General features: G+C 58.5%; 107 protein-coding genes, 4 tRNA genes, 2 pseudogenes and 1 riboswitch (1 of these 114 cut by a window edge). Of the genes and pseudogenes, 48 read left to right on the plus strand and 65 right to left on the minus strand.

The annotated features are described in order from the left end of the window. On the plus strand, nt 1-3,584 hold a 3,584-nt coding region (locus MEB48_RS09760; protein WP_237884046.1), incomplete at its 5' end, for a beta strand repeat-containing protein. A gap of 83 nt (nt 3,585-3,667) precedes the next feature. Here the strand turns inward: MEB48_RS09760 and MEB48_RS09765 are convergent. Then, nucleotides 3,668-3,744 (minus strand) — tRNA-Arg (locus tag MEB48_RS09765). Between the two features lie 291 nt (nt 3,745-4,035). On the opposite strand from MEB48_RS09765, the gene MEB48_RS09770 reads away from it, so the two are divergent. Next, entirely contained in the window at nt 4,036-4,269 is a 234-nt protein-coding gene (locus MEB48_RS09770) for a hypothetical protein (RefSeq protein WP_237884048.1), read from the plus strand. Nucleotides 4,270-4,290: 21 nt separating this feature from the next. After that, nucleotides 4,291-4,470, plus strand: coding sequence for a PA3371 family protein (locus MEB48_RS09775; protein WP_237884050.1), 180 nt, complete (start codon nt 4,291-4,293; stop codon nt 4,468-4,470). On the opposite strand, the gene phnN is transcribed toward MEB48_RS09775, so the two are convergent. Beyond that, the gene (gene phnN / locus MEB48_RS09780) at nt 4,445-5,017 is read right to left on the minus strand and encodes a phosphonate metabolism protein/1,5-bisphosphokinase (PRPP-forming) PhnN (protein WP_237884052.1); all 573 of its coding nucleotides are present in this window, start codon (nt 5,015-5,017) and stop codon (nt 4,445-4,447) included. The two genes, MEB48_RS09775 and phnN, sit on opposite strands and share 26 nt — an antisense overlap. A gap of 386 nt (nt 5,018-5,403) precedes the next feature. Between phnN and MEB48_RS09785 the strand changes: the two genes are divergently transcribed. After that, entirely contained in the window at nt 5,404-5,730 is a 327-nt protein-coding gene (locus MEB48_RS09785; protein ID WP_023966649.1) for an Arc family DNA-binding protein, read from the plus strand. Between the two features lie 101 nt (nt 5,731-5,831). Here the strand turns inward: MEB48_RS09785 and mgtE are convergent, their stop codons facing one another. After that, nucleotides 5,832-7,274, minus strand: a complete 1,443-nt coding sequence (gene mgtE, locus MEB48_RS09790) for a magnesium transporter (RefSeq protein WP_095051601.1) — start codon at nt 7,272-7,274, stop codon at nt 5,832-5,834. A 321-nt stretch (nt 7,275-7,595) separates the two neighbouring features. On the opposite strand from mgtE, the gene MEB48_RS09795 reads away from it, so the two are divergent. Continuing rightward, complete coding sequence (locus tag MEB48_RS09795) at nt 7,596-8,114, plus strand: cell envelope protein SmpA (protein ID WP_237884054.1); 519 nt, start codon at nt 7,596-7,598, stop codon at nt 8,112-8,114. A 19-nt stretch (nt 8,115-8,133) separates the two neighbouring features. On the opposite strand, the gene MEB48_RS09800 is transcribed toward MEB48_RS09795, so the two are convergent. The 7 genes from MEB48_RS09800 to ltaE form a co-directional block, all read right to left on the minus strand. Beyond that, nucleotides 8,134-8,210: transfer RNA gene (locus MEB48_RS09800), tRNA-Arg, on the minus strand. 71 nt (nt 8,211-8,281) lie between these two features. After that, a tRNA-Arg gene (locus MEB48_RS09805) sits at nt 8,282-8,358 on the minus strand. A gap of 107 nt (nt 8,359-8,465) precedes the next feature. After that, a tRNA-Ser gene (locus tag MEB48_RS09810) sits at nt 8,466-8,556 on the minus strand. Between the two features lie 62 nt (nt 8,557-8,618). Further along, a complete protein-coding gene (gene csrA, locus MEB48_RS09815) occupies nt 8,619-8,807 on the minus strand; it encodes a carbon storage regulator CsrA (RefSeq protein ID WP_002554426.1) in 189 nt (62 codons plus the stop codon). Nucleotides 8,808-8,994: 187 nt separating this feature from the next. Beyond that, nucleotides 8,995-10,236, minus strand: a complete 1,242-nt coding sequence (locus MEB48_RS09820) for an aspartate kinase (protein WP_030131783.1) — start codon at nt 10,234-10,236, stop codon at nt 8,995-8,997. Nucleotides 10,237-10,323: 87 nt separating this feature from the next. After that, on the minus strand, nt 10,324-12,945 hold the full coding sequence (gene alaS / locus MEB48_RS09825; protein ID WP_237884056.1) for an alanine--tRNA ligase: 2,622 nt from the start codon (nt 12,943-12,945) through the stop codon (nt 10,324-10,326). 146 nt (nt 12,946-13,091) lie between these two features. Continuing rightward, nucleotides 13,092-14,096, minus strand: coding sequence for a low-specificity L-threonine aldolase (gene ltaE, locus MEB48_RS09830; protein ID WP_237884058.1), 1,005 nt, complete (start codon nt 14,094-14,096; stop codon nt 13,092-13,094). 197 nt (nt 14,097-14,293) lie between these two features. After that, nucleotides 14,294-14,465: riboswitch (FMN riboswitch) on the plus strand. A 115-nt stretch (nt 14,466-14,580) separates the two neighbouring features. On the opposite strand from ltaE, the gene MEB48_RS09835 reads away from it, so the two are divergent. Next, on the plus strand, nt 14,581-15,090 hold the full coding sequence (locus MEB48_RS09835; RefSeq protein ID WP_237884060.1) for a 6,7-dimethyl-8-ribityllumazine synthase: 510 nt from the start codon (nt 14,581-14,583) through the stop codon (nt 15,088-15,090). A 115-nt stretch (nt 15,091-15,205) separates the two neighbouring features. Here the strand turns inward: MEB48_RS09835 and astE are convergent, their stop codons facing one another. The 7 genes from astE to MEB48_RS09870 form a co-directional block, all read right to left on the minus strand. Further along, entirely contained in the window at nt 15,206-16,216 is a 1,011-nt protein-coding gene (gene astE / locus MEB48_RS09840; protein WP_237884062.1) for a succinylglutamate desuccinylase, read from the minus strand. Between the two features lie 11 nt (nt 16,217-16,227). After that, nucleotides 16,228-16,521, minus strand: a complete 294-nt coding sequence (locus MEB48_RS09845) for a topoisomerase II (RefSeq protein WP_237884064.1) — start codon at nt 16,519-16,521, stop codon at nt 16,228-16,230. Nucleotides 16,522-16,546: 25 nt separating this feature from the next. Beyond that, nucleotides 16,547-17,893: an N-succinylarginine dihydrolase gene (astB, locus tag MEB48_RS09850; protein ID WP_237884066.1), complete on the minus strand. Its 1,347-nt coding sequence runs from the start codon at nt 17,891-17,893 to the stop codon at nt 16,547-16,549. Between the two features lie 163 nt (nt 17,894-18,056). After that, on the minus strand, nt 18,057-19,523 hold the full coding sequence (gene astD / locus MEB48_RS09855) for a succinylglutamate-semialdehyde dehydrogenase (protein WP_269137447.1): 1,467 nt from the start codon (nt 19,521-19,523) through the stop codon (nt 18,057-18,059). Beyond that, the gene (astA, locus tag MEB48_RS09860) at nt 19,523-20,548 is read right to left on the minus strand and encodes an arginine N-succinyltransferase (protein ID WP_237884068.1); all 1,026 of its coding nucleotides are present in this window, start codon (nt 20,546-20,548) and stop codon (nt 19,523-19,525) included. Before astA ends, astD begins: the two co-directional genes overlap by 1 nt. A gap of 87 nt (nt 20,549-20,635) precedes the next feature. Further along, on the minus strand, nt 20,636-21,655 hold the full coding sequence (gene aruF / locus MEB48_RS09865; protein WP_237884070.1) for an arginine/ornithine succinyltransferase subunit alpha: 1,020 nt from the start codon (nt 21,653-21,655) through the stop codon (nt 20,636-20,638). A gap of 213 nt (nt 21,656-21,868) precedes the next feature. After that, nucleotides 21,869-23,089, minus strand: coding sequence for an aspartate aminotransferase family protein (locus MEB48_RS09870; protein ID WP_237884072.1), 1,221 nt, complete (start codon nt 23,087-23,089; stop codon nt 21,869-21,871). A gap of 286 nt (nt 23,090-23,375) precedes the next feature. On the opposite strand from MEB48_RS09870, the gene MEB48_RS09875 reads away from it, so the two are divergent. Then, complete coding sequence (locus tag MEB48_RS09875; protein ID WP_237884074.1) at nt 23,376-28,211, plus strand: leucine-rich repeat domain-containing protein; 4,836 nt, start codon at nt 23,376-23,378, stop codon at nt 28,209-28,211. A 32-nt stretch (nt 28,212-28,243) separates the two neighbouring features. On the opposite strand, the gene MEB48_RS09880 is transcribed toward MEB48_RS09875, so the two are convergent. From MEB48_RS09880 to MEB48_RS09905, 6 genes are all read right to left on the minus strand, one after another. Next, nucleotides 28,244-29,224, minus strand: coding sequence for a GlxA family transcriptional regulator (locus tag MEB48_RS09880; protein ID WP_237884076.1), 981 nt, complete (start codon nt 29,222-29,224; stop codon nt 28,244-28,246). Between the two features lie 239 nt (nt 29,225-29,463). Then, a complete protein-coding gene (locus MEB48_RS09885) occupies nt 29,464-30,228 on the minus strand; it encodes an ABC transporter ATP-binding protein (protein ID WP_007904680.1) in 765 nt (254 codons plus the stop codon). Nucleotides 30,229-30,255: 27 nt separating this feature from the next. Next, on the minus strand, nt 30,256-31,368 hold the full coding sequence (locus MEB48_RS09890; protein WP_237884078.1) for a M14 family metallopeptidase: 1,113 nt from the start codon (nt 31,366-31,368) through the stop codon (nt 30,256-30,258). Between the two features lies 1 nt (nt 31,369). Then, on the minus strand, nt 31,370-32,068 hold the full coding sequence (locus MEB48_RS09895; protein ID WP_237884080.1) for an ABC transporter permease: 699 nt from the start codon (nt 32,066-32,068) through the stop codon (nt 31,370-31,372). Next, nucleotides 32,065-32,754: an ABC transporter permease gene (locus MEB48_RS09900; RefSeq protein WP_007904805.1), complete on the minus strand. Its 690-nt coding sequence runs from the start codon at nt 32,752-32,754 to the stop codon at nt 32,065-32,067. Before MEB48_RS09900 ends, MEB48_RS09895 begins: the two co-directional genes overlap by 4 nt. 89 nt (nt 32,755-32,843) lie before the next feature. Continuing rightward, nucleotides 32,844-33,617, minus strand: a complete 774-nt coding sequence (locus MEB48_RS09905) for an ABC transporter substrate-binding protein (RefSeq protein WP_237884082.1) — start codon at nt 33,615-33,617, stop codon at nt 32,844-32,846. 36 nt (nt 33,618-33,653) lie between these two features. On the opposite strand from MEB48_RS09905, the gene MEB48_RS09910 reads away from it, so the two are divergent. Beyond that, nucleotides 33,654-33,953, plus strand: coding sequence for a hypothetical protein (locus MEB48_RS09910; RefSeq protein ID WP_237884084.1), 300 nt, complete (start codon nt 33,654-33,656; stop codon nt 33,951-33,953). Nucleotides 33,954-34,333: 380 nt separating this feature from the next. On the opposite strand, the gene acs is transcribed toward MEB48_RS09910, so the two are convergent. Further along, the gene (acs, locus tag MEB48_RS09915; RefSeq protein ID WP_237884086.1) at nt 34,334-36,289 is read right to left on the minus strand and encodes an acetate--CoA ligase; all 1,956 of its coding nucleotides are present in this window, start codon (nt 36,287-36,289) and stop codon (nt 34,334-34,336) included. A 417-nt stretch (nt 36,290-36,706) separates the two neighbouring features. On the opposite strand from acs, the gene MEB48_RS09920 reads away from it, so the two are divergent. The 8 genes and pseudogenes from MEB48_RS09920 to MEB48_RS09955 form a co-directional block, all read left to right on the plus strand. Further along, nucleotides 36,707-36,970 (plus strand): DUF2790 domain-containing protein, encoded by a 264-nt coding sequence (locus MEB48_RS09920; protein ID WP_237884088.1) that lies wholly within the window; start codon nt 36,707-36,709, stop codon nt 36,968-36,970. A gap of 187 nt (nt 36,971-37,157) precedes the next feature. Then, nucleotides 37,158-37,430, plus strand: coding sequence for a hypothetical protein (locus MEB48_RS09925; protein ID WP_237884090.1), 273 nt, complete (start codon nt 37,158-37,160; stop codon nt 37,428-37,430). A 670-nt stretch (nt 37,431-38,100) separates the two neighbouring features. After that, nucleotides 38,101-39,351, plus strand: coding sequence for a ribonucleotide-diphosphate reductase subunit beta (locus MEB48_RS09930; protein WP_007934889.1), 1,251 nt, complete (start codon nt 38,101-38,103; stop codon nt 39,349-39,351). A 407-nt stretch (nt 39,352-39,758) separates the two neighbouring features. Continuing rightward, nucleotides 39,759-40,319 carry a BRO-N domain-containing protein gene (locus MEB48_RS09935; protein WP_237884093.1) on the plus strand — a complete coding sequence of 187 codons (561 nt, stop codon included), beginning with the start codon at nt 39,759-39,761 and terminating at the stop codon, nt 40,317-40,319. Between the two features lie 91 nt (nt 40,320-40,410). Next, nucleotides 40,411-41,124, plus strand: a complete 714-nt coding sequence (locus tag MEB48_RS09940; protein WP_237884094.1) for an HNH endonuclease — start codon at nt 40,411-40,413, stop codon at nt 41,122-41,124. 172 nt (nt 41,125-41,296) lie between these two features. Next, complete coding sequence (locus MEB48_RS09945; protein ID WP_237884096.1) at nt 41,297-41,668, plus strand: type II toxin-antitoxin system RelE/ParE family toxin; 372 nt, start codon at nt 41,297-41,299, stop codon at nt 41,666-41,668. Further along, nucleotides 41,646-41,966 carry a helix-turn-helix domain-containing protein gene (locus MEB48_RS09950; protein ID WP_046062559.1) on the plus strand — a complete coding sequence of 107 codons (321 nt, stop codon included), beginning with the start codon at nt 41,646-41,648 and terminating at the stop codon, nt 41,964-41,966. The genes MEB48_RS09945 and MEB48_RS09950 overlap by 23 nt, the downstream gene beginning before the upstream one ends. Before the next feature lie 6 nt (nt 41,967-41,972). Next, a pseudogene (locus tag MEB48_RS09955) lies at nt 41,973-42,092 on the plus strand (HNH endonuclease); the annotation flags it as partial. Between the two features lie 132 nt (nt 42,093-42,224). On the opposite strand, the gene MEB48_RS09960 reads toward MEB48_RS09955, so the two are convergent. Beyond that, nucleotides 42,225-42,470: a type II toxin-antitoxin system Phd/YefM family antitoxin gene (locus MEB48_RS09960; RefSeq protein WP_237884098.1), complete on the minus strand. Its 246-nt coding sequence runs from the start codon at nt 42,468-42,470 to the stop codon at nt 42,225-42,227. A 199-nt stretch (nt 42,471-42,669) separates the two neighbouring features. Between MEB48_RS09960 and MEB48_RS09965 the strand changes: the two genes are divergently transcribed. Beyond that, on the plus strand, nt 42,670-43,659 hold the full coding sequence (locus tag MEB48_RS09965; protein ID WP_237884100.1) for a hypothetical protein: 990 nt from the start codon (nt 42,670-42,672) through the stop codon (nt 43,657-43,659). A gap of 102 nt (nt 43,660-43,761) precedes the next feature. Here MEB48_RS09965 and MEB48_RS09970 read toward each other — a convergent pair whose 3' ends face one another. From MEB48_RS09970 to MEB48_RS09980, 3 genes are all read right to left on the minus strand, one after another. Next, on the minus strand, nt 43,762-44,451 hold the full coding sequence (locus MEB48_RS09970) for a DUF6933 domain-containing protein (RefSeq protein ID WP_237884102.1): 690 nt from the start codon (nt 44,449-44,451) through the stop codon (nt 43,762-43,764). Between the two features lie 33 nt (nt 44,452-44,484). Then, on the minus strand, nt 44,485-44,847 hold the full coding sequence (locus MEB48_RS09975) for a hypothetical protein (protein WP_237884104.1): 363 nt from the start codon (nt 44,845-44,847) through the stop codon (nt 44,485-44,487). A 71-nt stretch (nt 44,848-44,918) separates the two neighbouring features. Next, nucleotides 44,919-45,737 carry a sulfite exporter TauE/SafE family protein gene (locus MEB48_RS09980; protein WP_237884106.1) on the minus strand — a complete coding sequence of 273 codons (819 nt, stop codon included), beginning with the start codon at nt 45,735-45,737 and terminating at the stop codon, nt 44,919-44,921. A gap of 258 nt (nt 45,738-45,995) precedes the next feature. On the opposite strand from MEB48_RS09980, the gene MEB48_RS09985 reads away from it, so the two are divergent. Next, nucleotides 45,996-46,763 (plus strand): AraC family transcriptional regulator, encoded by a 768-nt coding sequence (locus MEB48_RS09985; RefSeq protein WP_237884107.1) that lies wholly within the window; start codon nt 45,996-45,998, stop codon nt 46,761-46,763. A gap of 119 nt (nt 46,764-46,882) precedes the next feature. Here the strand turns inward: MEB48_RS09985 and bglX are convergent, their stop codons facing one another. Continuing rightward, nucleotides 46,883-49,174 (minus strand): beta-glucosidase BglX, encoded by a 2,292-nt coding sequence (bglX, locus tag MEB48_RS09990; protein WP_237884109.1) that lies wholly within the window; start codon nt 49,172-49,174, stop codon nt 46,883-46,885. Nucleotides 49,175-49,450: 276 nt separating this feature from the next. On the opposite strand from bglX, the gene MEB48_RS09995 reads away from it, so the two are divergent. Continuing rightward, nucleotides 49,451-49,768: a helix-turn-helix domain-containing protein gene (locus MEB48_RS09995; RefSeq protein ID WP_237884111.1), complete on the plus strand. Its 318-nt coding sequence runs from the start codon at nt 49,451-49,453 to the stop codon at nt 49,766-49,768. An 11-nt stretch (nt 49,769-49,779) separates the two neighbouring features. Further along, a complete protein-coding gene (locus MEB48_RS10000; protein WP_237884113.1) occupies nt 49,780-50,040 on the plus strand; it encodes an XRE family transcriptional regulator in 261 nt (86 codons plus the stop codon). A 47-nt stretch (nt 50,041-50,087) separates the two neighbouring features. Here the strand turns inward: MEB48_RS10000 and MEB48_RS10005 are convergent, their stop codons facing one another. Further along, nucleotides 50,088-51,146, minus strand: a complete 1,059-nt coding sequence (locus tag MEB48_RS10005) for an MBL fold metallo-hydrolase (RefSeq protein ID WP_237884115.1) — start codon at nt 51,144-51,146, stop codon at nt 50,088-50,090. Between the two features lie 214 nt (nt 51,147-51,360). Here MEB48_RS10005 and MEB48_RS10010 point away from each other — a divergent pair, with 214 nt between their 5' ends. Then, on the plus strand, nt 51,361-51,969 hold the full coding sequence (locus tag MEB48_RS10010) for a TetR/AcrR family transcriptional regulator (protein ID WP_237884117.1): 609 nt from the start codon (nt 51,361-51,363) through the stop codon (nt 51,967-51,969). A 141-nt stretch (nt 51,970-52,110) separates the two neighbouring features. Then, a complete protein-coding gene (locus tag MEB48_RS10015) occupies nt 52,111-52,656 on the plus strand; it encodes a DUF1003 domain-containing protein (protein ID WP_237884118.1) in 546 nt (181 codons plus the stop codon). Nucleotides 52,657-52,662: 6 nt separating this feature from the next. Here MEB48_RS10015 and MEB48_RS10020 read toward each other — a convergent pair whose 3' ends face one another. Next, a complete protein-coding gene (locus MEB48_RS10020; protein ID WP_237884119.1) occupies nt 52,663-53,604 on the minus strand; it encodes a LysR family transcriptional regulator in 942 nt (313 codons plus the stop codon). Between the two features lie 15 nt (nt 53,605-53,619). Between MEB48_RS10020 and MEB48_RS10025 the strand changes: the two genes are divergently transcribed. Both MEB48_RS10025 and MEB48_RS10030 read left to right on the plus strand, forming a co-directional pair. Then, on the plus strand, nt 53,620-54,327 hold the full coding sequence (locus MEB48_RS10025) for a CTP synthase C-terminal region-related (seleno)protein (protein ID WP_237884120.1): 708 nt from the start codon (nt 53,620-53,622) through the stop codon (nt 54,325-54,327). After that, nucleotides 54,324-54,647, plus strand: coding sequence for an antibiotic biosynthesis monooxygenase family protein (locus MEB48_RS10030; protein ID WP_237884121.1), 324 nt, complete (start codon nt 54,324-54,326; stop codon nt 54,645-54,647). The genes MEB48_RS10025 and MEB48_RS10030 overlap by 4 nt, the downstream gene beginning before the upstream one ends. A gap of 145 nt (nt 54,648-54,792) precedes the next feature. Here MEB48_RS10030 and MEB48_RS10035 read toward each other — a convergent pair whose 3' ends face one another. Further along, complete coding sequence (locus MEB48_RS10035) at nt 54,793-55,119, minus strand: DUF2025 family protein (RefSeq protein ID WP_237884122.1); 327 nt, start codon at nt 55,117-55,119, stop codon at nt 54,793-54,795. 236 nt (nt 55,120-55,355) lie between these two features. On the opposite strand from MEB48_RS10035, the gene MEB48_RS10040 reads away from it, so the two are divergent. After that, nucleotides 55,356-56,483 (plus strand): glycerophosphodiester phosphodiesterase, encoded by a 1,128-nt coding sequence (locus MEB48_RS10040; protein ID WP_237884123.1) that lies wholly within the window; start codon nt 55,356-55,358, stop codon nt 56,481-56,483. After that, nucleotides 56,484-57,167, plus strand: coding sequence for a helix-turn-helix transcriptional regulator (locus tag MEB48_RS10045; protein ID WP_237884124.1), 684 nt, complete (start codon nt 56,484-56,486; stop codon nt 57,165-57,167). A 1-nt stretch (nt 57,168) separates the two neighbouring features. Here MEB48_RS10045 and MEB48_RS10050 read toward each other — a convergent pair whose 3' ends face one another. Then, nucleotides 57,169-58,056 carry a sterol desaturase family protein gene (locus MEB48_RS10050; RefSeq protein ID WP_237884125.1) on the minus strand — a complete coding sequence of 296 codons (888 nt, stop codon included), beginning with the start codon at nt 58,054-58,056 and terminating at the stop codon, nt 57,169-57,171. 158 nt (nt 58,057-58,214) lie between these two features. Here MEB48_RS10050 and MEB48_RS10055 point away from each other — a divergent pair, with 158 nt between their 5' ends. Together MEB48_RS10055 and MEB48_RS10060 are read left to right on the plus strand one after the other, a co-directional pair. Then, entirely contained in the window at nt 58,215-58,520 is a 306-nt protein-coding gene (locus MEB48_RS10055) for a PepSY domain-containing protein (protein WP_237884126.1), read from the plus strand. Between the two features lie 159 nt (nt 58,521-58,679). Beyond that, entirely contained in the window at nt 58,680-59,858 is a 1,179-nt protein-coding gene (locus MEB48_RS10060) for a GAF domain-containing sensor histidine kinase (RefSeq protein ID WP_237884224.1), read from the plus strand. Here the strand turns inward: MEB48_RS10060 and MEB48_RS10065 are convergent. The 3 genes from MEB48_RS10065 to MEB48_RS10075 form a co-directional block, all read right to left on the minus strand. After that, nucleotides 59,855-60,274 (minus strand): hypothetical protein, encoded by a 420-nt coding sequence (locus MEB48_RS10065; RefSeq protein ID WP_237884127.1) that lies wholly within the window; start codon nt 60,272-60,274, stop codon nt 59,855-59,857. The genes MEB48_RS10060 and MEB48_RS10065 overlap by 4 nt on opposite strands. 108 nt (nt 60,275-60,382) lie before the next feature. Continuing rightward, on the minus strand, nt 60,383-62,008 hold the full coding sequence (locus tag MEB48_RS10070; RefSeq protein ID WP_237884128.1) for a methyl-accepting chemotaxis protein: 1,626 nt from the start codon (nt 62,006-62,008) through the stop codon (nt 60,383-60,385). Nucleotides 62,009-62,315: 307 nt separating this feature from the next. Further along, on the minus strand, nt 62,316-62,753 hold the full coding sequence (locus MEB48_RS10075; protein ID WP_237884129.1) for a multidrug/biocide efflux PACE transporter: 438 nt from the start codon (nt 62,751-62,753) through the stop codon (nt 62,316-62,318). Nucleotides 62,754-62,842: 89 nt separating this feature from the next. Between MEB48_RS10075 and MEB48_RS10080 the strand changes: the two genes are divergently transcribed. After that, nucleotides 62,843-63,697: a LysR family transcriptional regulator gene (locus tag MEB48_RS10080; protein WP_237884130.1), complete on the plus strand. Its 855-nt coding sequence runs from the start codon at nt 62,843-62,845 to the stop codon at nt 63,695-63,697. A gap of 125 nt (nt 63,698-63,822) precedes the next feature. On the opposite strand, the gene MEB48_RS10085 is transcribed toward MEB48_RS10080, so the two are convergent. The 3 genes from MEB48_RS10085 to MEB48_RS10095 all read right to left on the minus strand — a co-directional run bounded on the left by MEB48_RS10085 (nt 63,823) and on the right by MEB48_RS10095 (nt 65,906). Next, complete coding sequence (locus MEB48_RS10085; RefSeq protein WP_237884225.1) at nt 63,823-65,058, minus strand: RNA polymerase sigma factor; 1,236 nt, start codon at nt 65,056-65,058, stop codon at nt 63,823-63,825. Between the two features lie 3 nt (nt 65,059-65,061). Then, complete coding sequence (locus tag MEB48_RS10090) at nt 65,062-65,406, minus strand: YciI family protein (RefSeq protein WP_237884131.1); 345 nt, start codon at nt 65,404-65,406, stop codon at nt 65,062-65,064. Nucleotides 65,407-65,480: 74 nt separating this feature from the next. Next, nucleotides 65,481-65,906, minus strand: a complete 426-nt coding sequence (locus MEB48_RS10095) for a YybH family protein (RefSeq protein ID WP_237884132.1) — start codon at nt 65,904-65,906, stop codon at nt 65,481-65,483. A gap of 141 nt (nt 65,907-66,047) precedes the next feature. Here MEB48_RS10095 and MEB48_RS10100 point away from each other — a divergent pair, with 141 nt between their 5' ends. From MEB48_RS10100 to aqpZ, 3 genes are all read left to right on the plus strand, one after another. Then, entirely contained in the window at nt 66,048-66,533 is a 486-nt protein-coding gene (locus tag MEB48_RS10100) for a GNAT family N-acetyltransferase (protein WP_237884133.1), read from the plus strand. A gap of 18 nt (nt 66,534-66,551) precedes the next feature. Further along, a complete protein-coding gene (locus MEB48_RS10105) occupies nt 66,552-67,157 on the plus strand; it encodes a pyridoxamine 5'-phosphate oxidase family protein (protein ID WP_237884134.1) in 606 nt (201 codons plus the stop codon). A 281-nt stretch (nt 67,158-67,438) separates the two neighbouring features. Then, on the plus strand, nt 67,439-68,137 hold the full coding sequence (aqpZ, locus tag MEB48_RS10110) for an aquaporin Z (RefSeq protein ID WP_237884135.1): 699 nt from the start codon (nt 67,439-67,441) through the stop codon (nt 68,135-68,137). 22 nt (nt 68,138-68,159) lie between these two features. Here aqpZ and MEB48_RS10115 read toward each other — a convergent pair whose 3' ends face one another. The 7 genes from MEB48_RS10115 to aceK form a co-directional block, all read right to left on the minus strand. Further along, the gene (locus MEB48_RS10115) at nt 68,160-69,284 is read right to left on the minus strand and encodes a GNAT family N-acetyltransferase (RefSeq protein WP_237884136.1); all 1,125 of its coding nucleotides are present in this window, start codon (nt 69,282-69,284) and stop codon (nt 68,160-68,162) included. 148 nt (nt 69,285-69,432) lie between these two features. Then, nucleotides 69,433-70,776 carry an OprO/OprP family phosphate-selective porin gene (locus MEB48_RS10120; protein ID WP_237884137.1) on the minus strand — a complete coding sequence of 448 codons (1,344 nt, stop codon included), beginning with the start codon at nt 70,774-70,776 and terminating at the stop codon, nt 69,433-69,435. Between the two features lie 231 nt (nt 70,777-71,007). Next, entirely contained in the window at nt 71,008-71,244 is a 237-nt protein-coding gene (locus MEB48_RS10125) for an anti-sigma factor family protein (RefSeq protein ID WP_237884138.1), read from the minus strand. Further along, nucleotides 71,238-71,852 (minus strand): RNA polymerase sigma factor, encoded by a 615-nt coding sequence (locus MEB48_RS10130; protein ID WP_237884139.1) that lies wholly within the window; start codon nt 71,850-71,852, stop codon nt 71,238-71,240. Before MEB48_RS10130 ends, MEB48_RS10125 begins: the two co-directional genes overlap by 7 nt. Nucleotides 71,853-72,027: 175 nt before the next feature. Continuing rightward, entirely contained in the window at nt 72,028-73,149 is a 1,122-nt protein-coding gene (locus tag MEB48_RS10135; protein WP_237884140.1) for a beta-ketoacyl-ACP synthase III, read from the minus strand. A gap of 322 nt (nt 73,150-73,471) precedes the next feature. Then, complete coding sequence (gene hrpA, locus MEB48_RS10140) at nt 73,472-77,383, minus strand: ATP-dependent RNA helicase HrpA (RefSeq protein ID WP_237884141.1); 3,912 nt, start codon at nt 77,381-77,383, stop codon at nt 73,472-73,474. Nucleotides 77,384-77,561: 178 nt separating this feature from the next. Next, nucleotides 77,562-79,283 carry a bifunctional isocitrate dehydrogenase kinase/phosphatase gene (gene aceK, locus MEB48_RS10145; RefSeq protein ID WP_237884142.1) on the minus strand — a complete coding sequence of 574 codons (1,722 nt, stop codon included), beginning with the start codon at nt 79,281-79,283 and terminating at the stop codon, nt 77,562-77,564. Between the two features lie 129 nt (nt 79,284-79,412). Between aceK and MEB48_RS10150 the strand changes: the two genes are divergently transcribed. Beyond that, the gene (locus MEB48_RS10150; protein WP_237884143.1) at nt 79,413-80,321 is read left to right on the plus strand and encodes a DMT family transporter; all 909 of its coding nucleotides are present in this window, start codon (nt 79,413-79,415) and stop codon (nt 80,319-80,321) included. 136 nt (nt 80,322-80,457) lie between these two features. Here the strand turns inward: MEB48_RS10150 and MEB48_RS10155 are convergent. Then, nucleotides 80,458-80,550, minus strand: a pseudogene (locus MEB48_RS10155) (hypothetical protein); the annotation flags it as partial. A 185-nt stretch (nt 80,551-80,735) separates the two neighbouring features. Further along, on the minus strand, nt 80,736-81,710 hold the full coding sequence (gene cysK / locus MEB48_RS10160; RefSeq protein ID WP_237884144.1) for a cysteine synthase A: 975 nt from the start codon (nt 81,708-81,710) through the stop codon (nt 80,736-80,738). Between the two features lie 126 nt (nt 81,711-81,836). Between cysK and MEB48_RS10165 the strand changes: the two genes are divergently transcribed. Next, the gene (locus MEB48_RS10165) at nt 81,837-82,910 is read left to right on the plus strand and encodes a DUF748 domain-containing protein (RefSeq protein WP_237884145.1); all 1,074 of its coding nucleotides are present in this window, start codon (nt 81,837-81,839) and stop codon (nt 82,908-82,910) included. On the opposite strand, the gene MEB48_RS10170 is transcribed toward MEB48_RS10165, so the two are convergent. Both MEB48_RS10170 and MEB48_RS10175 read right to left on the minus strand, forming a co-directional pair. Continuing rightward, entirely contained in the window at nt 82,907-83,410 is a 504-nt protein-coding gene (locus MEB48_RS10170) for a DUF2442 domain-containing protein (protein WP_237884146.1), read from the minus strand. The two genes, MEB48_RS10165 and MEB48_RS10170, sit on opposite strands and share 4 nt — an antisense overlap. Then, nucleotides 83,398-83,628 carry a DUF4160 domain-containing protein gene (locus tag MEB48_RS10175; protein WP_237884147.1) on the minus strand — a complete coding sequence of 77 codons (231 nt, stop codon included), beginning with the start codon at nt 83,626-83,628 and terminating at the stop codon, nt 83,398-83,400. Before MEB48_RS10175 ends, MEB48_RS10170 begins: the two co-directional genes overlap by 13 nt. 203 nt (nt 83,629-83,831) lie before the next feature. Between MEB48_RS10175 and MEB48_RS10180 the strand changes: the two genes are divergently transcribed. Beyond that, nucleotides 83,832-84,677: an AAA family ATPase gene (locus MEB48_RS10180; RefSeq protein WP_007898718.1), complete on the plus strand. Its 846-nt coding sequence runs from the start codon at nt 83,832-83,834 to the stop codon at nt 84,675-84,677. Nucleotides 84,678-84,710: 33 nt separating this feature from the next. Next, nucleotides 84,711-85,889 carry a vWA domain-containing protein gene (locus MEB48_RS10185; protein ID WP_095051539.1) on the plus strand — a complete coding sequence of 393 codons (1,179 nt, stop codon included), beginning with the start codon at nt 84,711-84,713 and terminating at the stop codon, nt 85,887-85,889. A 130-nt stretch (nt 85,890-86,019) separates the two neighbouring features. Here MEB48_RS10185 and MEB48_RS10190 read toward each other — a convergent pair whose 3' ends face one another. From MEB48_RS10190 to MEB48_RS10200, 3 genes are read right to left on the minus strand one after another with little or no spacing between them, the layout of a single operon-like run. Continuing rightward, entirely contained in the window at nt 86,020-86,946 is a 927-nt protein-coding gene (locus MEB48_RS10190) for a biotin-dependent carboxyltransferase family protein (protein ID WP_237884148.1), read from the minus strand. Then, nucleotides 86,943-87,647, minus strand: a complete 705-nt coding sequence (gene pxpB / locus MEB48_RS10195) for a 5-oxoprolinase subunit PxpB (RefSeq protein WP_237884149.1) — start codon at nt 87,645-87,647, stop codon at nt 86,943-86,945. Before pxpB ends, MEB48_RS10190 begins: the two co-directional genes overlap by 4 nt. Beyond that, nucleotides 87,644-88,396: a 5-oxoprolinase subunit PxpA gene (locus MEB48_RS10200; protein WP_237884150.1), complete on the minus strand. Its 753-nt coding sequence runs from the start codon at nt 88,394-88,396 to the stop codon at nt 87,644-87,646. Before MEB48_RS10200 ends, pxpB begins: the two co-directional genes overlap by 4 nt. Before the next feature lie 294 nt (nt 88,397-88,690). Here MEB48_RS10200 and MEB48_RS10205 point away from each other — a divergent pair, with 294 nt between their 5' ends. The 4 genes from MEB48_RS10205 (at nt 88,691) to MEB48_RS10220 (ending at nt 94,980) form a co-directional block, all read left to right on the plus strand. Then, entirely contained in the window at nt 88,691-89,620 is a 930-nt protein-coding gene (locus tag MEB48_RS10205; RefSeq protein ID WP_237884151.1) for a LysR family transcriptional regulator, read from the plus strand. 111 nt (nt 89,621-89,731) lie between these two features. Continuing rightward, nucleotides 89,732-91,654 carry an IucA/IucC family protein gene (locus MEB48_RS10210; protein WP_237884152.1) on the plus strand — a complete coding sequence of 641 codons (1,923 nt, stop codon included), beginning with the start codon at nt 89,732-89,734 and terminating at the stop codon, nt 91,652-91,654. After that, a complete protein-coding gene (locus tag MEB48_RS10215) occupies nt 91,644-92,855 on the plus strand; it encodes an MFS transporter (RefSeq protein WP_237884153.1) in 1,212 nt (403 codons plus the stop codon). Before MEB48_RS10210 ends, MEB48_RS10215 begins: the two co-directional genes overlap by 11 nt. A 13-nt stretch (nt 92,856-92,868) precedes the next feature. Then, nucleotides 92,869-94,980 (plus strand): TonB-dependent receptor, encoded by a 2,112-nt coding sequence (locus MEB48_RS10220; protein ID WP_237884154.1) that lies wholly within the window; start codon nt 92,869-92,871, stop codon nt 94,978-94,980. Between the two features lie 231 nt (nt 94,981-95,211). On the opposite strand, the gene MEB48_RS10225 is transcribed toward MEB48_RS10220, so the two are convergent. The 4 genes from MEB48_RS10225 to ltrA form a co-directional block, all read right to left on the minus strand. Continuing rightward, a complete protein-coding gene (locus MEB48_RS10225) occupies nt 95,212-95,754 on the minus strand; it encodes a DUF2937 family protein (protein WP_237884155.1) in 543 nt (180 codons plus the stop codon). 13 nt (nt 95,755-95,767) lie between these two features. Continuing rightward, nucleotides 95,768-96,544: a class II glutamine amidotransferase gene (locus MEB48_RS10230; RefSeq protein ID WP_237884156.1), complete on the minus strand. Its 777-nt coding sequence runs from the start codon at nt 96,542-96,544 to the stop codon at nt 95,768-95,770. Between the two features lie 32 nt (nt 96,545-96,576). Further along, on the minus strand, nt 96,577-97,074 hold the full coding sequence (locus MEB48_RS10235; RefSeq protein WP_237884157.1) for an MFS transporter: 498 nt from the start codon (nt 97,072-97,074) through the stop codon (nt 96,577-96,579). A gap of 95 nt (nt 97,075-97,169) precedes the next feature. Further along, nucleotides 97,170-98,867 (minus strand): group II intron reverse transcriptase/maturase, encoded by a 1,698-nt coding sequence (ltrA, locus tag MEB48_RS10240; protein ID WP_237884158.1) that lies wholly within the window; start codon nt 98,865-98,867, stop codon nt 97,170-97,172. A gap of 1,266 nt (nt 98,868-100,133) precedes the next feature. Here ltrA and MEB48_RS10245 point away from each other — a divergent pair. After that, nucleotides 100,134-102,188, plus strand: a complete 2,055-nt coding sequence (locus MEB48_RS10245) for a S9 family peptidase (protein ID WP_237884159.1) — start codon at nt 100,134-100,136, stop codon at nt 102,186-102,188. A gap of 208 nt (nt 102,189-102,396) precedes the next feature. Then, the gene (locus MEB48_RS10250; RefSeq protein WP_237884160.1) at nt 102,397-102,870 is read left to right on the plus strand and encodes a cyclic nucleotide-binding domain-containing protein; all 474 of its coding nucleotides are present in this window, start codon (nt 102,397-102,399) and stop codon (nt 102,868-102,870) included. Nucleotides 102,871-102,874: 4 nt separating this feature from the next. Here MEB48_RS10250 and MEB48_RS10255 read toward each other — a convergent pair whose 3' ends face one another. Further along, nucleotides 102,875-103,165 (minus strand): hypothetical protein, encoded by a 291-nt coding sequence (locus tag MEB48_RS10255; protein ID WP_237884161.1) that lies wholly within the window; start codon nt 103,163-103,165, stop codon nt 102,875-102,877. Between the two features lie 95 nt (nt 103,166-103,260). Here MEB48_RS10255 and MEB48_RS10260 point away from each other — a divergent pair, with 95 nt between their 5' ends. From MEB48_RS10260 to MEB48_RS10275, 4 genes are all read left to right on the plus strand, one after another. Beyond that, complete coding sequence (locus tag MEB48_RS10260) at nt 103,261-103,947, plus strand: spermidine synthase (RefSeq protein WP_237884162.1); 687 nt, start codon at nt 103,261-103,263, stop codon at nt 103,945-103,947. 49 nt (nt 103,948-103,996) lie between these two features. After that, nucleotides 103,997-104,368 carry a YajD family HNH nuclease gene (locus MEB48_RS10265; RefSeq protein WP_007898702.1) on the plus strand — a complete coding sequence of 124 codons (372 nt, stop codon included), beginning with the start codon at nt 103,997-103,999 and terminating at the stop codon, nt 104,366-104,368. A 210-nt stretch (nt 104,369-104,578) separates the two neighbouring features. Next, nucleotides 104,579-105,049, plus strand: a complete 471-nt coding sequence (locus MEB48_RS10270; RefSeq protein WP_032830521.1) for an RNA methyltransferase — start codon at nt 104,579-104,581, stop codon at nt 105,047-105,049. A 92-nt stretch (nt 105,050-105,141) separates the two neighbouring features. Beyond that, a complete protein-coding gene (locus tag MEB48_RS10275; protein ID WP_237884163.1) occupies nt 105,142-105,519 on the plus strand; it encodes a YgaP family membrane protein in 378 nt (125 codons plus the stop codon). A gap of 195 nt (nt 105,520-105,714) precedes the next feature. Here the strand turns inward: MEB48_RS10275 and MEB48_RS10280 are convergent, their stop codons facing one another. Next, entirely contained in the window at nt 105,715-106,164 is a 450-nt protein-coding gene (locus MEB48_RS10280) for a YcgN family cysteine cluster protein (RefSeq protein ID WP_237884164.1), read from the minus strand. A 165-nt stretch (nt 106,165-106,329) separates the two neighbouring features. On the opposite strand from MEB48_RS10280, the gene MEB48_RS10285 reads away from it, so the two are divergent. Continuing rightward, on the plus strand, nt 106,330-106,923 hold the full coding sequence (locus MEB48_RS10285) for a nitroreductase family protein (RefSeq protein WP_237884165.1): 594 nt from the start codon (nt 106,330-106,332) through the stop codon (nt 106,921-106,923). Nucleotides 106,924-107,048: 125 nt separating this feature from the next. Here the strand turns inward: MEB48_RS10285 and MEB48_RS10290 are convergent, their stop codons facing one another. The 6 genes from MEB48_RS10290 to MEB48_RS10315 all read right to left on the minus strand — a co-directional run bounded on the left by MEB48_RS10290 (nt 107,049) and on the right by MEB48_RS10315 (nt 113,510). Then, the gene (locus MEB48_RS10290; protein ID WP_237884166.1) at nt 107,049-107,981 is read right to left on the minus strand and encodes a D-2-hydroxyacid dehydrogenase; all 933 of its coding nucleotides are present in this window, start codon (nt 107,979-107,981) and stop codon (nt 107,049-107,051) included. Nucleotides 107,982-108,101: 120 nt separating this feature from the next. Then, entirely contained in the window at nt 108,102-108,395 is a 294-nt protein-coding gene (locus MEB48_RS10295) for a YcgL domain-containing protein (protein WP_095051521.1), read from the minus strand. Further along, nucleotides 108,392-109,525, minus strand: coding sequence for a ribonuclease D (gene rnd, locus MEB48_RS10300; RefSeq protein WP_030132639.1), 1,134 nt, complete (start codon nt 109,523-109,525; stop codon nt 108,392-108,394). The genes MEB48_RS10295 and rnd overlap by 4 nt, the downstream gene beginning before the upstream one ends. Nucleotides 109,526-109,648: 123 nt before the next feature. Further along, entirely contained in the window at nt 109,649-110,311 is a 663-nt protein-coding gene (locus MEB48_RS10305; protein WP_237884167.1) for a class I SAM-dependent methyltransferase, read from the minus strand. 73 nt (nt 110,312-110,384) lie between these two features. Next, on the minus strand, nt 110,385-112,034 hold the full coding sequence (locus MEB48_RS10310) for a phosphoethanolamine transferase (protein WP_237884168.1): 1,650 nt from the start codon (nt 112,032-112,034) through the stop codon (nt 110,385-110,387). 168 nt (nt 112,035-112,202) lie between these two features. After that, complete coding sequence (locus MEB48_RS10315) at nt 112,203-113,510, minus strand: glutamine synthetase family protein (RefSeq protein WP_442969080.1); 1,308 nt, start codon at nt 113,508-113,510, stop codon at nt 112,203-112,205. A 613-nt stretch (nt 113,511-114,123) separates the two neighbouring features. Here MEB48_RS10315 and MEB48_RS10320 point away from each other — a divergent pair. After that, nucleotides 114,124-114,787, plus strand: partial view of a cyanate transporter gene (locus MEB48_RS10320; RefSeq protein WP_237884170.1) — the 5' portion only. The gene runs 521 nt beyond the window's last position; only the first 664 of its 1,185 coding nucleotides appear in the window; the start codon lies at nt 114,124-114,126; its stop codon lies off the right edge, out of view.

Consider the following 114,787-nt stretch of genomic DNA (forward strand, 5'->3'; position numbering starts at 1 on the left):
CCTTCGTCGCGCAGAGCAACGTCGCCGGCAGTTATGGCAAATTCTCCATCGGCACTGACGGTGCCTGGAGCTATGTCGCCGACTCCGCCCACAACGAGTTCGTCGCCGGCACCACCTACACCGACACATTCTCGGTGAGCAGCGCCGATGGCACCGTCACTTCGGTCACTGTCCATATCACTGGCACTAACGATGCCGCGCTGTTGTCCGCCGACATCGCCAACCTGACCGAAACCGATGCCCCACTGAGCACCTCCGGCACCCTCACCATCAGCGACGTCGACAGCGCCGCGACCTTCGTCGCGCAGAGCAACGTCGCCGGCAGTTATGGCAAATTCTCCATCGGCACTGACGGTGCCTGGAGCTATGTCGCCGACTCCGCCCACAACGAGTTCGTCGCCGGCACCACCTACACCGACACCTTCGCCGTAAGCAGCGCCGATGGCACCGTCACCTCAGTCACCGTGCATATCCTTGGGAGCAACGACGCCGCCGTGCTGTCCTCCGCCAGCGTCACGCTGACCGAAACCAATGCTCCGCTGACCACCGGTGGCACCCTGACCATCAGCGACATCGACAGCCCGGAAACCTTCCAGGCCCAATCCGGTACCGCTGGCGCCAACGGAACCTTCGCCATCAATACCGCGGGTAACTGGAGCTATACCGCCAACTCAGCCTTCGACACACTGAATGTCGGCGACAGCCTGACCGACACCTTCGCAGTACTCAGTGCCGACGGCACCGCGACTGCGGTGACGGTGACCATCAACGGCAGCAACGACTCGCCGACGATCACCTCCAACGGCGGTGGTGCGACGGCCTCGGTCAGCGTGGCGGAGAACAGCACCGTGGTTACGACGGTGGTAGCAACCGACGTTGATCTTCCGGCACAAACGCTGAGCTACAGCATCGTTGGCGGAGCCGATGCCGCGAAGTTCTCGATCGTTTCAGGCACGGGCGCGCTGAGCTTTATCTCTGCGCCCAACTTTGAGATCCCGACTGATTCGGGAACGAACAACGTCTATGACGTGATTGTGCGGGCATCGGACGGCACGCTGTTTGATGACCAGGCGCTCGCGGTGAGCGTGACGGGCGTCAATGACAACAACCCGGTGATCACCTCCAACGGCGGTGGTGCGACGGCCTCGGTCAGCGTGGCGGAGAACAGCACGGCGATCACGACAGTGACGGCTACCGATGCTGATCTTCCGGCGCAAACCCTGAGTTACTCGATCCTGAATACGGCCGGGACGGACTTCGGCAAGTTTTCGATCAGCTCAAGCGGGGTGCTAACGTTCAATTCGGCGCCGGATTACGAGAACGCCCAGGATGTCGGTGGTGCTGACGGTGACAATGCCTATGTTGTGGACGTTCAGGTGGCCGACGGCAATGGCGGAACCGACACCCAAACGATTACGGTAAACGTGCAGAACGTAGTTGAGACTCCAGTTGATATGACACCGCCAGCGTCACCAACTGGGCTGACTTACAACAAGACCGGTGGCCCAAACCATAAGCTTTCAGGGAGCGCCGAGGCAAACTCATCCATTAAGGTTTACCTGGACAATGGCAACGGCGTATTTGGCGCCGGCGACACAGAAATTGGGACCGGAACGACCAATACCGGCGGTCAATTCGCCAATATTGATTTGGATGGCAAGTTTACGGGTACCAAGACGCTATTTGTCACGGCTACGGACGCGGCAGGCAACGTTAGTGCTGCAACAAGCATTAGCCTGACTTACCCTGCGGGAGTGTCCGGAGAAGCGATAAACCTTGCGATTGCCGATCCATCCGCAGGCCTGAGCGACAGCTTTGTTGTCACAGTTACCGACGTTCCGTCAAATTGGATTCTAAACACCGGAACCAACAACGGCGACGGCAGCTGGACCGTGCAGACCAGTGATCCCGGCGCATTGACCGTGACAACACCAGAAGGCTACACAGGCGCCACGGTGCTCCACATCAACATGACCTGGACCAACGCAGACGGCAGTGTAGGCAGTTCCTATGTGTTCAATAACGTTGAGGCCTTTGCCCCCGACGCGCCGATCTTCGCCTTGTCCGCTGACGACAACCTGACTGGCTCGTCCGGTGCCGACATTTTCGTCTTCGCCCAGCCGATCGGTAACAACCAGATCTACAGTTTCGATGTCACGGCGGACAAGATCGACTTGATCGGTTTCCCAGGCATCAACAGCTTTGCTGATCTGAGTATCACCAACGACGCCAACGGCAATGCGCTGGTCAGCATCAGCTCCGGCCAGTCGGTCACCCTGAAAGGCGTCGATGCGGCGGACTTGAGCGAAGCGAACTTCCAGTTCGATGTGGACCCGGTCATGACCAATACCGGCACCCTCACCATTGCCGACGGCGCGATCATGCCATTCGGTGGCAGCATTCAAAACAGTGGCACCATCGAACTCGGCTCCACCGGCAGCGAAACCGAGCTGGAAATTCTTTTCCGCGGTGCGACCTTGACCGGTGGTGGCCAGGTACTGCTATCCGACAGCGCGCAAAATGTGATTTTCGGCGGCAGCACCGACACCGTGCTGACCAATGCCGACAACCGTATTTCCGGTGCCGGGCAATTGGGCGCCGGGCAGATGGTGCTGGTCAATGCGGGGCTGATCCTGGCCAGCGGGCTGAACAGCCTGGTGCTCGACACCGGCAGCCACACCATCACCAACAGCGGAGTGTTGGAATCCACCGGTGAAGGCGGCATGACGGTGGCCAGCGCGGTCGATAACTCTGGTCACTTGTGGGCCAACGGTGGCGACCTGCGCCTGCTGGCCGACGTGATGGGCAACGGCAGCGCCACTATCGACGGCGACGCGACCCTGAGCTTCGATGGCGCAGTACATGGGTCTGTCGCCTTCCACGGCGAAGGTGCGGGGACGCTGGTGATCGCACAAGCCGAAGTAGCAAGCTCGCTGGTCGGCATCCTCGGTCTGGAAAGCGATGACATGCTGACCTTCGGCGATCTCGCCTTCGGCGCCAACACCCAGCTCAGCTACAGCGCCAACGCCTCTGGTGCCGGCGGCCTACTGACGGTGGACGACGGCGTGCATCGGGCCGAGGTGAACCTGCTGGGTCATTACACGGTGGAAGACTTCCAGGTCACCGGCGGCGAGACCGGCACCCAGGTCAGTTACAACGGCGCATCCAGCGGTACGCTGGTGGGCAGCATGGCGGCGGACGTACTCAGTGGTGGCGAAGGCAATGACATCCTCGCAGGTCGTGGCGGGGAGGACACGCTCAGCGGTGGCGCGGGAGCCGATGTGTTCGCCTACCTCAACGAGGCTGAAGGCGGGGACACCATCCTCGACTACAACTTCGCCGAAGGTGATGCGCTCGACCTCTCCGCGCTACTTAGCGCCAACTTCGTCAGTGGTATCAGCCAGGCATCCGACTTCGTCCAACTGGCGCAATCAGGCAGCGATATCACCGTGCAGGTGGATGCCGATGGCGCAGCCAATGGGACGAACTTCGCCGATGTGGCGGTCCTTGCCAACACGGGTACGAGCGGTACCGATCTGGTGCGCACTTGGTTCGGGGAGGCTGACCATACATTGACGGCTTGATGATGGGCGGAGTTGAATCCAACCGCTGCAGACAGCCACAAAAAAGCCCCGCCAGATCACTCTGTGTGGGGCTTTCAAAAATATGGTGTCCCAGGGCAGGTTCGAACTGCCAACCTTCCCCTTAGGAGGGGGATGCTCTATCCAATTGAGCTACTGAGACACAAGTCGCTGTGCAAGGATGCGCAGCGATGGACGGCGTGCATGTTAACGGGCAGGCCCGTGTTTGTCATGTCGTCCGTAGGGCTTTTTAAGTGTAGGCAGACGCCTCACGGTAGCGTGGCTTTGTTTACCGTGCAAATTGCATCACCGCAAAATGCCATCATTGCAAAATGCAATGCGGATATTTTTCAAAGATATCTTAATTCGTTGTTTTTAAAGGATTTAATAGCCGTTAAACTTTTGGCATGCGGGCTGCTTCGACTGTTCTCACAGAACACAGGAGATCAGCGCCATGAACAGCGCGCTTTTAATCGCGAATGCAGTCGCTTTGGCGGTTCTGTTAGGTTTTCATTTCTTCCCCGAAAACGACGCTGCAACGATTGCTCAACGCATCCCTCATTATCTGCAGCTGCAAAAAACGCCTCAATTGGCATTGGCGAACGATCAACGCAGGGTTGTCGGCCAAGAGGTGAGCCAAGAGACTATTCAGCAGCGCACACAGTCTTTCGAACGCTTGGTATTTTGAATCTCCCATCAGGAGCACAGCATGTCCAAATCAGCCGCAGGATGTTTCATCCTCGCCTTACTGAGTGGCATCCTTCATCTGTCATTGGTCCAGGACACGATTGTCACCCTGCCCCTGATTGCCTGCGGCGTGTTCGGTGCATTGTTCGTGCTGGCACTGATCGCCGGGCGCAAGATCAAGTTCGATCCGGTTTTGCGCTGAGGCTCAGTAGTTTCAGAAGATTGGCGACGGTGTCAGCAAGGTTGCCGGAGTTATCGAGGCGGCGGATCCGCATATCACCGATTGAATCGTCAGCCCTGAATAGCCCGTTACGGCGCAGTCTTGCTTCAATTTCTGTCGGGCTCTCACGCCCCCGCCGTAGCAGACGCTCACGCAGGGCTTCATCCTTGACCGTCAACAACACCGGCAATAGCGTTGGATAACGCTGTCGCGCTTCGGCCAGGTGTCCGCGCGAACCGTTGATCAACACATCGCGACCGTCAGCGAGCCATTGGTCTATGCCCACCGGAATACCGTAATCCAGCCCATTGGCTTGCCACGACAGCGCAAAATCCCCTTTAGCCCTGCGTCGCTCGAACTCCTCGCCGGACACCTCGATGGCGTCTTCACCCACGGACTCCGCCGAGCGCGTGATAACGCGGCGCACAACCTCACAATTGGCTGCGCGCAACGGTTCACGAGCGGCTTCGATGAGGCTGTCCTTACCGGATCCCGAAGGCCCCATTAAATAAATAAGCCTGCCACCCATCCTGAAATCATCCCGCGCCACGAGTCCGTACTAGTAAATCGGCCATTTGCCACTATCCTGTATAAAGGTAAGGAACAAGGATCGAATCCGCATAGCATGCACCTTCAGGCGTCTTCGGGCATCACCTGTCGGGCAAGAGGACGCGGTCAGCAATACGGACTCATGGATCATTTTCAAACCAGTCCGCATTTCTGAAATAGGTGCTGGCATTAAGCCTTTACCCAGATCAATATTTGTCACAGAATTGACGCCAATGATCTGGCTAATTTGAGGCATGATGCGCGCCTCTACCAATTCAGGTTGAACATTTGGCCGGAGTGCTTGTCCTATCTGACATCCTGCGGCCTATCCCGAGAACCGCTCCCCTGAACTAACCGGTTAAATATATGCGCCCATTGAAACAGGCAATTTATTCCAGCCGTACGGCTGACAAGTTCGTCGTACGTCTGCCAGACGGAATGCGTGAACGCATTGCCGAAGTGGCTCGCAATCATCATCGCAGCATGAACTCCGAAATCATCGCGCGCCTTGAGCAGAGCCTTATTCAGGAAGGCGCATTGGGTGAAGAATTGAGCATGCGCCTGGACAGCCCCGAGTTGTCTTTGCACGAACGCGAACTGCTGCAACGCTTCCGCCAACTCTCCCACCGTCAGCAAAACGCTCTGGTTTCACTGATCGCCCATGACACCGAAATGGCCGCAGACGCTTCCTGATTCATCCCGAAAGTTCAAGCCAGCGTAATTGCTGGCTTTTTTTTGCCTGAAATTTGGCTAAAAAAAACCCGCCGATTGGGCGGGTTGTTTTGAAGAGGATGTTACAGCAGGAAAATCGTCGCCAGCCCGAGGAAGATGAAAAAGCCACCACTGTCGGTCATGGCAGTGATCATCACACTGGCGCCCATTGCCGGGTCGCGTCCAAGCCGCGCCAGGGTCATCGGAATCAAAACCCCCATCAATGCCGCAAGCAACAGGTTAAGCGTCATGGCGGCAGTCATCACCACGCCCAGTGACCAACTGCCATAAAGCAGATAGGCCACCACACCAATCACGCCGCCCCAGACCAAACCATTGATCAAACCGACCGCCAACTCCTTGCGCATCAGTCGCGACGTATTGCCGGTACTGACCTGGTCCAACGCCATGGCCCGAACGATCATGGTGATCGTCTGGTTACCCGAGTTGCCACCAATACCAGCGACGATCGGCATCAATGCCGCGAGCGCGACCAGTTTCTCGATGGAGCCTTCGAACAAACCGATCACCCGGGATGCAATGAATGCGGTGATCAAGTTCACCGCCAGCCAGGCCCAACGGTTGCGCAGGGATTTCCAGACTGACGCGAAAATATCTTCTTCTTCACGCAGACCCGCCATGTTGAGAACTTCGTTTTCGCTCTCTTCACGAATCAGGTCGACCATTTCATCGATGGTCAGGCGGCCGATCAGCTTGTCGTTCTTGTCGACCACGGGGGCCGAGATCAAGTCATAACGTTCGAATGCCTGGGCGGCCTCGTAAGCGTCTTCGTCCGGATGAAAACTCACCGGGTCGCTGGCCATCACTTCCGACACCTGCTTTTCCGGATCGTTGACCAGCAGACGCTTGATCGGCAACACGCCCTTGAGCACGCCGTCGTAATCGACCACGAACAGTTTGTCGGTGTGGCCCGGCAGCTCCTTGAGACGGCGCAGGTAACGCAAAACCACTTCGAGACTGACATCCTCACGGATGGTCACCATCTCGAAGTCCATCAGCGCACCGACCTGCTCCTCGTCATAGGACAACGCGGAGCGGACGCGCTCACGCTGTTGACCATCGAGGGTTTCCATCAGCTCGTGGACGACGTCTCGCGGCAGCTCGGAGGCCAGGTCAGCGAGCTCGTCGGCATCCATGTCCTTGGCCGCCGCCAGGAGCTCGTGATCGTCCATGTCGGCGATCAGGGTTTCACGAACCGAATCGGATACTTCGAGCAGAATATCGCCGTCGCGATCGGCCTTGACCAATTGCCAGACCGTCAGACGATCGTCCAGCGGCAAGGCTTCAAGGATGTAGGCAACATCGGCGGAGTGCAAATCATCGAGCTTGCGCTGCAACTCGACGAGGTTTTGCCGGTGAACCAGGTTCTCGACCCGGTCGTGATGCGGACCTTCCTGGCGATGAGTCAGGTCTTCGACCACTCGCTGGCGCTGCAGCAGCTCAACGACTTGAGCGAGGCGGTCCTGCAAGCTTTCCTGCGTTTTCTTTACTTCAACTTCGGACATAGGCGAACTCCACTCCCAGCAGCGGGGCACGCCGGAAGGATCAATCAGTCAATTCATGATTGTAAAAACGGGATACTGAGTAACTACTGGGTAAGTCCATGGAGGTATTCCACAAGCCCCGGCGGGGCTGACGGGCGCAATGATAACACCGCCTGACGGTTTTAAACGTTAAAAAATCGTGGCTGAAACAAGCGCTTGCAAGACAAACTTGAGCACCGTCCTGATCCATGAAACTGCGACGACTTATCCTGAAAAGAAAACACACCGGCGTCGAAAAATGTAATGGCTACCCTTGATGGAGACCGTCATGGAGGACGTCGAATGTCATCGAATGCTCATTATTATTTGCTTGCTACCCTGCTCTGCCAGCTGCCCCAGGCGCTTGCCACGACCGTTCACCGATGCGAAGCCGCCAATGGGCACATCACCTTCACGACATTGAGCTGTACAGCCGGAGAACGCCTTTCACTTCAAGACGTACGCACGTTCCTGCCAGGCAGCGCGACACCTCTGATGCCTGAAGCCGAGCTTCGCGAAACATCAGGTACAAAATTTAAAAGGAGAGAACCGACAGTCGCTGGTCAGTCCGAGGACAAATGTGGAAATCTGCTCAGCGCGAAGGAACGCCGCATAGCGATCATCAATCAGCGGATCGTTGCCGGCATGAGTCAGCAGGACGTCGAGAGCGCTCTCGGCAAACCCGACAAGATCAGCACCCGCAATTCAGCCACAAGCTACCGCTATGACAACAAGCGCGGGCGCAGTGCTCATATCGAATTCGACGAGAAAGGTTGTACCAAAGGAAAAGCCAAATCGCAGACGGCAAAAAGCCCGCGTTAAACGCGGGCTTTTTGTTGTTTGGTGCACTCGACAGGATTCGAACCTGTGACCGCTCGGTTCGTAGCCGAGTACTCTATCCAGCTGAGCTACGAGTGCATTTGTGTTTTTATACCAGATCACAACTGGTTGAAGCCAAGTTATTCACATTACTGCAAACAACTCTTAAATGGTGCACTCGACAGGATTCGAACCTGTGACCGCTCGGTTCGTAGCCGAGTACTCTATCCAGCTGAGCTACGAGTGCATTTGTTGCCGCGCATTATAGGCCGTTAAATCTTTTTGTAAAGCACTTTTTCTAGTAATTTCAACAACTTACCGAAGAAGCCAGATTACAACGTACTACGCAAATAATGGCGGAGAACGGGGGATTCGAACCCCCGACACCCTTTTGAGGTGTACTCCCTTAGCAGGGGAGCGCCTTCGGCCACTCGGCCAGCTCTCCGCAACACGGGGCGTATCTTAACCAACCTTTTCCCCGTTTGCAAACATAAAAAACGATAAAAATTAATGGCTTGGTTCTTCGTCCTTCTCTTTCTTTATACGCAGGTAAATTTCTTCACGGTGCACAGCAACCTCTTTCGGGGCGTTTACACCGATACGCACTTGATTTCCTTTAACGCCGAGCACGGTCACAGTGATTTCGCCATCACCAATAATCAGGCTTTCTGCGCACCGACGAGTCAGAATCAGCATACCTTTCTCCTCACGCATTTCATTTCAGGGACAACAGTCTGCAAAAAAAAGGCATTCGACCTACAACCGGAGCGATCGCAGCCCTACATGCCTGAGTATTGACTAGCGCGAGCAAAAGAACAGTTTTGGTACGCGCCATTCAAAAAAACGAAGGGCGCGGTCAGACCGCGCCCTTGGAGAACCGTATTTACTCGCCCTGTCGGGCCGGCGCATCCAGTTCGAAAGCCGTGTGCAGAGCGCGCACAGCCAGTTCCAGGTACTTCTCTTCGATCACCACGGACACCTTGATTTCCGACGTCGAGATCATCTGGATGTTGATGCTCTCTTTCGCCAGGGATTCGAACATACGGCTGGCCACACCTGCGTGGGAGCGCATGCCGACGCCGACGATCGAGACCTTGGCGATCTTGGTGTCGCCAACGACTTCACGGGCACCGATCTCGCGAGCGGTGTTTTCCAGCACGGTTTGCGCCGACTGGTAGTCATTGCGGTGCACGGTGAAGGTGAAGTCGGTGGTGTTATCGTGCGCAACGTTCTGCACGATCATGTCGACTTCGATGTTCGCGGCACTGATCGGGCCGAGAATCTTGAACGCCACGCCCGGGGTGTCTGGCACGCCACGGATGGTCAGCTTGGCTTCATCGCGGTTGAAAGCGATGCCGGAAATGATCGGCTGTTCCATGGTTTCCTCTTCATCAATAGTAATGAGGGTGCCCGGACCCTCCTTGAAGCTGTGCAGTACGCGCAGCGGAACGTTGTACTTGCCGGCGAATTCCACCGCACGGATCTGCAACACCTTGGAACCGAGGCTGGCCATTTCCAGCATCTCTTCAAAGGTGATCTTGTCCAGGCGCTGAGCCACGGACACCACACGCGGGTCGGTGGTGTAGACGCCGTCGACGTCGGTGTAGATCTGGCATTCGTCAGCCTTCAGGGCTGCCGCCAGCGCCACACCGGTGGTGTCGGAACCGCCACGACCGAGGGTGGTGATATTGCCGTGTTCGTCGACGCCCTGGAAACCGGCGACAACCACCACACGACCGGCCTTCAGGTCGCCACGAATCTTCTGGTCATCGATCTGCAAGATACGCGCTTTATTGTGCGCGCTATCCGTCAGAATCCGTACCTGATTGCCGGTGTACGACACCGCTGGCACGCCGCGCTTGATCAACGCCATGGCCAACAGTGCAATCGTCACCTGCTCACCGGTGGAAACGATCACATCCAGCTCGCGAGGAACCGGCTGGCCGTCGCCACTGATTTGCTTGGCAAGATCGATCAGACGGTTGGTTTCGCCACTCATTGCAGACAGCACAACCACCAGGTCATCGCCCGCATCGCGGAATTTCTTAACCTTGTCGGCGACCTGCTCGATTCTCTCGACAGTGCCGACTGAGGTGCCTCCAAATTTCTGTACGATCAAAGCCATTTCAAAGCCGCCTCTGCCCATGAAGGGCGCCCAATAATCTCAAACAGCGTCTGGCCCACCACTAGACCGCGAGCCAGACACACTGCCTTATAAACCCTGCTCTACAAATGGAACAGTCAGGGCCAATGCGGCATCCAGTGCGCCAGCGTCAGTACCACCGCCCTGCGCCATGTCTGGACGACCACCGCCCTTCCCGCCCACTGCCGCAGCAGCCTGCTTCATCAAATCACCGGCTTTGAGTTGGCCAGTCAGGTCTTTGGTCACGCCTGCAACCAGAACGACCTTTTCCTCATGGACACTGCCGAGCAGGATCACTGCGCGGCCGAGTTTGTTCTTCAGTTGATCAACCAGCGCCAGCAGCGCCTTGCCATCCTGACCGTCCAGACGCACGGCCAGCACTTTCACGCCTTTGACGTCCAGGGCAGAAGCCGACAGATCGTCGCCCGCCGCGCTGGCCGCCTTGGCCTGCAACTGCTCGAGTTGCTTCTCCAGCAGACGGTTGCGCTCCAGCACAGCCGACAGCTTGTCGATCAGGTTATCGCGGCTGCCCTTGACCAGGCTGGCCGCTTCCTTGAGTTGTTCTTCAGCCGCGTTCAAGTAGGCCAGAGCTGCCGCGCCGGTCACTGCCTCGATACGACGCACACCGGAAGCCACACCGCCTTCGCTGATGATTTTCAGCAGGCCGATGTCGCCAGTACGGGTGGCGTGAATACCGCCGCACAGCTCGACGGAGAAATCGCCCATGCTCAACACGCGAACGCTGTCGCCGTACTTCTCGCCGAACAGCGCCATGGCGCCTTTTTGCTTGGCGTTTTCGATGTCGGTTTCTTCGGTTTCAACTTCGGAGTTCTTGCGAATCTCGGCGTTGACGATGTCTTCCAGCGCTTTCAGTTGCTCAGGCTTGATCGCTTCGAAGTGGCTGAAGTCAAAGCGCAGACGCTGACTATCGACCAGCGAACCTTTCTGCTGAACGTGCTCGCCCAGCACCTGGCGCAATGCGGCGTGCAGCAAGTGAGTGGCCGAGTGGTTCAGCGAAGTCGCGTGACGCACTTCGGCATCGACATGAGTCTCCACCGGAGCACCTACGATCAGGCTGCCCGAATCCAGCACACCGTGGTGCAGGAATGCACCGCCGGTCTTGGTGGTGTCGCGCACGTCGAAACGCGCAGCGCCAGCCTGGAGGAAGCCGCAATCACCAATCTGACCACCGGACTCTGCATAGAACGGCGTCTGATCAAGAACGACCACACCCTCTTCGCCTTCGCTCAGTACGTCAACCGATTGCCCTTCTTTATAGAGAGCAACGATTTTGGCGGAACCGCTGTGAGCGGTGTAACCGGTGAACTCGGTGGCCACATCAACCTTGACCAGGCTGTTGTAGTCCATGCCGAAGGAGCTGGCGGAGCGGGCACGCACTCGCTGGGCTTCCATTTCGCGCTCGAAGCCTTCCTCGTCGATGGTCAGGCTGCGCTCGCGAGCGATGTCGCCGGTCAGGTCCATCGGGAAGCCATAGGTGTCGTAGAGTTTGAACACCACGTCGCCCGGTACCACGTCGCCTTTGAGTTCGGCCAGGTCCTGCTCGAGGATCTTCAAGCCCTGCTCCAGGGTCTTGGCGAATTGCTCTTCTTCGGCTTTCAGCACGCGTTCGATGTGCGCCTGTTGGGATTTCAGCTCAGGGAACGCTTCGCCCATCTCGGCGACCAACGCCGCAACGATTTGATAGAAGAAGCTGCCCTTGGCGCCCAGTTTGTTGCCGTGACGGCAAGCGCGACGAATGATCCGGCGCAGCACATAACCGCGGCCTTCGTTGGACGGCAGCACGCCATCGGCAATCAGGAAGCCGCACGAACGAATGTGGTCAGCCACGACTTTCAGCGACGCCTGAGCGTCGTTGGTGCAACCGATGGCCTTGGCCGATGCGCTCAGCAGGCTCTGGAACAGGTCGATTTCATAGTTTGAGTGAACGTGCTGCAGCACGGCACTGATCCGCTCCAGACCCATGCCGGTGTCCACCGACGGCGCTGGCAACGGGTGCAACACGCCATCAGCGGTGCGGTTGAACTGCATGAACACGTTGTTCCAGATCTCGATGTAACGATCGCCGTCTTCTTCCGGCGAGCCCGGTGGGCCACCCCAGATGTCGGCGCCGTGATCATAGAAAATCTCGGTGCAAGGACCGCACGGGCCGGTATCGCCCATGGTCCAGAAGTTGTCGGATGCGTACGGCGCGCCCTTGTTGTCGCCGATGCGAACCATGCGCTCGGCCGGCACGCCGATGTCTTGGGTCCAGATGTCATACGCCTCGTCATCGCTGGCATAGACAGTGACCCAGAGCTTTTCTTTTGGCAGGTTCAGCCACTTCTCGGAGGTCAGGAAGTTCCAGGCGTAGGTGATGGCGTCACGCTTGAAATAATCACCGAAGCTGAAGTTACCCAGCATTTCGAAGAAGGTGTGGTGACGGGCGGTATAACCGACGTTTTCCAGGTCGTTGTGCTTGCCGCCGGCGCGCACGCATTTCTGGCTGCTGACAGCGCGGGTGTATGCGCGCTTTTCCTGGCCCAGAAAGCAGTCCTTGAACTGGTTCATCCCCGCGTTAGTGAACAGCAGGGTTGGGTCGTTGCCCGGAATCAAAGAGCTGGAGGCTACACGGGTGTGGCCTTGTTCTTCGAAGAAGCGAAGGAAGGCTTCACGGATTTCTGCGCTTTTCATTAGGTTCTTCCACGGAGGCTGCGGCCAAAGGCCTGTGCGAAACGTCAACAGACGAAGCGACGGCAAAGGGCCGCATTATATCGGCCCTGCGCGCGGGGTACAGCGTGTTTATACGATAGAAACGGTCAATTGGACCGCTAACGCGATCAGTTGCGGGAAAACTCGACGAATGTAGCGACGACTTGTTCGATTTGCGCACGGCTGACGTCCATGTGCGTGACCATTCGCAGACGACCGGCAGCACTGAGCTTGATCCCGCGTGTAGCAGCAAAGGCCTTGATCGCTTCGGCCTTGTCGCCCATTTGCACGTAAACCATATTGGTCTGCACCGGCTCGACCTCATAGCCCGCCGCTCGCAGACCTTCGGCCAGGAACTGCGCATTGGCATGATCATCGGCCAGGCGCTGAATATGGTTCTCCAGCGCATAAAGCCCCGCAGCGGCGAGAATCCCGGCCTGGCGCATGCCGCCACCGACCATCTTGCGCAGACGTCGCGCCTTGGCGATCAACTCGACCGAGCCGCACAACACCGAACCAATCGGCGCGCCCAGGCCTTTGGACAGGCAGACCGAAACCGAATCGAAATGTTGAGTGATCTCCCGGGCATCGACACCCAGCTTGACCGCCGCGTTGTAGAGCCGTGCGCCATCCAGATGCAGCGCCAAACCGTTTTCACGAGTGAAACGGCGAGCCTGAGCCAAATACTCCAGCGGCAAAACCTTGCCCTGCATGGTGTTTTCCAGCGCCAGCAAACGGGTGCGGGCGAAGTGGAAGTCATCCGGCTTGATCGCGGCGGCGACCTGCGCCAGGTCGAGCGAACCATCGGCCTGCACTTCCAGCGGCTGCGGCTGGATCGAACCGAGCACTGCCGCGCCGCCACCTTCGTACTTATAGGTGTGGGCCTGTTGACCGACAATGTATTCGTCACCGCGATCGCAGTGGGCCATCAGGCCCAGCAAGTTGCTCATGGTGCCCGTCGGAACGAACAGCGCAGCGGCAAAACCCAGTCGTTTTGCCACTTCGGCTTCCAGACGATTAACCGTTGGATCTTCGCCATAAACGTCGTCACCGGTGGCTGCATTGGCCATCGCGTCGAGCATCCCTGCGGTCGGTTGGGTGACGGTGTCGCTGCGAAGATCGATAACGCTCATGAATCTGGCCTCGGTAAGCAGGGGAAAATCCCTTTCAGGATGGAATTACTGCGGTCATGTCGGCGAATAATCAAGCCTTGCCCTAGGAAAAGGCTGGATATGCCAACGAAAAAGTCGATAACAATCATCAGATAGCAGCAATGCACAGGTGAGAAATATGTGTTAAAAACGCTTCGCCGCCAAACAATCTGGCGGCAAAACGTTCTCAGGGCGGGGTGCAACTCCCCACCGGCGGTAATTGCGCGCAATGCGCATAGCCCGCGAGCGCTTGGCGACAGGCACGGCAATGGCTGTGAATGACGACAAGGTCAGCAGACCCGGTGTGATCCCGGGGCCGACGGTCATAGTCCGGATGAAGAGAGAACGGGATTGGCGCCGCCTAGGCTCTGTACCAAAGCGCCGTCCGTAGGCACTTGTGCCTGCGTACCCTTAAATCCCATTCGATTCATAACGCCCTGTTTTTTACACAAACAGGAGTCAGAACATGCAACCCACCGCAATCGATAGCAAAAGCAAAAACCATCAGGGCGAGCGCGTCGCGTTCATCCAGGCCTGCTGGCACAAGGAAATCGTTGATCAGAGCCGTAAAGGCTTCGTCACCGAAATGATTGCTCAGGGTTATCAGGAGTCGGACATCGATTTCTTCGAAGTCGGCGGCGCCTTTGAAATTCCGCTGCACGCCAAACTGCTGGCCAAGTCCGGTCGTTATGCCGGCATCGTCGCGGCGGGCCTGGTGGTCGACGGCGGCATCTATCGCCACGAATTCGTCGCCCAGTCGGTGATCAGCGGCCTGATGCAGGTTCAACTGGAAACCGAAGTGCCGGTGTTCTCGGTGGTTTTGACCCCGCACCACTTCCATGCCGGCGAAGAACATCAGAAATTCTTCTTCGAGCATTTCGTGCATAAAGGTCAGGAAGCGGCGAAGACTTGCGCGGATACGCTGCACAAGATGCGTGCGTTGCGTCGCAGCGAACCCCGCGCGGTAGCCGTCTAGTCGAATGATCGTTCCCACGCTCTGCGTGGGAATGCCTCAATGGATGCTCTGCGTCCGCTCTTGGGACGCGGAGCGTCCCGGGCTGCATTCCTTTGCTGCGCGTGGGAACGATCAGTCAGGCGAGGTTTTTGTCGGTGGTCGGCACGATCAGGATGCCGGCGCGCAGGCCGTTCTTGACCTTGGGGTTCGGGAAGATGATCCGGGCGCCCTTCTCTTCGATGACCCAGCGGGTATTGGCGATATCCTCGGCCAGCACATACCCCACTTTCAACTCCGAAAAGTTTTCGATATCCGCCGGCAAGTTCAGGCGGAAGCTATCGCTGTGCTTGATGATTTCCCGTGCGACGCTGAACAATTGCAAACCCTCCAGCCCGTCGCCGGTCATTGGCGGCTCGGTGCCTTCGATGATCTGCTTCAGGCGGGTTTCAAGAAGGTCGACGTTGACCCCGTCGTTCTGCCCGAACGGCCGGGCCTTGCCCAGCTCGAGGGTGAAGGACTCGGCATCGAGCTTGTCGTAGGTGTAGGAGCTGAAGACGATGGAAGGTTTGTTCTGCAGCAGCACCGCTTCCATGCCGGCGGCGCGCAGGCGAGCCAGTTCCAGGCGTGAATGCCGACGGCCTTCTTTCCAGGGGTACAGGGCGAACTGCTCGATTTTCGAGCCACGGATCGCCGTGTGCAGGTCGTAGTGCAGGCGATTGCGGTCCGGCAGGCTGAAGAAAGTCGCTGCCAGCCGCTCCAGCTCACAAGCGCGCAAGGCCTCGGAACCACTGGTTTGTTCGTGCCGACCGTTAAACAGTCGATTGACGTCCTGCTCGATAAAACGCTCACCGCGGCGGATGGCCTCGGGGTTGCCGAACAGAAACAGAATGCGTGCGCGCGGCTTCAAGTCGCCGCGAGCGATGTCATGCAACAGGCGATCGAGCAGCTCGATCGGCGCTGTTTCGTTACCATGGATGCCGGCCGAGAGCAGCAGGTCCAGGCCGTTGTCGCGGGCTTCAGGTGGCCGGACTTCCAGCGCACCTTCGCTCAACCAGCGCATCCGCACGCCTTCGACAGTCAGTTGAGTCTTCTCCGCCGGTTCGCGGCCGGCGAGGGTCAGTTCAAGCAGTTTGCCGAGGGCGAGCATAGAGCGGTTCCTTAGTGGTCGTGATTGCAATCCGGGCCGTGAACGTGGTCCTCATCATCATCACCGAGGTCGGCCGGTTCCATCTCCAGTTGCAGACTTACCAGATTAGTCGCCAATGGGCGCAGCAGCAGGTTGGCGTATTCAGCGTCACCCTCTTCGACGTCCACACCGATCAGCAGCTGGCCGCGGCCGTCCTGCTGGATCCACAGCTCTTTGCCTTGCCACATGACCGCGACGCGGGTGCAGGAAGTTTCCAGTTGCGTGCCGTCGGTATCTTCAAGGATCAGCTGCAGGGTATCGCTCATGTTTTTACGCTCTCGTTTGAGACTTTCAATTGATCTGGAATGGATAAACCGCGCCCAGTTTAAGGATTTGCGTCAGTTCATCCAGTGCCGTCCGGCACTCAAGCAGCAATTGCGGGTCCGCGAGATCGTTTTCGGTCATGCGGTCGCGGTAGTGCTTGTCGACCCATTCGGTCAATGTGCCGTACAACGGTGCCGTCATGATAACCCCTTGGTTGACGGCCGCCAGTTCGGTTTCGTTGAGTGCGACGCGCAGCCGCAGGCAAGCCGGGCCACCGCCGTTCTGCATGCTCTGCTTGAGATCGAAAACTTTCACTTCGCGGATCAGGCCGCCAGAGCTGGTCAGGCCTTGCAGGTACTGCCAGACACGCTCGTTGCCACGGCATTCTTCCGGCACGATCAACAGCATGGAGCCGTCAGGACGCGACAGCAGCTGGCTATTGAACAGGTAGGAACGAACGGCATCTTCTACGGTGACTGCGGAACGCGGTACGCAGATCGACTGAAATTTCCCACCGGCTTTGGCGAGTTTGCCGTGCAGTTCAGCGAGCATCTGCTCAGTGTCGAGGAAGGCGTCCTCGTGATAGAACAGCACTTCGCCGTTACCCACCGCGATCACGTCGTTGTGGAACACGCCCTGATCGATCACCGAAGGGTTCTGCTGGGCGTAGACCACGCCGTCATCGCTCAGACCGTGCAGACGCGCAACCGCCTGTGAGGCTTCGAGCGTCTGGCGGGCCGGGTACTTCTGCGGATTCGGGTAACGGGTGTCGAATGCGCTGCGACCGAACACGAAAAACTCGACGCCGGCTTCACCGTAGTTACGGCAGAAACGGGTGTGGTTGGCCGCACCTTCGTCACCGAACTGCGCCACGGCCGGCAACGCGGCGTGGTGAGCGAAGTGCTTCTGATCGGCGAACATCGCTCCCAGTACGCGGCTGGTGGTCGGGTGTTCGATGCTGCGGTGGTATTTGCAGTTCAGGTTGGCGGCGGTGAAATGCACGCGACCATCCGCAGTGTCGGCGCTCGGGCTGACCGTGGCGGCGTTGGCCACCCACATGCTCGACGCCGAGCAATTGGCAACCAGCAGCGGCATGGCCTCTTTGGCGGCGCGCTCGATCACCTGAGCATCGGTACCGCTGAAACCCAGGCGGCGCAGTGCGGCGACATCCGGACGTTCTTGTGGCGCCAAAACGCCTTGCTGAAAGCCCATTTCCATCAGCGCTTTCATCTTCGCCAGGCCTTGCAGCGCGGCTTCCTTCGGGTTCGAAGATTGCTGGCTGTTGCTCTGGGACGCGACGTTGCCGTAGGACAGGCCGCCGTAGTTATGGGTCGGCCCCACTAGACCGTCAAAATTGACTTCATAGGATTTCATCAGCGAGGCTCCACGAGAATCTGTTGTTATGGCTTCAGGTAACAAATCAGTAAGACCGAGGCGTGGCCTTCGCGAGCAAGCCCGCTCCCACAGGTTCAGCGGTGTTCACACATTTTGTGTTCGACGCAGTCCTTGTGGGAGCGGGCTTGCTCGCGAATGGGCGTTACGCCATCTTCACGCCAGGCGTCAACGCGGCAGGCAAAACCAGGCTCGGGGTTTCCAGCGACGCCACCGGGTACGCGCAATAATCCGCGGCGTAGTAGGCGCTGGCGCGATGGTTACCCGAGGCACCGACACCGCCGAATGGCGCACTGCTCGCCGCACCGGTCAGCTGCTTGTTCCAGTTGACGATACCGGCCCGGCTTTCCAGCCAGAACTGCTGGTAACGCGCTTCGGAATCCGACAGCAGACCGGCCGCCAGGCCATAGTCGGTGTCGTTGGCTTCAGCGATCGCTGCTTCAAAATCAGCGTAGCGGATCACTTGCAGCAACGGACCGAACAGCTCTTCGTCCGGGCGATCAGCCACCGCCGTCACGTCCAGAATGCCCGGGGTCAGCAAGGCTGCCTGGGCTTGAGGTTGAGTCATTTCCAATAGCGCCACGGCGCCGTTGGCCAATAGATGTTCTTGCGCGTCCATCAGGGCTTTCGCAGCACCGAGGGAAATCACCGAGCCCATGAATGGTGCCGGTTGCTGATCGAATGCACCGACTTCAATCGTCGAGCTGACCGCCACCAGACGCGCCAGCAGCGTATCGCCCCAAGCGCCTTGCGGCACCAGCAAGCGGCGAGCACAAGTGCAGCGCTGGCCGGCAGAAATGAATGCCGACTGAATGATTGTGTAAACGGCGGCATCGAGGTCCGCGACCTGATCCACCACCAATGGATTGTTGCCGCCCATTTCCAGCGCGAGGATCTTGTCCGGACGACCGGCAAATTGCTGATGCAGGTGATTGCCGGTACGGCTGGAACCGGTGAAGAACAGACCGTCGATGCCCGGGTTCGCCGCCAGGGCGATACCGGTTTCACGAGCGCCTTGCAGCAGGTTCAGCACACCGGCCGGCAGACCGGCTTCGATCCAGCACTTGACCGTCAACTCGGCGACTTTCGGGGTCAGTTCGCTGGGTTTGAACAGCACGCTGTTACCGGCCAGCAGCGCCGGCACGATGTGACCGTTGGGCAAGTGGCCGGGGAAATTGTAAGGACCGAACACCGCCACCACGCCGTGCGGCTTGTGGCGCAGCACGGCGGTGGCGTCGCCCAGCGGGCCGCTCTTCTCGCCGGTCCGTTCGCGGTAACTCTGCACCGAGATCGCAATCTTGTTGACCATACTGGTGACTTCCGTCGCCGCTTCCCACAGGGGTTTACCGGTTTCTTCACCAATGGTGCGAGCCAGCTCGTCAGCGTGATTCTTCAGCGTAGCGGCAAAGGCTTCCAGCACGCTGATGCGTTCTTCCAGGGTACGCCGGGCCCAGCCCGGGAACGCCTGACGCGCCGCTTGCACAGCCGACTCGACCTGACCGGCCGTGGCGCCCTCCCCGGCCCACAGCACTTGCTGGGTCACCGGGTTTACCGATTGAAAGCTTTCACCCTGACCGGCCAGCCATTCACCGGCGACGTATAGCGAATTCATTATTTCGACTCCCGAGCAGCAGACAACGGAACGGCGCGCACTTGATCGCCAGCGTTGAGTTGAAGACGCTTGGCAGTCAGCGGATCGACCACCAACGTGCCGGCGGCGAAGCGTGCTGGCGCGGCAGTGATCCGGCAGTCTTCACGCTTGCGGTTATGAATCAGGAACGGCGTGGCGTCATCACCCGGGGTGCCGATGGCCAACACCAGCGCCTGACTGTCGCGCACCGCGCGGATCTTGGTGGTTTCGCATTCCACCGCAGGACCGGCATCGAAGATGTCGACGTAGCCTTGATAACTGAAACCTTCGCTCTTGAGCATCGCCAGGGCCGGCTCGGTGTCCGGGTGAACCTGGCCGATCACGTTGCGCGCGTCTGGCGACAGGAAGCAGGTGTACAGCGGAAATTTCGGCATCAGTTCGGCGATGAACGCCTTATTGCCCACGCCGGTGAGGTAATCGGCCTGGCTGAATTCCATCTTGAAGAAGTGCCGGCCCAGGCTTTCCCAAAACGGCGAACGCCCGACGTCATCGGACACACCACGCATTTCGGCGATGATCTTGTTGCCGAACAGTTGCGGGAACTCGGCGATAAACAGCATCCGCGCCTTGGCCAGCATGCGGCCGTTGAGGCCAGTGCGGAAATCGGCGTGCAGGAACAACGAGCACAACTCGGAATTGCCGGTCAGGTCGTTGGCCAGGAACAGCGTCGGAATTTCGCGGTAGATGTTCAGCTCTTGCGAGGCGCTGACCGTCAGGCCGACCCGGAAGTTGTACCAGGGCTCCCGCAGGCCAACGGCGCCGGCGATGGCGGAAATGCCCACCACGCGGCCATTGTCATCTTCGAGCACGAACAGATAGTCCGCATCGCCCCGCCCGGCTTCGCCGCGAAAGGTCTTCTCGGCCCAACCGACTCGATGGGCCAGACGCTCTTCGTTGGCCGGCAAGGTAGTCAGGCCGGTGCCGGTGCTGCGGGCCAGGTCGATCAGAGCGGGTAAATCGCTGCTGCGTACGGGACGAACGATCATGCTATCTCCTCAAACGGGCCGCTTGCGCCACCCGTGAAACTCGCTGCTTTACTAAGCATTCATTCTTTATAGGCATAGCAGCAGGCGTTAAACCGCCACCAGGCGCACGCTGGCACCTTCACCGACACCCAAGGCTTCGGCCGCTTCAAGATCCAGGGTCACGGGTTTGCCCGGCGCGTAATCGAGCTCGAGCAAAACAGCGCGGTAATCCTGCAACTGGGCGTTGGCCACCAGGTATTGACGACCAGCGCCTTTGACCGGCTCACCGATCTTCACCGGCACCACACGGCTCTGGGCGATCGAACGTATCCCCGAGACGCGGGCGTGCAGGGTTGGGCCGCCGTCGAAAATGTCGATGTAATGATCGGTCTCGAAGCCTTCGCGCATCAGGATGTCGAAGGTGATCTGCGCCCGCGGGTGCACCTGGCCCATCGCCTCTTGGGCGGAGTCTGGCAGCAATGGCACGTAGATCGGGTAATGCGGCATCAGTTCGGCGAGGAAGGTCCGGCTCTTCAGACCGCACAAGCGCTCGGCTTCGGCGTAGTTGAGGTCGAAAAAGTTGCGGCCGATGGCATCCCAGAACGGCGAGTCGCCATTTTCATCGCTGTAACCGACGATCTCGGTCACCACGGAATCGGCAAAGCGCTCCGGATGACTGGCCACGAACAGCAAGCGGCCACGGGAATTGAGTTCCGCCCAAGGCGAACCCACCAACTCGCGCTGCACGTAGAAACTGGTCAGCAGACTGTTGCCGGTCAGGTCGTGGCACTGGGAGAGCACGTGGATTTTGTTGTGAATCTTCAGTTCGCGGGAGGCGTGCACGAAAGTTTCGTTACGGAAGCTGTAGAACGGCTCGGAGTAACCGGCCGAAGCAACGATGGCCGAGCAGCCGGCCAGTTTGCCGGTCACGGTGTCTTCGAGGACGAAGAAATAGCTCTCTTCACCGTTGAAGCTGACTTCGGCGGCGAACGAAGCTTCGCTTGCAGCGATCTTGTCGCTCAGGCGTTCAACGTCATCCGGCAAGGAAGTGACACCAATCGGGCTGTCCGCAGCCAGACGCTGTACCTCGCCCAGATCAGCCATTTGCGCGGGGCGCATCACCAGCATGGTGTCACTCCTTAATCTCAAAACTTACAGAAGAAAAATCCCGGGCCTACACAGAGATCAGTGTGGGAGCGGGCTTGCTCGCGAAAGCGGTGGGTCAGACAGCAAAAATGTTGACTGATACACCGCTTTCGCGAGCAAGCCCGCTCCCACATTTGATCTTGCCCGGCATCAAAATTGGGTTCGACGCCTGACTTGCAGGCGTCGAAGGGTCTATCAGGCTTGCGTCAGTTTGGCCGCGGCACGTTCGAAGCGGTCCAGGCCGGCATCGATATCGGCGTCTTCCACCACCAGGCTCGGGGCGAAACGCACCACGTCCGGGCCGGCTTGCAGGACCATCAGGCCTTCTTTTTCAGCGGCGTTGAAGATGTCTTTGGCTTTGCCTTTCCAGGCATCGCTCAGCACGCAACCGATCAACAGGCCCATACCACGAACCTGGGTGAACAGACCGTACTTCTCGCCGATCTGCTCAAGGCGAGTCTTGAACTTGTCGTGCTTGGCGTTGACGCCAGCCAGCACTTCGGGGGTGTTGACCACGTCGATCACGGCTTCCGCGACCGCACACGCCAGCGGATTGCCGCCGTAAGTGGTGCCGTGGGTGCCGACGACCAGGTGCTTGGCCAGGTCTTCGGTGGTCAGCATCGCTGCGATCGGGAAACCGCCGCCCAGGCTCTTGGCGCTGGTCAGGATGTCCGGGATCACGCCGTAATGCTGATAGGCAAACAGATGGCCAGTACGGCCCATGCCGGTTTGCACTTCATCGAAGATCAGCAACGCGTTGTGCGCGGTGCAGAGGTCGCGGGCACCTTGCAGGTATTCAAGCTCAGCCGGGATCACACCGCTTTCGCCCTGGATCGGCTCCAGGACCACTGCGCACGTCTTGTCGGAAATGGCAGCTTTCAGTGCGGCCAGATCGTTGTATGGCACGTGGGTGATGCCGGTGATTTTCGGACCGAAGCCGTCGGAGTACTTCGACTGGCCACCCACGTTCACGGTGAACAGGGTGCGGCCGTGGAAGCTGTTGAGCGCGGCGATGATTTCGTACTTCTCGCTACCGAAACGGTCGAAGCCGACACGACGGGCCAGCTTGAACGCGGCCTCGTTGGCTTCGGCGCCGGAGTTGCAGAAGAAGGCACGGTCGGCAAACGTGGCGTCGACCAGCTTATGGGCCAGGCGCAAGGCCGGCTCATTGGTGAACACGTTGGACACGTGCCACAGCTTGTTCGCCTGCTCGGTCAGGGCACCGACCAGCGCCGGGTGCGCATGGCCCAATACGTTAACGGCAATCCCGCCGGCGAAGTCGATCAGCTCGCGACCGGACTGATCCCAGACACGGGAACCGGCACCACGCACGGGAATGAAAGCGGCTGGCGCGTAGTTGGGAACCATTACCTGGTCGAAATCGGCGCGTTCTACCGCAGCGTGCTCAACGGACATCGGAGTCTCCTGAAGAGGAACGCTCGCCTGAAACTGGCGAGCGATGAGGGGATTGTAAGGACAGTTTTCAGCCCGGCCTTGCCGCCAAGCGACAACTTCTTATAGCGCAAACACCGGTTTTGCCCGGGTTTACGGCAATGCGACAAATAGGGTCGCAAAGGCGCAGTTTAAACCGACGGCACAGGTTATAGGCAGGGTTGGCGAGCGGTGCGGTAAATATGTACCGCACACCCCCCTCTTTCTTTTGTTTTCCTTGGGTTCAATTCAGATGCCAAGGGACTCGCACATGAATCGGCACCCATTTGAGCTTGCCACTCACCCGGACGCGCACTATCACCACGCGTTCAAAAATCTGCCCGACTGGGCAGTGAAAGCATCATCCGTTACGCGCAACGCGCTAAAAAATGCCCGGCTGAAACTTCCCGATTGGCAGGGCACAGCAACCCACGAACAACATCAGTCGCTGAAAAAGGCCAATGAGGAACACTGGAGCCAGCGCAATCGCCTGGAGACGATGTTCAATGAATTGCAGAGCGCCCGGGACTTTGCCGAACGGCTCTTGAGTGACTCGCTGAAAACCCGCTTCGGCCTCGAACTGGACGTCAAGACGACCTTCCTGCGCCTGTACATTCCGCAGACGATCCCCTGGTTCCCGATCAAGACCGGAGCCGCGCGCACCTGGACGGTATCGCTGCTCGATGCAGCCCTGCACAACTTTGAGGACTCGGAGACAAAAGCCGATGCTTACGAGTCCGACTCGACATTCATCACCGAACCTTCGCCTTCAGGACAGTTCGATACGTTGCCGGCGATCAAACGCCGGCTCTCTATCCAGAGCTTTACCCGGTTATGCCGGCAACTGGATATCGGCGCGCGGTACGAGGCCTACCTCACCGACCATCTTGGGTTGACCGATCCGCTGGCACGTTCGGTACTGAAATCGAAAGTCATCACGACGCACAAAGCCGCGTTCAAATCCGCATTACAGATGGCCCACGTCCGGGAAGATCTGCCAATCGACGCTTATCGTTCGCTCCTGGGCATTGCGCAAGAGCGCCAAAACGTGGAGCTCGATGGCCGGCAGCTGTCCTGTCACACCCTGACGATGATGTCGTCAGCGCTGACCGGCATCGTCATTTTCACGCCCGAACTTGAGCATGCACAGCAGGCAACGCGGATCATTGTCTACATCCCCGACGATCCAGAGCACCCGCTCAAACAGTACCCCGATGCTCACGCATTCATGACAGAGCTGACCCGCAAACTGCGCTCGCCCACTTACCAGACGTTCTTCATCCGATTCGTCGATCATCAGGAACGAGGGTATTTTTTTGCCGACCTCAACCGTCGCCTCAGCGCCGTTACCTGGCACCAGCACCGGCACGGCGCTCCACTTCCCAGCTGGCGAAACACACCCATCGATAAACCCGACTTGCGATTTGCAGTGAGTCCGATCAGCACCGGGCTATGGCCCCATCTCTACCAACAGCAACTGAACAAGATCCTCAATGACGCGCGCGCTGTTGCCATCTCCACCGCCAGCGCCGACCGAAATGCGCGATGGGCGTTGTGGGACGCTTTCAGCAAAGTCGCCACGACGATTCTTGAAGTGGCAGCGTTCGTTGCCCTGCCCTTCGTGCCGCTCCTCGGTGAACTGACGCTGGCCTATATGGCTTACCAGTTACTCGACGAAACCTTCGAAGGTATCGTGGATTGGGCAGAAGGCCTGCAAAACGAAGCGTTCGGGCATCTTGTCGGGGTGGTCGAATCGGCGGTGCAGCTGGGAACATTCGCAGCAGGCGGCGCCATTGCCGTCGGCGAACTCAAGCCTCTGCTGCCCCGTGAGGCACAGGCGTTTTTCGACAAACTCAACCCGATCAAGACAGCTGATGGAAAAACCCGCTACTGGAAACCGGACCTGACGCCCTACGAACAATCCGTCGACTTGCCGGCAACGACCCAACCCGACCGCCTCGGGTTGTACCGGCATCAAGGCAAAACCCTGCTGCCGATCGAAGACCGGCTCTATGCGGTAGAAGTGAATAAAGACACGGGGCAATTCCGGATTCAGCATGCAACCCGCTCCGATGCTTATCAGCCATCACTGCGGCATAACGGCCACGGCGCCTGGCACACCGCGCTGGAACAACCGCTGAACTGGGACCGGGAAACCGTCCTGCGCCGGCTCGGCCATAGCGTCGAAAATCTTTCCAGCACCGAACGCGAGCAAGTCCTGCGCATCAGCGGCTTTCACGACAACGTGCTGCGCGAGATGCACGCCGACGACCTGCCACCGCCCTCACTGCTGACCGACTGCCTCAAACGCTTCAAGATCGATCGGGATATCCAGGCGTTCATCGAGCAGATCGGCAGCGAAAAACCGGAGCAATACGTGAGGGCCGATCCGACTCTGCAACGTGATCTGCTGATCCGTTTTGAGGGTTGGCCCGCTGCCACTCCTCTGCCTGAACCTGAAGCGCAAACGCCTGAATTTCGGCAGCAAGCCGCAGCGATGGCGCGCAAATACCGTCTATCGCTGTTCGAGTTACGCTATCGGGCACTCGAAGAAACCGGCGATCAGGCAGCGCGACAACTGATCGACGACCTGCCGGGCCTGCCCACAGACATCGCAGAAGAGCTGGCAAACAATGCAGCCGGTAACGAGCTGATGCAATTGCATAACGGTCGAGTACCCAAGCGTTTGAAAGACGTAGCGCAAAAAGCCATGGAAGCGGTTCGCGCCGCCCGTGCCCACGAGGGGCTTTACTCCGAGTCACTGGCAACCGCAGATACTCATCGGCTGGCCCTGCATAGCCTCGAATCACTGCCCGGCTGGCTGGAAGGCCTGCGAATTGAAATCAGGGATTATTCCGCTGACGGGACATTGCACGACAGCATTGGTAAAACCGACGCACCGCTCCTCAGAACGATAGTGCGCAGCGATGAGGACACTTATCGAGTCGAAGGCAACAGCGAACAGGCCAGTGACTTCTACGATGCCCTCCTGCGGGCGCTACCGGATACGCAACGCAAAGGGCTGAAGCTTGCGCTTGGCGACGGCCCTTCATTCAAGCAGCGCATCGCCAAACACACGCTGGATCATCCGACGCTGCGTACCCTGTTCGTGAAATATCCGCAGCGAAAACCCTTCTACGACCCGACGACCATGCGCCTGCCGGGCGGCACGGAGGGTTACCGGCACAGCTTTGGCGCGACCGCCGGCCTCAGCGACAGAGTCCGCGAGGTTTACCCAAGCCTTGCGGATGACGAGCATCAGGCTTTGGTCCTGCAACTGCAGCGGCATCCCGAGGGGCCTCGCGCGGAACTCTCACGGCTGGCCAGCGAACTTGCACAACTGCATCAAGACCTGAGCGCCTGGGTCAATGACACACCTACCGCCCACCCCGAAACGGGGGTTGCGCTCAGTGCATTGGACATTCGCATGGAGAATCACAATCGACGCCTGCTGGCCCAGGAAATCCAGCGCAGCTGGCGTCGCCAGACAGAACAGGATTTCGACACTCACAACGACATCGCTCGCTATATGCTGAAGCTTTCCCAACCCATATTCGGCGAACTGCCAACCCTGTCCGCCGACTTCCCGCATGTGTCATTGCTGTCACTTGAAGGCAGTCATGCCATGCAGGGTGTTGCCGGATTTGTGCAACGCTTCAATGGCCTGCGCCGTCTGGAATTGAAAGGTTTCTCTCTGCGTACACTGCCCGAGGCAATTGCTCGAATGACGAATCTTGACGCGCTGGTGCTCAGCAATTGCGGGATCGAATTCAATGCCGGGACTTGGTCGCAACTGAGTGCGTTGAACAAACTGGTCGTGCTGGACTTGCAGAGAAATCCGTTCTCACGGGTGCCTGAGTTTGAAACGATGCCTGAGCTGGTACATCTGGACTTGAGCCATACCGGCCTGAACAACATTCCCGACAGCATTCTTCGCCACGCCAAACTCGACACCGCCAAACTACAGGGCAACCGGATCAGTGATGTATCGCCTGAACTCTTTAAGAGTGCGCTGTACACCAAGCGAAGCATTGATTTAACGGGCAACCCGCTCTCGGACAATGCCCGGCAACTGATCAAGCACTACTTTTCCGATACCTCATACGATATGGGGGTCCTGGCCCCTGTAGTGGATATCGACCGGGTCAGGGCGCTGTACCCGAACCTTGAACCGGAACAGGCCAGCGAGTTTGTCTACGAACTGCCGGGCACACTGCAAGACGGCCGCAACGAACTGACACGCCTGGAAACGGAGCTGGCACAACTGATCAACGATCTGGCGGCATGGACCGCCGACCTTCCCCCCCTGCATCCGGTGACAGGTGAACCGTTCGATGCCCAACAACAGCTTGCCGAGCACATGAGCCGTGATCAGTTCCGGCAGACACTGGTGCAATGCTGGCGGCACGAAAGCGAGCTGGACGACTTAAATGAGGCGCTGGAACCCAGCTTTGAACTGAGATTTGAAACCTATATCAATGGCGAGCTGCCAAGCCTCAACGCCGACTTCAGCCATGTGACAGCCCTGGAGTTGCACAGCGCCCATGGCGCGACGCGCATGGGGCACTTCCTGAAATCCTTTTTCAATTTGAAAAGCCTCAGGCTCCGCGCCTGCAACCTGGGCAATATTCCCGATACCGTGTTCAAAATGGGTCAACTGCGGTCGTTGTCACTGCCTGAATGCAACATCAACCTGTCACCGGAATCGGTCAGCGCACTGGGCGGAATGGATCAGCTCGACTACCTCGATCTGAGTTCCAACCCTTTGGGGCAAACACCAGACCTGAGCCAGATGCCCAGCATCGCGAACGTTTTGCTGAATAACACCGGCATTACCGAAATACCCTGGGGCCTGTTCCAGCTGGAGGAACTGGATTGGGTAGACCTGAGCGAGAACGCAATCACCGAAGTGTCCAGCGATGTGCAGGAACTGCCGCCTGAAATCGCCGAAAACATCAGCTTGAGAGGCAACCGGTTTTCCGAAGCAAGCCTGCAACGCCTGATCGACTACTTTGAACGCACACAAGTAGATTTCGGCGTGCAAGAGGTCATCGATCAAGGTGAAATGGATGTCTCAACGTCGGATAATTCGGAAGTCGACGAGTGACGCAAGCGTCGACTCAGAAAGTGACGGCTCGATCAGCCACGCTCCGACGGCACCGACGACAATTCGAACGGACTGCTGCTGCGCCGCTGGTTGCGATCTTCCCGCGGCGTGGCGCCGAAGAAGTTGCGGTAGGCGCTGGAGAAATGCGGCCCCGAAGAGAAGCCACACGACAGGCCGATCTGGATGATCGACTTGCTGGTTTGCATCAACATCTGCCGGGCCTTGTTCAGGCGCAATTCCAGGTAATACTGGCTCGGCACGCGGTTGAGGTATTGCTTGAAAATCCGCTCCAACTGCCGACGCGACACGCACACGTGCTGGGCGATTTCGTCGGTGGTCAGCGGCTCTTCGATGTTGGCTTCCATCAGCAACACCGCCTGGGTGAGCTTCGGATGACTGGAGCCCAAGCGGTTCTGCAACGGAATGCGTTGGCGCTCGCCGCCCTCGCGGATGCGTTCGACGACAAGCTCTTCTGAAACCGCACCGGCCAGTTCGGCGCCGTGGTCACGGGCCAGCACTGCCAGCAGCAAATCGAGTACCGACAGGCCGCCGCACGCGGTCAAGCGATCGCGATCCCAGTCGAACAGGTGACTGGTGGCAATCACCTTGGGGAAGCGCTCGGCAAAATCGTCCTGCCAGCGCCAATGCACGGCAGCGCGGTAACCGTCGAGCAAACCCAACTGCGCCAACGGGTAAACACCGGCCGACAAACCGCCGATCACACATCCGGCTCGCACCTGTTGTTTCAGTGCACTGCTGAGTGCCGGCGCAAGCGAGGTCGGCGGCTCGTCGGCGAGCAGAAACAGTTTCTGGAAGTTTTCGAGTTTGCCGGCCCAGGGCTCACCCGGCAATTGCCAGGCGCCTTCGGTTGGCGGTTCTGCCTGCAAAAACGACAGTTCGTAAACAACATCCGGATGCACACGCTGGGCAACACGCAAGGCCTCCTCAGCCAGCGCAAGCGTCAGAGCTTTAGTGCTGGGCCAAATCAGGAAACCAATTCGATGGGCAGTCATGGCGGGCAATCCGAAGCGAAGAACAGTGATGGACCAATGCTAGCCCGTAAATAAACACACATCTCAAAACCAACACAGATCAAATGTGGGAGCGGGCTTGCTCGCGAAAGCGGTGGTTCAGATAGCAACGATGTTGACTGATACACCGCTTTCGCGAGCAAGCCCGCTCCCACAAGGGATCGAAGCCAGCCTCTAGGCTGCGAAGCATGCACTATCCCTGTGCACAACGGCAGTCCGGATTATTTCAAGCTGCCGGACAAGAATTGCTGCAGGCGCTCAGACTGCGGATTGACCAGCACTTCACGCGGGTTGCCGCTTTCTTCGACGACGCCTTTGTGCAAGAACACCAACTGGTTCGACACTTCACGGGCAAAGCCCATTTCGTGCGTCACCACCACCATGGTCCGGCCTTCCTGCGCCAGGGCCTGCATGACTTTCAGCACGTCACCGACCAACTCAGGGTCGAGGGCCGAAGTCGGTTCGTCGAACAACATCACTTCCGGCTCCATCGCCAGCGCACGGGCAATCGCCACACGCTGCTGCTCGCCGCCGGACATGTGGCCAGGGTAGGCATCCTTGCGATGAGCAACACCGACCTTGTTCAGGTAGTGCTCGGCCTTCTCGCGGGCTTCGGTCTTGGACATGCCGAGCACGTGGACCGGCGCTTCCATGATGTTTTCCATCGCGGTCATGTGCGACCACAGATTGAAATGCTGGAACACCATCGACAGGCGCGAACGCATACGTTGCAGCTGTTTCGGGTCGGCGGCTTTCAACGCGCCATCCTTGTTGGCGACCAGTTTCAGCTCTTCGTTGTTGAGCAGAATCTTGCCCGCGTGCGGCTGCTCGAGCAGGTTGATGCAGCGCAGAAATGTACTTTTGCCGGAGCCACTGGAGCCGATGATGCTGATCACATCGCCAGCCGCCGCTTTCAGGGACACGCCCTTGAGCACTTCGTGACTGCCATAGCGTTTATGCAGGTCTTGGACTTCAAGTTTGTACATGCGGTCGGTTCTCACAAAAACAGTCAGTCAGTCGTTGAGCAAGCGCCCGTGACGCAGCGCTTCGCGCCCCGCCACCTTGGCCAGCCAGAAACCGGGTTGGGCATAACGCAGCCGTTCAATGGCAAACAGCACCCCGGACGTACCAGCACACACCGTGCTGACCCGATCCGATAACGGATCGATCACTTCAAAAATCTCGTCGCCCGCTTCAACCCACTCACCGGGTTTGCGCAGAAAACTCACCACGCCAGGATGCGGCGCGAACAGCAATTCAGTGCCTTCGAACGGCAGGCCTTCGCAAGCGTCTTGCGCAGGTTTCGGCCATTCGCCGCTGATCAGGCCTTGCTCGGCGAGGAATGCCAGAATGCCTTCGGCGTAAGCCTCCGCCTCTGGGCGACCGGTATCAGCTTGGCCACCCAACTCGATGGTCGTCGCCAGGCAGGCCAGTGGAATCTGGGCATCCGGGAACAGACGCGACAGACGCAGCCATGGCAGCGAGCACGCTTCGTCAAAGGAACTGCCGCCGGAATCTTCCGCCAGCAGACCAACCTTGACGTTCAAGTGCGCAGCCAGTGAACGCCAGTGCGGCCAGTGCTGCGGCAAGGCGTACATGTGCAGCGCCGCTTCGCAATCGCAATGCAAATCCAGCACCACGTCGGCGGTGCAGGCATGGCTGAGCAAGATGCGCTGCATGCCTTGCAACTGACTGGCAGCCGGCGGCAATGCGGCCAGCACATCGCTCATGGTTTCACGGATCAAACGGATATTGGCGTGAGGATCGTCACCCAGATGCCCTTGCAGCTCAGCGGCTACGGGCTCGCTCAGCTCGACGAAATCCCGGTTGAAGTTCTTGCCGCTTCCGGCTTCGAAACGCCCCTGATGGTTACCCTGAAGCAGTTGACCGAGACCCAGTGGGTTGGCCACCGGCACCAGTTCGATCACACCGTTGAGCAAGCCTTGGGCTTCGAGTTCGGTCAGGCGTTTTTTCAGCTCCCAGGCCGTGCGCATCCCCGGCAGTTCATCGGCGTGCAGGCTGGCCTGGATGTAGGCCTTGCGCTCGCCAGCGCCGAAGCGAAATACCGAAATCTGTCGTTCGCTGCCCAAGTGGTTCCACGGCAATGCATGATCGATGCGTTCCATATCAGTGCTTCCGCGGGGCCAGATAGCCCAACCAGCGGTGCTCGGCCATTTTGAACAGGCGCACCAGAATGAACGTCAGGCACAGGTAGAACACGCCGGCGGTGATGTAGGCTTCGAACGGCAAGTAGAACTGAGCGTTGACCGTGCGCGCGGCACCGGTGATGTCGATCAGGGTCACGATGGACGCCAGACTGGTGGTCTGCAGCATCATGATCACTTCGTTGCTGTATTGCGGCAGCGCCCGGCGCAGCGCCGATGGCAGCAGGATCCGCTTGTACATTTTGAAGCGCGACATGCCCATGGCCTTGGCCGCTTCGATCTCGCCATTCGGCGTGGCGCGCAGGCTGCCGGCGATGATTTCCGCGGTGTAGGCGCTGGTGTTGATGGCGAAGGCCAGGCACGCACAGAACGTGGCGCTGGACAGCCACGGCCAGAGGAAGCTTTCACGCACCGCTTCGAATTGCGCCAGACCGTAATAGATCAAAAACAGCTGCACCAGCATCGGCGTGCCGCGGATCACGTAAGTGAACAGCCAGGCACTCATGTTGACGACAGCATTCTTGGAAACGCGCATCAGCCCCAGCAGCAGTGCCGCCAGCAGACCGAAAAACAGCGACAGCGCGAGCAATTTAAGGGTAGTCACCAGGCCGCCGAGGTACAGCGGCAAGGCTTCCCAAATGACGTTGTAGTCGAAGATCATAGATCAGCCGCCCTTACGCCTACCGAGTAGCGCTTCTCAAGGTGACGCAATGCCAGCAACGAGACGCTGGTGATCACCAGGTACATCGCCGCCACTGCGAGGAAGAAGGTGAAAGGCTCGCGGGTAGCGTCTGCCGCCTGCTTGGCCTTGAACATCATGTCTTGCAGACCGACCACCGAAATCAGCGCGGTCGCCTTGGTCAATACCAGCCAGTTGTTGGTGAAACCCGGAATCGCCAGACGAATCATCTGCGGCACCAACACCCGGAAGAACACCTGAAAACTGCTCATGCCATACGCCATGCCGGCTTCTGCCTGCCCCTTCGGGATTGCCATGAAGGCGCCACGGAAGGTTTCCGACAGGTACGCACCGAAGATGAAGCCCAGGGTGCCGATACCGGCGGCCAACGGGTTCAGGTCGATGTAGTCGTCATAGCCGAGCATCGGCGCGACGCGGTTGAGCAGGTCCTGGCCACCGTAAAAAATCAGCAGGATCAGCACCAGATCGGGAATACCGCGGATCACCGTGGAATACAGATCGCCCAGCCAGGCCAGCCAGCGTATTGGGGACAGACGCAGCGCAACGCCGATCAGACCCAGAACAATGGCCAAGACCATGGACGACAAGGCGAGCTGAAGCGTCAGCCATGCGCCATCGAGGATGACAGCCCCGTAGCCTTTCAACATGATTCAGGTCCTCGAAAGTTGGGATGAAAAAATGGCGCAAACCTCAGAGATCCTGTTGCTTGCGCCATTTCGCACGTGTTGCGGGGACGTTACTTGCCGTAGATATCGAAGGCGAAGTACTTGTCCTGGATTTGCTTGTATTTGCCGTTCTCGCGAATGGCCGCGATCGCGGTGTTGATCTTGTCTTTCAGCGCGTCGCCCTTGCGAACCGCGATACCTACGCCGTCGCCGAAGTATTTGACGTCGGTGAAGGCCGGGCCCACGAAGGCGAAACCTTTGCCGGCGTCGGTTTTCAGGAAACCGTCATCCAGCAAGGTCGCGTCTGCCACGGTGCCGTCCAGGCGACCGGCGGCCACGTCGAGGTAGATTTCGTTCTGCGAACCGTAAGGCTTGATCTCGGCACCCAGCGGGGCCAGGACTTCGCGGGCGAAACGCTCGTGGATCGAACCACGTTGCACGCCGATATTCTTGCCCTTCAACTCAGCCAGGCTGTCGCTGACCTGAGTGCCGGCCTTCATGACCAGGCGAGCCGGGGTGTTGTAGTACTTGTTGGTGAAGTCCACAGACTTCTTGCGGTCTTCAGTGATCGACATGGACGACAGGATCGCGTCGATCTTGCGCACTTTGAGTGCCGGGATCAGGCCGTCGAACTCTTGCTCGACCCACACGCACTTGACCTTCATCTCTTCGCACAGGGCATTGCCGATGTCGTAGTCGAAACCGACGATGCTGCCGTCCGGCGCTTTGGAGGCGAACGGAGGGTAAGCCGCTTCGATACCGATTTTTACGGGCTTGTCATCAGCGAAGGTCGGCAGGGACAGCACGGACAGTGCCAGGGCGCCAAGCAGCACAAGTTTCTTCATCTTGGGACTCCATCGGTAAAGGGCAAAAACGGCAGAGTGAGCGACAGCCCAATATGCGAATGGGTTAAACAGCGAAGCCGTGCTGCGTCCTGGGAACCGCGGGCTGATTTCAACATTGATTTCAACATTGATTTCAACGCAGGCAACGACGAGCGAGTGATCGGCATTCTAACGACAGGCCGGAAGCCGATATTTCTTCAATGCGACAACAAATTACAGATGCACCGAGAAAGCCGCTTGAGCGCGTTGACAGCCTTGCAATTTCATGCAAGAGCAAAAGACAGTGAACCGATCTATATTGCAAATTGCGGGCCCATTATTGGCAAACCCTTCTAATCCGGCAAGCACAGCGTGGGGTCTTATTTTTCATACCGGGTTGAGAAGCCCTGAAACGAGGCTTTGCGTTTCCCAATGCCTCGTTGTCGGGCGTGCGGTTACACATTCAGTTACTTGAAGGGTGATGGGTAACAGTGGGAAAGCGCCTACGGCGGACATCGATAATTATTGGCACTCCCGCTGACGGCGGACGCGAGCGTCTATCTGATCGTTCCAACGCTCCGCGTGGGAATGCATCCCGTGACGCTCTGCGTCACAGCCTCAACGGCGGACGCGGAGCGTCCATGGCGGCATTCCCACGCAGAGCATGGGAACGATCAATACGAAAAAACCCCACCAGGCTCAACACCTGGCGGGGCTTCGATGACTCCGAATGCTACTTACGCGACGTTCATGGTCTTGTGCGTATCAATCAAATGCTGCACCACACCCGGATCGGCCAAGGTCGAAATATCCCCCAACCCATCGTATTCCGCCGTCGCAATCTTGCGCAGAATCCGGCGCATGATCTTGCCCGAACGGGTTTTCGGCAGCCCCGGTGCCCACTGAATCACGTCCGGCGAAGCAATCGGGCCGATCTCTTTACGCACCCAGTTTTTCAGCTCGAGACGCAATTGCTCGCTCGTCTCTTCGCCAGCATTCAGGGTGACGTAGACATAAATGCCCTGCCCCTTGATGTCGTGCGGCACACCGACCACCGCCGCTTCGGCGACCTTCGGGTGAGCGACCATCGCGCTTTCGATCTCGGCAGTACCCATGCGGTGCCCGGAAACGTTAAGCACGTCATCCACCCGACCGGTGATCCAGTAGTAACCATCGGCGTCACGACGCGCACCGTCGCCGGTGAAGTACATGCCACGGAAGGTCTTGAAGTAGGTGTCGACGAAGCGGTCATGGTCGCCATACAACGTACGCGCCTGGCCTGGCCACGAATCGAGAATCACCAGGTTACCCTCGGCCTCGCCTTCGACGATGTTGCCCAGGTTGTCCACCAGCGCCGGCACTACGCCGAAGAACGGCCGTGCCGCAGAGCCCGGCTTGAGGGCGTGAGCGCCGGGCAGCGGGCTCATCATGTTGCCGCCGGTTTCGGTCTGCCACCAGGTATCGACGATCGGGCAACGGGACTTGCCGACATTCTTGTAATACCAGTCCCAGGCTTCCGGGTTGATCGGCTCGCCGACCGAACCCAGCAGACGCAGGCTGCTGCCATCGGCGCCTTCCACAGCGGCGGTGCCCGAGGCCATCATCGCGCGGATCGCGGTAGGCGCGGTGTAGAGGATGTTGACCTTGTGCTTGTCGACGACCTTTGCCACCCGGGTGATGTCCGGATAGTTCGGCACGCCTTCGAACAGCAACGTGGTCGCGCCGTTGGCCAGCGGGCCGTAGACGATGTAGCTGTGGCCGGTGACCCAGCCGACGTCGGCGGTGCACCAGTAGATTTCACCCGGACGGTAGTCGAACACGCGCTCGTGGGTCATCGCCGCGTACAACAGATAGCCGCCGGTGGTGTGCTGCACGCCCTTCGGCTTGCCGGTGGAGCCGGAGGTATAAAGGATGAACAACGCTTCTTCGGCGCCCATTTCCTTCGGCGCGCAAACGGTGCCCGCCACTTTCATCAGGTCTTCGTACCAGATGTCGCGATGCTGGTTCCACTTGATGTCGCCACCGGTGCGCTGGCACACGATGACTTTCTGAATGCTGCTGGTTTCCGGGTTGGTCAGCGCGTCATCGACGTTGGCCTTGAGCGGGATCTTCTTGCCGGCACGAACGCCTTCGTCGGCGGTAATCACTACTTTGGATTTGCAGTCGATGATGCGACCGGCCAGGGCTTCCGGCGAGAAACCGCCGAACACTACCGAGTGAATTGCGCCGATGCGGGCGCAGGCCAGCATGGCGACCACGGCTTCGGGAATCATCGGCATATAGATCGTCACCACGTCGCCGCGGTGCACATCCTGGCCACGCAAGGCGTTGGCGAACTTGCAGACTTCTTCATGCAGCTCGCGGTAGGTGATGTTGCGGCTTTCGGCAGGGTCATCCCCTTCCCAAATAATCGCGATTTGATCGCCGCGCTCGGCCAGATGACGGTCGAGGCAGTTGTAGGAAACGTTCAGCGTGCCGTCGGCGAACCATTTGATGTCGACATGGTGATCGTCGAAGGACGTCTGCTTCACCGTGGTGAAAGGCTTGATCCAGTCGAGGCGCTTGGCTTGTTCACGCCAGAAGCCGTCCGGGTTGACGACCGACTGCTGGTACATGGCCTTATAGGTGGCCTCGTCAGTCAGCGTATTGGCTGCTACCTCGGGACGAACGGGATACAAAGAAGCCGCACTCATCTTTCTTACCTCGGTGGAATAGTTGTTTTTGTATGGCCCCAGTTGTAGCCGGGCGGGGCCTATAGAACCATTCGACGATGGTAGTAACAAGCCCCTACAAAATATCGTGACAAGCACAAAACAGGGTCTCGAATACAACGCCGCCCCCCTTGTAGGAGCGAGGCTTGCCCGCGAAGAACGATAACGCGGTCTGCCTGAAAAACGCCGATTGTTACCAAATCTGCCAAAGGTGTTTCTCAAAAGCACGGCTATATGCACGTCACCCCGAGGCCTAAAATCAACCTCGCCAACAAGGCAACGCGATTAACCCAGTTGCAGCCCCCACGAAGGCAGTTAATCCAAGACTCTTTATTAAAGCTCCAAACGCCATCCCAAGGATCGCGCGACCCCATTCGACCTCAGAAAGGTAAATTTCAAATGAAAGCTTTGTTGGTTCTGGCCCTCACCAGTCTGTGCGCAACCGCCATGGCAGATGAGGTTCCGACTGATGTCGCACAGCAACAGCCCGCCATTGAGGAATACACCTACTCCACCCACCTGGACATCGCCAAAGTTATATCAATGAGCGAAATCCCAAATGTCTGCGAAGTTGTTCCGGCCAAAATGGAATACGACGATTCCAAAGGCCAACGGCACATTCTGCGCTACAGCGTCATGGGTAACGGCTGCTCTAACGGCTGATCCGCCCACTTTTATTTCCCGAGATTCGACTCATCCGCCCGCCTTAAAAGACAGATAAAGCGCTGAGCAATACATCGATAAATACGATTATTCAAGGCAATTATTTGCGCTTTTTAATCAACATAGCTGGCGTAGTATGAATTCCACACCCAAGGCACACAACGCCAACCCACCTGGAGCCACTACCATGAAAACCAAATTGATCATCGCCCTGACCCTTTCCGTCCTGGCTGCCAACACCTTCGCCGCCGATGGCTACGACCGCACTGGCTCGGCTGCTTTCACTGAAGGGGCTGTCGCTTCTGATGGTTACGACCATACTGGTTCGGCGTCTTTCGCTGCTGATGGTTTTGATCGCACTGGCGCTGCCAAGGTTGCTGCTGACGGCTTTGATCATACTGGCGCTGCCAAAGTCGCTGCCGATGGTTCTGACCACGTAGGTGCAGCTCGTTTCAGCTAAAAACTGAACGCGACCTCACAGCCCGACTTCGGTCGGGCGTAGTTGTGTCTGGAGCGGTTAAAAATCGACCAAAACCACTACATGTAGTAAAAAACGCCATTTTCTGGTTGTTTCTTGAGCAATCCATTTCAAGAACATTTTCAGTCAAAAACTGCACACAATCCCGCCTACAAAACCCCTTCGCCGTCCCTGAAAGCCCCGTCCCACCTGACTTGCAACACAACAACAGACCATAACGACGCGACCACCCAGCCCTCACCGTCAAAAACCAGCCAAAACAGACGAAAAAAAAACTTCCTCCGCCAAAGCCCTGTAAACCCTCGCTCCAACCGGAAAACGCCCCTCGCCGCCCCCTCCGGGTGCCATTTCGCCGCACCACGGGGCCGAAAATTTCCTTATAATGCGCACTTAAACGGGGCTGCAATATTCCCTTACAGGGGTGAAAAGCCAGTCTGAAGCCCACGCAGAAGCGGTTCACGTTTTCTGCGCCCATCAGCGGCTTCGGGAACCCGTACAAAATTCTGTTTGTTGCCTGCGTACCGCTGCAAAAAACGGTACCGCTGCAAAAAACGATTTCCTTTAGATCCAACGCGGCCAGTAAGGCCGTGTGAAAAACCAACCTATCAGTTTTCACACGGGCAACTGGCCCTCACGCAGGAGACGACACGTCATGCTGAGCTGGGACGAATTCGACAAAGAAGATGACGGCGAAGTCGCTGTAAAAGGCGCCAATGCCGGCCACGCTTCTGAAGCCAACATGGACCGCCTCGACAGCGCCGGTGGTGCCGCCGCTCAAGAGGCCCGCGCCGTGACCGCGACGGACTCCGCCGCGATCGCCCGCGCCAAGGCTGCCCTGGATTCCCTCGACGTCGCCGAAGGCCTCGCCGAACTGGAAGGCGCCTCCGCCCGTGTAGCTGTCGATGAAAAGCGCATGATCAACTGCCGCGCCGACCTCAACCAGCTCGTCCCATTCAAATACGACTGGGCATGGCAGAAGTACCTGGACGGCTGCGCAAACCACTGGATGCCGCAAGAAGTCAACATGACCGCCGACATCGCCCTCTGGAAAAACCCGGAAGGCCTGACCGACGACGAGCGCCGCATCGTAATGCGCAACCTCGGCTTCTTCTCCACCGCCGACTCCCTGGTTGCCAACAACCTGGTCCTGGCCGTGTATCGCCTGATCACCAACCCGGAATGCCGCCAGTACATCCTGCGCCAGGCCTTCGAAGAGGCGATCCACACCCACGCCTACCAGTACTGCATCGAATCGCTGGCCATGGATGAAGGCGAAATCTTCAACATGTACCACGAGATCCCATCGGTCGCGAAAAAAGCCACCTGGGGACTGAAATACACCCGCTCGATCTCCGATCCGAAGTTCGAAACCGGCACCGTCGAAACCGACAAAGAACTGCTGCGCAACCTGATCGCCTACTACTGCGTTCTGGAAGGTATCTTCTTCTACTGCGGCTTCACCCAAATCCTCTCCATGGGCCGCCGCAACAAAATGACCGGCGTCGCCGAGCAGTTCCAATACATCCTGCGCGACGAATCCATGCACCTGAACTTCGGCATCGACGTGATCAACCAGATCAAAATCGAAAACCCGCATTTGTGGGATGCTGAAATGAAGGAAGAAGCGAGCCAGATGATTCTGCAGGGGACTCAGCTGGAGATTGAATACGCTCGTGACACCATGCCTCGTGGGGTGTTGGGCATGAATGCGGCGATGATGGAGGATTATCTGAAGTTCATCGCTAACCGTCGTTTGTCGCAGATTGGGTTGAAGGAAGAGTATCCGGGGACTACGAATCCGTTCCCTTGGATGAGCGAGATTATGGACTTGAAGAAAGAGAAGAATTTCTTTGAGACGCGGGTTATTGAGTATCAGACTGGTGGGGCGTTGAGCTGGGATTGATTTCTAGCTGAGCTGGATTTGCCGGTTTTTAGTTGAATCGAAATTGAAAGGCCCTGACTTGGTCGGGGCTTTTTTATTGAAAGGAAATAATCGTTTTGATCATCCCTACGCCGATCCGACAATACTCCTACAGCACTTACAGCTCTTTCCACATTGATGCCCAAGCGAGGTATCTCTAAGCTCCATCACAGGTGCCTAAGAAACACCCAACGTAGAAGCTGACGTCCTCACGCAGAACCAAGTGCAGTCCCAAAGACATGCGCAATTCTGTGTTTGAAGAAAGCTGCTTGTTGGGATTTCTTACGTCCCTCTACGTCGGGTTCTCGCCTTCCCAAACTCATGCGTAGAGGTAATGGTTATGCCTACAAAAAATCCACTCCGTTCTCCCTCCGTTTCGGAGAGCGATCATGTCTGACCCCTTCGTTCCAACCGTCTTCACACGCCAAAACATCTACCTTCACGCCCTCCTTCTGGAAAACCAGCCATGGTTCTGCGCCCGCGATTTGGGTCGCTTAATGGGCTTCCATCTGAATGATCGTGTCGTCAGCAAGCTCGACGAGGATCAGCGGCATACTCTGTTGATTGAGTATCACGGCCAACCGGAAAAGCGGTTGATGCTCAGCGAGTCCGGTGTTTACGCGTTGCTGGTCTATCACTACGCGCCAGGGAATCGGTTATTGCGTGAGTGGTTAACTCATCAAGTGGTGCCGGCCTTACGCGATGCGGGGCAGTCGAAAAATGCGGATCGGCCGATGTTGAGCTTGTTGGATTGGCCGGAGATGTCGTCGAGTCTGTTGCATTGGCAGGATGAAGGCTGGATTCGGCTGCGGGACATGCCTTATCTATTGCTCAATCGCACGCGGCGGCGGGTTCCGGTGGTTAAGCCTTGGTGGCGGAAGGTTGTAGAGATGTTTCAGTCGTCGAAGCATTCGGGGTTAGAACGACAGTGTATCTGTAGGATCGCTTGAGCGATGCGTCGGTCTTTTCTGTAGGAATTTTCGTAGACAGGTGTAATGGCCACTCAGTATCGTCCGAGGGTTTTCAACCCTCGGCGACTGTATGGATACCCCAAAGGAAAAAAGCGGCTGGAGTGACGAAGAGCTTGAGGCTTCGGTTGATTCTTACCTGAAGATGCTCGACCGCGAGCAAAACGGTCAGGCGTTTAAGAAGTCGATAGAAAATCAGCTATTGCGTGCAGGACCGTTGAGCAAGCGCAGTGCCTCGTCGGTTGAGTACCGCATGCAAAATATCTCGGCAGTGCTGGAGCAAATGGATTTGCCGCGAATCAGCGGCTACATACCTGCCAAGAACATCGGGGCGGGTGTGGCTCAGCGAATCCGCAAGGTGCTCACTAACAAAGTGGTGCCTGGGGCGGGGGAATCTGCTCCGACCTCCAATCACGAGACGTTGATCAGTCGAGCCTCGAAGCTGCAGAAGAAAGGGCTCAAGATCGAGCCATCTGGAAACTCGAATCCGCAGCAAGTCGTGACCACTACGACATCTTACGTTCGGGATCCTAAGGTCCGAGCGTGGGTCGCTGAGCTTGCTAAAGGCATCTGCGAGGGTTGTGGGCAGAAAGCACCATTCGAGGTGGATGGATTGCCGTTTCTTGAAGTGCATCATGTGAAGCATTTAGCACAGAAAGGGTCGGATAGCATTGCCAATGCCGTTGCGCTGTGTCCGAACTGTCATCGACGTTGTCATCTTGCCAGTGACAGAGAGGCGTTCACTTTGTCGTTGTATGAGAAGGTTGGTCGGCTGGTTGCTGAGTGATGTGCAAGCAGCGGATTTTTTATGTGACATCTTCACTGACTCTTTCGCCCGGGCCTGTCGCGCGCCTGGCAGGGTGCGGAGGCTTTTGACATAAACGGCGCTATTCGGGAGATTCGCGCCTTTGACACCTGTACCACTGAGTGGTAGGTTTATGCATCAAAGGGAAAAGCTTATGCCAATGAGGGTATTCAAAACAAAGACCTTTGCTGTTGCAGCAAAGAAAGCAGCGATCACAGATACTGATCTCTGTGAAGCGGTGCAGGAAGTCGTGAACGGACAAGCCGATGATTTGGGCGGAGGAGTTTGGAAAAAACGCCTCAATGAAAACCGTCATCGCTCGATCATTCTTGCCAAAGGCCGTGACTATTGGGTGTATCAGTTCCTGTTTGCCAAGAAAGATCAGGACAACATCACTAAAAAGGAACTGGCCGCGTTTAAGACGCTTGCTGATGCCTATAAAGGTTTGAGCAAGGAGCAAGTCCAGCTTCTATTGGACGGAAAAGAATTTGTGGAGATATGCAATGGCGAAAAAATTCAAAAGTGAGGCCTTCGAGTCGATTCACAGCTCGGCCGAAGCACTGCTGAAAATCGGCGCTATCGACAAGGCCACTATGCGGGAATTCGACGAGACCTGCATTGCTGAGGTGCCCGCTGAAATCCCGCCAGCTCAGATCAAGAAGATTCGTCTGCGTAGTCACGTCAGTCAGCCGGTTTTTGCCCGCTACCTAAACACAAGCGCATCGACAGTTAAGCAGTGGGAAGCCGGCGACAAGCGCCCTGGAGGAATGGCCCTTAAACTGCTCAGCATCGTGGAAAAACACGGCATCGAAATACTGGCCTAACTGTTGGCTAAAGGCGTCTGCGAAGATTGCGGTCAGAACGCACCGTTCGAGGTGGACGGGTTGCCGTATCTTGAAGTCCATCATGTGAAACATTTGGCTCAGAAAGGGTCGGATAGCATTGGAAACATCAATGTCCCGCCCCCCTCACAACCCTGCCGAAACCACCCGTACGCCATACTGCGGAATAATCCCGTCCGCCGTGACCAATTCCAGCCCTTCCGCCTGAGCGTGGGTAATCAGCATTCGATCACAAGCGCCTCATAGGCAGCCCTCAAATCCATCGATGATGTCGTCAGGGGTCTTGTCAAAATCCGCAGACATCCGAATCTTCCCCTTCGACCGTCCAGGCTTACGCGCCCGAGATCTCTCGACATGAGGCAGCAGATCCAGATAAGGCTTGCCATCCTTGACGATCACAACCGCATCGCCACGCCATGCACGCTCAGCAAGTTGAGAGAGCTGGGATTTTGCTTCGTGCATGTTTACTTGTACCCGTTCAGTCATATGGCACCTCCACAGAGTTAGCCAAGCTAGCTAAAGCCTGAGATTTTCGATAGGCAAGGTATCGAGCTGACCGTCTGTCAAAAATGGCGTTTCAAGCCCTGTCCAACGATCAACGCGGCCCACCGCTTGAATCAACAGGTGCGCCATCTCATGCTACCCGCTATTAATACCCTTCCCCACTCAAGGACCCGAGCCCGCCATGAAATTCGACCTCGCCTACTGCCTCAGCCTCGACGACAAACTGTCGATCTATGACGTGCGCGATTTGAATTTCGACGAGACGATGGAGTTCGATTCCGCCAAGGAGCATTTCCAGTGCCCCAACGATGCCTGCCGTTCGGCGTTTGACACAGCCAACGTGTTGGGAACGTTCAACGCCAAGAACGTGAATTACGTGCGTACGCCGCACTTCAAGAACATCCCCAGCACGCGGCATGTCGAGGGTTGTCCTTATGTCAGCCTGAAAACGTCGGCGTCGGGGCTGGAGGCGGATGGTGCGGAATCGGATGACGGTCGGGAGGAGCATTTCCCGTCGGAGTTGTTGCTGACTCGGCGTGAGTATGTGCGTAAGCCGTCCAACCCGGCGGTGGCGGCGGATGTCATGCGGGATGACCCAAAACCAACTTCAGCGGCCAGTGAGGTCGAGCACCCGACAAGGGAGTCGGCGCCGGACAAGACCAGTGTCTTCGCCCATCCGGTGGAGTGTTTTGTGTCGAACTACGAGGACAAGGAGCTGCTCAAGCGCATGCCGCTGAAGATTGGCGAGCACTCGGCGCCTTATGGGTCGTTCTTCAAGAAGATTGAATATCTGCAGGACAACAAGGGGCTGATTTACTGGGGCAAGATCAAGGAGATCAAGGATTACACGCAGAGCTTTCGCATCGATTTCGAACAGAAAGTCTGGTTCAAGCAACCGGACGAGGCGAAGAAGAAGCCTTACTCGGTGAACGTTTACCTGAGCAAGAAGCTGATCGACAACTACCGCAAGCGCAAAGCGTTTCTGGAAGAGATCAAGCATGCCATCGACAGTGAGGCGCAGTTGTATTGTTTCTTTTATGGGGTGACGCCGGAGTTGAAGCAGGTGCCTAGCAAGAAAAACCCCGAACAGACGTTCGGGGTGTTCAGTGCCAATATCGAGAACCTGGATCACTTCATTATTCGTGAAGCGCCGGGGTTGGTGCTGAGGTAATCGATCTGGCAAGCCCTAGGTAAAATTTTATAGGCAATTATAGAGCGATTATAGAAAGGCCCCAGATCGCCGCATCGCGGGCATTTGCTGGATATTCAAGTTTCAACCTTCCCGTAGCCGGCTCTCCAACTCCCGAATTTCCTGCTTCACCTCTTTACGCCGATCACGTGCAGCCTGAATGCCGGACTCGTTGAGGCCGCAGTATTGGCGTAACCAGTGAGCCATCATTTCCTCATCCGGCATGTAATAACCTTTGACGCCTTTGTTACTTCTCACGGTGTCGTTCATTTGTGCGTCGAAGCGGCCAGCGACGATTTCGTCTGGCGGTAAACAACCCCACTCTGCGGCGTAATCCTCAAAGATCCAGGCGATTTGCTCGATGTGCTTTTGCGCACCGCGATGACCCCGCTTGTAAAACATGTACTGGCGACAGTTTTCCTGGAAACGCTCCATCATCGGCTCATCGTTAACCCACTGCAGGATGTCGTTCTGCCCTGCGTGGCGCATCAAGCCGTAGATCCAGCGATCAGAAAACCGATGAACAAAACCCTCGACGTCAGCCTTTTTAGCGTCGGCGAAGATCATGCAGTAACGGGTTTGCACATGGATGACGAATAACACGTGCTTGCGTTGGACGGTGATGGCGTGGACTAGCCACTGTTCGGTGAACTCACCTTGCTCATCGTCCTCAATGGTGGGCGACGGCGGTTTGTCCACTGGGCTGATTTTTTTACCCTTGTGCACGCGACTGAAGAAGTTGCTGGCCGCTTCGGTGCAGTTGAAGATCAGCATCCTTTGGTCCTTTGATTAATAGGGTTGTGCCGCTCAGTCCGGTCGCTCAATCTCTTCAACCCACTCAAGCTCATAAGGTTGACGAACAACATCGGCAATTTCCTCACGTGCTTCTTCGCTGAGAACCGATAGCTCCGCGTCGGTCAACAAGTCGTGCTTGACCATCCATCTCAACGCTCTGAGCGCACTGGAGCGGCTATATAGGTCGAAGGTCTGAACGATGTCTTTGTCCCGATCACGGGTGAGGCGGTAGAGCATTCCATACCGGGCGTGAGGCGATAGCGCACTGTGTTGGGCGATGGTTTCGGCATCGGCGAGAACACCCAGGCAGAAACGATCGAGCGCAATCTTGCGCAGTTCCTTGAATTTCTTCCAGTCGCTTTCGAGGATCGGCATGACATTCTCCTGCGTGAAATCTTGAACAGTGCGAAGGCCTATTCTTGCGAATAAGCCGACTGATTCCAACCTCACTTGACGCACATACTCAGCATCACCAAAACCAGCAAACCAATATATACCCAAGCATGCACCCGATCCGGTATCCGCCCGATCCACGGTGTGGCCAGCCGGATGCCTATCATCGATCCGGCAGTCAGCACAGCAAACGCCAATACATCCACATACCCAACAAACCACGGCCCCAGATCAAACTCGGCAAACCCCGCCATGGCCATGTAAGTCAGCGTCCCGGCTACCGCAACCGGTAAGCTCAACGGATTGGCCATGGATGTCGCCTTAGACATGCTCAGCCCACAACGCCGTAACAACGGCACGGTCATGACGCTGCCGCCCACGCCGAGAAACGTGGCGATGGCGCCGATGCCTACACCGCCCCCAGACACTTCTGCCCTGCCCAATCGCCGTGGGATTACGGCGTCGGACTGTGTGAGAAAACCGCGTCGGAACAGGCAGTCCAGAATCGTCACACCGAGGTAGGTGATGAAGGCAAAACGGATCAACTCGCCACTCGCCCACATCGCGGCAACGGCTCCGACGATTGCGCCCAGGCCGATGAACCCGCCCAATGGCCATACGTAATGGCGAATGAGATGACCGGCGCGGTGATGTTTTCCGGTGGCGATCAGGGCGTTGACGATCATCACGCAGGTCGAGGTGGCTACGGCGATGTGCATCGCCGATTGGCCGATGGGATCGTCGGCACGGTGGCCGACCATGAGCATGTGATACAGCAAGGGCACGACGACGAATCCGCCGCCGAAGCCGAACAGCACGGCGGTGATGCCGGTCATGCAGCCGAAGAGTGCCAGCAAGAGGTAGAAGAACATCGCGCATCGTCCGTGGGATGAGAGTGAAAGAACAATCCATGTGGGAGCGGCGGTGCGACGATTCGACTTGCTCGCGAAAGCGGTGTGTCAGGCGACATCAATGTTGACTGTGCCGACGTCTTCGCGAGCAAGTCGAATCGTCGCACCGCCGCTCCCACATGGATTGTGCTTACTTAACCTACTGGTATTAGGGCTTGGCCTGCTTCAGCAAGTCAGCCAATAATGTTTGCGTTTACGCCAACCGCTGGATGCCGCTTGATGCGCAACGTTTCGATTGATCTGCTGGACGATACGCCACGGCCGGTGGTGGCTATCGGTACGGATTACCCCGACGGTCGTCTGTTGCCGCGCCATACCCATCGGCGGGCGCAGTTGTTGTACGGCGCCACCGGGGTGATGCAGGTGAGTACGCACGACGGCAATTGGGTGGTGCCGCCGCAACGGGCGGTGTGGATTCCGCCGGGGGTGGCGCATGAGGTGTTGATGCTGGGGGTGAGCACTCGCAGCTTGTACATCGAACCGGGGGCGGTTGATTTGGGCAATCGCTGTCAGGTGATCAGTGTTTCGCCGTTGATGCGGCATTTGCTGATGGAGGCGGTGGAAGTTGCGCTGGAGTACGACGAGGCCGGGCGCGACGGTGTGCTGATCGACTTGTTGCTGCATGAACTGGCGCGCAGCGCTCACTTGCCGTTGCATATTCCGTTGCCTCTGGATTCGCGGCTGCTTGGGTTGTGTCAGACGTTTCTCCGGCAACCGAACGCTCATCAATCGCCGCAACAATGGGCCGATCAGTTGCATATCAGTTTGCGTACATTCAATCGTTTGTTCCGCCAACAGACTGGCCTGAGTTTCAGCCAATGGCGGCAGCGGGCTTGTGTGGTGCTGGCCTTGGCGCGGCTGGCGGTGGGCACGCCGGTGACGCGGATTGCGCTGGATTTTGGTTATGACAGCCCGGCGGCGTTCTCGACGATGTTTCGTCGGGTGCTGGGGCAGGCGCCGTCCGTTTGGTTGGCGGGGGCGAAATAGCAAGCTCGCGGCAAGCGCAGAACCTGTAGGAGCGAGGCTTGCCCGCGAAGAATGCACCGCGGTTTATCAGGTATTACGCGTCATCGTTCTTCGCGGGCAAGCCTCGCTCCTACAGGGTCTTAGCCACTGCCTTGTTCTGATAGCAACTCAAAACTCTGCTCCTTCACATCCTGGGAATCCAGACCGATCTGCACCCGGAACTCGCCCGGTTCGGCGACGTGTTCCAACTGGGCGTTGAAGAACTTCAAGTCGTTCTCGTTAATGCTGAAATGGACCGCTTTCTCCTCGCCGGCCTTGAGCATGATTTTTTGAAAGTTCTTCAGTTCTTTGACCGGACGGCTGACAGAGCCAACGACATCGCGGATATACAGCTGAACCACCGTTTCGCCGTCGCGCTGGCCGATATTCTTCACCATGACGCTGGCGACGAGATTGTCGGTCTTGCTCAGCGTGGCCGAAGACAGGGCCATGTCGGTCAGGCTGAAGTCGGTATAACTCAGCCCGTAACCGAAGGGATAAAGCGGCCCATGGGATTGATCGAAATATTGCGACGTGTAGTTGCGAAGTGCACCCGCTATGTAGGGACGACCGGTGTTCAAGTGGCTGTAGTAGTTCGGAATCTGCCCCACGGAGCGTGGAAAGGTGATGGGTAATTTGCCGGACGGGTTGTAGTCACCGAACAACACATCGGCAACGGCGTTGCCTCCCTCGGAGCCGCTGTACCAGGTTTCCAGAATCGCATCGGCCTGTTTATGCTCCCTGCCGATGGACAGTGGCCGGCCGTTCATCAATACCAGTACCAGTGGCTTGCCGGTGGTTTTCAGGGCGGTAATCAATTCACTCTGGCGCCCTGGCAGATCGAGGCTGGTTCGACTGGCCGCTTCATGAGACATGCTGCGGGGCTCGCCCACTACGGCAATCACGACATCGGCTTGCTGTGCAGCCTTGACCGCTTCGTCAATCATTTCTGCTGCCGGGCGAGGGTCGTTCGCGATTACGGAAACGCCCTGGTATTCCAGGTATTTAACGACCTCCTGATCCTCCTCGAGATTGGCGCCTCGGGCATAGATCAGCGAGCCCTGGTTCATCGCGTTTTTCAATCCGTCGTAGATCGTCACCGATTGCGCGGGCACGCCGCTTGCCGACCAACTGCCCATGATGTCGACGGTACTTTTTGCCAACGGACCGATGAGCGCAATCACGCCCTCTTTTTTTAGCGGCAAGAGCCTGTTTTCATTCTTCAGCAGGACCAATGTCTTGCGTGCCACCTCACGGGCTTGCGCTCTGTGCAGACGGTTTTCGGCATTGTTATCGACGGGGTCTTCACTGGCAACGCCGATGCGCCGGTAAGGGTCTTCGAACAGGCCCATGTCGTACTTGGCCCCCAGCACTTCCCGCACCGCGTTATCGATATTGCTTTGGGAAACAGCGCCAGATTCAAGCAGCCCCGGTAGCTCCGGACCGTAGGAGAAGTCGTTCATGCTCATAGCAACGCCGGCTCTGATCGCGAGCCTGGCCGCTTCGCGGTGATTCTTCGCAACACCATGCTGAACCAGATCGTTGATCCCGTTATGGTCGCTGATGACCAGTCCCTTGAAGCCCCATGCCTTGCGAAGCAGGTCTTGCATCAACCATGCATTGGAAGCGGCTGGCACGCCATTGATCGAGTTAAGCGCCACCATCATCGCGCCCGCACCACCTTCAATCGCCGAACGATAAGGTGGCAGGTAGTCCTGGTACATCCTGGCCAACCCCATGTCGACGCTGTTGTAGTCGCGCCCTCCCTCGACAGCCCCGTACAAGGCAAAGTGTTTGGCGCTGGCCATGATGCTGTCGGGTGCATTCGGGCTTGCGCCCTGGTAGGCCTGGACCATCGCTTTGGCAATGCGCGAAACCAGGTAGGTGTCTTCGCCAAAGCCTTCGGAGGTGCGCCCCCAGCGAGGATCCCGGGCGATATCTATCATCGGGGCGAAGGTCAAATCGATACCGTCCGCGCTGGCTTCTTTCGCCGCTGTTCGACCGCTTAACTCGATAGCGCCAATGTCCCAACTGGAGGCCAACGCCAGGCCTATGGGAAAAATGGTTCGATGACCATGTATCACGTCCCAGCCGAAAAACATCGGTATTTTCAGGCGGCTTTGTTGAGCGGCATCCTGCATGGGTCGGTTTACATAGCGGCTCACAGAGCCGTACGTACCTCCAATTCGCCCGGCGGCGATCTCTTCGCGTATTTTTTCGGGCGTCATCTTTTCATCAATAGCGATCAGCCGCAGTTGGCCGATTTTTTCCTCCAGGGTCATCTGATTTATCAGGTTGCTGACAAAGGCCTCTTTGCTTAACGATGCCATATCAGCCACGACGGGCAGACTGGTAAAACCGATCAGGGCACATAGCAGACGTAGTCTATTCATGATTCCCTTCCCCGCATAACGCTGTGACGAACTGCGTCATAAACGTCACCTTTCCTTATATTGAAAATCAGAAAGCTGACGTTCAATCGTTGCTGCTGAGGGGAGTTGAAAGCCTTGAGCTTTCAGGGTCCCGCATAGAAACAGCGTAGTCGCTCCCAAGCTCCTGCCTGACTGAAAAGTGTAATCAATCAAAAAAATGAGATTGATCCGGGATCAAAACAACTGTACAAAAACACAGTATATTTTGAATCAGCACTCTCGAGCCCGGAGAACACCATGGCCAATCTTGCGATGAAAATTACCCTGGAACGTATCGCTCTCTTCCAGTTCACCCCCGCCCACTGCGCCCAGGCCCGAGCGATGCTGGGCTGGAGTGTCGAAGAGTTATCCGAGGAGTCCGGGGTTTCCGTTGACGCCATTCAGCGTTTCGAGGCGGAACGCGATGTGCTGGATGTCACCCGGCTGGCGTTGGCGTATCGGTTTGAGTCGCAAGGATTGGTGTTCTTCCCGGGGTTTGCACCGGGCAGAGGGATGAATGTGAAAGGGTCGACACCGGATCCAGTGGGGCGGGCGGATTATGCGATGGTTGAGTGAGGTGTCAGCAGATGAATGAAATCGATGGAAGCAACAGCTGCGGTTATGAGGCGCCGGGCTGTCCCGAGGCGGGTGAGAGGCGGGCCAAAGCCGAACACGTCATGAAGATTGGCCTGCTCCTCCATACCGGTCGGCTGAGCAAGACCGAGGCTGCGCAAAGGCTCGGACTGTCTCGGGAAGAACTGGACGAAATACTGAGTGGAAAATTTCGCGATTTGACCGTGGCAAAGATCTCGGAATATCTAAACCTGCTAGTGGATGAACGCAGATAGACGGGTTCAGAACTCGGGCCGCTCTCACGCGGCCCGGCAGCACAACATCAAGCGTTCTGAGGCGCCATCGGATCGGTGACACCTTCCAACTCCAGCCACCAGGCACGACCACGCTGCGGATGCATCACATTGAACGCCTCGCCCATCTGCGGTGTGGTGATCGACACGTTCCGCTCCCAGGCCAACGCCAAAATACGGTCGAAAGGTTCGTACCAGGCGTGCATCGACAGGTCGAAGGTGCCGTTGTGGATTGGCAGCAGCCAGCGCCCTTTAAGGTCTATGTGCGCTTGCAGGGTTTGCTCGGGCTGCATGTGAACATGCGGCCACTCGACGTTGTAGGCGCCGGTTTCCATGAGCGTCAAATCGAACGGACCGTACTGTTCGCCGATGCGTTTGAAGCCGTCGAAGTAGCCGCTGTCGCCACTGAAGAAGATCCGCGTGTCGCCGTCGATCATCACCCACGACGCCCAAAGGGTGCTGTTGCCGTCGAACAGGCCACGGCCGGAAAAGTGCTGCGAAGGTGTGGCGACAAATTGAACGCCATCGACCTCGGTGCCCTGCCACCAATCCAGTTGGCGCACTTTGCTGGCATCGATGCCCCACTTGATCAGCGTGTCACCCACGCCCAGCGGGGTGAGGAAGTAGCGGGTCTTGTCCGCCAGTTTCAGGACGGCCTGATAATCGAGGTGGTCGTAATGATCGTGGGACAGGATTACCGCTTCAATCGGCGGCAAGTTTTCGAGGCTGATTGGCGGCTGATGGAAACGCTTGGGGCCGGCCCATTGCACCGGCGAGGCACGCTCGGCGAAGACCGGGTCGGTGATCCAGAACTTGTCCTGCAGTTTCAGCAGCACGGTGGAATGACCCAGGCGATAGACGCTGTGGTTGGGCGCGGCGATCAACGCAGCCTGGGTCAGAGTTTCCACTGGGACGGGAGTGGATGGACGGGTGTCGCGTGGTTTATGGAAGATCATGTTCCAAATGATGCGCAAGGTTTTGCGAAAGCCTTCACGCTGCACCGGCACATGATTTCGGTACTGCCCTTGAGCCTGTCGAGACGCTTCGGGCGTTGAGGCGCTATTCGCAGGGGACGTTGAAGTGGCCATGACGGAATGACTCCAGAAAAACCGCTCATTAGCGATTTCTTGCTTGGGACGATAGATGGCCAAGGCATGCACGCATTAGCCGCAGATTCTATTTTTTACCGGGCAGGATTAACAAAACATTACACTGCACAGTGTAGTTCCAAGGTTGCATCAAAGCCGATCACAAGTAAACTACCAAGTGTAGTTATCCACTTCTTCCTGCCTAAGCGTATTTATGACAGCCTCCCAGCGCCTCACTGACCGTAAACGCGAAGCCATCATTCAGGCGGCGATTGCCGAATTCCGTGCCAACGGTTTCGACATCACCAGCATGGACAAGATCGCCGCTACCGCTGGCGTGTCGAAGCGCACGGTGTACAACCACTTTCCGAGCAAGGAAGAGTTGTTCGCCGAAATTCTCAATCAATTGTGGGCGCGTGTGACGGCTGAACAGGAAACGGCCTACCGCCCTGACCTGCCCTTGCGCGATCAGTTGCGCCTGATGTTGCAGGCGAAACTGCAGATGCTGGCCGATGACAACTTTCTCGATCTGGCGCGGGTGGCGATCGCCGCCACCATCCATTCTCCAGAGCGCGCACAAAACATGGTCGCCCGAATGGGCGAACGCGAAGAAGGCCTGACTGTGTGGATTCGCGCTGCCCAGGCCGATGGGCTATTGAAACCTGTCGCACCCGAGTTCGCCGCACAACAGGTCCAGGGATTGCTCAAGTCCTTTGCCTTCTGGCCACAGATCTCCATGGGCCAGCCAGGCTTGTCGCCCGAGATGCAGCACACCGTCGTCGAGTCGGCACTAGACATGTTTCTGGCCTGTTATGAGCTCTGAATCAAGCTGCAAAAAATGACAATGTCCGCGGTTTTATCGCTGATTGATCGCTCTGAGTAGAAACACCGAAATGTGTTTCAGGATGAAACTGGCGCCGGAGCTATAGTGAGCCTCAGTCCCAGCGGCCATGTAGAGAGCACCATGAGCACCCCGACCCGCGAAACCGAAACCGAACTCACCGGCCCCGTCGATCACCTGCGCTTCCATCGCCCTCACGCTCATCTGGCACCTACTTTCGGTACCGACCGTTTTGCCCTGCGCGCCGAGGCCTTTGCGCGGTTCTTCGGCACGCCGACTTTTCTCGGCGCCCAGACCCTGATTGTGCTGGTCTGGATTTGCCTGAACCTGTCCGGCGTGACCGATTTCGATGTGTACCCGTTCATCCTGCTCAACCTGGCGTTCAGCCTGCAAGCGGCCTATGCCGCACCACTGATTCTGCTGGCCCAGACGCGTCAAGCGGCACGGGACAAAGCCCAGTCAGACGCCGATGCGCGACATCGTGAAGCCTTGGCCGTGGCCAACAGCGATCGTCAGGCCCAAGCCGCGCGACACACCGCGCAACTATTGGAACTGCTGGAACAAAACACCCGGCTCACCGAAATCACCAAGACCTTGACCGAACGCATCGAAAGCCTGACCTCGGAAATGCATCAACACTTCGTAGGCAAAGAGCCGCCGAAGGCGTGATCCGACTCAAGGCAACTTCAGCGTCCGCCCCAACTCATCGAACAACGTCACCACCGAGCGCAATGCGCGGCAGTCCGGGCGAGTCAGCAACCACAGTGCGGTGTCGTAACCGTGCAAGGACTCGGTCAATGGTTGCAGTCCGTCACCGATGAGGAAGTCAGGCAACGCCGCGACGCCTAGCCCGGCCCGCACCAACTCGGTCACCGACAACATGCTGTTGCATCGATAGCTCGGCGTCACGCCAGGCAACTGCTGACGGCGCCAGGCGACGGTGGGGTGATCGGGCAGGAAGTCGTCGGGGGCAATCCAGGTCAATGCAGCCAGGTCGTGGGAATCAACCGATTGCAGATAGGCCGCGCTGGCACAGACCCGGTAGGAAATATCGGCCAGACGCCGGCCAACCAGATGCTCGGGCGGTGTGCGGGTCAGCCGCAACGCGATGTCGGCATCGCGACGGCTGAGGTTGGCGAAATCGTTGGAGGTGCAGAGTTCAATGGTCAGCGCCGGGTAAGACGGCATGAACTGCGCCAGCGCCGGCAACAACAAACTTTGCAAGACTGAATCGGTGCAGGTCAGGCGCACAGTACCGCTGATGACTTCACCGCCCTGCTCCACGCCAATGCGCGCCGCCTCCAGCGCTTGCTCCGCCCGCTCAGCCTGCTCCGCCAGGGTCTGCGCCAGTGTGGTCGGCAGGTAACCGGTGCGGCTCTTTTCGAACAGTTGCTGGCCCAGCGCGGCTTCCAGTCGGCGGACGGCGCGAAACACCGTCGACACATCCACCTTCAACAACGCCGAGGCCCGGGCCAGAGAGCCGCCGCGCACCAGGGCGAGGATCAGGGACAGGTCCGGGTAGTCCAGTCGATAGTGCGTCGATGCATTGATCACTTGGGGTAATGCCAATATTGATTGCGTGAACGCCAATCTATAGTGGGTGCCAGGAATCAACAAGCGTCGAGATCACTCATGGAAACCAGCGCCATCCGCATCGCCCTGATTGGCGATTACGACCCACAGGTCACCGCCCACCAAGCCATTCCCGTCGCCCTCGGCATGGCCGCCGAACACTCAGGCAAGGACATACAGTTTCAATGGTTGGCCACCGACACCATCAACGCCGAGACGTCACTGGATGACTTCGATGGTTTCTGGTGCGTGCCTGCCAGCCCTTATCGCTACATGGACGGCGCATTACGGGCGATCCGTTTTGCCCGTGAACGGCAGCGACCTTTCCTTGGCACTTGCGGCGGTTTTCAGCACGCGGTAATCGAATTCGCCCGCAATGTTCTGGGCTGGGTCGATGCCGAACACGGCGAGACCTCGCCCGACGCGGCGCGGGCATTACTCACGCCGTTGACCTGTACGCTGGTGGAAGCCGTCGACAGCATTCATTTGGTTGAAGGCTCGTTGATCGCCAAGGCGTATGAAAGCGCTGCGATTCGCGAGGGATATCGCTGCCGTTATGGTGTGAATCATGAGTTTGAACGGGAGTTACTGAAACAACAGTTGCACGCGGTTGGCCACGATTCGGCGGGGGATCTGCGGGCGGTGGAGCTAAGCGATCATCCGTTCTTTGTCGCGACGTTGTTCCAACCGGAACGCGCCGTGCTCAAGGGTATTCTGCCGCCGTTGGTCCAGGCGTTGATCGAGGCTTGCGCGAGACAAAAATCATGATCGCCCAGACACCTGTAACGCCTTATTACGCAGTGATTTTCACTTCGCTGCGCACCGACGGCGATCACGGTTACGAACAAGCCGCCGAACGCATGGTGGAACTGGCCCGGGAGCAACCCGGCTTTCTTGGTGTGGAATCGGCTCGGGGGGCGGATGGGCTTGGGATTACGGTGTCTTACTGGGCCAGCGAAGCGGCGATCCTGGCCTGGAAACACCATCCCGAGCACAGCGCTATTCGCGAGCGCGGGCGGTCGACCTGGTATTCGGCGTGTCATACGCGGGTGTGCAGGGTTGAGCGGGCGTATGCGTTCAAACAGTAAATGATGTGGTGTTCTTTCAATCGCCTTCGCGAGCAAGCCCGCTCCCACATTTGATCTCGGTCGTTCACGGATTTTGTGTACACAGGAGATCCATTGTGGGAGCGGGCTTGCTCGCGAAGAGGCCCTGACAGCCAGTACAAAACCCTCAACCCCGCACCAAACTCCTCACCGCCGTAATCTGCGGCACGTCCCGTCGATTCATGTACACCCGCAACGGTTCGGTGATGTTGATCCGGTCGTCGATGTTCTGGTCCAGCAGCAACTGGATCAGTTCGCGCTTGAGCGTCATGGTCTGCTCGGGGCCGGGTGCCCAGACGAATTCACTGGTGGGGATGATGCCGTCATCAGCCACGTCCATGCCGAACGAGTCTTCGCTGAAGCGCACGATGTACTGGCCGGTCTTTCGATTGAGGCCGACGAAGCCTTTGAGTTGGTCGGCGGCCTGGCAAATGAGCTGGGAAGTGATGCGCACGGTAAGCCTCACAAAAGGTCGCAAAGGACCGGTGATCGATGGTTTACACGCAGGGCAAGCGAACGGGTTTCCCTCTGCCGGGGAAACTGCCGGGCCAAGAGTACTGCAAAGAACCGCACAAAAGCGCTGAAAAAATTCTTCTTTCAACACGTTTATGTCGGTCTGGCGATAGCGCAAGCGGCGCTCAGTTGTTAAAAGATACGTCTTTGAAAACCCATCGCAAAAGGACTTCGACCATGCCTGTCACCTTCACCAAGAGCGCGCTGCTGCTGAGCCTGATGCTCGGCCTCGGCCAGGCACAGGCCACCAGCGAGCCAAGCCCCACCGCATTGGCGACCCGTCTGGGCATGCCGCACCCGGCAGTGATCGCCCACCGTGGCGCGTCCTTCGATGCACCGGAATCCACCGCCGCGGCCTACAAACTGGCTCGCGATCTGGGTGCCGACTATCTGGAACTGGACCTGCAGCGCAGCAAGGATGGCGTGCTAATCGCCCTGCACGACAACAACCTGCAACGCACCACCGACGTCGCGACTAAATTCCCTGAGCGCAAGGACAGCCTGGCCAACGAATTCACTATCGCCGAACTCAAAACCCTGGATGCCGGTAGCTGGTTCAACAGTGCTTACCCGGACCGCGCGCGTCCGGGCTATGCCGGTCTGAAGATCCTGACCCTGGACGAAATCATCGACATTGCCCAAGGCAACCCGCTGCACAAGCCGGGCCTGTACATCGAAACCAAAGAGCCAAAGCAGTTCCCCGGCATCGAGCGTGACCTCAAGGATAAATTGCAGGACCGCGGCTGGCTAAGTCCGACCGGCTCAAAACTGGCGAAGAGCAATCTGGCGGTCGGTCAGGGCAAAGGCAAAGTCGTACTGCAAACCTTCGAGAAGAGCAGCCTCGAACTGCTTGAGAAGGAAATGCCGAAAGTGCCGAAAATCCTGCTGCTATGGGTGGGTGAAGGCAGCATCGAACCGAAATCCAAAGTGACGTTCGCCGAGTCTGGTGACAAGGACAAAGCGAGTTACTACGCCAAACAGGAGCCAAAAGACAAAGCCGAATTCCAGCAATGGGTCGAGTACGCCAAGGCCCAGGGCGCTATCGGTACCGGGCCTTCGGCCGCACTGACCAAGGGTGGCGATCAGAGCTATTCGGACCTGGTGCAACCGTGGATGAACCAGTACACCCACGACCAGGGCCTGCTGGTGCATGTCTACACCATCGACGATGCCGTGGATTATCAAAAAGTGGCGGATGCCGGCGTCGATGGCATCTTCACCAACCGCGCCAGCGAACTGCTGAAATTCTATAAGCGTCCGGCGGCGGCGAGCGTTGCACAGTTGTTGCAGAACAACGGTTACTGAGTGACGCAAAATACCGAGTGGACAGGCCACCTGTGGTTAGGGCGTGACTATGGTCTGATCCACGGAAAGCTGGGGCGCACTGCGCCCCATGCCCATTACGCCCATCAACTGATCCTGGCCCCGGATCGACCGGTCACCGTCAGTCTCGACGGCGTGAACCAAACGGCCCATCGCCTGTTCATCCCCTCTCAAATCTGCCACTCCATTGTCGAGTCGCCGGATCCGGTGTTCACGGTCTATGCAGAACCACTGATATTCGACGCCCAGGCGCTGAGCAACGTCGTCTTCAAGGCCGCATTGTCCCTGGAAAGCCTCGACCACGCCGTTCGCCATTGTCCACGCCGATCCCTTGGTGATCCTCGGATCGAGCGCGCCTTGTCCACCCTCGACGGGTTGCTGACGACCAAGGTGCCGGCAAGCGCATTGGCCGCCGAGGCGCACCTGTCCTTGAGTCAATTGCAACGGTTGTTCGCCAGCCACCTCGGCCTGCCTGTGCGCAGGCTGGTGCTATGGCGGCGACTACGGCTGTCGATGGTGCTGATCCTGGCCGGCAGCGCCGTGACTGACGCCGCACACGAAGCCGGGTTTGCCGATTCTGCGCACTTCTCCCGGAGCCTGAAAAAGCTCTTCGGCGTGAGCGCTCGCCAAGCGTTGCAACACATCGATTTGCGTCTATTGAGTTGATTCAGCGCCGCAACGGCTCAGGTACAGCGGGTTCTTTGCTCAACGACACCGACCCGAACGGGTCCAGCAGTTGCGCTACGTAGTCCCTAGGGAAGTCTGGTCGGCTGCCGATGCCCAGGTCGCCCTGACGGATTTCATAATCCACTGTGTAAAACCCGGTCCCCAGCAGCCAGTCCCACAGGTTGAAGAACAAGGCAAAATTCACGTCGCCGGCCTGTCCATATTTCATGTGATGAAAGCGATGCACCGGCGCCCAGGCGAATATCCAGCGCAAGTACCCCAGCTGCATATCGACATTGGAGTGTTGCAGCAGCAACTGGATGGCGATGGCAAATGCCAGCAGTGCCGCTACGTCCAGCGGGATGCCCAGCAGCAACAAAGGCAACAGCCCCGCGGAGGCCTCCAGCAGTTGATGCAACGGATGTTTCATCAAGCCATTGAAGCCGTACAGCCGTTGAACGCTGTGATGCACCGCATGCAGCCGCCACAACCATCGCACGCGGTGGCTGGCGTAGTGCATCAGGCTGAGGCCGGCGTCGGCGATGAACATCGCCAGCGCCAGTTGCAACCACAATGGCCACCCCTTTGGCCATGCACCGTCGAACGACAGCAGCGCCACCAGACCCGGTAACGCCAGCAGACCGAGGGCATTCAACGCCTCATTGACCAGCCCGTGAACGATGTCTCGTGTGCGATCACCGGCCGAGCGATTCCAGCACGTCTCATAGGGTAAAGCCCATTCGGCCAGAAACGACATGGCTAGCGCTGCGAGAAACACCGGCAACAGCCATCCCACCCCTAACCCGGCAACGCCTGTTAGCCAAAGGCCGACCCCGATGAATCCGCCCCAGAATATTGGCCCATAGATCCGCGCAAAAATGAATTTCATCACCACCTCCATTGATAGAGGTCGCAGCATGAGAGGTTGCCGGGATAACGGAATTGAACAAACGGCGCAATCGAAGCCCGAAACGCTTTTTAAGGGTGAATTAAGTTGCGCTGTTTAACCTGATCCCACTTAAACAGCTCATCCAAGGAAAGAACTTCATGAAAACCTTAACGGCCCTGTTCACCGCCGCTGCCCTGACCCTCACTGCTGGCCTGGCCCAGGCTGACGTACGCGTCGACCAAATCCCTGAGTTGGTCAAGAGTGGCAAGATCAAACCCCTGGAAGAACTGAACCAGGCTGCCTTGAAGTTGCACCCGGGTGCCACGATTACCGATACCGACCTGGATAACCACTTCAACGGTTACGAATATGAAGTCGAACTGCGGATGGCTGACGGCACTGAGTGGGACGTGGATCTCGATGCCACCACCGGCAAGGTTCTGAGCAACAAACAAGACACGTGATTCAACTGCCAAAAAGCCGCACGACTTTCCGGTCGTGCGGCTTTTTTGCGTTCGGCGTCAGGCCATTCACTGAAGCGACGAACGAAGTCGCGCCATTTCTCACAAGCCCGCTAGAATCCCTCAAAACCATTCGGCATGTTGAAGCAGAGAACCACGGATATGGGGCAAACAGCGACAGCAGACATCGCCACAATCAGCCGGATCAGTGCGGTGCCGGCGATTCTCCAGGTGATCAGCGAGTTGACCGGCTTGCGGTTCGCGGCGGTGGCCCGTGTTACCGAAGACTCCTGGACCGTCTGCGCGGTGCTCGATCGACTGGATGTCGGTGTGCAGGTGGGCGATGAACTGGAGCTGGTCGCCACCCTGTGCGACGAAATCCGCCAGGGCCAACATTCAGTGGTGATCGACAAGGCCAGTGAAGAACCGCTCTACCAAGATCACCACACGCCCCGTACCTATCCATTCGAAAGCTACATTGCCGTCCCGATAGTGCGCACCGATGGGCGCTTTTTCGGCACCCTTTGTGCTCTTGATCCCAATCCGGCGCCGCTCAAGTCCAGCACGATCCAGAGCACCATGGAGTCGTTCGCCCGAATACTCGCGCTGCAGATCGAAGCCGAAGAAAACCAGCAACGGACCGAAGCGACGCTGATGAAGGAGTGCCAAACCGCCGAACTACCCGAACAATTCATCGCCGTACTCGGCCATGACTTGCGTAACCCCTTGTTCGCCATCAGTGCCGGCGCCGAAATGCTCCTGCGCAAAGTCTCTGACCCGGCGAATGAGCAACGGGCCCGGCATATCCTCACCAGCGCCCGACGTGCGACCAAACTGGTGGACGATGTGCTGGACTTCGCGCGGGGTTCACTGGGCCGAGGCATCCCGGTGAACATGGAGCCGTGCCCGGATCTGGCGGATGCGTTGCGGCATGTGATTTCCGAGATCCAGAGCATTCACCCCAAACGCATCATTCAGTCGTCGATTGGCGACCTGAGCAAGGTTCATTGCGATCGCGAACGGGTCACGCAATTGTTATCCAATCTGGTGGCGAACGCCGTTGTCCACGGAGATCCCGACGGCCCGATCGAGGTCAGCGCGCAGGTCGAGGACGGACACTTTGTGTTGAGCGTAAAAAACCAGGGGCTGATTGCCGAAGATGCGCTGCCGCATCTGTTCCAGCCCTATTCGAAACCAGCTGGCGCAACTTCGCAGACCGGTCTCGGGTTGGGGTTGTACATTGCCAGTCAGATTGCGCAGGCCCATGGAGGAAAGCTGGAGGTGCTGTCGACCGAGCAACAAGGCACGACGTTTACTTTCAGTTTGCCCTCACGGACTTAAGCGGCGGTGCTGACCAGCGAACCCGACGTACTGCCACCCTCATCCTGCAACGCCTGCAACAATGCCGCCGTCACCGTCAGCAATGAAGCCGAAGTGGCCGCAACCTGCGACTGAGCCGCCGCGACGTCCGCTACTTTGGCTTCGCTTTCCTGCCTGGCCTGGGCCGCTTGCAGCTGTTGCTGTTGTTCCTGCAATTGCTTTTGCAGCTCGGCGATCTGCTTGCGCAGTTGTTTCACCGTATCGGATTCGCTGCTGCTGGAACTGCTGTCACTCGACGCGGGAGCACCGCCAGCGGCAATCTTGGTCGCCTCGGTAGTCGCTGCAACTGAGGTGTCTTCACTGTTGTCGCTGATCGTGACGCTGCTCGAAGACGTCGAGACAGTCTGGTTGATCGAAACGGAGCTGATACTGACCATGAGATTTATCCATGTGGAGTTATTAAATCCATCATCGACTGGTGCGGCGCGAACTTGAGAGCGACTGTGTACCGAGTCGGTAACCGAATCGGTACACAGCCCATTTCACTAGGCGCTCAACCGCGCCGTCACTTCATTCAACTGCCCCGACAAGCCATGCAGATTGTGGCTGGCCGCTTCGGTGCGCTGCACGTTGTCCAGGTTGGTACTGGCGATGCTGGTGATTTCGGTGAGGTTGCGCGAGATGTCTTCGGCCACTGAAGTCTGCTCTTCGGCGGCGGTGGCGATCTGGCGATTCATGTCGCGAATGGCTTCCACGGCATGGGTGATGCGCTCGAGCATGGCGCCAGCCTGAGTCACTTGCTCGACGCTTTCTTCGCTGCGCGACTGGCCGCTTTCGATGGCTTGGGCCGCGTCCACCGCACCGGTTTGCACGGTTTGAATGATCTGGTTGATCTCGATGATCGACGCTGCCGTGCGTTGGGCCAGGCTGCGCACTTCATCGGCGACCACCGCAAAACCACGCCCGGCTTCTCCGGCACGGGCCGCTTCGATTGCGGCGTTGAGCGCTAGCAGGTTGGTCTGTTCGGCAATGCCGCGAATAACTTCCAGCACTTTACCGATGCGCCCGCTGTCGGCTTCCAGACGACGGATGACCGTGGCCGTATTGGCGATTTCGCCGCGCATTTGGGTGATGGTGTGAATGGTGCCCTGCATGACTTTTTCACCCTGCTGGGCGGATTGGTCGGCGTCGTCGGCCGCACGTGCCGCATCGGCTGCGTGGCGCGCGACTTCTTGCGCGGTGGCGGACATTTCGTTCATCGCCGTGGCCACCTGATCGGTGCGGTTGAATTGCTCGTTGGTGCCGCTGGCCATGAGGCCGGCAATCGAGTTCAATTCGCCGCTGGCGCTGTCCAGGTCCGTCGCACTGCGCTGCAAGCGGCTGAAGGTTTCGGCGAGGAAATCGCGCAAGGTGTTGGCGGCCTTGGCCAGGTTGCCCAACTCGTCCTGCCGGCTGCTGGCCACGCGCTCGGCGAAGCGCCCTTGGCTGAGTTGTGCCACATAGTCGATCAGTTTACGGATCGGCTCCACCAGGTTGCGGTTGACCAGCCACAGACTCAACAGGCCAATCAGCAGGCCCGACACCAGCATCACCACCAGCCCCAACAACACGGTCTGGTCGGCGCTGGCGCTGATCAGTTTCGATTGCTCGGTGCCCTGCTTGCGCAGTTCGCTGACCAGTTCACTCATTTGCTCGCTGGCGGCACGGTCCACGCCTTTGACTGCGTTGTCGCCGGCCGTTGGGTCGGCACCGGCCGCCACATAGGCATCACGGCCCTTCTGATAGGCCGCACCTAATACACGATGTTCTTCACGCAAGCGTTCGATGCGGGTCTTGAGTTGCGGCTCGATGCCTTTCTGCCCGGCCAGTTCACCGAGGATGCCCTGCACGTCGCGCTGGCGGTCCTCGAACTGCTTCCAGTATTTGCCCAGGTTCGCAGGTTCCTTGCCGCGCAGCAGAACGTTCTTCCACTCCTGAACCTGCACCTTGAATTGCAGGTTGGCTTCATCGATCAATTGCGAGGTGTGCAACGGGCCTTCGATCAGGTTCGCGTAACTCTGAACACCGCTGGACAGAAAGTGAAAGCAAGCCAAAGCGATCAGCAACATCGCCAACAGGCTGCCGCTCAACAGGGCGAGGATTTGCGCTCTCAGGGATTTTTGCAAAAACATCGAGTGATATCTCATGACAGGGATAAGGCACGCCCAAGTGGCATGCAAGATGTCCGGACATCCCTGTCAGCGACACTGGTTCACCACCAGAATCGGAAGATCAACATCAGCCTCATCGGCGGGCCAGATGCTTTCTTGAGCCCTTTCCGACCATCGGTCAGCGACGCCATTCCACTGTCACAGAAACTCATCTGCCTCAATACTCCCCCTTGTAGGAGCGAGGCTTGCCCGCGAAGAAGGCACCGCGGTTTTTCAGGTATTACGCGTCATCGTTCTTCGCGGGCAAGCCTCGCTCCTACACGACTTTTTAAACCTCGCAAACCCTGCGCACCAACAGTCGCTCACGCACTACGTCATAACCCCAGTGATAAACGTAGGTGTACGGCAGGAAAAACAGCAGTACGCCGATGTCCAGCAGGAACGCCTGCCACAGGCTGATCTTCAGCCACCAGGCAATCAACGGCACGCCAAACGCGACCAGACCGCCTTCGAACAATAGCGCGTGCACCACGCGCACCCAGGCATTGCGCACAATGGCAAAGCGCTTGAGCAACCGGTCGAACAGACCGTTGAAGACCACGTTCCAGGCCAGGGCAAGGGCTGCAATGGCCAGGGTGACCGCGCCCATTTCCAGCATGGGTCTGTCCATGATCCAGGCCAGCAGCGGGGTACAGATCAATATCGCCAGCAGTTCGAAACCGATGGCCTGGAACATTCGTTCAGTGATGGATTTGTTGGCGTTCATGGCCAGACTCCCTGAGTGACTGTGGTTGCCATGATCGATTATCGAAACGATACTTCATAACCAATAACCATCGATCAAGGCGATAGTTCATGGCTTCCCACGAAGTGTTGCTGGCGTTTGTCCAGGCGGCGACTCAAGGCTCGTTTTCTGCGGCGGCGCGCAAGCTCGGTCGCAGTCAGTCGACCATCAGCGCCGCAGTGGCCAGCCTGGAAATCGACCTGAACCTTGCCCTCTTCGACCGCAGCAGTCGCAAGCCGAGCCTGACCCCGGCCGGGCACGTCATGCTGCAACGGGCCGAGGAGATTCTGGCTGCCACCAGCCGTCTGGAAATGACCGCCAGCCAACTCTCCCAAGGCGTCGAACCGAAGCTGACCGTGGCGATATCCGACACTTATCAGTCCGACCGTTTTGAAGCGGCGCTCAGTGCTTTCGAGCAGCGTTATCCAGACCTGGAATTGGAATGCCTGATCGCCGAATGCGATGACCTGGTGGCACTGGTGCAACGCGGCCGAGCCCATGTCGCGTTCGCCGAGATGCAGGACAATTACCCACCAGACCTGGTCAGTTCGACGGTGGACGAGCGCACGGAAATCGCCCTGTTCGTGTCCCATACACACCCGTTGGCGAAGCTGAAGGGCATCGATCAGGACGTGCTGGAACAGCACCGCGAGCTGCGTCTGGCAACGATCATCAATCCGTATGAAAGCCGCGCGAAGGGGCGCGTCTGGTCGGCGCCGAGTTACCTGATGCTGCTGGAAATGGCCCAGGGCGGGTTCGGCTGGGCGCCGTTGCCTCGGTGGCTGGTGGGGCGATTCGGGGCGGGGTCGTTGGTGGAGCTGAAGGTGCGCGGCTGGCCGAAACCGGTGTATGTCGATGCGCTCTGGTCGCGGCTGCATCCGCCGGGGCCGGCGGGGAGTTGGTTGCTTGGCAAGATGCTGGAGTGATGTGGTTTCACTGGCCCCTTCGCGGGCAAGCCTCGCTCCTACAGATGCGAGTCGAATCGTAAAAGTGTGATCGACTCAATCCTGTAGGAGCGAGGCTTGCCCGCGAAGGGGCCCGCAAGATCACCTCACTCCAACGCCCGAAGCCGCCCCTCGATAAACCGCCGCTCCGGCACTTGCTGCGTCAATTCCAGCGCACGCTCATACGCCGCCCGCGCCTCTTCCACCCTGCCCAACTGTCGGTAAAACTCTGCCCGCGCCGAGTGCGCCAAGTGGTAATCCAGCAACTCGCCCCGCGCCAGAATCCCTTCGATTAATGTCAGCCCGGCCAGCGGTCCATCGCGCTTGGCCAGCGCCGCCGCGCGGTTGAGTTCGATCACCGGCGACGGCACGGCCCGCAGCAGCACGTCATACAGACCGACAATCTGCGGCCAGTCCGTCTGCGCCGCCGTGGTTGCTTCGGCATGCACCGCCGCAATCGCCGCTTGCAGGCAATAAGGCCCGAAGCGCCGGGTCGTCAGCGCCCGCTCCACCAATGCGCAGCCTTCGGCAATCAGCTCGGCGTCCCACAACGAGCGATCCTGTTCGTCCAGCACAATCAACTCGCCGTCGGGCGAGGTCCTGGCCGGGCGCCGGGACTCATGCAACAGCATCAGTGCCAGCAACCCCATCACCTCAGGTTCAGGCAATAATTCCATCAGCAACCGACCGAGACGAATCGCTTCGCGCGTCAGGTCTTCGCGGGTCAGTTCGCTACCGTTAGACGCCGAGTAGCCTTCGTTGAACACCAGATAAATCACCCGCAGCACGCTGTCGAGACGCTCGGGCAGTTCCGTCAGGGTGGGCACCTGATAAGGGATTTTCGCATCACGAATCTTGGCCTTGGCCCGCACGATACGTTGGGCGATGGTGGCCGGCGCCGCGAGAAAGGCCCGGGCGATTTCTTCAGTGGTCAGGTCGCAGACTTCGCGCAGGGTCAACGGCACTTGGGCGTCCGCCGCCAGTGCCGGGTGGCAACAGGTGAAAATCAGCCGCAAGCGATCGTCTTCCACATCTTCATCACTCCAGTCAGCCTGCTCCAGCTCTTCCAGTTGAGCGATCAACATCGGTCGGGACGCGTTAAAGCGCGCGCGCCGACGCACTACATCGATGGCCTTGAAACGCCCGGTGGACACCAGCCACGTGCGCGGATTGTCCGGCACACCGTCACGCTGCCAGCGCTCGACCGCGACGAAGAACGCCTCGTGCAGCGCTTCTTCGGCGAGGTCGAAATCGCCGAGCAGTCGGATCAGGGTCGCCAGAATCCGCCGCGAATCTTCGCGGTAGACCTGCTCGACTCGCGCCTTGACCGCTGCGTCCGCCATCACTCAGGGATTCAACTGGCGCACAGGGCGTACTTCAACACAGCCGACCCGGGCCGCCGGAATATTGCCGGCGACCTGGATGGCTTCATTGAGGTCCTTGGCATCGATCAGGTAGAAGCCGGCCAACTGCTCCTTGGTTTCAGCGAACGGGCCATCGGTGACCGACATTTTGCCGTTGCGCATGCGCACAGTGGTCGCGGTCTGCACCGATTCCAGCGCTTCGGCGGCGATCATCCGGCCGCTGCCCTGGATCGACTCGCTGTAGGCCATGCACTCGGCATCGTGGGGGCTCTCCGGTAGCGAATGCAGCAAGTGCTCATCGCTGTAGACCAAGCATAAATACTTCATCACTACTCTCCTGATTGAACGGAACAACTATGGCTGCAGATCGGCATTTTGGCGCTGTTTGTCATTAAATAATGTCAGGGTTTCAGGTCGAACAGCGTCGCGCCGCTCTGCATGTCGAAAGGCGCCGACCAGTGCTCGTGAACGATCTGCCATAGCCCCGCTTCCTGGCGGTAGCACGCAGTGACGCGCATCCAGCAAGCCTGGGTTTCACCTTTTTCATTGGTGCCGCCGCAATGCGCCAGCCAGTGCGCAAAAGCGATCTCCTGCGACGGTTCGATGGTGATTTCATGGAACTCGAAAATGTGCGGGCCCGGGCACATCTCCATGCATTCCTGCCAATGCGCGCGGTAGGCCGCTTTGCCCTTGAATTGCAGGGCTTTGACGGCATCGAAGGAAACGATGTCGTCGGCATACAGGGCCATGACCTTGTCCACGTCCTTGGCGATGACCGCCTGGCGGTAGTTCTCGATCAGGTTATTGATTTGTGTTTGAGCATTCATGATGGTTCTCCGTGGGTTTTAGTGTGAAGACACCCTTAGTCGTCTGGCGATCAGTCAAATCGACAGACGAAATAAAAATTGGCGACGAACGCAAACTCGCTAGAATCCGAGGCTCATTTCCGTTGGAAAAAGGACCCTCCAGTGACTGCCCGACTCGTGCCTTACGAAAACCTGAACGCCCTGCAGCGCCAACAGGTCGAGGCCATCGAAATCCACGCTGAACAAATCAAATTCTCCGGCGACATTCATGGTGCGTTGCACACCTTGCTGTCCAAACCCGGCCCCGGCGTCAAAGGCTTTGCCCTGCTGGTGGAAGATGTTCCGGTGGCTTTCCTGCTGCTCAAGCGCCCGCCGGTGCTGCCGGCTTGGGCCAACGAACACAGCGCCACCCTGCATGCCCTGCAAGTCGATCGTCGCGCCCAAGGCAAAGGTTATGGCAAAGCCTGCCTGCAAGCCCTGCCCGAGGTTGCGCGCCAGGCCTGGCCGGACATCAAAGGGCTGGAGTTGTCGGTGGATGCAGACAATGAGTCGGCCATCGCGCTGTATGCCAAATATGGCTTTGTCGACAGCGGCGAAGCGTACAAAGGCCGGATCGGTTACGAACGGCGAATGGGGCTGGTTTTCTGATTCGTAGAGGGATGAACGATGTTGAATTCAATCGAAGCGCTGGTAGCGATCTACGGCCTGCCCCATGACCGCGCGGTGCGCAAGCAGATCCCGTTTCTGAACGAGGACTATCAGGCGATGGTCCGCGCCTCGCCGCTGGTGATTATCAGCTCGGTCGGCCCCGACGGCATGGACGGCTCGCCGCGTGGCGATACGCCGGGTTTCGTGCGGATCGTCGATGAACGCACGCTGGCAATCCCGGATCGCCCGGGCAACAACCGCATCGACACGCTGCGCAATGTCGTGCTCGATTCGCGGGTATCGCTGCTGTTCATCATTCCGGGGATCGGCGAGACGTTGCGGGTCAACGGCACGGCGCACATCAGCGCCGAGCCCGGGTTGCTGGAGAGTTTTGCAGTCAACGGCAAACCGGCGCGTACGGTGATGCTGGTGACGGTGCAAGCGGCGTATTTCCACTGTTCGAAAGCGATGGTGCGTTCGGATGTGTGGAACCCGGAAAAATACCTCGAGCGCTCTGCACTGCCGACGGCCGGGGCGTTTCACATGCGCCTGAACGATGGGCAGTTCGATGCCGAGGCGTATGACCGGGAAGCACCGGTGAGAGTGCGAAATAGCCTCTACTGATTACCTGACACCGCCACAATTCAATGTGGGAGCGGGCTTGCTCGCGAAAGGGCCATCACATTCAACATCAATGTTGGATGACAGACCGCCTTCGCGAGCAAGCCCGCTCCCACATTAGATCGGCGAATCGCCACAACCCTTTGAACACGGGCCCTGGCGGTTTTTATGGTCACTGGAATTCCGTAAAAACTCTGCTGTACTCAGCCAGGGTACTGGAGATGGTTCTGTAGTCCATCTGCTGGATGCACAACGACAGTGTTATCTCTGCAGGGAAATTCGCTATGTCTTTGTTCAAACGCTCGGCTACAGAATTGGTGGGGACGTTCTGGTTAGTGTTAGGAGGGTGCGGCAGTGCGGTTCTGGCGGCCGCGTTTCCAGAGGTGGGGATTGGATTGCTGGGGGTGTCCCTGGCATTCGGTTTGACGGTGCTGACGATGGCCTTCGCCATCGGCCACATTTCGGGCTGTCATCTCAACCCTGCGGTCTCGGTCGGGCTGGTGGTCGGCGGACGATTCCCAGTCAAAGAACTGCCCGCCTACATCATCGCCCAAGTGATTGGCGCGATCATCGCAGCAGCTCTGTTGTACTTCATCGCCAGCGGCAAACCCGGCTTCGAACTGGCCAGCGGCCTTGCCTCCAATGGCTACGGCGAACACTCGCCCGGCGGCTACTCGTTGGCGGCAGGTTTTGTCAGTGAATTGGTGATGACCGCCATGTTCATCCTGATCATCCTCGGCGCCACCGACAAACGCGCCCCGGCCGGGCTGGCGCCCATCGCCATCGGCCTGGCGCTGACCCTGATTCACCTGATCTCGATTCCGGTCACCAACACCTCGGTCAACCCGGCCCGCAGTACGGGCCCGGCGCTGATTGTCGGCGGTTGGGCGATTCAGCAACTGTGGCTGTTCTGGCTGGCGCCGATTCTGGGTGCGGTCATCGGCGGCGTGATGTATCGCTGGCTGGGTAAAGAAGACAGTTAACCGACGCTGTAAGCGGCGAAGATCAGCCTTGTCGGTAGGGCAAGGCGGTTTTCGCGTCTTCGGCATAACCCAACACCCCGATACGTTCACGCTCAAGGAAGTCTTTCACCGCTGACTTCAAGCCCGGATGGCGCAGGTAATGCCAAGAGTGGGTGATCACCGGTTCGAATCCACGGATCAACTTGTGCTCACCCTGCGCGCCAGCGTCGAAACGCTGAAAACCATGGGCAATCGCGTAATCCATGCCCTGATAGAAACAGGTCTCGAAGTGCAGGCGATCGAACTCCGCCAGGCAGCCCCAATAACGGCCATAGAAGCTGTCGCCACCGACCAGACTGAACGCCATGGCCACCGGTCGTGAGCCTTGTTTGGCCAGCACCACACGGATCGACTCCGGCATGCGCTCGGCCAACAGACTGAAAAATTCCCGCGTCAGGTACGGCGCTTGCCGACGCACCGCGTAGGTGTTGGCGTAGCAGGCATACACAAAGTCCCACTGCGCTTGATCCAGTTGTTGCCCTTCCAGCCATTCGAAATCGATGCCCTGCCCCGCCACTTGCTCACGCTCTTTGCGCATTTGCTTGCGCTTGCGCGAACTGAGGGCGTCGAGGAAGTCCTGAAAATCCCGATAAGCGCGATTTTGCCAGTGGTACTGACAGCCAATGCGCTGCAACCAGCCTGGCTGTTCGGCCAATGCCGCGTCGGTGAATGGATCGGTGAAGTTGATGTGGGCGCTGGAAAGTCCTTCGATCTCCAGATAACCCGGCAGGCTCTGCAGGAGTTCGAAACCGTCCTCGATCGTCGCCGCCAGCAATCGCGGCCCGCTGACCGGGCTGAATGGCACTGCCGTCAACAGCTTGGGGTAGTAATCGATGCCGGCACGCTCACAGGCTTCGGCCCAGCCATGGTCGAACACGTACTCGCCGTAGGAATGCCATTTGCGGTAACTGGGCAGCGCAGCGACCAGGCGATCGCCTTCGATGTGCAGCAAATGCTCGGGCTGCCAGCCGGAATGCGGGCCGAGGCAACCGCTGTCTTCCAGCGCGCTCAGAAAGGCATGGCGCAGAAACGGCTGAGTTTCCGGCACCAGGGCGTCCCAGGTGTGCGGTGCGATTTCCGACAGGCTTTCCAGACGTTGCAGCGGCATCAGTATCCCCGACCATCATTTTCTACAGATGGGACGAGTATCGCTGATTGATTGCCTGACCCGAAATAAAAAAACCCCGCCGAAGCGGGGTTAAAACCAGAGGAGCTTTAACGGATGAAGAAAGAGCTCTTACTGCATTTACTACGGTTTAGAACACGTATTGCGCGCGAACCACGAAGCCGTCACCGCTGTCATCACCGGTACGACGTGCCGGGGTAGTGCCGCTGGCAGCCGTGGCATTGGTCACGTTGTCCGTCTTGGCCTTGAGGTAGGCGCCAGTGATTTTCACCGCTTCGTTGGCGTACCAGTTCACACCCAGGGTATGCACCTGAGCTTCGGCATCGCCGACATCGCGGGTCAGGCTGGCGGTGGTGATGTTGTCGTCTTCGACGGTCAGGCTGTCGTAACGATAGAACAGCTCCCAGGCACCGATGGACTTGTTGGCTGGCTTGATCGCATCGAACTTGCCGACTTTATAGCCACGGGATTCGCCAGTGAGGGTGTAGGCACCCTGGACATAGAAACCATCACCTTTGATGTCTTCACGGCTGCTGTCATCGGCCTTGGTCTTGCGGGCAATGTATTCGCCCTGGATCGAGGCCGGGCCCATGGCGAATGCGGCTTCCAGACCGTAAGCGTCGTCACGGTCATAGGAGCCGGCAGGCGAAGTGGAACTGCCACCCAGCACCGGACGGTTGCCGTTGGGTCCGGCATCGTTGCCGCCCAGGGTTTCAACGCCACGCATGCCCATACGGGTGCGATATCGCGAATCGAAAGCCGTGTCGGAAACATCACGGGAAGCCACGTTCACACCGAAGTGCAGCACGTTGCCGGCATCATGCAACGGGGCGAATACAAAGCGGCCGTTGACCTGTTTGATGCTGTCGCCATCGGTATCGTCGGTGTCTTTGCTGAATACGCCGGCGGAGGCGTAGAACGAATCCGCGAAGGTACTGGAGGCTTGCAGGCCCAGACCATTCTGGTGACCGTTGGCCCAATCGACCATGTCGTAGGCCATGTTGCGCTCTGGCGCAGTGACCCACTTGGAGCTGGTGGCTTTTTCCAGGCCGAAGTCCGGGTCAAAACGACCGACTTTGATCGAGACCGGTTTGAAGCCGTTGTAGGCCAACGACGCTTCGTCGAAGTAGCCGTTATCGGAATCACCGGTGTTGTGGGAGAAGTCGTAGCTGATGGTGTAGGCCCAATCCGTGTACAGCACACCGGACAGTTCCAGGAACGCACGACGGAAGTAAGCGGCATCGGCTCTGTTGCCATTGTCGGTGTAGATACCGTCGAACTGGCTGTAGTCAGCCTGCAAGCGACCGCCGAGTTTGAAGCTGAATTCTTTGTCGGTGGTGGCGACTTCGAGGCCGCCCTTGGTTTTGACTACGATATCGGCGCCGTCAGTGGTGACGGTGCCAGCGAAAGCCTGGGCGGTTACTGCCATGGCCAATGCGCTGGCGGCAAAACCGGCGAAGTGCTTACGGATCATCGAAGAGTTCCCCTAATTGGTGGTCTGTAGCTTGAAAACACGCGGGTCTGGCCCGCTTGTGTTGGGAGGGAATCTTGGAGGCGGGGTATTTCAGCCGGGTTGCTGATAGATAAAGATTTTATGACAGGGGAACTTTTTTACTTCGAATCGAAATAACGAAAAAACAGCCACAGGGAGATGAGCTGCAAGCCTTCAGCTAGAGCGGCTAAGGGTTGTGTACGGGCGGAAAAACTACGGTTTGTTCTTCAGATGTTCGTTGGCAAGACGTTCCGCCAGCGCATCCAGATCAGGTACAGGCGGCTCAGGCATCACTTTCAGGGTGGCCTGCATCAACCGCATCTGCCGAATGAACCGTCGGCAATAGCGACAAAACATCAAATGATGCCGGACCATCAGTCGCTCACGAAAACTCAACTGGCCATCGAGATAATCACTGGAGCGCGCCACTTGTTCCTTGCAGGTCAACATTCGCCGGTTTCCTCAAAATGCTCCACGGTCGCAAAGACCTTCAACCGTGCCCGATGCAGCAGCACACGAACATTGGAGAGCGAGAGCTCCAGAAGATTACAGATATCCTCCAGCTCCAGCCCCTGTCGCTCACGCAACAGCAACACACTGCTTTGCAGTTCCGACAGGTTGAGCAACGTGTGCTCCAGGCATTCGCGCAGCTCGTTTTCGGTCAACAGCGCCTCTGGCGTGTCCTGATGCCAGGCGTACGGCGCCACCAGCCAATGACCATCACTCGATGAAAAACGATCGTCATCGACCGTGCCGTGAGGCGACGGCAGGTCATCGAGCAGCACTTCCCGGCGGTTTTGCTTGTAGCGGCTCTTGGCCGAGTTGGCGGTGATGGTCAGCAGCCAGGTCTTGAGGCTTGAACGCCGCTCGAACCCGCCGAGATTGCGCACCACCGACAGCCAGGCATCCTGCACCACCTCGTCGGCGTGTCGATTGCCGACGATGGCATAGGCCACCGCGCGCATGGCGCTCTGGTAAGTGCTGACCAGTTCCTTGAAAGCCCTCTGCTCGCCCGCCAGCAGGCGTTCGAGCAATAGGGTGTCGTCAGCTGCGGCCATGCAAACCTCGTTTCAGAACCACCGGTATTGTGGCGAGGGCTTGCCCTGCTTTTCGTAGGAGCCAGGCTTGCCGGCGAAGGCGCTCTTAAGGACGCCTTCGCCGGCAAGCCTGGCTCCTACATGTCCAAAGCGGGGCAAGCTCCCTCGTCACAACAGTACACTCACCCTGCAAGCATCAGCGCTTGCGCAGAATCACGCTGCCAATCGAATACCCGGCACCGAACGAGCTGAGTACAGCCAGCGAACCGCTGACCAGATCGTCCTGGTTTTTGTGAAACGCAATCACCGAACCGGCGGAACTGGTGTTGGCGTAGGTATCGAGAATTACCGGGGCTTCGGCCTCGGTGGCTTCGCGGCCCAGCAGTTTCTTGACGATCAAGTGGTTCATGCTGAGGTTGGCCTGGTGCAGCCAGAAGCGCTTCACGTCGCTGACGTTGAGCTGGTTTTCTTCCAGGTGCGTGGCGATCAGCTCGGCAACCATCGGGCAAACGTCGCGGAACACCTTGCGGCCTTCCTGGACGAACAATTTGTCGGGGGCACCGATGCCCTCTTCCGCCGCGCGGTTGAGGAAGCCGAAGTTGTTGCGGATGTTGTTGGAGAACTTGGTCAGCAGTTTGGTGCTGACCACGTCGAACTGGTACTCGGATGTCGCGAGATCCGCACGTTCGATGATCACCGCGGTGGCGGCGTCGCCGAAGATGAAGTGGCTGTCACGGTCGCGGAAATTCAGGTGACCGGTGCAGACTTCCGGATTGACCATCAGGATCGCCCGGGCCTGGCCCAGTTGCACGCTGTTGGCGGCGGCCTGGATACCGAAGGTCGCCGAGGAACAGGCAACGTTCATGTCGAAACCGAAACCCTGAATGCCCAGCGCTTCCTGAACTTCGATGGCGATGGCCGGGTAGGCGCGTTGCAGGTTGGAGCAGGCGACGATTACTCCGTCGATGTCAGCGGCGGTCTTGCCGGCACGCTGCAAGGCTTGCTCGGCCGCGCCGATGGCCATCTGGCAAAGCACCGACCATTCGTCATTGGAGCGCTCGGGCAAGCGTGGTGCCATGCGCTGCGGGTCAAGAATGCCGTCCTTGTCCATGACAAAGCGGCTTTTGATGCCAGACGCTTTTTCGATGAACGCCGCGTTGGATTCGGTCAATGCCTGGACTTCGCCGCGCGCGATGGCTTCGGCGTTGTCGGCATTGAACTGCGCGACGTAAGCGTTGAAAGACTGCACCAGCTCTTCGTTGGAGATGCTGTTGGCCGGGGTGTACAGGCCGGTGCCGCTGATGACGACGTTATGCATGGTCGTTTCTCTAATCCGTTCAGGCAGAAAGCGCTGGCACCGACGTACCAACACACAAAGGGTCTATCCCAGGTCCGGACGCACACCTGGCATCGCTTTATTCCGATCCGCCCGGCCCGTGAAGGCTCAAAACCGCGGGGCTGGCGTTTATAGGCGCGAAGTTTGCCATAAACGTTGGCTTTTGGCGCCTTTTGCTGAATCGAATACCTGCTGGCACAACACCTTACCTGTGGGAGCGGGCTTGCTCGCGAAAGCGGACTGACATTCAATCAATATGTCGATTGATCTACCGCCTTCGCGAGCAAGCCCGCTCCCACAGGGTTCAGGGCTCGACCTGGCTCCACTGCTTATTCAGGCGCTTGTCGGAGATCGGCACCTTGGTCCCCAATTGCTGCGCGAACAGCGAGACCCGGTATTCCTCCAGCCACCAGCGATAGAGTTCCAGCTGCGGATCGCGCTTGCTTTCCTGGGCATGTTTGTTGGCGCGGGTCTGGTATTGAGCCCAGAGCCCGGACAATTCGCCGCTCCAGACCCGGTCTTTCTGCACCTGAGCGCCGAGTTTTTCGAAACGTTGCTCAACGGCCTTGAGGTAACGCGGCAGTTCCTTGAGCCACGCCATCGGCGTTTCACGCACGAACCCCGGATACACCAGATGGCTGAGCTGCTGCTTGATGTCGTTCAAGGCCACGGCTTGCGCCAGATCGATCTTGCCCTTGAAGCGTTTTTGCAGGCCGTGCCAGTGCTTGAGAATCTCCAGGGTCAGCCTGGCCAACCGTTCGGCGTGCTCGGTCCAGCCGCCGCGTTTGCGCTCGGCCAGCGATGCCAGCCCGGCGCCATCGCGCGGCAACGGGTCTTCGCCGTCGAGAATGCAGCTGTCGAGACTGGCCAGCAGAATGTCTTCCACCAGGCTGTCGATGCGCCCCAGTTCGCGGTACATCAGACCCAACTCGGTCAGCCCCGGCAACTTGCCGCGCAGGAACTTCGCCGGTTCAGCCAGTTGCTGCATCAGCAAGCGCTGCAAGGCCCGGCGATGCTGGAACTCGGCTTCGGCCGGGGTCGAGAATCGACCTTCCTTGACCGTCCCGCCCTCTTCCACCAGCGCCGGATACACCGTCATCGATAGCCCGGCGATTTTCTGCTGGGTTTTCTCAGCCACGGCGGCAAAGACTTTCGGCTCCACCGGTTGTTGGCTCTTCGCCGTTTGCGGCACCGCCAACGCAGCCTGACTGGCCTCGGCAAAGCGTGCGGTCAGCTCGGCCAGGTCACGGCCTTCGCCGAGGAACTTGCCCTGACCGTCGACGATTTCCAGGTTCATCCGCAAATGGCTTTCGACCTGCTGCGAGGCTTCGGCCCAGGCTTCATCGCTGACCCGCGCGCCGGTCATGCGCAGCAACTCGCGGCCCAGCGTCTGAGGCAATGAGCCCTCGGCAAACGTGATGCGCTGCAACGCGGCTTTGACGAAGTCTGGCACCGGCACGAAATTCTTGCGCAGGGCCTTGGGCAGGTTGCGCACCAGCGCAATGCACTTGGCCTCGATCACGCCCGGCACCAGCCATTCCAGACGCTCCGGCGGCAGCATCGGCAACAGCGGTGCCGGCACGCGCAAGGTCACGCCATCGCGCGGATGGTTGGGCTCGAAGTGATAACTCAGCGCCAGTTCCAGATCGCCGATGTGCAGGGTGTCCGGGTAATGCGCGGCGGTGACTTCGCTGGCTTCGCGGGCCAGTACGTCTTCTTCGCGCATGATCAGCAGTTGCGGGTCTTTCTGACTGTTGATCCGGTACCAACTGTCGAAGGTCGCAGTCTGGTGGATCTCCGCCGGCAGTCGCGCATCGTAGAAAGCGAACAGGGTTTCTTCGTCCGCCAGAATGTCCCGACGGCGGGCCTTGGCTTCCAGTTCGTCGAGCTGTTCCAGCAATTGTTGGTTGGCCGTCAGGCATTTGGCTTTGGATTGAATCTCGCCACGCACCAAGCCTTCGCGGATAAACAACTCGCGAGACACCACCGGGTCGACCGGCCCGTAATGCACCGGCCTGCGTCCGACCACGATCAGCCCGAACAGGGTGATTTGCTCGAAGGCCACGACCTGACCGCGCTTCTTCTCCCAATGAGGTTCGAAGTGGTTTTTCTTGATCAGGTGCCCGGCCAGCGGCTCGATCCAGTCGGCGTCGATCTTGGCGACCATCCGCGCGTAGAGCTTGGTGGTTTCCACCAGTTCGGCGGTCATCAGCCATTGCGGACGCTTTTTACCAAGCCCGGATGAAGGGTGAATCCAGAAGCGCCGCTGACGGGCGCCGAGGTAGTCGCCGTCTTCGGTTTTCTGGCCGATCTGGCTGAGCAATCCGGAGAGCACGGCTTTGTGCAGTTTCGGGTAATCCGCCGGCTCTTTGTTGAGGCTCAACTGCATGTCGCGACAGATCAGGCTCAACTGACGATGGGAGTCGCGCCATTCGCGCAGGCGCAGGTAATTGAGGAAGTTCTTGCGGCACCAGTTGCGCAGCGGACTGGCCGTCAGCGCTTGGCGCTGTTCTTCGAAGCCACGCCACAGATTAACCAGCCCGGCGAAGTCCGAATCCACGTCTTTCCACTGGGCGTGGGCCTGATCGGCGGCTTGCTGACGCTCTGGCGGACGTTCGCGCGGGTCCTGAATCGACATGGCGCTGGCGACGATCAGCACTTCCTGCAAGCTGCCCAGTTTCGCCGCTTCCAGCAGCATGCGGCCCATGCGCGGGTCCACCGGCAGCCGCGCCAGTTGGCGACCAAGCGGCGTCAACTGACTGTTGCGGTCCACCGCCGAAAGTTCTTGCAGCAGGTTGAAACCGTCGCTGATGGCCTTGCCATCCGGCGGCTCGATAAACGGGAAATCGGTGATCTCGCCGAGGCGCAGATGGAGCATCTGCAGAATGACTGCTGCGAGGTTGGTCCGCAGGATTTCCGGGTCGGTGAATTCCGGGCGACCAATGAAATCTTCTTCGCTGTACAAGCGCACGCAAATGCCCGGCTCGACCCGACCGCAACGGCCTTTACGCTGATTGGCGCTGGCTTGGGAAATCGCTTCGATGGGCAGGCGCTGAACCTTGGCGCGGTAGCTGTAACGGCTGATGCGCGCGGTGCCGCTGTCGATCACGTAACGAATGCCCGGCACCGTCAGAGAGGTTTCCGCGACGTTGGTCGCCAGCACGACGCGACGCCCAGGGTGCGACTGGAAAATCCGCTGCTGCTCGGCCGGCGACAGCCGCGCGTACAACGGCAGAATCTCGGTGTGTTTGAGCTGGGCCTTGCGCAGCATGTCGGCGGCGTCGCGAATCTCGCGCTCGCCGGGCAGGAACACCAGCACGTCGCCGGGGCTCTTGCGCTCACTGCGTTCGAACGCGGCAATTTCATCGAGGGTAGCGAGGATCGCCTGATCCACGGTCAAATCATCCTCGACGCGGTTGCCTTCCTCGTCCTGTTCCAGGGTCAGCGGGCGATACCAGGTCTCTACCGGAAAGGTGCGGCCGGAGACTTCGACGATTGGCGCATCATCGAAATGCTTGGAAAAACGCTCCAGATCGATGGTGGCCGACGTGATGATGACTTTCAGATCCGGACGACGCGGCAGCAGGGTTTTCAGGTAACCAAGCAGGAAATCGATGTTCAGGCTGCGCTCGTGGGCTTCGTCGACGATGATCGTGTCGTAGCGTTCGAGGTAGCGGTCGTTCTGGGTTTCCGCCAGCAGAATACCGTCGGTCATCAGTTTGATCAGGGTATTGGCATCGCTCTGATCCTCGAACCGCACCTGATAACCGACCAGCGCGCCCAACGGCGTCGCCAATTCTTCAGCAACCCGGCTCGCCACGCTGCGGGCGGCGATTCGACGGGGCTGGGTGTGGCCGATCAGACCGTGCTGGCCGCGGCCGATTTCCAGGCAGATCTTCGGCAGCTGGGTGGTTTTACCCGACCCGGTTTCGCCGGCAATGATCAGCACCTGGTGCTTTTGCAGCGCCGCTTTGATTTCGTCGCGCTTGGCGGCGATCGGCAGGCTGTCGTCGTAACGAATCACCGGCAGGCTGGCGCGCCGCGCCAACACCTGATCACAGGACGCCTGCGTGCGCGTCACCCATTGGGCCAGTTTGGCCTCGTCAGGTTTCTTGCGCAGCTCAAGCAACTGCCGCCGCAGCCGGTGGCGGTCGGCGAGCATGGCGTGATCGAGGTTTTTCAGCAGTTTGTCGATGGAAGGCGATTCGTCAGTCATCAGGTACGCAAAAGTCGTCTAGTGGCGCAGGGGGCCGATTGTCGCAGATTTGGGCTCCCATGTGATCGTTCCCACGCTCTGCGTGGGAATGCCTCAATGGACGCTCTGCGTCCGCTCTTGGGACGCGGAGCGTCCCCGGCTGCATTCCCACGCAGAGCGTGGGAACGATCTCGTGAGGCTACTCGTTGTCGAGGCCTTTGCGCCGATACGGAAACACATCAATCACCTTCCCCGCCCGAATTGCCTCTTGCAAGCCCTTCCAGTAATCGGCGTTGTACAACTCCCCATGCAATTGATCGAACAACCGCCGCTGCCCGGCATCGGCAAACAGGAACGGTGGAAACTCCTCGGGGAACACATCCAGTGGCCCGATCGAGTACCACGGTTCAGAGGCCATTTCGTCTTCCGGCGTACGCGGTTGCGGGATGTGGCGGAAGTTGGCTTCGGTCAGGAAGCAGATCTCATCGTAGTCATAAAACACCACACGACCGTGACGGGTGACGCCGAAATTTTTCAATAACATGTCGCCGGGAAAAATGTTCGCCGCCGCCAGTTGCTTGATCGCCAGACCGTAATCCTCCAGCGCCTCGCGGACCTGCGCTTCATTGGCGTGTTCCAGATAGAGGTTCAACGGCGTCATCCGGCGTTCGGTCCAGCAGTGGCGGATCAGCACCGTGTCATCCTCCACCGAGACCGTGGACGCGGCCACTTCGAGCAATTCTTCCAGGCATGCCGGCTCGAACTTGCTCAACGGGAAACGGAAGTCGGCGAACTCTTGGGTATCGGCCATGCGCCCGACCCGGTCGACGCTTTTCACCAGGCGATACTTTTCGATCACCGTGGCGCGGTCGACGTTTTTCGACGGTGAGAAGCGGTCCTTGATGATTTTGAAAACGGTGTTGAAGCCCGGCAGGGTAAACACGCTCATGACCATGCCGCGCACGCCGGGGGCCATGATGAACTGATCGTCAGTGTTGGCCAGATGATTGATCAGCGCCCGATAGAACTCGGACTTGCCATGCTTGTAAAAGCCAATCGAGGTGTACAGCTCGGCGATGTGCTTGCCCGGCAGGATGCGTTTGAGAAAGCCGATGAATTCCGCCGGCACCGGCACATCGACCATGAAGTACGATCGAGTGAAGGAGAAGATGATCGACACTTCCGCCTCGTCGGTGATCAGCGCATCGATCTGGATGCCCCGGCCTTCGCGGTGCAGCAGCGGAATTACCAGCGGCCATTGCTCGTCGGGGGTGTAGATGCGCCCCACCAGATAGGCGCCCTTATTGCGGTAAAGCACCGAGGAAAACAGCTCGACACTCAGTTCCGGATCCTTGCAGACCCAGTCCGGCAGGTTCTCGCGCAACTGCGCTTCGAGGCGACGCAGGTCACCGGGCAGATCAGCATAATCTTCGCTGAAACGGTAGTCGGCAAAAATGCTTGTGAGCATGCCGGACAACTGCCCCTGCGGCTTGTAGGTGCGAGTTTGCGCGGCCCGGGCCCGGCGCAGGCTTGGCCGAGTTGTGTGGATGAACATGCAGCCGTCGCTGATCAGGTCGTGGCTGAACAGCCCGCAGAAAATCGAGTTGTACCAGGTCTCGGACAGTTCATCGTCGAAGCGCAGGTCGATCAGGCTGATATAAGCGCTTTTGACCAGCGGCCAGCAGCTGACATCTATCAGCACATCAGTTGCGAACGACTCATGCAAGCGCCCTACCGTTTCGCCGACTTTTTCTTCGTAAAGGTTGATTCGCGCCGCCGACGCGACTTGCGTCTCTTGCCATTGGGCCTGCTCGAAACGGGCTCGGGCGCCGTCGGTGATCTGACGGAAATGCTCGCGGTAATCGTCAAAGCCATCGAGGATCATTCGGGCGATGTCGGCGGCTGGCCATTGCTGCGGCATAGGTAAAACCTCGGCGGCTGTTCTTGTCGTTGGAGCCTGAGCTTAGTGGCCCTGTGTGACGCAACGCAACCATTGCCTTGTGCCCTGACTGGCGCGACACTTGCGCGCCAATCAAGGAAGGAAAGTGCTGTGAACCCCGTCGATATCCTGCGTATGTTGTCGCTTGCCGCCATTTGGGGGGCGAGCTTTCTGTTCATGCGCATTATTGCCCCAGTGATTGGCACAATCCCCACTGCTTTTTTTCGCGTGTCGATTGCCGCCGTCGGGCTGCTGGTGATCCTTGGGCTGGCGCGCATCAGCTGGGATTTCAAAGGCAAACTCAAGACGGTAATGCTGCTCGGCCTGATCAACTCCGGGATTCCGGCGACCCTCTATTCCGTGGCCGCCCAAGTGCTGCCGGCCGGTTACTCGGCTATTTTCAATGCCACCACACCTTTGATGGGAGTGTTGATTGGCGGGCTGTTCTTCCATGAAAAACTCACCGCCGCCAAGCTGGGCGGGGTATTTCTCGGCCTGTTCGGCGTCGGCATCCTCACCCGTGCCGGGCCGGTGGCGTTCAACATGGAACTGCTGATAGGCGCACTGGCGTGCCTGATGGCAACCACCTGCTATGGCTTCGCCGGGTTCCTCGCCCGGCGCTGGCTCGACCATGCCGGCGGCCTCGACAGTCGTCTTTCGGCCTTGGGCAGCATGCTCGGCGCGACTTTGTTTTTGCTGCCGCTGTTCGGCTACAGCGTGATCAGCCAGCCACCGGCGAGCTGGGGCGGCTGGAGTGTCTGGTTGTCGTTGCTGGGGTTGGGTTTGGTATGCACGGCCTTTGCCTACATTATTTACTTCCGTTTGCTCAGCTCGATTGGCCCGGTCAAATCGATGACCGTGACCTTCATGATCCCGCCGTTCGGCGTGTTGTGGGGGGCGCTGTTGCTGGATGAGCCGCTGTCGATGGCGCATCTCTATGGTGGGGTGTTGATTGCGGTGGCGTTGTGGCTGGTGTTGAAGCCGGCGGTGGTGAAGGCGGCTGAGGTGGTTGCCAGGTAGTGTTGTGGTGGCGCTGATAACGCCATCGGCAAGCCCGCTCCCACAGAACCCAATGCCAGTCAGTTAAGACACGGCCCCCTGTAGGAGCGAGCTTGCTCGCGAAGACGGCGGTACAGTCAACATTGATGTCGCCTGAGGGGGCAACGGCGCGCCCCAGCAAACCGCTGATCCAGCGGTTGAGATGGGTCATGAAGCGATTGCTCAGCGGTCGCTCGATGTCACAAAAAACGGGGGCTGACCTGAATCACCACCTGTGACACAGGATCTGAGCGTGGCTTGCCCGCGAAGAACGATAACGCGCAATACCTGAAAAACCGCGGTGCATTCTTCGCGGGCAAGTCGGATCGCCGCACCGCTCGCTCCTACAGGACTTTGGGGGTTGCTCCTGGCCGGCTGCGAAGTAGCCGTAAAACGTTACTGCTGATTTTCCTGTTCGGTAAACAAGTCACTGAACAGCATGCTCGACAGGTAGCGCTCGCCAGAGTCGGGCAGGATCACCACGATGGTCTTGCCCTGCATTTCCGGGGTTTCGGCCAGTCGCACAGCCACCGCCATGGCGGCGCCGCACGAGATACCGCTCAAAATTCCTTCTTCCTGCATCAGGCGCAGGGCCATCGCCTTGGACTCATCATCGCTGACCAGTTCGACTCGGTCGACCATCGACAGATCCAGGTTCTTCGGCACAAAACCAGCGCCGATGCCCTGGATTTTGTGGGGGCTCGGTTTGATCTCTTCCCCGGCCATCGCCTGGGTAATCACCGGAGACACCACCGGTTCCACCGCCACCGAGATTATCGGTTTGCCCTGGGTATTCTTGATATACCGCGAAACCCCGGTAAGGGTTCCACCCGTTCCGACGCCCGCGACCAGTACGTCGACTGCGCCGTCGGTATCGTTCCAGATTTCCGGCCCGGTGGTTTTTTCGTGGATGGCCGGGTTGGCCGGGTTTTCGAACTGCGCCGGCATGAAGTAGGTGGACGGGTCACTGGCGAGGATTTCGGTGGCTTTCTCGATCGCGCCTTTCATGCCTTTGGCCGGCTCCGTCAACACCAGTTCGGCGCCAAGGGCCTTGAGCACCTTGCGTCGTTCGATACTCATGGACGCCGGCATGGTCAGCACCAGCCGGTAACCGCGGGCGGCGGCAACAAATGCCAGGCCGATGCCGGTATTGCCAGAGGTCGGTTCGATGATGGTCATGCCAGGCTTGAGTTTGCCACTGCTTTCGGCCTCCCAGATCATGTTCGCGCCGATCCGGCACTTGACCGAGTAACCGGGGTTACGCCCTTCGATCTTGGCCAGAATGGTCACACCGCGCGGAGCGATACGATTGATCTGCACCAGCGGCGTATTGCCGATGGAATGGGCGTTGTCAGCAAAAATACGGCTCATGGCTGGGTCCTTGTACAGCATTGAATAAGCACTCCAAGGTATGCCTGTTACCCGTGGTCGTCCAGTCAGTCGAACGTCCGCTTACCCCAGCAGTCAATCGCTTTATACCGCCAGAGATTTGCCGCCATGAAGCGTCGATACAGTTGGCCCTTATGGACCCTCGCCGGCCTCGTTCTGCTGCTGGTTGCCCTGCACATTGCCCTGCCCTATATGGTGCGCGATTACCTCAACGAGAGATTGGCGAACATGGGTGACTACCGCGGGCAGATTACCGACGTGGACCTGGCCCTGTGGCGCGGCGCCTACAAAATCAACGGACTGAAAATCGTCAAGGTCGATGGCAAGGTCCCGGTGCCTTTCGTCAACGCGCCATTGATAGACCTGTCCGTCAGCTGGCATTCGCTCTGGTACGACCATGCCGTGGTGGCCGAGGCGCAGTTCGACAAACCCGAAGTGAACTTCGTCGATGGTGGTAACAGGAAAAACTCCCAGACCGGTCGGGGCACCGACTGGCGAGCACAACTGGAAAAACTGCTGCCGATTACCCTGAACGAAGTGCGAATCAACGACGGGCGGGTCACCTTTCGAAACTTCAATTCAAAACCGCCCGTGAACATGAATACCACCCAAGTCAATGCCAGCATTTACAACCTGACCAACGTGGTCGACACAGAAGGCAAACGCGACGCCCGCTTCGACGGCAAGGCGCTGTTGCTGGGGCATGCCCCGCTGGAAACCATGGCGACCTTCGATCCGTTGAGCGACTTCCAGGACTTCGAATTTCGCCTGCGCGCCAAGAACCTTCAACTCAAACGCATGAACGACTTCGCTGCGGCTTATGGCAAGTTTGATTTCAACGCCGGCCATGGTGATCTGGTCATCGAAGCCGAAGCCAACAAAGGGCAACTCACTGGCTATATCAAGCCGCTATTGCGCGATGTCGATGTGTTCAATTGGCAACAGGACGTGGAGAACAAAGACAAAGGGATTTTTCGCTCCATCTGGGAAGCACTCGTCGGGGGCACCGAGAATGTGTTGAAGAATCAACCAAAAAACCAGTTCGCCACTCGCGTCCAGCTCAGAGGTAGCGTGCATCAGAAAGATATCAGCGGGTTTGAAGCTTTTTTGCAGATTTTACGCAACGGTTTCATCCAGGCGTTCAATGCCCAGTACGAACGACCCAAACCGGATACCGATTAAGGCTTGCGCGTGACGGTGTAACGACCCGTTTCTTCCGCCGCCCGCGCCGGCTTGGATTGCTGCTGCAAAAAGTCCCAGCCCAGGCACGCCAGCGCCAACGACCGCGGCACAGCTTCACGACCACTGCTATAGCGACTGATACTGCGGGCACTGACGCCCAGCGCCTCGGCCGCCTGATTCAGCGGTAACCCGGTACGGGCACGCCAATCGATGAAAATACGGGTGTTTTCATCTGCCGCATTTTGCGCAAGGGCATCCAGGTACAACGTGTCTGCGCCAATCTGGATATCCAGCTCGGGCCACTCCACGCTCCAGCCATCGTCCCCCAAGGCTGCGCCTTCAAAAGCACGGCCCTCCAGCAATGATTGCAGCCCAGGGTATGAACGCAGATCGCGACTTAAATCGAGGCTCAGTTGCTGCCCGTCGATAAAAGTCAGCGCCAGCCTGTAATCCGGCAGTACCTGCACAGCCGATAGCCGTGGTCGTTTCATGGGTAACATCGTTTCCAATCCTCCAGCAATTGCACCTGATGGGCCCTGACCCACTCAAGCGCTTCCTTGATAATCAGCGGCGGTGCCTTGCCCATCATCACCTCGACGGTTTCCAGGCTGAGCATCACGTCCAGCCCTCCACCGACCAGGTGCACATGAGGCGGCGGATGATCCTTCTCGCGCAATTGAATGCGGTACGTATCGCGAAATCGATATTTAGTAGACATGCCCCGCAAGCTATCGCCAAAATGGCGATAGCTCAATACTGGCCAGCAGCCGAGACTGAGTCAAGATGTGACGCCCCATTCAGAGACTGAATAAGCCGTCTGCGTTCACAGTCGACCGGGCAGCGCGTTATAGTCGGGTACTACAATTATTACGCCCCCGCCCTGCCTCGTTCAGGTCGGCGTTACCGTTCGAGGATTAGCAGATGAAGTTCGAAGGCACCCAGGCCTACGTCGCCACCGATGACCTGAAGCTGGCGGTCAACGCCGCCATCACCCTGGAACGGCCACTGCTGGTCAAGGGTGAGCCTGGCACCGGCAAGACCATGCTCGCCGAGCAACTGGCCGAGTCCTTCGGCGCCAAGTTGATCACCTGGCATATCAAGTCCACCACCAAGGCGCATCAGGGTCTGTACGAGTACGACGCGGTCAGCCGCCTGCGCGACTCGCAGCTGGGTACGGAGAAGGTCCACGACGTTCGCAACTACCTGAAAAAGGGCAAGCTCTGGGAAGCTTTCGAGTCCGAAGAGCGGGTGATTCTGCTGATCGACGAAATCGACAAGGCCGACATCGAGTTCCCTAACGACCTGCTGCAAGAACTCGACAAGATGGAGTTCTACGTTTACGAGATCGACGAGACCATCAAGGCCAAGAAACGCCCGATCATCATCATTACCTCCAACAACGAGAAAGAACTGCCGGACGCCTTCCTGCGCCGCTGCTTCTTCCACTACATCGCCTTCCCGGATCGCGTCACGATGCAACGGATCGTCGACGTGCATTACCCGAACATCAAGAAAGACCTGGTCAGCGAAGCACTGGACGTGTTCTTCGACGTGCGCAAAGTGCCGGGTCTGAAGAAGAAGCCATCGACCTCTGAACTGGTGGACTGGCTGAAGTTGCTGATGGCCGACAACATCGGCGAAGCGGTGCTGCGCGAGCGCGATCCGACCAAGGCCATTCCGCCACTGGCCGGCGCGTTGGTGAAGAATGAACAAGACGTGCAATTGCTCGAGCGCCTGGCGTTCATGAGCCGTCGCGGCACGCGCTGATTCCTCTGTTTAACAAGATAGAGGGCGATAACCATGCTGCTCAACCTGTTCAATGAAATGCGTGCAGCCAAGGTGCCGGTTTCGGTACGTGAGCTGCTGGACCTGATCAACGCGCTGAAACAGCGCGTGACCTTCGCCGACATGGACGAGTTCTATTACTTGTCGCGGGCGATTCTGGTGAAGGACGAAAAGCATTTCGACAAGTTCGACCGGGCCTTCGGTGCCTACTTCAATGGCCTGGAAAAGCTCGACGATCACCTTCAAGCGTTGATCCCGGAAGATTGGCTGCGCAAGGAATTCGAGCGTTCCCTGACCGATGAAGAGCGGGCGGCGATCCAGTCCCTCGGTGGCCTGGACAAGCTGATCGAAGAGTTCAAGAAGCGCCTGGAAGAACAGAAGGAACGCCACGCCGGCGGCAACAAGTGGATCGGCACCGGCGGCACCAGCCCGTTCGGCTCCGGTGGCTTCAACCCGGAAGGCATTCGGGTCGGCGATGCCGGCAAGCGTCAAGGCAAAGCGGTCAAAGTCTGGGATCAGCGCGAGTACAAGAACCTCGACGACTCGGTCGAACTGGGCACGCGCAACATCAAGGTCGCCCTGCGTCGCCTGCGCAAATTCGCGCGTCAAGGCGCGGCGGAAGAACTGGACATCGACGGCACCATCGATCACACCGCCAAAGATGCCGGGTTGCTGAACATCCAGATGCGTCCGGAGCGGCGCAACACCGTCAAGTTGCTGCTGCTGTTCGACATCGGCGGCTCGATGGACGCCCACGTGAAGATCTGCGAAGAGCTGTTCTCGGCCTGCAAGACCGAGTTCAAGCACCTGGAGTACTTCTACTTCCACAACTTCATTTATGAATCGGTGTGGAAGAACAACATGCGCCGTACCTCCGAGCGCACCGCCACCCAGGACCTGCTGCACAAGTACGGCGCCGACTACAAAGTGATATTCATCGGCGACGCCGCCATGGCGCCCTATGAAATTACCCAGGCCGGCGGCAGCGTCGAGCACTGGAACGAAGAAGCCGGTTACGTGTGGATGCAACGCTTCAAGGAAAAATACAAGAAGCTCATCTGGATCAACCCGTACCCGAAGGACACTTGGGGCTATACCTCGTCGACCAACATTGTGCGGGATTTGATTGACGATCAGATGTATCCGCTGACGTTGCGGGGGTTGGAGGAAGGGATGCGGTTTTTGTCCAAGTAGGACGCCGATCGTTCCCTCACCTTGATCGTTCCCACGCTCCGCGTGGGAATGCCTCAACGGACGCTCCGCGTTCGGCCTATTGGGACGCAGAGCGTCCCGGGCTGCATTCCCACGCAGAGCGTGGGAACGATCAGTGTGAGGCAAACCGGCGCAGGTATTCGACCTGCTCCCGATGAGCGACATCCTGCACCACCGGCTTCAACCGCACCTTCGCCCCCGGCAAACACTGCGCCAATCGCGCCAATGCCAACGGCGTCAACGCCCCCAAGCGCGGATAACCGCCAATGGTCTGCCGATCATTGAGCAGCACAATCGGCTGCCCATCCGGTGGCACCTGAACCGCGCCCAGCGGGATTCCCTCGGAAATCATCGGCTTGCCCTGATACTGCAACGCCGTTCCCAATAGACGAATACCCATGCGATCCGCGCGGCTGTCGAGGGTCCAGACGCTGTTGAACGCGTCGTACAGGCTTTGCCCGCTGAACTCGCCAATCTGCGCACCGAGCACCAGCTCCAGCGGCGCATTGAGTTTGAAATCCGGCACTTGTTCGGGCGCCAATGCCCGCAGCAGTAACAGCGAGCTCCCCGAATAGCTCAACTGCGCATCTTTGGCCAACGCCCGCCCCATACCATCCAGCCCACCGAGTTCCTCACGGACCACCGTTGCGCTACTGCCCAACACCTTCGGCGCATCAAATCCGCCGGGGGCCGCCAAATAAGCCCGAGCGCCAAGCAACGGCTGAGTGAATTGCAATTGCTGACCTTTGTTCAGCCTGAAACTGCGCCACGGTGCCAATACCTCGCCATCCACCTGCGCCCCTAGATCCGCCCCGGCCAACGCCAGCACGCAATCTTCCTGGGCAACGACCGTAAACCCGCCGAGGGTGATTTCGATCACCGATGCATCCAGCCCATTGCCCAGCAGCCAATTGGCCCACGACATCGATCGCCAATCCGCCGCCCCGCCCTGGGTCACGCCCAGATGCCGCACGCCAAACCGCCCAGCGTCCTGTAACAGGCACAGCGGCGTACTTGCTTCAATCGTCAGTCGGCTCATGCCAGGGCCTCCAACGGCGTGTCATCACCGCCCAGGTTGATGAACTCGGCATGGCTGACCGCTTCGAAGCGCACGGTGTCGCCCGGTTGCATCAGGCTATAGCCGTCGCGCTCGCGGTCGAACAATTTGACCGGGGTGCGGCCGATCAGATTCCAGCCGCCGGGGGAAACTAGCGGATAAGCCGCGGTCTGGCGTTCGGCGATGCCGACACTGCCGGCGGCGACTTTTTTGCGTGGGGTACGCAGACGCGGTGCAGCCAATACTTCCTCCACCAATCCCATGAAAGCGAACCCCGGTGCGAAGCCCAATGCGAACACCTGATACTCATGTTCGCTGTGACAACGGATCACCTCTTCCACCGTTAATCCGCTGCGCTGAGACAACACATTCAGTTCCGGGCCGACACTCAGGTAATACCAGACGGGCAACACATGACATTTACCGCTAGCGCGAGCGTTGGGCGACAGATCGATCAAGGCTTCAGCGATCAACTCCCGCGCCTGGCCCGGATTCAGCGCCGTCAGATCGTAATGCACCATCAGCGTCGTATAGGACGGCACCAGGTCGATCAGATGTTTACCAAACGCTTCCCGCAGACGTTCGCTGGCCGCGAGTATCCACGGCATGTTGACCTCGCTGATCTCATCGAACAAACGCAGCATCAAACAATCCAGCGCTACCACTTCTACCCGAGGTTTCATGTCGCGCTCTGCTGATCAAGTGCTTCACGAATACGTCGCACGGCAGCCACCGAACTGGCGTTGTCACCGTGGACGCAGAGCGTGTTGGCCTGCAAATGCAAGGCACTGCCGTCGCTGGCGATGAGATTGTCACCGTGAGCAATGATCAGCGCCTGTTCGATGATTTTTTCGGGATCGTGATGCACGGCTCCCGGCAGTTGCCGCGACACCAGCATGCCTGCGTTGTCGTAGGCGCGATCGGCGAAGGCTTCGAACCACAACGTCACGCCATATTCATCACCGAGTCGCTGCGCGGCATTGTTGTCGCGGGTCGCCATCAGCATCAGCGGCAAGCTCCGGTCGTAGGCCGCCACGGCCTGAATCACCGCGCGCAATTGCGCCGGATTGGCCATCATGTCGTTGTACATCGCGCCGTGGGGTTTGACGTAACTCACCCGCCCGCCCTGCGCCCGACAGATGCCGTCGAGGGCGCCGATCTGGTAATGCAACAGGTCCTGCAGTTCCTGGGCGGTGTAAGCCATGGATCGGCGACCGAACCCCACCAGATCCTGATAGGCCGGGTGTGCGCCAATCTGCACGCCGTGGCTCAGGGCCAGGCTGACGGTCTTGCGCATGATGCTCGGGTCGCCAGCGTGGAAGCCGCAGGCGATGTTGGCGCAATCAATGAAGGGCATGACCTCGGCGTCCAGACCCATGGTCCAGTTACCGAAACTCTCCCCGATGTCGCAGTTCAATAGCAGGCGGCTCACGGTGAACACTCCTGTAGGCTTTTTAAATCGCGTTCATTCTTCAGAATAGTCGGCAGCCAGTCCAAAGGCCCGGGGTGAGCCGTGGCTTTGGGGGGATATCGAGGGTATCGGGCGCACTCATGGCAAATCTCCGTGCATATTTTATCGGTATTGTTCCAAGCCCCGACGGCGCCTATCGTGTGAACCGGATGTGTCGATTTTTGGACGTCTTGCCCTGCTGCGTCCAACTAATAAAAACCCGCCCTAGGCATAAGAAAACCTTATCCCCCGAGCTGAGTCCCACGAGCTGATTCCATGAACCTGAAGTTTCTCGAGACCTTTGTCTGGGTCGCCCGACTCAAGAGTTTTCGCCTGACGGCAGACAAACTCTTCACCACCCAGGCGTCGATTTCCAGCCGCATTGCCGTGCTCGAAGATGAGCTCGGGGTGAAGCTGTTTCTGCGCGACTCTCGCGGCGTGAGCCTGACGCCCGAAGGCCTGAAAGTGCTCGAATATGCCGAACAGATGATGGACACGATGCAGGCGCTCAAGCAATCGATCGAGACACGCTCCAGCAAGGCTGGGCGGGTCCGGATCGGCGTCATGGACACCGTGATCCATACCTGGCTCAGCCCCTTGGTGGCGCAGATGACGGATCACTACCCGCTGGTGGAAATCGAATTGGTGGCCGATACCGCGCTCAACCTCTGCGATCAGCTGCAAAAAGGCTTTCTCGACGTCATCCTGCAAACCGACTTGCTACGTCAGGAAAGCGTACGCAGCCTGGCACTGGCCAGTCATCCAATGGGCTGGATCGTGGCCAGTAATTCCATCTATAACCGTGAGTATTCAGGTGTCGCCGACCTGGCGCGGGAGCGGATCATCACCTATTCGAAAAACTCCCATCCGCATCAGGAGGTTCTAGCCCTGATGCAAGCCAATGGCGTCATGGCGCCGCGGCTCAACTGCGTGAACTCGGTGTCGGCGATTACCCGATTGCTGCGCGACGGCTTTGGTATCGGCGCGTTGCCGCCGGTGCTGGTGGCCGAAGAATTGGCGCGGGGGGAATTGACGCTGCTGGCCATCGATCAGCGGCCGCCGAATTTGCAGGTGGTGGTGTCGTGGCGGGTTGGCGTGGAATGGGTCGAAGAAATCGTGGCGTTGTGTCAGCAAGTCGTGGAGCGCTATGCGCAGAAAGTGGGCGAGCACTACATCGTCTTGAGCCAACCACAGGCCGGAATCTGAAGGACATTTCCCAAACTGTAAATATGAACCACTATCATTTGCATTATTTTTTCAAGGAGGTATTCTCTGCGCGCTTTCAGCTAATCAATTGTCCAGAAGGAGTCGGACCGGATGCGCGGCCACACGCAAAAACAGCAACAATTGCTCGCTCACTGGAGCGAAGCCCTTGGTACTCAGGCGTTCCAGTCCCACCGCATCACGCTCGACCATTTGAGCAACGCGCTGGAGCCCGCCGCCCAGCGCTGTTTCCAACGCCTGATCCAGGCGCTGTTTCGTGAAGATCTGATCAACCCCGACGCCTGCGAATACGACGACACCAGCCACTGCTGGCTGCCACTTGGCGATGGCGCGCATCTTTGCTTCGAGCACTTGTCCGGTGGCAGGATGAACAGCTGGGACGTACGCGGCAGCATCGTTCTGCACACCCCCGACAGACTGCCCCAAAAAATCCAGTTGCCTAGCGAACTGCTCGCTCACCTCAGCACTCAGCTCAACCCGCCAGCCTCCCCACAAGTACTGGAACGTCTCGCCCGGGAGCTGGATGACAGCTTCAGCAACGACACCCTGTGCCTGGCATTTCACCATGGATGGACCGAGCGCCTGAGAGAGCAGATCGACACCGGGTACGACGACAATCTGCTCGCTTGGCTCAAAGCCGGCCCCAATCACCAAAACCCGACGTCATTGCTCGAACAATGGGGCACGCTTGGCCATCCGTGGCACCCGAACTACAAGACCAAACTGGGCTTGAGCGCCGCTCAGGTCATCGCGTTCTCGCCAGAATTCGAAGCGAGTTTTCCGATTGTCCTGTGCGCCCTGCACCGCCAGTACGCACACGTCGAAGCGCTGGCTGGCACTACCGATTACTGGGACTGGTGGCAAGGTCACTTCCCACAGGCCGCCGAGCAATTGCAACGCCACTTGCAGCAGCTGGGTCTGGAAGCAAAGGACTACCTCCCGCTCCCGTCGCACCCATGGCAAGCCCATGAAGAGCTGCCACATTCGTTTGCCAACGAGATCGCCGACAACCTGCTGATCGTCACTGACATCGTGGCTTTTACCGGCCACCCGACCATGTCCTTCCGCACGGTCCTGCCGGAGGCCAGTCGCGTGGCGCCGATGGTCAAACTGCCGGTGGCTCTGCGACTGACCAGCGTGCAGCGCACTGTGTCGCCGCGCTCCGCCCGGATGGGGCCGCGCATCAGCCAACTGATACTGAATATTCTCGATCAGGAGCCGCAGATTCAGCGTCTGCTGAACATCGTTCCAGAACGCATCGGCGTGCACTACGCACCACTGCCGGCCGATGACGAGCGTTCCCGGCATGCTGCCGTGCTGTATCGCGACAACCCGCTTACCCTCCTGCAAGAGGGTGAGTTGGCGGTGCCGGTCGGCAGTCTGTTCGCCGTCAACGAATTCGAACAACCGTTGCTGCGTGATTGGGTAAAACTGGCTAAGGGCAATGACGACAGCGAGGCCATGCTGACGTTCTTCGAAGATTACCTGTCGATTGCCGTACCAAGTCTGCTGGGCATTTACCTGATGTATGGCGTGGCGTTCGAAGCGCATCAGCAAAACAGTTTCATGGTGATGGGCGCTGACGGGCAGTTGAATCGGCTGCTGTTGCGTGATTTCGGCGATGTTCGTATCGATCGCAAGACCCTGCACGCCAAGGGCCTGGATATCCAGTTGCACGATCCGAAAATGACCCTGTATGACGACTCCGGTTTTGTCCGCGACAAACTCCTGCACACCACTTTCATGTGCCACCTCGGTGAGCTGACGCTGCTCTGTGCCCGCCACTGGAATGTGCCCGAAAGTATCCTTTGGGAGCGATTGGCATCGCACGTTACACAGTGCTTCGAAACCTTGCGCGAGCGCGTTGAACCGGCACGTTGGGAAAGCGAGCACCAAGCCTTGCTGGAACAGGATTGGCCCGCCAAATCGTTCATGCGCATGCGCCTGCTCGACAGCCATGCCGACATCGTCGGACGCCTGAGTAACCCGCTGCGACCCAACACCCATGCGTTCTGACGGTCGCGCCTTGCGACTGCTGATCGTCATTCAGTTTGTCTCCATGGGCGCCATGGAAATGAGCGGCCCGTTCTGGCCCTTGCAGATCCAGCATCTGCTCGGGCCAGAGGGCGCCGGCTACACCGCGCTGTTATCGGCGATGGTCTATGCCGGTCCGATGCTGGCGGCCATGCTCCTGACTCCCCTGTGGGGCCGGTTGGGGGATCGCACCGGACACAAACCGATGATTGTTCGGGCGCTGCTGGCACTCGCGCTATGCCAAGGGTTGGCGGCCATCACCCTCGACCCGTGGCTGCTGGTGGGTATTCGCGTGATGCAAGGCGCATTGGCTGGTTTTCTCGCTGCCGCGCAAGCCTATGCGCTGGCCTGCTGCGACAGTTCCAGCCGTGGTCACACCCTGGCCCGCCTGCAATCGGCCACCGCCGTCGGCTCATTGATCGGCCCGGTGTTGGGTGGCTGGCTGATGGATGTCTCGGGGTTTGCCCTGCTCTGTTATGGCGCGACGGCGATTTGCCTGCTGTGCGCACTGGGGAGTTTTTTCCTGCCGGCCGACAAGGCTCGGACCTCGAAGAAAAAAGCGCTTGAACCGGTGGCCCTGCCCAAAGGCTGGCTCGGTGGAATCCTGTTGGTGATCGTGTTGATTCAAGCCGCGAAGATGATGCCGCAGTCGTTCTACGCGCTGTACGTCGCGAACATTCTGCACGCTCCAAGCTGGCTGATCGGCGCCACTTACGCGGCGAGCGCAGCGACCCTGGCCATCTCCGCACCGCTGTGGGGACGCCTGTTCGACCGCTGGCAGCCGGCCCATACCTTACGCGTCATCGAAGGCGTGTCCTGGCTGTGTGCGCTGACGCTGGCGGCCACGGCATTGGCCAACGAATGGCTGGGGTTTCTCGTCAGTCGACTCGTCTGGGGCATCTGGCAAGGCGCCCTCCTGCCCGTCGCCTATGCACTGATCGCCAACACCATTTCCGTAAACCAGCAGGGCTTTGCACTCGGCCTCGGCAACAGCGCGGCAAAGGCTGGCGCGCTGCTCGGTGTCGTCCTTGGCGGGATCGGCATGGGCCTGGTCGGCCTGGCTCACAGCTTCTGGCTGGTGGCGCTGACCTACGCCATCGCCGCCATCGGGATCCGCTGGGTGCGCTCTTTCAACGCCGCGCCTGACCGCTCGACCTTATCGCCCCACACTTATCACAACTAAAAAAGACCACGTCATGACCCGAACCAAGCTCTCCCTGTTGATCCCGCTGCTAGGTACCTTCAGCGCCCAGACCTGGGCAGAAGATACCGAGCAGCAGCCCGGCACCTTGAACATGCAAGCCACCGTCGTCTCCGCGACTCGTAGCGAAGCGAGCATCGCTTCGATTCCGGGCTCGGTCCAGGTGATCGACGAACAGCAGGTCCGTGAACAGAGCGGCGCGGGTCGCCGGGTCTCCGACATCCTCGGGCAATTGGTCCCCGGTCTTGCGCCGTCCAGCGGCGGGATGAGCAACTTCGGTCAAACCTTGCGCGGGCGCAACATGCTGGTGTTGATCGACGGCGTATCGCAGAACGCCACGCGCGACAACTTCCGCCAGCTCAACAGCATCGCCCCGGCCAGCATCGAACGCATCGAAGTGATCTCCGGCGCCAGCAGCATCTACGGTGCCGGTGCTTCGGGCGGCATCATCAACATCATCACCAAGCGCAATCAGGGCCAGGACATCGCCTACAGCAGCAAACTGGGCCTGACCAGCGGCAACAACCTCAACCGCAAAGGCTTCGCCTACGAAGCCTTTCAGAGTGCGACGGGGCGCAAGGATGCCCTGGACTGGTACGTCTCCGCCGACCTGACCCAGCGTAACGATCAGTTCGATGGCAACGGCGACCGCATCCCTCAGGACACCTCCCAGGGCAGCAACATGGACACCGAAACCTATGACCTGCAAGGTCGTTTCGGTTACGAACTGGATGCCGACAAAAAACTTAGCCTCTCGCTGCAGGAATACAAAGACCAGCAGGACACAGGCTACACAAAAGACCCGACAAACCGGCAGGAAGCCGTGGCCGTCAAAGGGCTGAAACTCGACGACCAACCCTATACCCATAACCAGGCGGTCAACCTCAACTACACCGACAAGGACTTCTACGGTCAGGGCCTGCAACTGGAAAGCTACTGGCGCCGCGCCGATGCACTGTTCTTTCCGGACCTGTCGCGAGGCAGGGCCGGGATCTCCGATAACAACAGTGTGCAAGATGTCTACGGCCTGCGCGCGGCCATCGACACGCCACTGCCGGCGATCGGGAGTGCCACGGGTAATCTGGTCTGGGGCGCCGACTATAATAATGAGCGCTCCCGCCAACGAGGTGATCAATACACGCTCAATGGCCTGACCTACACCAAGACCGGTACCACCTACGAGCTGGGCCCGGACATCGAAACCACCACCAAATCGCTGTTCGGGCAGATGTCCTGGGACATCGGTGACTGGACCTTGCGTGGCGGTGTGCGCCGTGAATGGATCGAAAGCGAGGTCTCCGACAGCATCGCTTATGGCCAGATCGTCCAGACCGGCGTACGCGCAACGCTGCCCGGTGACACCCTCAAGTACGATGCCACCCTGTACAACCTGGGGGCGGTCTACCACCTGAGTGAAAACCAGGACGTTTTCGCCAATTACAGCCAAGGGTTTTCGCTACCGGATATCCAGCGCTTCATGCGCGATGTCAGCAGCACCTTCGACATTCAGAGTCTCAACGCCCAGGCCATCAAGGTCGACAGTTACGAGCTGGGCTGGCGCGGCAACTGGGACCAGTGGCAGGCTGACGTCACCGTGTACGAAAACACCTCGGACGTGACCCAGTTCTACGATGCCAATGATCGCGTATTGCGCCTGATCAACCAGAAAGAGCGAGTTCGCGGCATCGAAAACAGCCTGACCTACCGCGCGACCGATCACTGGTCGGTGGGTGGCACGTATGCCTGGGCCAAAGGCGAGACCGAGCAGAACGGCAAATGGATCGATCTGCCGGCTACGCGCATCTCACCGGCCAAGACCACACTGTTCGTCGGCTACACCGAAGACGACTACACCCTGCGTCTGCAAGGCATGCATTTGTCCAGTTACGACGCCGCCGCCAAGGACAACAACGGACGCGAGATTGAAGGCTATACGCTGGTGGACCTGCTCGGCTCCGTGCAACTGCCGGTCGGTCGTCTTGAAGGCGGGGTATATAACCTGACTGATCGCACGTACCAGAACCTGTTCACCCAGGCCAACGCCAGAGCGCCGTACGCCAATGCCGAAGGCCGCACGCTGAGCATGAGCTACTCGGTGGATTGGTAAACAACAGGAGCGGGCTTGAGGCGGTGAGGCGGTGCGGCGATCCGACTTGCCCGCGAGAAGACGGCTGCCTGACCTACCGTTTTCGCGGGCAAGCCCCAATGCCAGTCGGTTAAGCGCAACCCTGTAGGAGCGAGCTTGCTCGCGAAGACGGCGGTACAGTCAACACTGATGTCGCCTGACATACCGCTTTCGCGAGCAAGCTCGCTCCTACAGGGGGTGCCGGTTCCAGGGTTACAGCCCCCGCAAATCCCGCTCTTCGATCGGCCGGCTCTGGCGCAAACGCTTGCCGCCCAGCACCACCCAGTCGATCAGACGGAACAGGCATTCAATGCCGAACGACAGCAGCAACGCGCCGCTCATGCCCCAGATCATCGCTTCCGGCGTCAGCAGGATCTGATAGCTGTAGCCGTGCCAGGTTTCCTTGCGAATATCCGGGTCGGCGGCCAGGGCCACTTGCAGGAAACGGATGTACCACGGGCCTTGCATGGCCTGGAATTGCTTGTCGAGGGCCAGTTGACGGGTGAGCAAGGTGCTCAGGCTGTCGGCATCGCTGCGAAAGATCGGGTCTTCGCTGGCACGGTAATGGGCCACGAGTGCCTGCATATCACCCTTGAAAAACTGATTGGCCGTGCCCTGAAAACCGCTCAAACCGGTCTGCGCCTCGATCAGATGCGCCTCGACCCGCTTGGCATAATCACTGATGAACCCAGGCACCTGGACACCGATCAACAGGCCCGCCGCGAACAACACCAGCCGAAGATAACTGAGCAACATGGGGAAGAGATCCTTATTCGGTCTTGCCCTGGCTGACGCATTCACCGCGTCGCCAGAGGCTCCATTGGCCCGGTTCGTAGCGGATCCAGGTTTCGTTTTCGGTCAAGGGTTCGGTGGCAATCACGGTGACCACGTCATTGGGCGTGGTTTCGGCCTGGAAGTCGACGATCACATCGACGTCCTTCAAACGCGCCGGGCCGAACGGTGCACGGCGGGTGATCTGCGCCAGTTTGCTCGAGCAGTAGCAGAACAGCCAGTCACCGTCGCTGAGCAAGCAGTTGAACACGCCTTTGCTGCGGTACTCGGCACAGGCGGCCACCAGATCCGGCAACAGCGCTTCGATGTCCACCGGCTCGGGGAACGCCGCACGTACCCGATTGAGCAAATCGCAAAACGCCGCTTCGCTGTCGGTATCGCCAACGGGGCGGTAAAAACTGGCGGTCGGATTGAAGTCGGCCAACTGGCCGTTGTGGGCGAAACACCAGTTGCGCCCCCACAATTCGCGCACGAACGGATGGGTGTTGGACAGACAGACCTTGCCGACATTGGCTTGGCGGATGTGGCCGATCACCACTTCGCTCTTGATCGGATAGCGCTGCACCAGGTTCGCCACCTCCGACTCGCTGCTCGCCGCCGGGTCCTGGAATAGCCGCAGTCCACGGCCTTCGTAAAAAGCGATGCCCCAACCATCACGGTGTGGCCCGGTACGGCCGCCGCGCTGCATCAGCCCGGTGAAGCTGAACACGATATCGGTCGGGACATTCGCGCTCATGCCCAATAACTCACACATGTTCGGACTCTCGATACAGTACAGGGGCACGGTTACAGACGCGGTTCGACCCGCAAACGCTGAGGGTTGCTCGGCACCGGTGGCCGGCCGTAACGATCATCGCCGGCACCGCCGAAAGGCTGATCGTCGTCAGGCTCGTCGGCCCGCGCGGCAGCCTTGGCGGCCGCGGCCTGTTCCTTGCGAGCGTTGGAAGCGCGCTCGATGGGGAAGCGAATCGCCACGAAAACCAGGTAAATACCGAAAACAATCATGCCGTACATGAACAGATCGGAAATCGCCCGCCAGGCGTTATTACCGACCTTGAACAGCAAGTCGAGGGCAGTAATGGCAATGGCCGGGGCAACCTTTTCCTTCACCGGGTCGATGATGGTCGGGCTGAACAGCAACACCGCCATCAGCAACCGCAACGGTTCACGCAGCCAACGCCACATCCAGCGGGTGATACGCATCCACACCAACAGGCAGCCTAAAGCGGCAAAGGCGTAGAGGCCCCAAGCGATCAGATAGTCGTTCTCGGTCATGGTGTCCATGGCAAGGCAGGCAAGTCGGGTAGAGACAAACCATTTCTGGTCTGCCTCCCCCTAAGAACCGTACGTGCGCCTTTCAACGCATACGGCTCAAGTCTTTAGAAAGCCCCTTGCGGAGCCGGCTTGTTTACTGTCAATCCACGGCTGTGAAGCTGTTGATGACAAACTGGGTGCAATAGTACCCGGTTATCCAAGGTGTCTCCACCGCCATGGGAGCGCTGGATTATGTGATGGTCGTGCCATCCACTGACCTTGGTGATTGGCTGTTTGCACAGCGGACACAGGCCTTGTTGGCCTTGGAAGAGCCTGACAATTTGCTTCCGGTACTTCAGCTTTTTCAGCATCCGTTCCATTCGTAGCTTCTCGCCCATTTCCTCCATGGAAGGGTCAAAGGGATTGTATTCCCCACTCACCTTCCGATGCCTCTCAATCGGAGTACTCGCTAACGAGTACATAGGAGCTAGTGTTTTCGTCCCGTCCGCCTTCAACACCGTGGTGGCGAATACCCAACTCCTGCCTTCGTGAGCCTGAAAATAACTCCTCCGGACCCACTCCAGCGACTTGTTAGGATGTCGCCGTTTCGCCCAACGCCAAAGAGCATGGAAAATCGAATTGTCCATCCGGCTGTACGCCTTCTTGGCAACCACTGGCTGGTGATAAAGCGCCCAGCCTCGCAGTATTGGGTTAAGCAATCGAATCAGATCCTCTTGCCTAGCCGTTTTGTTGGTGCTGATGACCTCTTTTACCTTGCGGTAGAACGCTTTCACGTTCTTTTTGCTTGGCTTGATCAGGAGCTTCCCTTTGTATTTGCGGAAATTCCATCCCAGAAAGTCGAAACCCTCATCTATGTGAACGACCCGGGTTTTCTCGAGTGACAGCTGCAGTCCCCGTACTGTCAGGAACTGCTCAACCCAAGGTTTGATCTCGTTTTCCAGTACCTCTTTCGAGCCTCCCGTAATCACAAAATCGTCCGCGTAGCGCACCACATTGATTTTCAGCTTCTTGGCCTTCGTCACGCCCAAATGTTGCTTGAGCTGTGTTTCCAGACCATCCAGCACCATGTTTGCCAAGGTGGGCGAAATAATCCCGCCCTGTGGCGTCCCGGCATCCGTTGCCTGTAGCTGGCCCTTATGAATCACGCCAGCCTTTAACCATTTCTGAAGAATCACCTTGTCCATAGGGACGTGGGTGATCAACCAGTCGTGGTTGATGTGATCAAAGCAACCTTTGATATCCGCCTCCAATACCCATTGGGCCGAAACCCTCTTGGATAAACAGACGAACAACTGACCCATCGCATCCGCCGTTGAACGCTCGATCCGAAAGCCGTAGCTATTTGGATCGCCGGTGGTTTCCGCAATGGGCGCCAGAGCCAGCAGATAAAGCGCCTGCATAGCCCTGTCAGTCATGGTCGGGATGCCCAGTGGACGCTCCGTCCCATTTGACTTCGGAATGAAGACACGCCGTAAAGGCCGTGGCTTGTATCCGTGGCGCTTCAACCCATTAGCCGCTTTCCATTTGGCATCGGGTGTATCCCAAAGCACGCGGTCGACTCCCGCCGTGCGCTTGCCTTGGTTTTCAGTGACTCGCCGTACAGCCAAGTATCTGGCCGAACGAGAGCGGGTCAGCATCCGTTGCAAGGCTTTCACCCTGCGCCATCGGCCTTCCCGACAAGCCTTCGCAATCCGTAGCTGCATTGCCCGAACGTTCCGCTGAACACGACACCAGTCGATGTCATGCCACTGTTGCGGAATGTCGGAGAGCGCAGACACGGCCTTTAGGCTGTGTTCTATCATGCTGCCATCCTCTCAAGTTTCCCCGAGCAGGAGACGTACGCATCCCCTCACGGGAATGGACGTTCCCGTGAGGGTTGGATTAATAGGAGACCACTACAGCTGGCCTCTAAGATCATTGAGACAGGTTCAGTCAGAGTTCATGCGACGAAAGACCACGCAGAAGTCTGCCCGGTTTCCCGTGGGGTAATGTCTCAACCCCTATCCGGACCATTACAGCCCGGCGTTCGCTTTTTCTGCGATCCCATACCCGCATAGCCAACAGCTCCCCTTGCGGTTCACCTGCCCGAAGGCAGCCATACGGGCTTACCACGTTCCCTGCCTGTCACACGGTTGGGTTAGGGCCTGCCTTTCCGCCGGTGGTTTTGATGACGACGTACCTCCAGCCTCTACAGAGGTATCCGACCACGTGCCTTTTGGCTCAAGCCTGACAGCAGTTTTGGCTTGTTTATAATTACGACGTTTATCAGCAGTTCACATATGTTGCCCATGCCAACCAGCCTGGCGCCTCAACCCGGTACTGCTCCGAGCATCTCTGTATTACCTCGCGGCAATTACAGACCCGTTTGGGGGCTACGTTGTTAGAAAAGCTTCACACCTCACCGTTACCGATGACGCATGTTTTCCTAGGCTATCGTTGGTCGCACAATGAGTCCGCTGCTAGCTTGAAGACAAGCTAGATGGACAATGACAGACAGAGCTTTCGCTCGCGTCTTCAGATCGAGGGGAGCAGGAACTGACTAGCAGCATGCCCAAAGAATTATTTCCTCCTGTTTCAGAAGCAGGAGAAAACCCCTGCGGGGATTCTCTCCCGCATGGGTAGGGTTCTAAAAAGAACCGATGATTTAGTGGGCGCTCCAGAACCAGTGAAACCCGTTCTGTGGTCGAACTTCCGAGCGCTAGTCGACCTTGGGGTGCCCCGCCGCAGCGGCAAGTCCTTGAAGGCATTGGACTTTGGAACGGTTTTGTTTCTCGGGATTGGTTACCCAAGCTGTCGGTTTCCTTTCGAAAACCCTTCAAGATGACCATACACCTTGAAGTCTTGAAGACACGCTACGCGTGTCGCACAGAGGCGCTTATAGTAACGACTTTTCGCACGTCAGGCTTGTCCCAATACCTGTCTGTCATGCGCAACCCTGTAGGAGCGAGCTTGCTCGCGAAAGCGGTGTGTCAGTCACCAGAAATGTTGAATGTACCGGCCTCTTCGCGAGCAAGCTCGCTCCTACAGGTTGCAATACCCCTATTCCGTACATTGTTCGAGAGTCATTCATGCCCTTATCCGCCAACGTCAACAGCGCCCCGATTGCCCACAAGGCCGACGGTTGCGACCCGTATGCCTGGCTGCAGGAGCGCGACACCGACGCGGTGCTCGATTACCTGAAAGCTGAAAACCGCTATCAAGAGGCGCAAACCGCCGATCAGGCCGGGCTGCGCGAAACCCTGTTCGAAGAGATCAAAGCGCGGATTCTCGAAACCGATCTGTCGCTGCCCTCGCCTTGGGGCCCGTACCTGTATTACACGCGCACCACCGCCGGTGACGAATACGCCCGTCACTACCGCTGCCCGCGTCCGGCCGATGGCAGCCTGCAGATCGACGAAAGCCAGGAACTACTGCTGCTTGATCCGAATGTGTTGGCCAAGGGAGGCTTCTTTTCCCTGGGCGCGTTCAGCATCAGCCCGGACCACCAGCGTCTGGCCTACAGCATCGACTCCAGCGGCGAAGAGATTTACACGCTGTTCGTGAAGGAATTATCCAGCAGCCGCGTCAGCGAACTGGAATTCCAGAACTGCGACGGCAGCATGACCTGGGCCAACGACAGCCTGACGCTGTTCTTCGGCGAACTCGACGACACCCATCGCCCGCACAAACTGTTCCGCTATCGGCTGGACGGCACCGCGGCCGAAGAAGTGTTCCATGAGCCGGACGGCCGATTCTTTTTGCATTGCTACCGCTCAAGCTCCGAACGGCAACTGCTGTTGTCGCTGGGCAGCAAGACCACCAGCGAAGTCTGGGTACTTGACGCCTCTCTGCCGCATCAGGCCTTTACCTGCCTGGCGCCGAGGGTCGAAGAACATGAGTACGAGGTCGATCACGGCAAACTCGATGGCGAGTGGACGTGGCTGATCCGCACCAACCGCGATGGCATCAATTTCGCCCTGTACCAGGCCGCCGATACCGGCGTCGCGCCGACTGAAGCCGATTGGCAGAACCTGATTCCCCACAGCGACACAGTGATGCTCGAAGGCATGAGCCTGAACGCCGAGGCCATGACCCTGAGCCTGCGCGAAGGTGGCCTGCCGATCATCGAAGTCCGCCCACAGGACTTGGTGCCCTATCGCGTGCAATTGCCGGACGCGGCCTACAGCCTGCATGTGCAGAACAGCCTGGAATTTGTCAGCGACAGGATCCGTCTGCGCTACGAAGCCTTGAACCGCCCGGCGCAGATTCGCCAACTGATTCTGAGCAGTGGCGAGCAGCAAGTCCTCAAGGAAACCCCGGTGCTCGGCCCGTTCGACGCCGATGCATACGTCAGCCAGCGACTTTGGGCGACGGCACCGGACGGTACGCAAGTGCCGGTCAGCCTTGTGGTCAAACGCGAGTTCCTCGGCAAGCCGACGCCGCTTTATCTGTACGGCTATGGCGCCTACGGCGAAAGCCTCGACCCGTGGTTTTCCCATGCCCGCCTGAGCCTGCTGGATCGCGGCATGGCGTTTGCCATCGCTCATGTACGCGGTGGCGGTGAGTTGGGCGAAGCCTGGTATCGCGCCGGCAAACAGGAACACAAGCACAACACCTTCAGCGACTTCATCGCTTGCGCCGAACACCTGATCGCCAACGGCTTCACCACCCCATCGCAGCTGGCGATCAGCGGTGGCAGCGCCGGTGGTTTGCTGATCGGCGCGGTGCTTAATCAGCGGCCGGAGCTGTTCGCTGCGGCGATTGCTGAAGTGCCGTTTGTCGACGTACTTAACACCATGCTCGACCCGGAGTTGCCGCTGACCGTCACGGAATACGACGAGTGGGGCAACCCGCAAGAGCCGGACGTCTATGATCGGATCAAGGCCTACGCCCCGTACGAAAACGTCACCGCACAAGCCTATCCGGCAACGCTGGTGATCGCCGGCTACAACGACAGTCGCGTGCAGTACTGGGAAGCGGCCAAATGGGTGGCGAAATTGCGCGCGACCAAAACCGACGCCAATCCCCTGCTGCTCAAGACCGAATTGGGCGCCGGGCATGGCGGGATGAGCGGTCGTTATCAGGGATTACGTGACGTAGCCCTCGAATACGCATTTGTTTTCAAGGTTTTGGGCATCGCCTGAGGGACTTGGCCCGGTGTGCCAGTCTTAACACCAAACACCGGGCCCGATACACCACACATTCCCTGTGGGAGCGGGCTTGCTCGCGAAGGCGGCGTAACAGTCAACAATGATGTTGAATGTGATGCCCTCTTCGCGAGCAAGCCCGCTCCCACAGGGGATTTTCGGTGATTTCAGATCCGGAACAGACACATAAAAAGACCGTGACGACATGTCAGAACCGACCTTACTGAACAAAGAAATTCGCGACTGGCTGATGGACTGCGGCCTGTTCGATCAACTGCTGCCGGCAGACTTCGTGGCGGCTTCGGGTTATTTCAGCATCAGCACCGTCGTCGAAGGCGAAGAGATTTTCCATGAGGGCGATGCCGGCAGTTTCATGTGCATCATCCACACCGGCCAGGTCGCGGTGCAGAAGACCAACAGCGACGGGCAACGGGTGACCATGGCCACCTTGCGCAGCGGTCGGGCGTTCGGTGAAATGGCCGTGCTCGACGGTGAACGGCGCTCGGCCAGTTGCGTGGCCGCGAGCAATTGCCAGTTGCTCAATCTGGGCAAGGACTCTCTGGAAAAGATGCTCAACGACGCGCCGAAAATCGCCGCCAAAATCATCCGCGCCCTCGCCGTTTCCCTTTCCAAACGCTTGCGCATGGCCGATGGACAACTGCTCTCGCAGCAGATTTAGATACTTACCCGCCCGGCGTTTTGATTTTCGTTGTACTCGGCTCAAGGCCCGGCAAGGTCTGGTCCTTGGGCGGATTGGGCATTTCGATCGGCGGCAACAACGGTGGCCCGCCACTGCCGGAACCGGCCTTGGGCACGCTGGCAGGGGTGATCTGCGGATACGGCGTCGGCGTGGCGGTGCCCGGTGAACCGGGCATCGGCACAGGGCTGGTGGGGATGGTTTGCAGCTCCTGGGCCTGCACTGCAGTTATCGAGAGCGCGGCCAGGGCAATGACCGTTAGAATGGTGCGCTTCATCAATGGCTCCGTTGGCCTTGTGGTCTTTTGCAGGCTACTCCCAACTGCGCTCGTTTGCCTTCCTCCATCTATCAATTTCTCCTCAAGAGAGCCCCATGAAACGTTTCGTTCTGCTCGACACCACCCCCATTCCTGAAAACGGCGGTGCCTTGTGCCTGTTCGAATATGGCGAGGATTTCGTCATCAAGATTCAGGGCGGTGACGGCGGGCAGTTGATGAACACCCGCATGCACGGCTCCGAAGATGCCCTGGCCGAAATCCCCTGCCGCAAGGTCGCCGGCCGGCCGAATTCGCGGGTATTGATCGGTGGCCTGGGCATGGGCTTCACCCTCGCCTCGGCGCTCAAGCATTTGGGCAAGACGGCTGAAGTGGTGGTCGCCGAGCTGGTGCCCGGTGTGGTTGAGTGGAACCGTGGGCCGCTGGGTGAGAAAGCCGGCAACCCGCTGCTCGACCGGCGCACCGTGATCCGTATGGAAGATGTGGCCAACGTGTTGCAAGCCGAACCACAAGGTTTCGATGCGATCATGCTCGACGTCGACAACGGCCCCGAAGGCCTGACACAGAAAGCCAACAGCTGGCTCTATTCCGCTGGAGGCCTGAGTGCCTGTGCCAAGGCCCTGCGCCCCAAAGGCGTGCTGGCGGTGTGGTCGGCCAGTGCCGACCGGCAGTTTTCCGACAAGCTGAAAAAAGCCGGTTTCAAGGCCGAAGAAGTGCAAGTCTTCGCCCACGGCAACAAGGGCACACGCCACACCATCTGGATTGCCGAGAAGCTCAAGGGCTGAGCTAAACTTCGCTTAATACCGTCATTAGTCATTTAACAAAGGTGAACCCATGAGTTCGTCCACCCCAACCAACACATCGAAGCTGGACCGCATCCTTGCCGACAATCAGCGCGACAAGGAAATGGGTTACCGCGACAAGGCCCTGAAGATGTACCCGCACGTGTGCGGCCGCTGCGCCCGTGAATTCTCCGGCAAGCGCCTGAGCGAACTGACCGTGCATCACCGCGACCACAACCATGACAACAACCCTCAGGACGGTTCGAACTGGGAGCTGTTGTGCCTGTATTGCCATGACAATGAGCACTCGCGGTATACCGATCAGCAGTATTTTGATGAAGGCTCGCTGAGTACGCCAAAAATTGCCAAGGCGACGCATAACCCGTTTGCGGCGTTGGCGGGGTTGATGAAGAAAGAAGACTGACAATCTTCAGCGCCTCGACCGGCCCCTTCGCGAGCAAGCCCGCTCCCACATTTAATCTGCGGCGTACACAAATAGTGTGTTCACCCGAGATCCAGTGTGGGAGCGGGCTTGCTCGCGAAAGCGATCGAACAATCACCACCAATCTACAATCTGACCACCCTCCCCCAATCCCCGTATAATCGCCGTTTTTTCCCCGAAGGCACCCCGCTCGTGGCAGACAAACGGTACAGCTGCATTGGTTTGTATAACCCCAAATCACCGGAGAACGTCGGTTCGGTGATGCGCGCCGCCGGCTGCTATGGCGTGGCGTCGGTGTTTTATACCGGCAAGCGTTATGAACGCGCCGCCGACTTCGTCACCGACACCAAGAGAGTCCACTACGACATTCCGCTGATCGGCATCGACGACCTGAAAAAAATCCTGCCCCTGGGCTGTGTGCCGGTCGCGGTGGAACTGGTCGACGGTGCCCGCTCGCTGCCGGAATACACTCACCCGGATCGCGCCCTCTACATCTTTGGCCCCGAAGACGGCTCGCTGGATAAAGAAATCCGCGACTGGTGCGAAGATGTGGTCTACATCCCGACCACCGGCTGCATGAATCTGGCGGCCACCGTCAACGTTGTGCTGTACGACCGCATGGCCAAGGGCAACAACACCCGCTCGGGTCCTAAATTCCGCTGAATTGCCACATATTCGATGGAACAAGCCGCTCGCCCAGACAGTCAGCTAAATATCTATTGCTGAAGCAACCCTTCCCTGCCTGGAGACAGATCATGCGCGAGTTCAATCCTGTAGAACGTATCGAAACCACCCCGTTCCAGAGCTCTTCCGTACAGAACGTTCATGGTTGGGAACGCGCCGGCTCCCTGGCGGGTGGCGTGGTCATGCTGAGTAAAGGTCTGCGACGCGGCGGCGTGTTCGGACTGATTGAAATAGCCATCGGCGGCATGGCCCTGGCCCGGGGTATCACTGGGCATTGCTCGGCGAAAAGACTGTTGGAAAAGAACCGTCAGGACATGGAAAACGCTCGCGCGAGAATCGACCGCGCCGGGGATGAGCTGAGCCGCATGAAAGCCAATGCCGAAGCGGCGACCAGCACGGCGACCGTGACGGGTAATGATTCGTTGAACTCGCCTAAGGCTGGGGTTTGATCCGAAATTTGCGGTGAGGCGCGGGGCCTCTTCGCGGGCAACCCTCGCTCCTACAGACAATTTTGTGGATGACACTAATCCTGTAGGAGCGAGGCTTGCCCGCGAAGGCGGTATTACTGAAGCAACCCGGTATCGAGCACCCTGGAAGCCTCGCCAATAACGCTTCCCCTCAAGCGGGAGCAAGCTCGCCACCAATTAACCCGCGCGAAAAATCAGATGCTCTTCCCAATCGTCTTCGGCCACGCTGCCCTCGGCGAGCATGCGCCCGGACTGGGAAATGCGTTCGTGATGCACCGCCTCGCGATCACCGCACACCAAGTGATGCCAGAGCGGCAAATCCTTGCCTTCGCTGACCAGTCGATAGCCGCAGGTCGGCGGCAGCCATTTGAATTCATCAGCCTTGCCCGGCGTGAGCTGGATGCAATCGGGCACAAAGTCGCGGCGATTGGGGTAATCAGTGCACTGACAGGTTTTGAGGTCCAACAGTTTGCAGGCGATACGCGTGTAGTAGACGGCGTTGTCGTCTTCGTCCTCGAGTTTTTGCAGGCAGCACAGGCCACAGCCGTCGCACAGCGATTCCCATTCCTCTTGATCGAGTTGATCGAGGGTTTTGCGTATCCAGAACGGTTCGACTTTGGCGGCCATGGCTCAAGCATCAACATCAAGTGGTGAAAAGGCCGCCAGTCTAGTGCCAAGACCCCGGCGGGCCAAGCATTGGCGACTGTCGGTAGAACGCGCTTGTCAGTTATTGCGCCGCCAAGTAGGGTTTTGCGTCGCCCTTCACTTTCAAACCTAGCAAGGAATCTCTTGATGAGTGCCAATCCACGCGTTGCCGACTACGCCATTCACCCTCAGTTCACCGATCGCTGGTCGCCCCGTGCCTTCACCGGCGAAACCATTGCCGAAGAGACCCTGCTGAGCTTCTTCGAAGCTGCACGCTGGGCGCCATCGGCGTACAACTCGCAGCCTTGGCGGTTTCTCTATGCGCGTCGCGACACGCCGAACTGGGAGCGTTACCTGGGCCTGCTGAACGAGTTCAACCGCAGCTGGGCGCAGCACGCCTCGGCGCTGGTGATCGTGGTTTCGAAAACCACCTTTGCGATACCTGGCGCCAGCGAAGAAACACCCGCGCTGTGGCACTCCTTCGATACCGGTTCGGCCTGGGGGCACTTGGCGCTGCAAGCGAGCATCAGCGGCTGGCACACCCACGGTATGGCCGGTTTTGATCAGGAGCTGACCCGCAAAGAGCTGAATATTCCTGAAGGTTATGCGCTGCACGCGGCAGTGGCGATCGGCAAGCTGGGCGACAAGGCGACGCTGGCCGAGTACCTGCAAGCGCGCGAAGAGCCAAGCCCGCGTCGTCCGTTGAGCGAATTGGCCGCCGAAGGTGATTTCACCCTCTAACCGACGATGAAGTTCAAATGTGGGAGCGGGCTTGCTCGCGAAGGCGGTGTATCAGCCGATATTCAAGGTGATTGACACACCGTTTTCGCGAGCAAGCCCGCTCCCACATTTGATTGGTGGTGGATTTAATACCCCCGATTGAAATCCACTTCCCCGCGCAACGCTTCGCCCGCCTGATACGCCCGCAGGTTCTCGACAAACAACTTCACCATCATCGGTGGCGAAGTCGGTGCCGAACTGTGGCCGGTCAACAACAGGCCCCACGCGGTCCAGAACGGATGGCGTTGCGGCAGCGGTTCCTGACGGCAGACGTCGATCACGGCTCCGGCCAGATGCCCTTCCTTCAAGGCTTCCACCAGATCTGCATCGACCACCGCCACGCCGCGCCCGACGTTGATGAACAATCCCGTCGGCTTGAACCGCTTGAACAGTGCGGCGTCGTACAGGTCGTGAGTATTCGGGGTATTGGGCAGCAGATTGATCACGTAATCCACTTCACCGACCAGGCGCGGCAAATCGCTCAGCACACCGACTTCGACAAAGGGCGCCTGCTCCCGGGCGGTGCTGGCGATGCCATATAACTCGACGCCAAACGGCAACAGAAACTGCGCCACGGTCTGACCGATATCACCGGTGCCGACGATCAACACCTTGCGTCCTGCCAGGCTTTGACTCTGGCGGCTGTCCCATTTGCGCTCGACCTGGCTGACCAGTCGCGCCAGTACTTCGCGTTCGTGGCCAAGCATGTAAGTCAGCACATATTCGGCCATGACCTGACCGAAAATCCCTACCGCGCGAGTCAGGCGATAGTGCCGCGGCAAGCCGTCGGCCAGCAACGGCGTGATGCCGGCCCAGGTCGATTGCAGCCATTGTGGTTCGTGGCCCTGACGCAGCAAGGTCGCCAGCAGATCCGGCTGACCGAGCCAGACCTGGCACTCGGCGGCCTGACGGGCCAATTCGGCAGAGTCGCCGCTGGTCAGTACTTCCAGATCAGGCGCTGCCTGACGCAGCAGTTGGGCATACACAGGATGGTCGTGTTCAGCAATCAGAACGCGCATGGTTCAAACCTTTCAAAAACAGTGCAGGCGGCCGCCGACGGAGTATCACTCCATCGCCCTGGCCATCGTCAAAATCATTCCAGTTTTTCATGAAGGCTCTGAACAGAGCCTGTCTGTCGACTACATCGGATCGTTGCGTCGCAGCAATTCTTCCGGCAGGTGCTCGATGTATTCGTCTTCGGCCGGCGGCATTTGCAGGTGGTAGCCCTGCTTGTCGAGGTTTTCCAGCACGACGACGATGTCTTCACTGGCCAGTTTGCGCTCGGGCGACAGCACCAGATCGAAGGAATGTTTCGGCTTGCCGAAGGCCAGCATCAGCGCTTCCGGCACACGTTCAAGCGCATCGCTTTTGAGCACATAAAGGTACATGCCGCTGCGCTTGGAGCTTTGGTAGATGGAGCAAATACGTTTCAAGGCTGTTCTCCGGCGGTGGCCAGGCTGTCGAGCAGCGCCTGGCCCATCAATTCGCGGCGCCAGCCACGCAGCGAATCAGGCAATTGGTAAGGACCATTGGGGAAGCCGCTTTTGAGCAACGCTTCCAGGGTTTTCTTGCGCAGCATCAGCTCTGGCGCGATGTTCAGGCGCTCGGCTTCGGCCTGGCCGATGGCGCGCAGCTGTTTGACCAGCGCGGCGGCTTCCACCGGTAACGGCTCCGGCACTGCTGGCGGCCATTGATCAGGCGACACACTGCCAGAGCGCTTGATCAGATCAAGCAGAAATTCGCCGTCCTGACGCACGGTACGCGGGTGCATGTCTTCGATTTTCGCCAGCGCGCCGAGGTTGTCCGGTTGCGTGCGCGCCAACGGCCACAGGGAATGTTCACGGACGATGCGGTTGCGCGGCAGATCACGGGCACGGGCCTGCGTCTCACGCCAGGCGCAAAGTTCACGCAACACAGCGAGTTGGGCACGGGACAGTTTCCAGGCCAGTTTGGCGTCGCGATAGACCTCATACGGGTCGACCTCGCGACGCAGATTGGCCACCAGCTCGGCACCGTCCTCCAGGACCCAGGCGTATTTTTCGTCAGAAAGCTTCGGACGCAGCTGTACGAAAACTTCCGCCAGATGCAAGGCATCTTCGGCGGCGTAGCTGATCTGGGTGTCGGACAGCGGACGTTGCAGCCAGTCGGAACGGGTTTCGCCTTTGGGCAGGTCGATGCCGAGCACCTCCTGCACCAACCGCGAATAGCCCATCGAGAAACCGAGGTTCAGGTAAGCGGCGGCCAGTTGGGTGTCGAACAGCGGCGCCGGCAAGCTGCCGGTCAGGCGCAGTAATACTTCGAGGTCTTCGCTGCACGCATGCACGACTTTGACCACGGCCGGGTTTTCCAGCAACGCGGCCAACGGCTGCCAATTGTCGATGGTCAGCGGGTCAATCAGGTAAGCGCGTACGCCATCGCCAATCTGCAGCAGGCCTGCAATCGGATAAAAGGTGTCGACCCGCATGAATTCGGTGTCGAGGGCAACGAATGGCAGCTGCTGCCACTCGGCACAAAACTGACCGAGGCTATCGTTGTCGCGAATCCAGTGAATATCGATGGCCACACGGCTCTCCCTTGAAGAATGGCGCGCAGTATATATCGCCCCCGGCGATTTCCGCGCATCCACTGAACAAGAGCTTTAGCGAAAATACCTGCAGAACAGCAAGAATTGTCTGACAGGTGGAAATTAGTTGCCCTTACGCAACACGTAGACCCGCATCCGCGCGCACCCCGGCAGGAAGTCCTGATGGCTGAGCAAGTGGAAACCCGCCTGCCTGAACTCGGCCTCAAGCTCGGCTTTACTGGCCTGTGGCCGGACGTTTGCGCCTTCCGCACCCGATCGATGCAGCTTGAAATGCGCATCGACTCGCACCGCCACAATCACCGTATCGCGACTGACCCGATGGAATTCGCCCAGCATGGCCAACCGATGCTCAGGACTGGCGAGGAGTTGAAACAGTTGCATGCAAAAAATGCAGTCAACTGCGTTCGCAGACAAACCGATGGTGAAGGCTGAACTTTGAAAGGTCTTGATCCGTTCCAGCAACTGTTGCGGATGATGGGTGCGGGCATGATCGAGCATGTTCTGAGACGGATCGGTCGCAAGAATCACCCGATTCGCATGCTCGGCCAGTACCGGCCAAAAGCGCCCCACTCCGCAAGTCACATCAAGAATCAGTCCCGGTTCGCCCGCGACCTGAAGCGCGTTACGCACCAGTTGCTCATCGCGCCAGAACGTCAAACGCCCTGCCAGGCCACGCGGTCGCGACTGAAGGCAGACGCGGGCGTGTTCCTGGTCGTAGCGCCGGGCGAGCTCGAGTTCGATGGCGGATGGGTGCAGCGCGGACATGTGCAAGGGCTCTTGTTGGAATATCAACTGACGGCAGATTAACGACTGGCGCGTGAAAAAAAGGTCGACGGGCTCATTTTTTGGCCAGCACACCGTCGATCACTGCGCCGCGGCAGCCGGCAAACATGTCCAGCTCCGGGTTATAGACTTTGCTATTGACCTCCAGGAGGCCAAGCATGGAATGGAACAGGTTGTCTTGACTCAAGGGCTTTTCGCGACTCAGTTGCAGGCAATGGGTGTCGACCGAAAAGGACTTTTGATAGCTGTCGGAGAACCACGCCAGCATCGCTACATGCTTCTGTTGTTCCGGCGCCAGCAGGTAAGGCGTGCCATGAAGAAACAGGTTGTATTCGCCTAGCGATTCGCCGTGATCCGACAGATAAAGCATCGCGGTATCGACTTTGTCCTGGTTGCTTCGCAATAGATCGATCAGGGTCGACAGCACATGATCGGTGTACACCAATGTGTTGTCGTAACCATTAACGATACTTTCGCGGCTGCAATTGTTTAGTGCATTGCTTTCACACACCGGGGTGAAGAGTTCGTATTCTTTCGGGTAGCGCTTGAAGTATTCCGGACCGTGACTGCCCATTTGATGCAGTACCAGCACGGTGTCTTTATCCAGCGTATCGATGAAGTGCTGCAAACCTTGCAGAAGAATTTCATCGCGGCACTCGCTGTTGGCGCACAGCACCGGGTCTTTCAGATTACTCACATCCTCGACAGTGACCCGATCGCAGGTGCCTTTACAGCCCGACTGGTTATCGCGCCAGATCACCTCCAAACCGGCATGCTTGAGCACATCCAGCAGACCTTCCTCGTTCTTCGCCTTGCTGGCGTTGTAATCCTTGCGGCCCATGTTGGAGAACATGCAGGGCACCGAAACGGCTGTTTCCGTGCCGCAAGAATGCACATCGGTGAACGCGATCAGGCCGGCCTCTTTATCCAGTGTGGGTGTGGTATCGCGGTCATAACCCAGGATGCCGAAGTTTTCCGCCCGGGCACTTTCACCCACCACCAGTACCGTCAGGGATTTACGGCCGTGGGTCTGCCAGACCGGGTTTTTCGCGGCATCTTCACCGAGTTTGATAAAGGGTTGTCGGGCAGAAACGACTTGCTCGCGCAGATAGCCGAACGAGGCACCGATGTAGTTGCTTGGCACCACCATCAAGCGCAATTCATGGTGATTGCGAAACAACGACGACAGGCCTTGATAGTTGACCAGGGCGACACCACCGATCACTGCAACCGAGGCGACACTCACCAGCACTTTACTTAATAATTCCCGGTACCAACGACGGTAATTAACTGGCGTCTTCCACAACAACCACGATGGCAAAACTCCGAGCAAACCAATATAAACAAACAACTTCAAGGACAGTAAGTCGCGCACTTCTGTGGCATTGGTTTCTGCGAAGTTACGAAACATGCCGGCGTCGATCAACACACCGTATTGGCTCATGAAATACGCTACGCCGGCACTGACCAAAAAGATCAGCGTCAACACGGGTTTCATCACAGGCCGGAATGAAAGCAAGGTCAGCACAATGTTGAAGACCGCCAGGATCATCACCCCGAACGCGACACGCATGGCGATGCCTTGACCGTCTGCAGCGGTGATATCGAAGAGGTGTTGCCAGAGAACTGAATTGAACCCTGCCAATAAAAAGGCACTGGCAATCAACGCCACCCACTCCGGGCGCACGGCTTTGAACTTCAACATGATGATCGGCTGTTCCTGAAAAGAAGTGCCCGCGGCTAATGTAAAAACTTCATTTACCGCGACAACACAAATCTTAAGCAGCCAACCCTCAATTTTTCGTGAAAAAGAAGCCAACGATTAGTTGGCTCATAACAATTAGGCCAAAACTTTCAACAGTGGAAACTCGTTTCAAGTCTGATGCAGATACCAGCGCCAGTCCTGCTCACCGACTTCGCCCATGAACTGCCGGTACTCGGCACGTTTCACCGCCAGATACACGCCAAGAAACTCACTGCCGAATGCCTCCCGCGCCCAGTTCGAAGCCTCCAGCGCTCGCAACGTGGTCAACCAGTCGGTTGGTAACAATTGCGTAGCCTGGGCGTACCCGTTGCCTTCCACGGGTGCTCCAGGGTCAAGTTGCTCGCGGATGCCGCGATGAATCCCGGCGAGAATCGCCGCAGCCGCCAGGTACGGGTTGGCGTCGGCCCCACAGATACGGTGCTCGATATGCCGGGAGAACGCCGGCCCGCCGGGCACTCGCAAACTCACGGTGCGGTTATCCACCCCCCAGGTAGCCGCCAGGGGGGCGTAGCTGTTGGTCTGGAAGCGACGGTACGAGTTGGCGTTCGGACAGAACAGCAGTAACGAATCGAGCAATGTGTCGAGCATCCCGCCGACCGCGTGTTTGAGCAGCGGGGTGCCATCCGGGGCTTCGCTGGCGAACAGATTGTTGCCGTCCTTGTCCGCCAGGCTGACGTGCATGTGCATCCCGGTGCCGGCCAGATCATCGAAAGGCTTGGCCATGAAGCAGGCGGTCATTCCGTGTTTGTGGGCCACGCCCTTGACCAGCCGTTTGTAGCGCACCGCTTCATCCATCGCCTGCAAAGCATCGGTGCGGTGTTCGAGGGTGATTTCCACCTGCCCCGGCGCATATTCGGAGATCGCCGTGCGCGCCGGAATGCCCTGAAGTTTGCAGGCGCTGTAAAGGTCGGCCAGAAACGGCTCGATTTGCTCCAGTTCCCGCAAGCCATAAACCTGCGTGGCGCGTGGCCGCCCACCATCGACATCCCGCGCCGGCTGCGGCCGACCGTTGCTGTCGCGCTGCTGATCCAGCAGATAGAACTCCAGCTCCGCCGCCATCACCGGGTAATAACCGTCGGCCTGCAAGCTTTCGATGACCTTGGCCAGCAGGTGCCGTGGGTCGGCAATGGTCGCGGGCATGCCCTCCTTTGGATGCATGCTGACCTGCACCGCCGCCGTGGGAATCAATCGCCACGGCATGCGCTGCAAACTGCCGCTGATCGGGTAGGCCCGGCAATCGATATCACCGACGTCCCAGACCAGCCCGGAATTTTCTACGTCATCGCCATTGATGGTCAGGCCCAGAATGGTACTCGGCAGCGGCCGCCCGCTTTCGTACACCGCCAGCAGTTCATCGCGATGCAGCAACTTGCCCCGTGGCACACCGTTGTTATCGACGATGAACAACTCGAACATCTCGATATCCGGATTGTGTTCCAGGAAGGTCAGGGCTTGTTCTTTCGTGGCGAAGGATGTCGTGGCACAACTCATGGTAATTCTCGTCTATCCGCGTCAGGCAAACGCACAGGCGCCGCCGGTTTGATCCCGGCTCACAGCGCGGGACCTGTCAGAACAATCAACGGGATATGCAAGAATCCGGCGGGCGCGCGTGGCGGCAGTGCCATAGCGCCCAGAAGGCCAGTTCGGAGGGAAGTGCGACCGGACAACCGTCCATAGAGAAGACCGCAGTAAACAGATGACCCCCAGCGTCACATGGGCGGTTAAGTCGTTAAATCGGGATTTGAAGAACCTTGGGTGCGATTTGGCTAAACATTCACTGAATGCCCTAAGTGAACAAAATCTACCAAACACCGCAGATCATAATGTGGGAGCGGGCTTGCTCGCGAAAGCGGAGTGTCAGTCGACAAAGATGTCGGATGTGGCGGCCCCTTCGCGAGCAAGCCCGCTCCCACATTGGATCTGCGTTGCATCACAGGTATTTAATTTTTAAATACCCCTCCAGACTTTCTGATTTGCCGCCTCAGGGGCTCGCGCGCCTAATTGGCTCCTTGTTCCTGAAGGTCCGATTATGGAAAACGTTCGCGCAACCTCCCGTCCTGCCTTCTGGCTGATGTTCGGCATCATTCTTGTTGCCTTGAACCTGCGTCCGTCCATGGCTGCTGTCGGGCCTTTGCTATCAGCCATTCGCGGTGATATCCCGCTGAGTTTCAGCCTGGCCTCACTCCTGACGATGCTGCCAGTCATGGCCATGGGGCTGGCGATGTTCTTCGGTATCGGTATCAGTCAGCGTTTGGGCGAGCAGCGCACCGTGGTGTTGTCGCTGTTGATCATTGGCCTTGCCACAGTATCGCGGCTGTTCCTCGATTCGGCGGCGGAGCTGATCTTGAGCGCTGTGTTGGCCGGCATCGGCATTGCGTTGATTCAGGCGTTAATGCCCGCCCTGATCAAGTCCCGTTTCAGCGACAACGTTTCCGTGTGCATGGGCCTCTACGTGACGTCGATCATGGGCGGCGCGGCAATCGCGGCGTCGTTTGCGCCGCTGGTGATGACCCGCACCGACAGTTGGCGAGTGGCGTTGGCGATCTGGGCAGCGCTGGCGCTGGTGGCGTTGCTGTTCTGGTGCGCCCAACGCTCGGGAATGCCGACGCTGGATGCCAAATCATCAGGCAAAGAATCCTTTTTCACCCATTCCCGCGCCTGGTTACTCGCGATCTTCTTCGGCCTCGGCACGG

It is taken from the genome of Pseudomonas sp. PGPR40 (assembly GCF_022014505.1).
GTDB lineage: Bacteria > Pseudomonadota > Gammaproteobacteria > Pseudomonadales > Pseudomonadaceae > Aquipseudomonas.

Coding starts and splice junctions, on each gene's coding strand:
- acs (WP_237884086.1), bottom strand. CDS start 36,289: ATGAGTGCGGCTTCTTTGTATCCCGTTCGTCCCGAGGTAGCAGCCAAT.
- MEB48_RS10070 (WP_237884128.1), bottom strand. CDS start 62,008: ATGTTTTTGCAAAAATCCCTGAGAGCGCAAATCCTCGCCCTGTTGAGC.
- aceK (WP_237884142.1), bottom strand. CDS start 79,283: ATGCCGCAGCAATGGCCAGCCGCCGACATCGCCCGAATGATCCTCGAT.
- MEB48_RS09945 (WP_237884096.1), top strand. CDS start 41,297: ATGCCAATGAGGGTATTCAAAACAAAGACCTTTGCTGTTGCAGCAAAG.
- MEB48_RS10260 (WP_237884162.1), top strand. CDS start 103,261: ATGAAACGTTTCGTTCTGCTCGACACCACCCCCATTCCTGAAAACGGC.
- MEB48_RS10280 (WP_237884164.1), bottom strand. CDS start 106,164: ATGGCCGCCAAAGTCGAACCGTTCTGGATACGCAAAACCCTCGATCAA.
- MEB48_RS10010 (WP_237884117.1), top strand. CDS start 51,361: ATGACAGCCTCCCAGCGCCTCACTGACCGTAAACGCGAAGCCATCATT.
- MEB48_RS10085 (WP_237884225.1), bottom strand. CDS start 65,058: ATGGCGGACGCAGCGGTCAAGGCGCGAGTCGAGCAGGTCTACCGCGAA.
- MEB48_RS09950 (WP_046062559.1), top strand. CDS start 41,646: ATGGCGAAAAAATTCAAAAGTGAGGCCTTCGAGTCGATTCACAGCTCG.
- MEB48_RS10255 (WP_237884161.1), bottom strand. CDS start 103,165: ATGAAGCGCACCATTCTAACGGTCATTGCCCTGGCCGCGCTCTCGATA.
- MEB48_RS10105 (WP_237884134.1), top strand. CDS start 66,552: ATGTTGAATTCAATCGAAGCGCTGGTAGCGATCTACGGCCTGCCCCAT.
- MEB48_RS10130 (WP_237884139.1), bottom strand. CDS start 71,852: ATGGCCGCAGCTGACGACACCCTATTGCTCGAACGCCTGCTGGCGGGC.
- MEB48_RS09975 (WP_237884104.1), bottom strand. CDS start 44,847: ATGCCGATCCTCGAAAGCGACTGGAAGAAATTCAAGGAACTGCGCAAG.
- MEB48_RS10275 (WP_237884163.1), top strand. CDS start 105,142: ATGCGCGAGTTCAATCCTGTAGAACGTATCGAAACCACCCCGTTCCAG.
- MEB48_RS10095 (WP_237884132.1), bottom strand. CDS start 65,906: ATGAATGCTCAAACACAAATCAATAACCTGATCGAGAACTACCGCCAG.
- MEB48_RS09995 (WP_237884111.1), top strand. CDS start 49,451: ATGGCCAATCTTGCGATGAAAATTACCCTGGAACGTATCGCTCTCTTC.
- MEB48_RS09940 (WP_237884094.1), top strand. CDS start 40,411: ATGGATACCCCAAAGGAAAAAAGCGGCTGGAGTGACGAAGAGCTTGAG.
- pxpB (WP_237884149.1), bottom strand. CDS start 87,647: ATGAAACCTCGGGTAGAAGTGGTAGCGCTGGATTGTTTGATGCTGCGT.
- MEB48_RS10310 (WP_237884168.1), bottom strand. CDS start 112,034: ATGTTGAAGTTCAAAGCCGTGCGCCCGGAGTGGGTGGCGTTGATTGCC.
- MEB48_RS10285 (WP_237884165.1), top strand. CDS start 106,330: ATGAGTGCCAATCCACGCGTTGCCGACTACGCCATTCACCCTCAGTTC.
- MEB48_RS09900 (WP_007904805.1), bottom strand. CDS start 32,754: ATGTTGAAAGGCTACGGGGCTGTCATCCTCGATGGCGCATGGCTGACG.
- MEB48_RS09970 (WP_237884102.1), bottom strand. CDS start 44,451: ATGCTGATCTTCAACTGCACCGAAGCGGCCAGCAACTTCTTCAGTCGC.
- MEB48_RS10245 (WP_237884159.1), top strand. CDS start 100,134: ATGCCCTTATCCGCCAACGTCAACAGCGCCCCGATTGCCCACAAGGCC.
- MEB48_RS10235 (WP_237884157.1), bottom strand. CDS start 97,074: ATGGACACCATGACCGAGAACGACTATCTGATCGCTTGGGGCCTCTAC.
- MEB48_RS10230 (WP_237884156.1), bottom strand. CDS start 96,544: ATGTGTGAGTTATTGGGCATGAGCGCGAATGTCCCGACCGATATCGTG.
- MEB48_RS10050 (WP_237884125.1), bottom strand. CDS start 58,056: ATGAAATTCATTTTTGCGCGGATCTATGGGCCAATATTCTGGGGCGGA.
- MEB48_RS10125 (WP_237884138.1), bottom strand. CDS start 71,244: ATGTTGACCTGCAAGGAACAAGTGGCGCGCTCCAGTGATTATCTCGAT.
- MEB48_RS09875 (WP_237884074.1), top strand. CDS start 23,376: ATGAATCGGCACCCATTTGAGCTTGCCACTCACCCGGACGCGCACTAT.
- MEB48_RS10215 (WP_237884153.1), top strand. CDS start 91,644: ATGCGTTCTGACGGTCGCGCCTTGCGACTGCTGATCGTCATTCAGTTT.
- MEB48_RS09890 (WP_237884078.1), bottom strand. CDS start 31,368: ATGGAACGCATCGATCATGCATTGCCGTGGAACCACTTGGGCAGCGAA.
- MEB48_RS10290 (WP_237884166.1), bottom strand. CDS start 107,981: ATGCGCGTTCTGATTGCTGAACACGACCATCCTGTGTATGCCCAACTG.
- MEB48_RS10055 (WP_237884126.1), top strand. CDS start 58,215: ATGAAAACCTTAACGGCCCTGTTCACCGCCGCTGCCCTGACCCTCACT.
- MEB48_RS10165 (WP_237884145.1), top strand. CDS start 81,837: ATGAAGCGTCGATACAGTTGGCCCTTATGGACCCTCGCCGGCCTCGTT.
- astE (WP_237884062.1), bottom strand. CDS start 16,216: ATGCTCGCCCTCGGCAAACTGCTTGAACTGACCCTCGCCGGCCGCGAA.
- bglX (WP_237884109.1), bottom strand. CDS start 49,174: ATGAATAGACTACGTCTGCTATGTGCCCTGATCGGTTTTACCAGTCTG.
- MEB48_RS10040 (WP_237884123.1), top strand. CDS start 55,356: ATGCCTGTCACCTTCACCAAGAGCGCGCTGCTGCTGAGCCTGATGCTC.
- MEB48_RS10030 (WP_237884121.1), top strand. CDS start 54,324: ATGATCGCCCAGACACCTGTAACGCCTTATTACGCAGTGATTTTCACT.
- MEB48_RS09835 (WP_237884060.1), top strand. CDS start 14,581: ATGCAACCCACCGCAATCGATAGCAAAAGCAAAAACCATCAGGGCGAG.
- ltrA (WP_237884158.1), bottom strand. CDS start 98,867: ATGATAGAACACAGCCTAAAGGCCGTGTCTGCGCTCTCCGACATTCCG.
- astD (WP_269137447.1), bottom strand. CDS start 19,523: ATGAATTCGCTATACGTCGCCGGTGAATGGCTGGCCGGTCAGGGTGAA.
- MEB48_RS09885 (WP_007904680.1), bottom strand. CDS start 30,228: ATGTACAAACTTGAAGTCCAAGACCTGCATAAACGCTATGGCAGTCAC.
- MEB48_RS09920 (WP_237884088.1), top strand. CDS start 36,707: ATGAAAGCTTTGTTGGTTCTGGCCCTCACCAGTCTGTGCGCAACCGCC.
- astB (WP_237884066.1), bottom strand. CDS start 17,893: ATGAAATCCTATGAAGTCAATTTTGACGGTCTAGTGGGGCCGACCCAT.
- MEB48_RS10185 (WP_095051539.1), top strand. CDS start 84,711: ATGCTGCTCAACCTGTTCAATGAAATGCGTGCAGCCAAGGTGCCGGTT.
- MEB48_RS10190 (WP_237884148.1), bottom strand. CDS start 86,946: ATGAGCCGACTGACGATTGAAGCAAGTACGCCGCTGTGCCTGTTACAG.
- MEB48_RS09925 (WP_237884090.1), top strand. CDS start 37,158: ATGAAAACCAAATTGATCATCGCCCTGACCCTTTCCGTCCTGGCTGCC.
- cysK (WP_237884144.1), bottom strand. CDS start 81,710: ATGAGCCGTATTTTTGCTGACAACGCCCATTCCATCGGCAATACGCCG.
- MEB48_RS10000 (WP_237884113.1), top strand. CDS start 49,780: ATGAATGAAATCGATGGAAGCAACAGCTGCGGTTATGAGGCGCCGGGC.
- MEB48_RS10250 (WP_237884160.1), top strand. CDS start 102,397: ATGTCAGAACCGACCTTACTGAACAAAGAAATTCGCGACTGGCTGATG.
- MEB48_RS09770 (WP_237884048.1), top strand. CDS start 4,036: ATGAACAGCGCGCTTTTAATCGCGAATGCAGTCGCTTTGGCGGTTCTG.
- MEB48_RS10115 (WP_237884136.1), bottom strand. CDS start 69,284: ATGCCGCTGCAACGTCTGGAAAGCCTGTCGGAAATCGCACCGCACACC.
- hrpA (WP_237884141.1), bottom strand. CDS start 77,383: ATGACTGACGAATCGCCTTCCATCGACAAACTGCTGAAAAACCTCGAT.
- alaS (WP_237884056.1), bottom strand. CDS start 12,945: ATGAAAAGCGCAGAAATCCGTGAAGCCTTCCTTCGCTTCTTCGAAGAA.
- MEB48_RS10210 (WP_237884152.1), top strand. CDS start 89,732: ATGCGCGGCCACACGCAAAAACAGCAACAATTGCTCGCTCACTGGAGC.
- MEB48_RS09960 (WP_237884098.1), bottom strand. CDS start 42,470: ATGACTGAACGGGTACAAGTAAACATGCACGAAGCAAAATCCCAGCTC.
- astA (WP_237884068.1), bottom strand. CDS start 20,548: ATGATCGTTCGTCCCGTACGCAGCAGCGATTTACCCGCTCTGATCGAC.
- MEB48_RS09930 (WP_007934889.1), top strand. CDS start 38,101: ATGCTGAGCTGGGACGAATTCGACAAAGAAGATGACGGCGAAGTCGCT.
- MEB48_RS10005 (WP_237884115.1), bottom strand. CDS start 51,146: ATGGCCACTTCAACGTCCCCTGCGAATAGCGCCTCAACGCCCGAAGCG.
- MEB48_RS10315 (WP_442969080.1), bottom strand. CDS start 113,510: ATGTTCGAGTTGTTCATCGTCGATAACAACGGTGTGCCACGGGGCAAG.
- MEB48_RS09965 (WP_237884100.1), top strand. CDS start 42,670: ATGAAATTCGACCTCGCCTACTGCCTCAGCCTCGACGACAAACTGTCG.
- MEB48_RS10080 (WP_237884130.1), top strand. CDS start 62,843: ATGGCTTCCCACGAAGTGTTGCTGGCGTTTGTCCAGGCGGCGACTCAA.
- MEB48_RS10305 (WP_237884167.1), bottom strand. CDS start 110,311: ATGTCCGCGCTGCACCCATCCGCCATCGAACTCGAGCTCGCCCGGCGC.
- MEB48_RS10175 (WP_237884147.1), bottom strand. CDS start 83,628: ATGTCTACTAAATATCGATTTCGCGATACGTACCGCATTCAATTGCGC.
- MEB48_RS10170 (WP_237884146.1), bottom strand. CDS start 83,410: ATGTTACCCATGAAACGACCACGGCTATCGGCTGTGCAGGTACTGCCG.
- aruF (WP_237884070.1), bottom strand. CDS start 21,655: ATGCTGGTGATGCGCCCCGCGCAAATGGCTGATCTGGGCGAGGTACAG.
- MEB48_RS10075 (WP_237884129.1), bottom strand. CDS start 62,753: ATGAACGCCAACAAATCCATCACTGAACGAATGTTCCAGGCCATCGGT.
- csrA (WP_002554426.1), bottom strand. CDS start 8,807: ATGCTGATTCTGACTCGTCGGTGCGCAGAAAGCCTGATTATTGGTGAT.
- MEB48_RS09820 (WP_030131783.1), bottom strand. CDS start 10,236: ATGGCTTTGATCGTACAGAAATTTGGAGGCACCTCAGTCGGCACTGTC.
- MEB48_RS10265 (WP_007898702.1), top strand. CDS start 103,997: ATGAGTTCGTCCACCCCAACCAACACATCGAAGCTGGACCGCATCCTT.
- aqpZ (WP_237884135.1), top strand. CDS start 67,439: ATGTCTTTGTTCAAACGCTCGGCTACAGAATTGGTGGGGACGTTCTGG.
- phnN (WP_237884052.1), bottom strand. CDS start 5,017: ATGGGTGGCAGGCTTATTTATTTAATGGGGCCTTCGGGATCCGGTAAG.
- MEB48_RS09985 (WP_237884107.1), top strand. CDS start 45,996: ATGCGCAACGTTTCGATTGATCTGCTGGACGATACGCCACGGCCGGTG.
- MEB48_RS10220 (WP_237884154.1), top strand. CDS start 92,869: ATGACCCGAACCAAGCTCTCCCTGTTGATCCCGCTGCTAGGTACCTTC.
- MEB48_RS10225 (WP_237884155.1), bottom strand. CDS start 95,754: ATGTTGCTCAGTTATCTTCGGCTGGTGTTGTTCGCGGCGGGCCTGTTG.
- MEB48_RS10065 (WP_237884127.1), bottom strand. CDS start 60,274: ATGGTCAGTATCAGCTCCGTTTCGATCAACCAGACTGTCTCGACGTCT.
- MEB48_RS10060 (WP_237884224.1), top strand. CDS start 58,680: ATGGGGCAAACAGCGACAGCAGACATCGCCACAATCAGCCGGATCAGT.
- MEB48_RS09935 (WP_237884093.1), top strand. CDS start 39,759: ATGTCTGACCCCTTCGTTCCAACCGTCTTCACACGCCAAAACATCTAC.
- MEB48_RS10205 (WP_237884151.1), top strand. CDS start 88,691: ATGAACCTGAAGTTTCTCGAGACCTTTGTCTGGGTCGCCCGACTCAAG.
- MEB48_RS10120 (WP_237884137.1), bottom strand. CDS start 70,776: ATGATCCGTAAGCACTTCGCCGGTTTTGCCGCCAGCGCATTGGCCATG.
- MEB48_RS10090 (WP_237884131.1), bottom strand. CDS start 65,406: ATGAAGTATTTATGCTTGGTCTACAGCGATGAGCACTTGCTGCATTCG.
- MEB48_RS09845 (WP_237884064.1), bottom strand. CDS start 16,521: ATGAGCGATACCCTGCAGCTGATCCTTGAAGATACCGACGGCACGCAA.
- MEB48_RS09905 (WP_237884082.1), bottom strand. CDS start 33,617: ATGAAGAAACTTGTGCTGCTTGGCGCCCTGGCACTGTCCGTGCTGTCC.
- MEB48_RS09980 (WP_237884106.1), bottom strand. CDS start 45,737: ATGTTCTTCTACCTCTTGCTGGCACTCTTCGGCTGCATGACCGGCATC.
- MEB48_RS09880 (WP_237884076.1), bottom strand. CDS start 29,224: ATGACTGCCCATCGAATTGGTTTCCTGATTTGGCCCAGCACTAAAGCT.
- MEB48_RS10015 (WP_237884118.1), top strand. CDS start 52,111: ATGAGCACCCCGACCCGCGAAACCGAAACCGAACTCACCGGCCCCGTC.
- MEB48_RS10025 (WP_237884120.1), top strand. CDS start 53,620: ATGGAAACCAGCGCCATCCGCATCGCCCTGATTGGCGATTACGACCCA.
- ltaE (WP_237884058.1), bottom strand. CDS start 14,096: ATGAGCGTTATCGATCTTCGCAGCGACACCGTCACCCAACCGACCGCA.
- MEB48_RS09870 (WP_237884072.1), bottom strand. CDS start 23,089: ATGTCCGTTGAGCACGCTGCGGTAGAACGCGCCGATTTCGACCAGGTA.
- mgtE (WP_095051601.1), bottom strand. CDS start 7,274: ATGTCCGAAGTTGAAGTAAAGAAAACGCAGGAAAGCTTGCAGGACCGC.
- MEB48_RS10180 (WP_007898718.1), top strand. CDS start 83,832: ATGAAGTTCGAAGGCACCCAGGCCTACGTCGCCACCGATGACCTGAAG.
- MEB48_RS09795 (WP_237884054.1), top strand. CDS start 7,596: ATGTCATCGAATGCTCATTATTATTTGCTTGCTACCCTGCTCTGCCAG.
- MEB48_RS10135 (WP_237884140.1), bottom strand. CDS start 73,149: ATGCATAACGTCGTCATCAGCGGCACCGGCCTGTACACCCCGGCCAAC.
- MEB48_RS09775 (WP_237884050.1), top strand. CDS start 4,291: ATGTCCAAATCAGCCGCAGGATGTTTCATCCTCGCCTTACTGAGTGGC.
- MEB48_RS09895 (WP_237884080.1), bottom strand. CDS start 32,068: ATGATCTTCGACTACAACGTCATTTGGGAAGCCTTGCCGCTGTACCTC.
- MEB48_RS09785 (WP_023966649.1), top strand. CDS start 5,404: ATGCGCCCATTGAAACAGGCAATTTATTCCAGCCGTACGGCTGACAAG.